This window comes from Streptomyces sp. WAC07094, from assembly GCF_036320405.1.
Classification (GTDB): Bacteria; Actinomycetota; Actinomycetes; order Streptomycetales; family Streptomycetaceae; genus Streptomyces; species Streptomyces lannensis.
This window is the reverse complement of record NZ_JAVMJZ010000001.1, coordinates 4753256-4866544: the sequence shown is the minus strand read 5'-3', so window position 1 is coordinate 4866544 and position 113289 is coordinate 4753256. Positions and strand designations below refer to the sequence as shown.

At 70.5% G+C, this 113289-nt stretch carries 109 protein-coding genes, 2 tRNA genes and 5 pseudogenes (2 of these 116 only partly in view); 46 read left to right on the top strand and 70 right to left on the bottom strand.

What is annotated here, in order from left to right; translation table 11 throughout:
* From RCR19_RS21595 to rsmI, 7 genes and pseudogenes are all read right to left on the bottom strand, one after another.
* Positions 1-75 (bottom strand): annotated as a pseudogene (locus RCR19_RS21595) (acyltransferase) (it extends 1388 nt beyond the left edge of the window).
* A gap of 317 nt (positions 76-392) precedes the next feature.
* Entirely contained in the window at positions 393-1322 is a 930-nt protein-coding gene (locus tag RCR19_RS21590) for a 4-(cytidine 5'-diphospho)-2-C-methyl-D-erythritol kinase (RefSeq protein WP_331266619.1), read from the bottom strand.
* Complete coding sequence (gene rsmA / locus RCR19_RS21585) at positions 1319-2296, bottom strand: 16S rRNA (adenine(1518)-N(6)/adenine(1519)-N(6))-dimethyltransferase RsmA (protein WP_331266618.1); 978 nt, start codon at positions 2294-2296, stop codon at positions 1319-1321. Before rsmA ends, RCR19_RS21590 begins: the two co-directional genes overlap by 4 nt.
* A gap of 138 nt (positions 2297-2434) precedes the next feature.
* Positions 2435-3769, bottom strand: coding sequence for a ubiquitin-like domain-containing protein (locus RCR19_RS21580; protein WP_331266617.1), 1335 nt, complete (start codon positions 3767-3769; stop codon positions 2435-2437).
* A gap of 172 nt (positions 3770-3941) precedes the next feature.
* The gene (locus RCR19_RS21575; protein ID WP_331266616.1) at positions 3942-4823 is read right to left on the bottom strand and encodes a TatD family hydrolase; all 882 of its coding nucleotides are present in this window, start codon (positions 4821-4823) and stop codon (positions 3942-3944) included.
* A 50-nt stretch (positions 4824-4873) separates the two neighbouring features.
* Positions 4874-5323: a hypothetical protein gene (locus RCR19_RS21570; RefSeq protein WP_331266615.1), complete on the bottom strand. Its 450-nt coding sequence runs from the start codon at positions 5321-5323 to the stop codon at positions 4874-4876.
* Between the two features lie 284 nt (positions 5324-5607).
* Entirely contained in the window at positions 5608-6471 is an 864-nt protein-coding gene (rsmI, locus tag RCR19_RS21565; RefSeq protein ID WP_331266614.1) for a 16S rRNA (cytidine(1402)-2'-O)-methyltransferase, read from the bottom strand.
* 85 nt (positions 6472-6556) lie between these two features.
* Here rsmI and RCR19_RS21560 point away from each other — a divergent pair, with 85 nt between their 5' ends.
* A complete protein-coding gene (locus tag RCR19_RS21560; RefSeq protein WP_331266613.1) occupies positions 6557-8296 on the top strand; it encodes a phospholipid carrier-dependent glycosyltransferase in 1740 nt (579 codons plus the stop codon).
* Between the two features lie 93 nt (positions 8297-8389).
* Here the strand turns inward: RCR19_RS21560 and RCR19_RS21555 are convergent, their stop codons facing one another.
* Positions 8390-9511: a zinc-binding dehydrogenase gene (locus tag RCR19_RS21555; RefSeq protein WP_331266612.1), complete on the bottom strand. Its 1122-nt coding sequence runs from the start codon at positions 9509-9511 to the stop codon at positions 8390-8392.
* Positions 9512-9960: 449 nt separating this feature from the next.
* Here RCR19_RS21555 and RCR19_RS21550 point away from each other — a divergent pair, with 449 nt between their 5' ends.
* The 3 genes from RCR19_RS21550 (at position 9961) to RCR19_RS21540 (ending at position 14120) form a co-directional block, all read left to right on the top strand.
* Positions 9961-10332 carry a hypothetical protein gene (locus RCR19_RS21550; RefSeq protein WP_331266611.1) on the top strand — a complete coding sequence of 124 codons (372 nt, stop codon included), beginning with the start codon at positions 9961-9963 and terminating at the stop codon, positions 10330-10332.
* Between the two features lie 388 nt (positions 10333-10720).
* Positions 10721-12355, top strand: a complete 1635-nt coding sequence (locus RCR19_RS21545; protein WP_331266610.1) for a penicillin-binding transpeptidase domain-containing protein — start codon at positions 10721-10723, stop codon at positions 12353-12355.
* Positions 12356-12449: 94 nt separating this feature from the next.
* Positions 12450-14120 carry a penicillin-binding transpeptidase domain-containing protein gene (locus RCR19_RS21540; RefSeq protein WP_331266609.1) on the top strand — a complete coding sequence of 557 codons (1671 nt, stop codon included), beginning with the start codon at positions 12450-12452 and terminating at the stop codon, positions 14118-14120.
* 90 nt (positions 14121-14210) lie between these two features.
* On the opposite strand, the gene RCR19_RS21535 is transcribed toward RCR19_RS21540, so the two are convergent.
* Positions 14211-14561: an SsgA family sporulation/cell division regulator gene (locus RCR19_RS21535; protein WP_331266608.1), complete on the bottom strand. Its 351-nt coding sequence runs from the start codon at positions 14559-14561 to the stop codon at positions 14211-14213.
* Between the two features lie 158 nt (positions 14562-14719).
* Here RCR19_RS21535 and RCR19_RS21530 point away from each other — a divergent pair, with 158 nt between their 5' ends.
* The 4 genes from RCR19_RS21530 (at position 14720) to RCR19_RS21515 (ending at position 18634) form a co-directional block, all read left to right on the top strand.
* Complete coding sequence (locus RCR19_RS21530) at positions 14720-15760, top strand: energy-coupling factor ABC transporter permease (protein ID WP_331266607.1); 1041 nt, start codon at positions 14720-14722, stop codon at positions 15758-15760.
* Between the two features lies 1 nt (position 15761).
* Positions 15762-16559: a cobalt ECF transporter T component CbiQ gene (cbiQ, locus tag RCR19_RS21525; RefSeq protein WP_331266606.1), complete on the top strand. Its 798-nt coding sequence runs from the start codon at positions 15762-15764 to the stop codon at positions 16557-16559.
* The gene (locus tag RCR19_RS21520; RefSeq protein ID WP_331266605.1) at positions 16547-17317 is read left to right on the top strand and encodes an ABC transporter ATP-binding protein; all 771 of its coding nucleotides are present in this window, start codon (positions 16547-16549) and stop codon (positions 17315-17317) included. Before cbiQ ends, RCR19_RS21520 begins: the two co-directional genes overlap by 13 nt.
* A gap of 159 nt (positions 17318-17476) precedes the next feature.
* Positions 17477-18634, top strand: a complete 1158-nt coding sequence (locus RCR19_RS21515; protein WP_331266604.1) for a serine hydrolase domain-containing protein — start codon at positions 17477-17479, stop codon at positions 18632-18634.
* An 80-nt stretch (positions 18635-18714) separates the two neighbouring features.
* Here the strand turns inward: RCR19_RS21515 and RCR19_RS21510 are convergent, their stop codons facing one another.
* From RCR19_RS21510 to RCR19_RS21475, 8 genes are all read right to left on the bottom strand, one after another.
* Positions 18715-18990 (bottom strand): DUF1876 domain-containing protein, encoded by a 276-nt coding sequence (locus RCR19_RS21510; protein ID WP_059130823.1) that lies wholly within the window; start codon positions 18988-18990, stop codon positions 18715-18717.
* A 66-nt stretch (positions 18991-19056) separates the two neighbouring features.
* Entirely contained in the window at positions 19057-19479 is a 423-nt protein-coding gene (locus tag RCR19_RS21505) for a PPOX class F420-dependent oxidoreductase (protein ID WP_331266603.1), read from the bottom strand.
* A 17-nt stretch (positions 19480-19496) separates the two neighbouring features.
* Complete coding sequence (locus RCR19_RS21500) at positions 19497-20441, bottom strand: NAD(P)-dependent oxidoreductase (protein ID WP_267889281.1); 945 nt, start codon at positions 20439-20441, stop codon at positions 19497-19499.
* A gap of 303 nt (positions 20442-20744) precedes the next feature.
* Positions 20745-21836 carry a CU044_5270 family protein gene (locus RCR19_RS21495; protein WP_331266602.1) on the bottom strand — a complete coding sequence of 364 codons (1092 nt, stop codon included), beginning with the start codon at positions 21834-21836 and terminating at the stop codon, positions 20745-20747.
* Positions 21833-22507, bottom strand: coding sequence for an RNA polymerase sigma factor (locus tag RCR19_RS21490; protein ID WP_331266601.1), 675 nt, complete (start codon positions 22505-22507; stop codon positions 21833-21835). Before RCR19_RS21490 ends, RCR19_RS21495 begins: the two co-directional genes overlap by 4 nt.
* A 138-nt stretch (positions 22508-22645) precedes the next feature.
* Positions 22646-23191, bottom strand: coding sequence for a YbaK/EbsC family protein (locus RCR19_RS21485; protein ID WP_331266600.1), 546 nt, complete (start codon positions 23189-23191; stop codon positions 22646-22648).
* 185 nt (positions 23192-23376) lie between these two features.
* Complete coding sequence (locus RCR19_RS21480; protein WP_331266599.1) at positions 23377-25602, bottom strand: MMPL family transporter; 2226 nt, start codon at positions 25600-25602, stop codon at positions 23377-23379.
* Positions 25603-25703: 101 nt separating this feature from the next.
* Positions 25704-26303, bottom strand: a complete 600-nt coding sequence (locus tag RCR19_RS21475; protein ID WP_331266598.1) for a TetR/AcrR family transcriptional regulator — start codon at positions 26301-26303, stop codon at positions 25704-25706.
* 206 nt (positions 26304-26509) lie between these two features.
* On the opposite strand from RCR19_RS21475, the gene RCR19_RS21470 reads away from it, so the two are divergent.
* Positions 26510-29809 carry a S41 family peptidase gene (locus tag RCR19_RS21470; protein ID WP_331266597.1) on the top strand — a complete coding sequence of 1100 codons (3300 nt, stop codon included), beginning with the start codon at positions 26510-26512 and terminating at the stop codon, positions 29807-29809.
* Between the two features lie 109 nt (positions 29810-29918).
* Here RCR19_RS21470 and RCR19_RS21465 read toward each other — a convergent pair whose 3' ends face one another.
* From RCR19_RS21465 to RCR19_RS21450, 4 genes are all read right to left on the bottom strand, one after another.
* Positions 29919-30134, bottom strand: coding sequence for a hypothetical protein (locus RCR19_RS21465; RefSeq protein WP_059130668.1), 216 nt, complete (start codon positions 30132-30134; stop codon positions 29919-29921).
* A gap of 77 nt (positions 30135-30211) precedes the next feature.
* Positions 30212-31096: an SDR family oxidoreductase gene (locus RCR19_RS21460; protein WP_331266596.1), complete on the bottom strand. Its 885-nt coding sequence runs from the start codon at positions 31094-31096 to the stop codon at positions 30212-30214.
* A complete protein-coding gene (locus tag RCR19_RS21455; protein ID WP_331266595.1) occupies positions 31093-32019 on the bottom strand; it encodes an alpha/beta hydrolase in 927 nt (308 codons plus the stop codon). The genes RCR19_RS21460 and RCR19_RS21455 overlap by 4 nt, the downstream gene beginning before the upstream one ends.
* On the bottom strand, positions 32016-33551 hold the full coding sequence (locus RCR19_RS21450; RefSeq protein ID WP_331266594.1) for an NAD(P)/FAD-dependent oxidoreductase: 1536 nt from the start codon (positions 33549-33551) through the stop codon (positions 32016-32018). The genes RCR19_RS21455 and RCR19_RS21450 overlap by 4 nt, the downstream gene beginning before the upstream one ends.
* A gap of 164 nt (positions 33552-33715) precedes the next feature.
* Between RCR19_RS21450 and RCR19_RS21445 the strand changes: the two genes are divergently transcribed.
* The gene (locus tag RCR19_RS21445; RefSeq protein WP_331269512.1) at positions 33716-34336 is read left to right on the top strand and encodes a MerR family transcriptional regulator; all 621 of its coding nucleotides are present in this window, start codon (positions 33716-33718) and stop codon (positions 34334-34336) included.
* 33 nt (positions 34337-34369) lie between these two features.
* Here RCR19_RS21445 and RCR19_RS21440 read toward each other — a convergent pair whose 3' ends face one another.
* Entirely contained in the window at positions 34370-35173 is an 804-nt protein-coding gene (locus RCR19_RS21440; protein WP_331266593.1) for an exodeoxyribonuclease III, read from the bottom strand.
* A gap of 68 nt (positions 35174-35241) precedes the next feature.
* Between RCR19_RS21440 and RCR19_RS21435 the strand changes: the two genes are divergently transcribed.
* Complete coding sequence (locus RCR19_RS21435; RefSeq protein WP_331266592.1) at positions 35242-35718, top strand: GNAT family N-acetyltransferase; 477 nt, start codon at positions 35242-35244, stop codon at positions 35716-35718.
* Positions 35719-35883: 165 nt separating this feature from the next.
* Here RCR19_RS21435 and RCR19_RS21430 read toward each other — a convergent pair.
* From RCR19_RS21430 to galU, 7 genes are all read right to left on the bottom strand, one after another.
* Positions 35884-35957, bottom strand: a tRNA-Ala gene (locus tag RCR19_RS21430).
* A 101-nt stretch (positions 35958-36058) separates the two neighbouring features.
* Entirely contained in the window at positions 36059-37309 is a 1251-nt protein-coding gene (glpR, locus tag RCR19_RS21425) for a gephyrin-like molybdotransferase receptor GlpR (protein WP_331266591.1), read from the bottom strand.
* A gap of 173 nt (positions 37310-37482) precedes the next feature.
* A complete protein-coding gene (locus tag RCR19_RS21420) occupies positions 37483-38154 on the bottom strand; it encodes a GNAT family protein (RefSeq protein ID WP_331269511.1) in 672 nt (223 codons plus the stop codon).
* Positions 38151-38732, bottom strand: a complete 582-nt coding sequence (locus RCR19_RS21415; RefSeq protein ID WP_331266590.1) for a MogA/MoaB family molybdenum cofactor biosynthesis protein — start codon at positions 38730-38732, stop codon at positions 38151-38153. Before RCR19_RS21415 ends, RCR19_RS21420 begins: the two co-directional genes overlap by 4 nt.
* Entirely contained in the window at positions 38729-39208 is a 480-nt protein-coding gene (moaC, locus tag RCR19_RS21410) for a cyclic pyranopterin monophosphate synthase MoaC (RefSeq protein ID WP_059130659.1), read from the bottom strand. The genes RCR19_RS21415 and moaC overlap by 4 nt, the downstream gene beginning before the upstream one ends.
* Before the next feature lie 196 nt (positions 39209-39404).
* A complete protein-coding gene (gene glp, locus RCR19_RS21405) occupies positions 39405-40727 on the bottom strand; it encodes a gephyrin-like molybdotransferase Glp (RefSeq protein WP_331266589.1) in 1323 nt (440 codons plus the stop codon).
* Positions 40728-40732: 5 nt separating this feature from the next.
* Entirely contained in the window at positions 40733-41635 is a 903-nt protein-coding gene (gene galU, locus RCR19_RS21400) for a UTP--glucose-1-phosphate uridylyltransferase GalU (RefSeq protein WP_331266588.1), read from the bottom strand.
* 103 nt (positions 41636-41738) lie between these two features.
* Between galU and RCR19_RS21395 the strand changes: the two genes are divergently transcribed.
* On the top strand, positions 41739-42374 hold the full coding sequence (locus RCR19_RS21395; RefSeq protein WP_331266587.1) for a 5-formyltetrahydrofolate cyclo-ligase: 636 nt from the start codon (positions 41739-41741) through the stop codon (positions 42372-42374).
* Between the two features lie 56 nt (positions 42375-42430).
* On the opposite strand, the gene RCR19_RS21390 is transcribed toward RCR19_RS21395, so the two are convergent.
* A complete protein-coding gene (locus tag RCR19_RS21390; protein ID WP_331266586.1) occupies positions 42431-45175 on the bottom strand; it encodes a penicillin acylase family protein in 2745 nt (914 codons plus the stop codon).
* A gap of 212 nt (positions 45176-45387) precedes the next feature.
* Here RCR19_RS21390 and RCR19_RS21385 point away from each other — a divergent pair, with 212 nt between their 5' ends.
* From RCR19_RS21385 to mscL, 6 genes are all read left to right on the top strand, one after another.
* Positions 45388-46959: a potassium/proton antiporter gene (locus tag RCR19_RS21385; RefSeq protein ID WP_331269510.1), complete on the top strand. Its 1572-nt coding sequence runs from the start codon at positions 45388-45390 to the stop codon at positions 46957-46959.
* A 257-nt stretch (positions 46960-47216) separates the two neighbouring features.
* Positions 47217-48488 (top strand): MFS transporter, encoded by a 1272-nt coding sequence (locus RCR19_RS21380; protein WP_331266585.1) that lies wholly within the window; start codon positions 47217-47219, stop codon positions 48486-48488.
* A 68-nt stretch (positions 48489-48556) separates the two neighbouring features.
* Complete coding sequence (locus RCR19_RS21375; protein ID WP_059130654.1) at positions 48557-48868, top strand: FmdB family zinc ribbon protein; 312 nt, start codon at positions 48557-48559, stop codon at positions 48866-48868.
* Between the two features lie 76 nt (positions 48869-48944).
* Positions 48945-49778, top strand: coding sequence for an S-methyl-5'-thioadenosine phosphorylase (locus tag RCR19_RS21370; RefSeq protein ID WP_331266584.1), 834 nt, complete (start codon positions 48945-48947; stop codon positions 49776-49778).
* A 631-nt stretch (positions 49779-50409) separates the two neighbouring features.
* Positions 50410-50799 carry a hypothetical protein gene (locus RCR19_RS21365; RefSeq protein ID WP_331269509.1) on the top strand — a complete coding sequence of 130 codons (390 nt, stop codon included), beginning with the start codon at positions 50410-50412 and terminating at the stop codon, positions 50797-50799.
* Between the two features lie 134 nt (positions 50800-50933).
* Entirely contained in the window at positions 50934-51398 is a 465-nt protein-coding gene (gene mscL, locus RCR19_RS21360) for a large conductance mechanosensitive channel protein MscL (RefSeq protein ID WP_059130651.1), read from the top strand.
* 144 nt (positions 51399-51542) lie between these two features.
* On the opposite strand, the gene RCR19_RS21355 is transcribed toward mscL, so the two are convergent.
* Positions 51543-51737: a hypothetical protein gene (locus tag RCR19_RS21355; protein WP_331266583.1), complete on the bottom strand. Its 195-nt coding sequence runs from the start codon at positions 51735-51737 to the stop codon at positions 51543-51545.
* A 146-nt stretch (positions 51738-51883) separates the two neighbouring features.
* On the opposite strand from RCR19_RS21355, the gene RCR19_RS21350 reads away from it, so the two are divergent.
* The 3 genes from RCR19_RS21350 (at position 51884) to RCR19_RS21340 (ending at position 55182) form a co-directional block, all read left to right on the top strand.
* Positions 51884-52912, top strand: coding sequence for a P1 family peptidase (locus tag RCR19_RS21350; protein ID WP_331266582.1), 1029 nt, complete (start codon positions 51884-51886; stop codon positions 52910-52912).
* Between the two features lie 139 nt (positions 52913-53051).
* The gene (locus RCR19_RS21345) at positions 53052-54275 is read left to right on the top strand and encodes an Ig-like domain-containing protein (protein WP_331269508.1); all 1224 of its coding nucleotides are present in this window, start codon (positions 53052-53054) and stop codon (positions 54273-54275) included.
* Between the two features lie 157 nt (positions 54276-54432).
* Positions 54433-55182 (top strand): DUF6227 family protein, encoded by a 750-nt coding sequence (locus RCR19_RS21340; protein WP_059130648.1) that lies wholly within the window; start codon positions 54433-54435, stop codon positions 55180-55182.
* 50 nt (positions 55183-55232) lie between these two features.
* Here the strand turns inward: RCR19_RS21340 and RCR19_RS21335 are convergent, their stop codons facing one another.
* The 5 genes from RCR19_RS21335 to RCR19_RS21315 form a co-directional block, all read right to left on the bottom strand.
* Positions 55233-55490: a hypothetical protein gene (locus tag RCR19_RS21335; RefSeq protein WP_059130647.1), complete on the bottom strand. Its 258-nt coding sequence runs from the start codon at positions 55488-55490 to the stop codon at positions 55233-55235.
* Between the two features lie 219 nt (positions 55491-55709).
* Complete coding sequence (locus RCR19_RS21330) at positions 55710-57794, bottom strand: fructose-specific PTS transporter subunit EIIC (protein WP_331266581.1); 2085 nt, start codon at positions 57792-57794, stop codon at positions 55710-55712.
* Between the two features lie 178 nt (positions 57795-57972).
* Complete coding sequence (pfkB, locus tag RCR19_RS21325) at positions 57973-58926, bottom strand: 1-phosphofructokinase (RefSeq protein WP_331266580.1); 954 nt, start codon at positions 58924-58926, stop codon at positions 57973-57975.
* On the bottom strand, positions 58923-59684 hold the full coding sequence (locus tag RCR19_RS21320) for a DeoR/GlpR family DNA-binding transcription regulator (protein ID WP_331266579.1): 762 nt from the start codon (positions 59682-59684) through the stop codon (positions 58923-58925). The genes pfkB and RCR19_RS21320 overlap by 4 nt, the downstream gene beginning before the upstream one ends.
* A 214-nt stretch (positions 59685-59898) precedes the next feature.
* Positions 59899-61425, bottom strand: coding sequence for an MFS transporter (locus tag RCR19_RS21315; protein ID WP_331266578.1), 1527 nt, complete (start codon positions 61423-61425; stop codon positions 59899-59901).
* A gap of 62 nt (positions 61426-61487) precedes the next feature.
* On the opposite strand from RCR19_RS21315, the gene RCR19_RS21310 reads away from it, so the two are divergent.
* A complete protein-coding gene (locus RCR19_RS21310) occupies positions 61488-62462 on the top strand; it encodes a YafY family protein (RefSeq protein ID WP_331266577.1) in 975 nt (324 codons plus the stop codon).
* Between the two features lie 10 nt (positions 62463-62472).
* Here the strand turns inward: RCR19_RS21310 and RCR19_RS21305 are convergent, their stop codons facing one another.
* The gene (locus RCR19_RS21305) at positions 62473-63144 is read right to left on the bottom strand and encodes a TetR family transcriptional regulator (protein ID WP_331269507.1); all 672 of its coding nucleotides are present in this window, start codon (positions 63142-63144) and stop codon (positions 62473-62475) included.
* Between the two features lie 367 nt (positions 63145-63511).
* Positions 63512-64510: a sigma-70 family RNA polymerase sigma factor gene (locus RCR19_RS21300; RefSeq protein WP_331266576.1), complete on the bottom strand. Its 999-nt coding sequence runs from the start codon at positions 64508-64510 to the stop codon at positions 63512-63514.
* Between the two features lie 169 nt (positions 64511-64679).
* Here RCR19_RS21300 and RCR19_RS21295 point away from each other — a divergent pair, with 169 nt between their 5' ends.
* A complete protein-coding gene (locus RCR19_RS21295) occupies positions 64680-65198 on the top strand; it encodes a GNAT family N-acetyltransferase (protein WP_331266575.1) in 519 nt (172 codons plus the stop codon).
* 111 nt (positions 65199-65309) lie between these two features.
* On the opposite strand, the gene RCR19_RS21290 is transcribed toward RCR19_RS21295, so the two are convergent.
* Entirely contained in the window at positions 65310-66116 is an 807-nt protein-coding gene (locus RCR19_RS21290) for a class III extradiol ring-cleavage dioxygenase (protein ID WP_331266574.1), read from the bottom strand.
* Between the two features lie 102 nt (positions 66117-66218).
* On the opposite strand from RCR19_RS21290, the gene RCR19_RS21285 reads away from it, so the two are divergent.
* Positions 66219-66722 (top strand): MarR family transcriptional regulator, encoded by a 504-nt coding sequence (locus tag RCR19_RS21285; protein ID WP_331266573.1) that lies wholly within the window; start codon positions 66219-66221, stop codon positions 66720-66722.
* Positions 66723-66903: 181 nt separating this feature from the next.
* On the opposite strand, the gene RCR19_RS21280 is transcribed toward RCR19_RS21285, so the two are convergent.
* Both RCR19_RS21280 and RCR19_RS21275 read right to left on the bottom strand, forming a co-directional pair.
* Positions 66904-68445 carry an MFS transporter gene (locus tag RCR19_RS21280; RefSeq protein ID WP_059130637.1) on the bottom strand — a complete coding sequence of 514 codons (1542 nt, stop codon included), beginning with the start codon at positions 68443-68445 and terminating at the stop codon, positions 66904-66906.
* A gap of 209 nt (positions 68446-68654) precedes the next feature.
* Positions 68655-69299 carry a TetR/AcrR family transcriptional regulator gene (locus RCR19_RS21275; protein ID WP_059130636.1) on the bottom strand — a complete coding sequence of 215 codons (645 nt, stop codon included), beginning with the start codon at positions 69297-69299 and terminating at the stop codon, positions 68655-68657.
* A 362-nt stretch (positions 69300-69661) separates the two neighbouring features.
* On the opposite strand from RCR19_RS21275, the gene RCR19_RS21270 reads away from it, so the two are divergent.
* The 6 genes and pseudogenes from RCR19_RS21270 to RCR19_RS21245 all read left to right on the top strand — a co-directional run bounded on the left by RCR19_RS21270 (position 69662) and on the right by RCR19_RS21245 (position 75174).
* A complete protein-coding gene (locus RCR19_RS21270) occupies positions 69662-70933 on the top strand; it encodes a M6 family metalloprotease domain-containing protein (RefSeq protein ID WP_331266572.1) in 1272 nt (423 codons plus the stop codon).
* Between the two features lie 87 nt (positions 70934-71020).
* Entirely contained in the window at positions 71021-72688 is a 1668-nt protein-coding gene (locus RCR19_RS21265; RefSeq protein WP_331266571.1) for an IclR family transcriptional regulator C-terminal domain-containing protein, read from the top strand.
* Between the two features lie 605 nt (positions 72689-73293).
* Positions 73294-73460: pseudogene (locus RCR19_RS21260) on the top strand (NADP-dependent oxidoreductase); the annotation flags it as partial.
* A 68-nt stretch (positions 73461-73528) separates the two neighbouring features.
* Positions 73529-74023 (top strand): cupin domain-containing protein, encoded by a 495-nt coding sequence (locus RCR19_RS21255; RefSeq protein ID WP_331266570.1) that lies wholly within the window; start codon positions 73529-73531, stop codon positions 74021-74023.
* A gap of 483 nt (positions 74024-74506) precedes the next feature.
* A tRNA-Arg gene (locus RCR19_RS21250) sits at positions 74507-74582 on the top strand.
* Positions 74583-74667: 85 nt separating this feature from the next.
* Positions 74668-75174: a hypothetical protein gene (locus RCR19_RS21245; protein ID WP_331266569.1), complete on the top strand. Its 507-nt coding sequence runs from the start codon at positions 74668-74670 to the stop codon at positions 75172-75174.
* Between the two features lie 68 nt (positions 75175-75242).
* Here RCR19_RS21245 and RCR19_RS21240 read toward each other — a convergent pair whose 3' ends face one another.
* From RCR19_RS21240 to RCR19_RS21190, 11 genes are all read right to left on the bottom strand, one after another.
* Positions 75243-76391, bottom strand: coding sequence for a site-specific integrase (locus RCR19_RS21240; protein WP_331266568.1), 1149 nt, complete (start codon positions 76389-76391; stop codon positions 75243-75245).
* Entirely contained in the window at positions 76391-76579 is a 189-nt protein-coding gene (locus RCR19_RS21235) for a helix-turn-helix domain-containing protein (protein WP_331266567.1), read from the bottom strand. Before RCR19_RS21235 ends, RCR19_RS21240 begins: the two co-directional genes overlap by 1 nt.
* Positions 76576-77955: a replication initiator protein RepSA gene (gene repSA / locus RCR19_RS21230; RefSeq protein WP_331266566.1), complete on the bottom strand. Its 1380-nt coding sequence runs from the start codon at positions 77953-77955 to the stop codon at positions 76576-76578. Before repSA ends, RCR19_RS21235 begins: the two co-directional genes overlap by 4 nt.
* Positions 77948-78133 (bottom strand): hypothetical protein, encoded by a 186-nt coding sequence (locus RCR19_RS21225; protein WP_331266565.1) that lies wholly within the window; start codon positions 78131-78133, stop codon positions 77948-77950. The genes repSA and RCR19_RS21225 overlap by 8 nt, the downstream gene beginning before the upstream one ends.
* A gap of 92 nt (positions 78134-78225) precedes the next feature.
* Positions 78226-78543: a SpdD-like protein gene (locus tag RCR19_RS21220; protein WP_331266564.1), complete on the bottom strand. Its 318-nt coding sequence runs from the start codon at positions 78541-78543 to the stop codon at positions 78226-78228.
* A gap of 23 nt (positions 78544-78566) precedes the next feature.
* Entirely contained in the window at positions 78567-78722 is a 156-nt protein-coding gene (locus tag RCR19_RS21215) for a hypothetical protein (protein ID WP_331266563.1), read from the bottom strand.
* Positions 78723-78736: 14 nt separating this feature from the next.
* Positions 78737-78928: a mobile element transfer protein gene (locus RCR19_RS21210; RefSeq protein WP_331266562.1), complete on the bottom strand. Its 192-nt coding sequence runs from the start codon at positions 78926-78928 to the stop codon at positions 78737-78739.
* A gap of 23 nt (positions 78929-78951) precedes the next feature.
* On the bottom strand, positions 78952-79614 hold the full coding sequence (locus tag RCR19_RS21205; protein ID WP_331266561.1) for a DUF2637 domain-containing protein: 663 nt from the start codon (positions 79612-79614) through the stop codon (positions 78952-78954).
* Between the two features lie 81 nt (positions 79615-79695).
* Positions 79696-81051 (bottom strand): FtsK/SpoIIIE domain-containing protein, encoded by a 1356-nt coding sequence (locus RCR19_RS21200; protein ID WP_331266560.1) that lies wholly within the window; start codon positions 81049-81051, stop codon positions 79696-79698.
* Between the two features lie 2 nt (positions 81052-81053).
* Positions 81054-81407 (bottom strand): hypothetical protein, encoded by a 354-nt coding sequence (locus tag RCR19_RS21195; RefSeq protein WP_331266559.1) that lies wholly within the window; start codon positions 81405-81407, stop codon positions 81054-81056.
* Between the two features lie 139 nt (positions 81408-81546).
* On the bottom strand, positions 81547-82326 hold the full coding sequence (locus RCR19_RS21190) for a GntR family transcriptional regulator (protein WP_329512330.1): 780 nt from the start codon (positions 82324-82326) through the stop codon (positions 81547-81549).
* Positions 82327-82344: 18 nt separating this feature from the next.
* On the opposite strand from RCR19_RS21190, the gene RCR19_RS21185 reads away from it, so the two are divergent.
* Positions 82345-82812, top strand: coding sequence for an NUDIX domain-containing protein (locus RCR19_RS21185; RefSeq protein ID WP_331266558.1), 468 nt, complete (start codon positions 82345-82347; stop codon positions 82810-82812).
* Positions 82809-83042: an e9imm peptide gene (locus tag RCR19_RS21180; protein WP_331266557.1), complete on the top strand. Its 234-nt coding sequence runs from the start codon at positions 82809-82811 to the stop codon at positions 83040-83042. The genes RCR19_RS21185 and RCR19_RS21180 overlap by 4 nt, the downstream gene beginning before the upstream one ends.
* A 570-nt stretch (positions 83043-83612) precedes the next feature.
* Here RCR19_RS21180 and RCR19_RS21175 read toward each other — a convergent pair.
* Positions 83613-84050, bottom strand: a complete 438-nt coding sequence (locus tag RCR19_RS21175) for a hypothetical protein (RefSeq protein ID WP_331266556.1) — start codon at positions 84048-84050, stop codon at positions 83613-83615.
* 288 nt (positions 84051-84338) lie between these two features.
* Here RCR19_RS21175 and RCR19_RS21170 point away from each other — a divergent pair, with 288 nt between their 5' ends.
* Entirely contained in the window at positions 84339-84767 is a 429-nt protein-coding gene (locus RCR19_RS21170; protein ID WP_331266555.1) for a hypothetical protein, read from the top strand.
* Positions 84764-84952, top strand: a complete 189-nt coding sequence (locus tag RCR19_RS21165; RefSeq protein ID WP_266670116.1) for a hypothetical protein — start codon at positions 84764-84766, stop codon at positions 84950-84952. The genes RCR19_RS21170 and RCR19_RS21165 overlap by 4 nt, the downstream gene beginning before the upstream one ends.
* 646 nt (positions 84953-85598) lie before the next feature.
* On the opposite strand, the gene RCR19_RS21160 is transcribed toward RCR19_RS21165, so the two are convergent.
* Positions 85599-85865 (bottom strand): hypothetical protein, encoded by a 267-nt coding sequence (locus RCR19_RS21160; RefSeq protein ID WP_331266554.1) that lies wholly within the window; start codon positions 85863-85865, stop codon positions 85599-85601.
* A gap of 270 nt (positions 85866-86135) precedes the next feature.
* On the opposite strand from RCR19_RS21160, the gene RCR19_RS21155 reads away from it, so the two are divergent.
* Positions 86136-86459 carry a CPCC family cysteine-rich protein gene (locus RCR19_RS21155; protein WP_331266553.1) on the top strand — a complete coding sequence of 108 codons (324 nt, stop codon included), beginning with the start codon at positions 86136-86138 and terminating at the stop codon, positions 86457-86459.
* Positions 86460-86704: 245 nt separating this feature from the next.
* Here the strand turns inward: RCR19_RS21155 and RCR19_RS21150 are convergent, their stop codons facing one another.
* Both RCR19_RS21150 and RCR19_RS21145 read right to left on the bottom strand, forming a co-directional pair.
* Entirely contained in the window at positions 86705-87283 is a 579-nt protein-coding gene (locus RCR19_RS21150) for a hypothetical protein (RefSeq protein WP_331266552.1), read from the bottom strand.
* A gap of 115 nt (positions 87284-87398) precedes the next feature.
* Positions 87399-88667: a TerD family protein gene (locus RCR19_RS21145; protein ID WP_331266551.1), complete on the bottom strand. Its 1269-nt coding sequence runs from the start codon at positions 88665-88667 to the stop codon at positions 87399-87401.
* A gap of 412 nt (positions 88668-89079) precedes the next feature.
* Between RCR19_RS21145 and RCR19_RS21140 the strand changes: the two genes are divergently transcribed.
* The 3 genes from RCR19_RS21140 (at position 89080) to RCR19_RS21130 (ending at position 90628) form a co-directional block, all read left to right on the top strand.
* The gene (locus RCR19_RS21140; protein WP_331266550.1) at positions 89080-89271 is read left to right on the top strand and encodes an HGGxSTG domain-containing protein; all 192 of its coding nucleotides are present in this window, start codon (positions 89080-89082) and stop codon (positions 89269-89271) included.
* Positions 89272-89544: 273 nt separating this feature from the next.
* Entirely contained in the window at positions 89545-89856 is a 312-nt protein-coding gene (locus RCR19_RS21135) for a hypothetical protein (RefSeq protein ID WP_331266549.1), read from the top strand.
* Positions 89857-89992: 136 nt separating this feature from the next.
* Positions 89993-90628, top strand: coding sequence for a DUF4360 domain-containing protein (locus tag RCR19_RS21130; RefSeq protein WP_331266548.1), 636 nt, complete (start codon positions 89993-89995; stop codon positions 90626-90628).
* 828 nt (positions 90629-91456) lie between these two features.
* Here the strand turns inward: RCR19_RS21130 and RCR19_RS21125 are convergent.
* Positions 91457-91753: a hypothetical protein gene (locus RCR19_RS21125; protein ID WP_331266547.1), complete on the bottom strand. Its 297-nt coding sequence runs from the start codon at positions 91751-91753 to the stop codon at positions 91457-91459.
* Positions 91754-91984: 231 nt separating this feature from the next.
* Here RCR19_RS21125 and RCR19_RS21120 point away from each other — a divergent pair, with 231 nt between their 5' ends.
* From RCR19_RS21120 to RCR19_RS21110, 3 genes and pseudogenes are all read left to right on the top strand, one after another.
* Positions 91985-92335: a DUF2750 domain-containing protein gene (locus RCR19_RS21120; RefSeq protein WP_331266546.1), complete on the top strand. Its 351-nt coding sequence runs from the start codon at positions 91985-91987 to the stop codon at positions 92333-92335.
* A gap of 162 nt (positions 92336-92497) precedes the next feature.
* A pseudogene (locus RCR19_RS21115) lies at positions 92498-92590 on the top strand (IS5/IS1182 family transposase); the annotation flags it as partial.
* 269 nt (positions 92591-92859) lie between these two features.
* Positions 92860-93510, top strand: a complete 651-nt coding sequence (locus RCR19_RS21110) for a tetratricopeptide repeat protein (RefSeq protein ID WP_331266545.1) — start codon at positions 92860-92862, stop codon at positions 93508-93510.
* Positions 93511-93779: 269 nt separating this feature from the next.
* On the opposite strand, the pseudogene RCR19_RS21105 reads toward RCR19_RS21110, so the two are convergent.
* The 8 genes and pseudogenes from RCR19_RS21105 to RCR19_RS21070 all read right to left on the bottom strand — a co-directional run.
* Positions 93780-93937: pseudogene (locus tag RCR19_RS21105) on the bottom strand (site-specific integrase); the annotation flags it as partial.
* Positions 93938-94070: 133 nt separating this feature from the next.
* Positions 94071-94379 (bottom strand): hypothetical protein, encoded by a 309-nt coding sequence (locus tag RCR19_RS21100; RefSeq protein ID WP_331266544.1) that lies wholly within the window; start codon positions 94377-94379, stop codon positions 94071-94073.
* A gap of 1256 nt (positions 94380-95635) precedes the next feature.
* Positions 95636-95815, bottom strand: a pseudogene (locus RCR19_RS21095) (hypothetical protein); the annotation flags it as partial.
* A 3-nt stretch (positions 95816-95818) separates the two neighbouring features.
* Complete coding sequence (locus RCR19_RS21090; protein WP_331266543.1) at positions 95819-96148, bottom strand: deoxyxylulose-5-phosphate synthase; 330 nt, start codon at positions 96146-96148, stop codon at positions 95819-95821.
* A gap of 272 nt (positions 96149-96420) precedes the next feature.
* A complete protein-coding gene (locus RCR19_RS21085) occupies positions 96421-96822 on the bottom strand; it encodes a hypothetical protein (protein ID WP_331266542.1) in 402 nt (133 codons plus the stop codon).
* Positions 96823-97116: 294 nt separating this feature from the next.
* Entirely contained in the window at positions 97117-97722 is a 606-nt protein-coding gene (locus tag RCR19_RS21080; protein WP_331266541.1) for a hypothetical protein, read from the bottom strand.
* A 345-nt stretch (positions 97723-98067) separates the two neighbouring features.
* The gene (locus tag RCR19_RS21075) at positions 98068-98835 is read right to left on the bottom strand and encodes a class I SAM-dependent methyltransferase (RefSeq protein WP_331266540.1); all 768 of its coding nucleotides are present in this window, start codon (positions 98833-98835) and stop codon (positions 98068-98070) included.
* Between the two features lie 92 nt (positions 98836-98927).
* Complete coding sequence (locus tag RCR19_RS21070) at positions 98928-100979, bottom strand: PA14 domain-containing protein (RefSeq protein WP_331269506.1); 2052 nt, start codon at positions 100977-100979, stop codon at positions 98928-98930.
* A gap of 329 nt (positions 100980-101308) precedes the next feature.
* Here RCR19_RS21070 and RCR19_RS21065 point away from each other — a divergent pair, with 329 nt between their 5' ends.
* Entirely contained in the window at positions 101309-101686 is a 378-nt protein-coding gene (locus RCR19_RS21065; protein WP_331266539.1) for a VOC family protein, read from the top strand.
* Between the two features lie 65 nt (positions 101687-101751).
* Here RCR19_RS21065 and RCR19_RS21060 read toward each other — a convergent pair whose 3' ends face one another.
* From RCR19_RS21060 to RCR19_RS21045, 4 genes are all read right to left on the bottom strand, one after another.
* Positions 101752-102450, bottom strand: a complete 699-nt coding sequence (locus RCR19_RS21060) for a GNAT family protein (protein ID WP_331266538.1) — start codon at positions 102448-102450, stop codon at positions 101752-101754.
* 425 nt (positions 102451-102875) lie between these two features.
* Positions 102876-103844 (bottom strand): ATP-binding cassette domain-containing protein, encoded by a 969-nt coding sequence (locus RCR19_RS21055; protein WP_331266537.1) that lies wholly within the window; start codon positions 103842-103844, stop codon positions 102876-102878.
* Positions 103841-106645: an ABC transporter permease gene (locus tag RCR19_RS21050; RefSeq protein ID WP_331266536.1), complete on the bottom strand. Its 2805-nt coding sequence runs from the start codon at positions 106643-106645 to the stop codon at positions 103841-103843. The genes RCR19_RS21055 and RCR19_RS21050 overlap by 4 nt, the downstream gene beginning before the upstream one ends.
* A gap of 1 nt (position 106646) precedes the next feature.
* Positions 106647-109958: an ABC transporter permease gene (locus tag RCR19_RS21045; protein WP_331266535.1), complete on the bottom strand. Its 3312-nt coding sequence runs from the start codon at positions 109956-109958 to the stop codon at positions 106647-106649.
* Positions 109959-110202: 244 nt separating this feature from the next.
* Here RCR19_RS21045 and RCR19_RS21040 point away from each other — a divergent pair, with 244 nt between their 5' ends.
* Positions 110203-110874, top strand: a complete 672-nt coding sequence (locus RCR19_RS21040) for an ABC transporter ATP-binding protein (protein ID WP_331269505.1) — start codon at positions 110203-110205, stop codon at positions 110872-110874.
* 230 nt (positions 110875-111104) lie between these two features.
* Here RCR19_RS21040 and RCR19_RS21035 read toward each other — a convergent pair whose 3' ends face one another.
* Positions 111105-111542 carry a TIGR03618 family F420-dependent PPOX class oxidoreductase gene (locus RCR19_RS21035; RefSeq protein WP_331266534.1) on the bottom strand — a complete coding sequence of 146 codons (438 nt, stop codon included), beginning with the start codon at positions 111540-111542 and terminating at the stop codon, positions 111105-111107.
* An 82-nt stretch (positions 111543-111624) separates the two neighbouring features.
* Between RCR19_RS21035 and RCR19_RS21030 the strand changes: the two genes are divergently transcribed.
* The 3 genes from RCR19_RS21030 to RCR19_RS21020 form a co-directional block, all read left to right on the top strand.
* On the top strand, positions 111625-111975 hold the full coding sequence (locus RCR19_RS21030; RefSeq protein ID WP_331266533.1) for a helix-turn-helix domain-containing protein: 351 nt from the start codon (positions 111625-111627) through the stop codon (positions 111973-111975).
* A 169-nt stretch (positions 111976-112144) separates the two neighbouring features.
* Positions 112145-112960, top strand: a complete 816-nt coding sequence (locus RCR19_RS21025; protein WP_331266532.1) for a DUF1028 domain-containing protein — start codon at positions 112145-112147, stop codon at positions 112958-112960.
* A gap of 113 nt (positions 112961-113073) precedes the next feature.
* Positions 113074-113289, top strand: partial view of a hypothetical protein gene (locus tag RCR19_RS21020; protein WP_331266531.1) — the beginning only. Its footprint extends 309 nt past the window's final position; only the first 216 of its 525 coding nucleotides appear in the window; it begins with the start codon at positions 113074-113076; its stop codon lies off the right edge, out of view.

Genomic DNA, 113289 nt, shown 5'->3' with positions numbered 1-113289 from the left:
CGAGGCGACCCGCAACATATCGATGAAGCGGTCGCGGGAGGCCGGTGTGGCGGCGACGAGATCGCTGGGTCTCATGGCGCCACGATCGCGCGGCGACGAGGGAGCATGTCAGCGCACTTGTACTCAAGTGCCCTCTGAGTACGGCGACTTGACCGAGCACACCCCGACGGGACCTGCTCGAACGCGCCCTCGCAGGCGGTGCCTCGCCTAAGGGCGGCCTGGGTGCTGCAACTTGCTCAAGCGCCGTATCACGCGCGGACTTGCCCAAGCGCCTCTCGCCAAGGGGCCTTTGCCCAAGTGCACCTGGCGAACAAGCCCTTGGCCAAATGAGGCCCAGGCACCCGGACTTGCTCAAGTACGTCTTGAGCACGCGGCCTTGGGTATGCGCCTTCTCAGTCCCGAGCCCCGGTCGCGTCCCGGTGGCCGGGGTGCACCACGGTCGCTCCCGGAGCCGGCGACGGAGCAACCCGTGCCGACTTGCACGTACCGGACGCCCGCAGAGCCTCAGCGATCCTCTCCGCCCCGGACGCGTCCCGGGCGAGGAACGCCGTCGTGGGTCCCGATCCCGACACCAGCGCCGTGAGCGCCCCCGCCGCACGCCCGGCGGCCAGGGTCTGCGCCAGCTCGGGGAACAGGGACAGCGCGGCCGGCTCGAGGTCGTTGGACACCGCCGCCGCGAGCGCCCCGGTGTCCCCCTTGGCCAGCGCCTCCAGCAGATCCCGTGAGGCGACGGGTTCGGGGATCCGTGCTCCTTCGCCGAGCCGGTCGAACTCGCGGAACACCGCGGGCGTCGACAGCCCCCCATCGGCCATGGCGAACACCCAGTGGAAGGTCCCGCCGACCTCGAGCACCGTGAGCTTCTCGCCCCGCCCGGTGCCCAGCGCCGCCCCGCCCACCAGGCTGAACGGCACATCGCTGCCCAACTCGGCGCAGATCTCGAGCAGTTCCTCGCGTGACGTCCGCGTGCCCCACAGCGCGTCGCAGGCCACGAGCGCGCCGGCCCCGTCCGCGCTGCCGCCTGCCATGCCGCCGGCGATGGGGATGTCCTTGGCGATGTGGATGTGCACGGCCGGTTCGAGCCCGTGTCGGCCGGCGAGTGCCAGCGCCGCCCGGGCCGCCAGGTTGGTGACGTCGAGCGGCACCTGAGCGGCGTCGGGGCCCGAGCAGGTGACGCGCAGGGCGTCGGCCGGGGTCACCGTGATCTCGTCGTACAGGCCGACGGCCAGGAAGACGTTCGCCAGGTCGTGGAAGCCGTCGGGACGGGCGCCGCCCACCGCGAGCTGCACATTGACCTTGGCGGGGACACGTACGGTCACGCTCACTGCTGGGCCTGCTCCTCGTTCTCGGTGCTGTCGTTCTCGGTGCTGTCGTTCCCGGTGCTGTCGTTCCCGGTGCTGTCGTTCCCGGTGCTGTCGTTCCCGGTGCTGTCGTTCCCGGTGTTGCGGTTCTCGGCGATGCGGGCGAACTCCTCCACCGTCAGCGACTCCCCGCGGGCCTGCGGCGAGACCCCGGCGGCGACGAGCGCGGCCTCGGCCTTGACGGCCGACCCCGCCCAGCCGGCGAGCGCGGCCCGCAGCGTCTTGCGCCGCTGGGCGAAGGCGGCGTCCACGACGGCGAACACCGCCGCCTTCGACGCCGTGGTCTTGACCGGCTCGGTCCGCCGGACCAGCGAGACGAGCCCGCTGTCGACGTTGGGCGCCGGCCAGAAGACATTGCGTCCGATGGCCCCGGCGCGCTTGACGTCGGCGTACCAGTTGGCCTTCACGGACGGCACCCCGTACACCTTCGAACCGGGTGGGGCGGCCAGTCGGTCGGCGACCTCGGACTGCACCATCACCAGCGTCCGCTCGATGCTCGGGAAGGTGTCGAGCATGTGCAGCAGGACGGGCACCGCGACGTTGTAGGGCAGGTTCGCGACGAGGGCCGTGGGCGCGGGGCCCGGCAGCCCGGTGACGTGCAGGGCGTCGGAGTGCACCAGTGCGAACCGCTCCGCGCGCTCGGGCATCCGCGCGCCGATGGTCGCGGGCAGCGCCCCCGCAAGGACGTCGTCGATCTCGACGGCCGTGACGCGCTCGGCCACCTCCAGCAGCGCCAGTGTCAGGGAGCCGAGTCCCGGCCCCACCTCCACGACGACGTCCTCGGGACGGACGTCGGCGGTGCGCACGATGCGCCGCACCGTGTTGGCGTCGATGACGAAGTTCTGGCCGCGCTGTTTGGTGGGGCGCACACCGAGGGCGGCCGCGAGTTCGCGGACGTCGGCGGGGCCCAGGAGGGCGTCGGGGGTGGAGCTGCTCACGGAGCAAGGGTACGGGGCGGTGCGACGGCGCCGCGCACGCACGGCGGCGGGCGGCCCCGGGCCTCCCCCGGTGCCTTGTGAGCCAGGGGGAGGCCCGTGGACGGTGCCGTCCCCGGAGGAACGGCGGCGGTCGCGACTTCAGCGGTAGAGGTGCGGCCCGCAGTGCGGCCAGGGGCTGGAGCCCTGGCGCACGTACAACTTCTTGGCCCGGTACGTCTGCTCCGAGGACGGAGCGTCCTGCGGCCGGCCCGAGCCGCCCAGGCTGCGCCAGGTGCGCCGGTCGAACTGGTAGAGGCCTCCATAGGTGCCCGACGGGTCCACCGCACGCGCCTTGCCGCCGGACTCGCAGGTGGCGAGCCCGTGCCAGTTCAGGCCCTCGGCACCCCTCACCGAGTCCGGGTGACGCCTGGTGCCCACCCGGATCACCTGGGTCCTGGGCTCCTGCACCACCTCGGACTCGATCCGCCTCGGCTTCTGCCGGACGCCGTTGACGGTGCGCAGGACGTACGTCACCCGGCGCGTGCCCGGCCGCCCGGCGCGGACCACGACCTCGGTGCCCCTCAACAGACGCGGGTCCCGGGTGCGCCGCACGGCGAACGGGATCTGCTCCTCGCGGATCTCCTTCGAGCCCTTCACCCTCAGCACGGTCACCGTCTGGCCGTCGCGCGGAAAGCTGTCCGGCCGTACCGAGGTCGTGTCCTGTCCGCGCAGGACGACCCCGGCCTGCTCGACCGCCTCGCGGACGGTCGCCACGTTGGTCCGGATCGTGCGCGGCCGGCCGTCCGCCATCACCGTGACCGAACGCTCGGTGCGGACGTTCAGCGCGAGTCCCTCACGGCCGATCTTCCGGGAGCGCACGGTGGACAGAAAGGCGCCCTCCGCGCGCACTCCGAACTGCTGGAGCGCGCCGTCGACGGTGCGCGCCGTGGTCCACACCTGGCGCCGGTGGCCGTCGACGGTGAGGAACAGAGGGCGCCCGTAGCGCACCACGACATCGTCCCCGCTGGCCAGCGGGGTCCCGGGCCCGGGCGATACGACGTCGTGCGCTCCCACGGAGACCCCCTCCTCGGTGAGCAGTTCACCCACGTCGGCGGCGAAGGTGTGCAACGCGCGCGGCCGGCCGTCCACGGTGAGTTCGATCGCCTTGTCGTTGGCGACGAACGCGGTGGTGCCGCCGGCGAGGAAGGCGACGACCAGTGCCTGGGGGATGAGACGGCGGACGGAATCGGGGCGGGAGCGGCCCTTTCCGCGACGCGCGGCGTGCCGGGCCTGGGCACGGCCCGGCGGACGGGCCGTCGTCTCCGGCTGCTGGCGCGGCCACGGTCCCGCTATGTCCCCGGCGTGCACGGTGCGGGCCCGCGCCTCGTAGGCAGGCCGGTAGGTGTCCGGGTACGCCGGGCCGTAGGGCTCGTGATCCTCGTACGCCGGGGCCGGGTCGTACGTCCCGCATGGCGAGTACTGCCGATTGCTCACGACGACACGCTCCAGAGAGGTCCGAAACGGGAGACCAGAACCTAGCGCCTGGCCGTCACTCTCCAAAGCAACGCCGTTACTCGGTGTGGCGACACGCTTTCACTCCGAAACACCCGGAAATCCGGACGTTCCGGCGCCCCGGCCACACGCCTGCAACCGGGTGAAATCACGTTCAGTAATCGAAGGCGCGCGCCGTGTTCCTTGCGATCGCCTCCGCCAGCACGTCCTCCTCGAGCCCCTTCACGGCGGCCATCGCACGGACCGTGATCGGAACGAGATAGGGGGCGTTGGGCCTGCCCCGATAGGGCGCGGGAGTGAGGAACGGGGCGTCGGTCTCCACCAGGACGAGGCCGAGCGGGGCCACGGCGAGAGCCTCCCGCAGCGGTTGCGCGTTCTTGAAAGTCATGTTTCCCGCGAACGACATGAAGTACCCGGCGCGGGCGCAGGTCTCGGCCATCGTGGCGTCACCCGAGTAGCAGTGGAAAACCGTCCGCTCGGGCGCACCCTCCTCCTGCAAAATGCGCAGCACGTCGGCGTGGGCGTCACGGTCGTGGATGACCAGCGCCTTGCCGTGCCGTTTGGCGATCTCGATGTGCGCGCGGAAGGAGCGTTCCTGGGCGATCCTGCCCTCGGGCCCGGTGCGGAAGTAGTCGAGCCCGGTCTCACCGACGCCCTTGACGTGTGCAAGGGCCGCGAGAGCGTCGATCTCGGCGAGCGCCTCGTCCAGAGCGGCGTCACCGCCCGGTTCGCGGGCCCCCTGCCGGGACCAGCCGTCGGGGTCGCCGCCGACGATGCGGGGCGCCTCGTTGGGGTGCAGCGCCACGGCCGCGTGCACGGACGCGTGCGCGGCGGCCGTCTCCGCGGCCCAGCGCGAGCCCTTCACATCGCAGCCGACCTGCACGACCGTGGTCACACCCACCGCCGCCGCCCTGGCGAGCCCCTCCTCCACCGTCCCGGACTGCATGTCGAGGTGGGTGTGCGAGTCGGCGACGGGCACGCGCAGGGGTTCCGGAAGCGGGGGCGGCCCGTTCTTGTCGGACGCTTGGGAAGGCATGCTCCGATCCTACGAAAGGGCCGCGCCGCCTCTCGCCCGGGAGGAACCGTTCACCCCGCCTTGCGATGGTGAAACATGTGGAGCAGGTCCGAGAGGTGCCAGTGGTGGTGCTGCCCTGTCTCCTGCGCCCGCGCCGCCGGCTCGTCCAGGGTCTCCTCCCCGGCGGACCGCCCTGCCGGGTGGTGGTGCCGGTGCATGGAGTTCTGGACGGAGGACACCTGGCCGGGGCGCATGATGCGCACCACGTGGCTGTCGCAGTTCAGGCAGCTGGGACGGCTCAGCGGCGACGGGACGACGCGGCCGCCCGCCACATACATCACGAACTCGTTGCCGTCTCCGTCGAGGTGGTGCTCGATGTCGTACGACTGCTCCCAGCCGTGCCCGCACCGCATGCAGGCAAAGGAGTAGGACTCCTGTACGACGGCGGTGGCCATGCCTCGGTCGGCCTGCCCGATGCCGGCCGCGTCTATCCGGCCGGTGCGTCCTGCGATCTCACTCATGCCAGCTCCTCTTGTCCGCTGGACAAGCGCCCCGGTGAGGCGGGGTTCCCCCGGAATCCCGCGAGGTCCCACTGTGGGCGAGGGACGGGGACGTCCCTTCACCCAGTGGACGACTTCACCAGCGCGAACGCATCAAGGCCTGCCGAGTGTTGGAGGCGATTTGGAGTCCGCTTGCCAAATCGACCCGAACGCACCGTTATGGCTTTGCCTTCGGCGACAGCTCTTTGCCCGTCCATGGGGCGTCCGCTCATGGGAGAGGATCCCTGCTCGGAGGGGGTGTGGCCTCACGCGGACCGGTCGGCGTTCTTGGCCGCCACCACCGCGTCGAAGACCTCCCGCTTCGGCACGCCCGCCTCGGCGGCGACCGCCGCGATGGCCTCTTTGCGCCGTTCGCCCGCCTCTTCGCGCACCCGCACCCGGCGCACCAGCTCGGTCGCGTCGAGCTCCTCGGCTGCCCTCTCGCCCGCGCCCTCCACAACGACGGTGATCTCGCCCCGCACGCCCTCGGCGGCCCACTCCGCCAGTTCGCCGAGCGGGCCCCTTCGGACCTCCTCGTACGTCTTGGTCAGCTCGCGGCAGACGGCGGCCCGGCGCCCGGCTCCGAAGGCCTCGGCCATGGCGTCGAGGGTGGCCTGGAGCCGGTGCGGGGCCTCGAAGTAGACGAGGGTGCGCCGCTCCTCGGCGACCTCACGCAGCCGTGACAGCCGCTCGCCCGCCTTGCGCGGCAGGAACCCCTCGAAGCAGAAGCGGTCCACGGGCAGCCCGGACAGCGCGAGCGCGGTGAGCACGGCGGACGGACCGGGCACGGCCGTGACGCGAACGTCCTTCTCGACGGCGGCGGCGACCAGCCGGTACCCGGGGTCGGACACGGACGGCATCCCCGCGTCGGTCACCAGCAGCACCCGCGCCCCGCCCTCCAGCGCGTCGACCAGCTCGGGCGTCCGGGCGGACTCGTTGCCCTCGAAGTACGACACGACACGCCCGGCCGGCTGCACGCCCAGCGCCTGCGTGAGCCGGCGCAGCCGGCGGGTGTCCTCGGCGGCGATCACGTCGGCGGTGGCAAGCTCCTTCGCGAGCCGCGGCGGAGCGTCCTCGATGTCCCCGATGGGGGTGCCGGCGAGGACCAGGGTTCCGGGCGTAGCTGTCACGTTTCCATCCTCCCAGGCGCGGGCCGTACCCGATCGGAGGGGCCAAGCGCGGGACTCACACAGACGCGTTCCCTACGATGGCGCGGTGACCAGTACCGCGTCCTCCACGGACACCCGGCAGGGCCAGGCCACCGAAGAGCACCGGCCGGCATGGCAGCAGCGGCTGCGCCGTTTCGGATACACGGCGCGCCCCACAGGCGAGGTCCGTGACCGGCTGGTGCCGCCCTACAGCGAGCCCAGCCCCCGCGTCTGGGGGGCGCTCGGCCTGCACAAGGAGCTCGCGGACCGTCTCACCCGCTGGTCGGGCTGGGGCGGCCCGCTGCTCGTGACGCTCGTGGCGGGGCTCATGCGGTTCTGGAACCTGGGCAGCCCCAGGGCGGTGATATTCGACGAGACCTACTACGCCAAGGACGCCTGGGCGCTCATCCACAACGGATACGAGGCGAACTGGGCCAAGGACGCCAACGACCTGATCCTCAAGAACCACGGGCATGTGGGGATCCCGACGGACGCCGCCTACGTGGTGCATCCGCCGGTCGGCAAGTACGTGATCGGTCTCGGCGAGCTGATCTTCGGGTTCAACCCGTTCGGCTGGCGGTTCATGACGGCGCTGCTCGGCACGCTGGCCGTGCTGCTGCTGTGCCGCATCGGCCGCCGGCTGTTCCGCTCGACCTTCCTGGGCTGTCTGGCCGGTGCGCTGATGGCCGTCGACGGTCTGCAGTTCGTGATGAGCCGCACCTCGCTGCTGGACGGCGTCCTGGAGTTCTTCGTGCTCGCGGCCTTCGGCTGCCTCCTCATCGACCGGGACAGGGTGCGCGAGAAACTGGCGGCGGCGCTTCCGGCGGACGCCGACGGCCGGGTGCGCCCGGACCCCCACACGGCGGAGACGGTCCGCTTCGGTCTGCGCCCGTGGCGCTGGGCGGCGGGAGTGATGCTCGGTCTCGCCATCGGCACCAAGTGGAACGGCCTGTACTTCCTGGCGGCGTTCTGTGTGATGGCGGTCCTGTGGGACTACTCCGCCCGCAAGGTCGCCGGGGCCCGGCAGAGCGCCACGGCGGTCCTGACGCGCGACCTGGGTCTGACCTTCCTCGCCACGGTCCCCGTCGCGATCTGCGTCTACCTCGTCTCCTGGATCGGCTGGATCCTCTCCCCCGCCGACGGCTCCGGAGGCTACTTCCGCAACTGGGCGGCCACCGACGGCAAGGGCGGCACCTGGGCCTTCCTGCCCGACTGGCTGCGCAGCCTGTGGCACTACGAGCACGAGGTCTACCTGTTCCACGTGGGCCTGTCGTCCCCGCACACGTACCAGTCGAACCCGTGGAGCTGGCTCGTGGTGGGCCGGCCGGTCTCCTACTTCTACGAGTCCCCCTCCCCCGGCGAGGCGGGCTGCCCCGCGGACGCCGGCGACAAGTGCGCCCGGGAGGTCCTGGCGATCGGCACCCCGCTGCTGTGGTGGGCGGCCTGCTTCGCGATCCTGTACATCCTGTGGCGGTGGGCGTTCCGCCGTGACTGGCGGGCCGGCGCGATCGCCTGCGGGATCGCCGCGGGCTACCTGCCCTGGTTCATGTACCAGGAGCGCACGATCTTCTACTTCTACGCGGTCGTCTTCGTCCCGTTCCTGTGCCTGGCGGTGGCGATGATGATCGGCGCCATCATCGGACCACCCGGCTCGGACGAACGCCGCCGACTGGTGGGAGCGGCGGGCGCGGGCATCCTGGTCCTGCTGATCGCCTGGAACTTCATCTACTTCTGGCCCCTGTACACGGGCACCGCCATCCCGATCGACCAGTGGCGGTCGCGGATGTGGCTGGACACCTGGGTCTAGCCGACCGACAACGACGAAGGGGGCGCGGCAGGTTGCCGCGCCCCCTTCGTCGTTGTCGGTCGGCGATTGCCACCCGCCCCCCGGACGGCTCGGTCAGGGTGCCCCGGGAGAAGTGCCGAGGGCCAGGTCGCGGTCGACGATCACCGCTACCTTGCCCACCACCCCGTGGCCCGACTTCAGCGACTGGAGGCCTGCGTTGATGGCGTCCACGGCACTGTCGATGGTCCGGCCGATGTGCGGGACCACAAGCCCCTGTTCCGCCCACTCCATCGCCAGGTCCATCCCCTGCCGGAGAAGGGCGCGCGCCTCGCCGTCGAGCGTGCCGGGCTCGGAGAAGTAGCGCAGCAGATTGACGTCGACACGCTCGGCACCGCGCTCGGCCAGGATCGCGTCCACAGGGCTGTGGGTTTCGGCCAGGCGCGTCGTCCTGCCGGGGCCGACGCCGAGCACGATCCAGCTGCCGCCCCGCCGGACGGTCTTCGCGCTCTCGACGAAGCCCTGCTCGCTGTAGGTGGCGTCGAAGACGAGGTCGACGCCCCGGCCGTCGGTCAGCCGGGCGATGTCGGCCGCGATGTCGTCGTGCTTGTAGTCGAAGACGTGCTGGGCGCCGGACTGCCGTGCCAGTGCGATGGATTGCGGCGTACTGCCGCTGCTGACGACCATTCGGGCGCCCAGCGCACGCGCTGCCATCTGCACGGCCAGATGCCCGACGCCGCCCCCGCCGCCCGGGACATAGACCGTGTCGCCGGTCTGCACCGCTTTGTGAAGACCCGCGAACGCGGACAGGAAGCACATCGGAAGCGCCGCCGCGTCGAGGAAGCTCAGGGACGGTGGTTTGCGGGCGGTGAGGAATCGGTGGGCGAGGGCATAGCCGCCCTCGCCCCCGCCGGATGCGACCCAGCCGCCGTCACCGTCCAGATCGGCCAGGGCGGCCACCGCGTCGCCGACGGTCACATCACCGACACCGTGACCCACGGCGACCACCACACCGGCCAGGTCGAGCCCGAGGCCGACAGGGGGCGTCCGTCCCATGAAGTTGAGCTCGGCCAGCTTGTACTCCAGCGGGTTGAGCGACGAGGCAGCGACGCGGATCAGCACCTGGCCCGCCGCCGGCTGGGCGACGGGAATCCGCACCGCCTCGAGCGGCAGCCCGGCCCGGTCATGTGTGTAACCGACGCCGAGGAACGCCTCGGGAGTCTTCACGGTCTGCTTCATGACGCTTCCACCTCCGCAGCCACTCGTGGCGGGACGGACCCGCCACCGGAAGCCGGCCCCGCTGTCCCCCACCACCATGTCCGATTGTCGTGGACCTGCGCGATGCCGCCAGCGGTGACGGCGGCGCAAGCATGACGAAGGGTCCGTGGCCTGCGGTCATCGCAGGCCACGGACCCTGTGCCAGTGATCGCCGCTGTCAGCGGCTCATGCTCTGCCTTACGCCCCGGGCTGGATGGTCAGGAGACGATCCGGTCCGTTCATGCTCTGCAGATCGCGAAAACCACAGTGTTGTCATTGCTACCGGTGTTGCTGGACAGCTGTGACTGGTAACCGCGGGGAGGAGATCCGATCGGGCGGACACCTCCGGGGAAACTCGAGATGCTTCCGCTGACTGCGCCGATGGTGTAGGCGCCTCCGCCGGTGGCGAACGTTCCCGCCGGGCAAAGGACTTGGTTGAAGGTTCCGCTGCCCGCGCCGCCCGCCAGGGTGCTGGTCACCACAACGCTCTGGGACCCGTTCGCACCGGACGTGCCCTGGGTGCCCTGTGGCCCCTGCGCACCCGTCGTGCCCTGTGTTCCCGCGACGCCCTGCGCACCCGTCGTGCCCTGTGTTCCCGCGACGCCCTGCGCACCCGTCGTGCCCTGTGTTCCGGTGCTGCCCTGCGTCCCGCCGGAGCCCTGGAAACCCTGGGTTCCCTGGGGCCCCGTCTGGCCCTGCGCGCCGGCGGTGCCCTGGACGCCCGTCGGGCCCTGCGCCCCGGTGGAACCCTGGACACCCTGCGTCCCGGTGCCGCCCTGGAAGCAGGACCGAGGCCTCCCTGAGCGCCTGTGGTGCCCTGAGTCCCCTGCGGTCCGGCGATGCCTTGAGCGCCTGTGGTGCCCTGTGCGCCCGTCGAGCCCTGCGTGCCGTCGGAGCCCTGGAAGCCCTGCTCAGGGCTCCCTGGGCGCGACGGGCGCCCGAGGAGCCACGGGTTCGCAGGGCTTCCAGGGCGTGGCGGAACGCAGGGCTCGGAGGCCCCGCGGCATCCGCTCGCCGGCCGGTGAGGCCGCGCTCATCCCGGGCGCAGCCGTCGCCGTTCAGGTATGTGGTTCGATGTGGGGGTTTGGGTCATATATCTGATCACTCTTCGGCCAATAATCAAACACGCCCGTCACAACCTCCCCAAGGGCCGCCTACAGTGCGAGATCTACGGGGAGGGGATGACGCGCCATGCGCAAGGGGGTCAAGGCCGCCATAGTCGGCGGGGTGTTCGTGGTCATGGTGGGGGGTGCCGGATACGGGGCGTACAACTTCCTGACGGCACTGAACGAGGGCACCTCCTCCAGCAGCAGTGTCGGCGGACCGGCGCCCGTGAAGACCGGACCGCCGTCCACGAGCGAGGTCAAGGAGGCGAGTGCCAAGTTCCTCGCCGCCTGGCAGAAGGGCGACGCGGCCGCCGCCGCCTCGTACACGAACAACGCCGGGGACGCCGAGCAGTTGCTGACCGCGTACGGCACCAGCGCGCACATCACCAAGGTGCACATCACGCCGACCGCACCGAGCGGTGACTCGGTGCGGTACTCGGTGAAGGCGACGGTGTCGTACGGCGGGAAGTCCGAGCCGCTCGCCTACGACAGCGAGCTGACGGTCGTGCGCGGTGTGACCACCGGGCGCGCACTGGTCGACTGGCAGCCGTCCGTGGTCCATCCCGCCCTGGAGAAGGGCGACACACTCGTCACCGGTGAGGCCAAGGTCCCGCCCATCGAGGCGGTCGACCGGAACAACACGGTCCTGACCGCGGCCGAGTACCCCTCGCTCGGACCGATCCTGGACGCGCTGCGCGAGAAGTACGGCGACAAGGCGGGCGGCAGGCCCGGCGTGGAACTGACCGTCGAGCGCGCCGATGCGAGCGCGCCGAGCAAGACCCTGCTCACGCTCGCCAAGGGCACCCCGGGCAAGCTCCGCACCACGATCAGCGCCCCCGCGCAGGCGGCGGCCGAACGGGCCGTGCGGCAGTACGCGGAGTCGTCGGTGGTGGCGGTCAAGCCGAGCACGGGTGAGGTGCTCGCGGTCGCCAACCACCGGCAGGACGGGTTCAACGCTGCCTTCGAGGGACGGCTCGCGCCGGGTTCCACGATGAAGGTCATCAGCGCGGCGACGCTCATCGACAACGGCATCACCAGCATGAACGGCCCGGCGCCCTGCCCCGAATCGGCCGTCTGGCAGAGCCAGACCTTCCACAACCTCCAGGGTCTGGTCCCCAACGAGCAGGCCACGCTGGCCAACAGCTTCATGCGGTCGTGCAACACGGCGTTCGTGAAGTACGCGGACGCGGTGAAGGTCGACTCGCTCACCCGGGAGGCCGAGGACCGTTTCGGGCTCGGCCAGGACAACTGGAAGACCGGCATCGTCTCCTTCGACGGCTCGGTGCCCGCCTCCGGCGGCCCGGACACCGCGGCCAACCTGATCGGCCAGGGCCAGGTCCAGATGAGCCCGCTGAACATGGCGTCGGTCACGGCGACCGCCACCACCGGTGCCTTCCGGCAGCCGTACCTGATCTCGCCGAAGCTCGACGGCCGCCAACTGGCCCGGGCCAGGGGCCTGTCCGCCAGTACCGTCGCCCAGCTGAGGGCGATGATGCGGCTGACGGCGACCCAGGGCACGGCCGCGCACGTCATGGCGGGGCTCAGCGGTGACATCGGGGCGAAGACCGGCTCCGCCGAGGTCGACGGACAGACCAAGTCCAACAGCTGGTTCACCGGCTACCGGGGCGATGTCGCCGCGGCGGCCATGACCCAGGAGGGCGGGCACGGCGGCGACGCGGCCGGTCCTATCGTCGCAGCTGTGCTACGAACCGGCGGCTGAGGTCACCCGCGCCGGCCCGGGACTCTAGTGTGGTGTTCTCGTTGAGGAACATGGGGGCACCGGGGGACCTGGGGACTGCGGAGGATCGGGAGCTGTGGGCAAGAGAAGGCGCGCCGCCGAGCGCAGGAAGAGCCGCCCGCTGGTGGTCGGAGGACTGATCGCCGTCGTCGGTGTGGCCGGAGCGTTCGGCGTCTACAGCCTGCTCGGCGGCGGCGCGGCGGCCGACGACGGCAAGGCGTTCCGGGGCGTGCTCAAGCCCGCGAAGACCGGGCCGCCGTCCGCCTCCGAGGTCCGCACGACGGCGGCGGCGTTCCTCACGGCCTGGCAGCAGGGCCAGGTGGCGAAGGCCTCGGCCGTAACGGACGACTCGGCGGCCGCGACGCAGGCCCTGACGGGTTACGGCAAGGACGCGCACATCACCGGGGTGACACTGACCCGCGGTACGCCGTCCGGTGCCTCGGTGCCGTTCTCCGTCAAGGCGACGGTGTCGTACCAGGGCAGGAGCAAGCCGCTGGCGTACGACTCGAAGCTGACGGTCGTGCGCCGGGCCAAGGACGGTCTGCCGCTGGTCCGTTGGCAGCCTTCGGTGATGCACCCTGACATGGCCGAGGGCGACCGCCTGGTGACGGGGGAGGCGGGCACGCCCCCGATCAAGGCCCTCGACCGGGACGGCGGCGAGCTGACGACGGCCAAGTACCCCTCGCTCGGAACCGTGCTGGACGGTCTGCGGGAGAAGTACGGCAAGAAGGCCGGCGGCAAGGCGGGCATCGAGCTGCGCATCGTGCGCAAGGCGGCGGCCAAGGGCAGCCAGAAGGTGCCCGACAAGACGCTGGTGACGCTGAGCGAGGGCACACCGGGCACGGTGAAGACGACGCTGAGCCCGACGCTCCAGGCGAAGGCCGAGCAGCAGGTGTCGCAGAAGGACAAGGCCTCCGCGGTCGTCATGCGCCCGTCGACGGGGGAGATCCTGGCCGTGGCGAACTCGAGCCACGGCTTCAACGCGGCCTTCCAGGGCTCCCTGGCCCCTGGCTCGACGATGAAGATCGTGACGTCGACGCTGCTGTTCGAGAAGGGGCTCGCGCACGCGGACAAGCCGCACCCGTGCCCCAAGTACGTGACGTACGGCGGCTGGAAGTTCCAGAACGACGACAAGTTCGAGATCAAGAACGGCACGTTCAAGGCGAGCTTCGCGGCCTCCTGCAACACGGCCTTCATCAGCCAGGCGGAGAAGCTGAAGAACGACGACCTCACGAAGATCGCACAGCAGATCTACGGTCTGAGCATGAACAACTGGGCGATCGGCGTCCCGTCCTTCGACGGCGCGGTCCCGGTACAGAACGCGGCCCAGATGGCGGCCTCCCTGATCGGCCAGGGCAGCGTCCGCATGAATCCGCTGAACATGGCCTCGGTGGTCGCGACGGCCAAGACGGGCGTCTTCCACCAGCCGTACCTGGTCTCACCGTCGTTGGACGACCGCTCGCTGGCCAAGGCGACCCGCACCATGTCGGCGTCGACGCAGGCCCAGCTGAAGGAGGTCCTCCAGTACACGGCCGCGGCCGGCACCGCCGCCAAGGCGATGGCGGGCCTGGGTCCCGACTACGGCGCGAAGACCGGCTCGGCCGAGGTGGACGGCCAGGAGCAGCCGAACGGCTGGTTCACGGCGTGGAAGGGCGACCTGGCCGCCGCGGGTGTGGTCCAGCAGGGCGGCCACGGCGGTGACTCGGCGGGACCGATCGTGGCGTCCCTGCTGCGCGCGGGGAGCTGACCCGCGACCGGTGGTGTCCCCTCGCCGCGGGCCCGCGGCGAGGTGGCCCCCGGCCGCATCCGCGGCACGGGCCTGGCGGATGCGGGGCGGCTAGGAGAAGCGCTGCCCGGCGGCCCCCGCCGTGTACGTACGGCGCAGGAAGCGCAGCAGCGCCTTCGACTCCAGTTGCACCACCTCGACCCCCCGCTGCGAGTGGAACTCCATGACCGCCTGGACCCGGCCGCAGGGCCAGATACGGACATCGCCCTTCTCGGCCGGGGCGCGCAGCCCCTTCTCCAGGAGATCCCGCGAGAAGGCCCACTCGTGCGGTCCGGGCAGACCGATGCGGACGGATCGTGGATCGGTGTCGGGGTCGTAGCGAAGAACGATGGGAACGGCGTCCGGGGCTTCGGGGGAATCCGTGACGACATGGGCTCGTGCGTACTGTTCCACAACTGTCATGGGACCGCTCCTCACGCTGCGTCACCCACACAGAAGGTGAATCCACTACTTCTCTAATGTCTCATATCAGGACAAAGGCGGCTTCCGGTGCTCGCGAGAGGTAGTCACGGATACCAAGCTCTTGCAATAGCTTCGCAATAAGCCGCTATCCTCCAACGGTGCATGTACCCGACGGATTCATCAACGCCCCCACCTCCGCCGCAACCGGTGTCCTCGCCGCGGGTGCCCTGGCCGTCAGCCTCAAGGGTGCCCGGCGCGAGCTCGACGAACGCACCGCGCCGCTCGCCGGCCTGGTGGCCGCGTTCATCTTCGCCGTACAGATGCTGAACTTCCCGGTCGCCGCCGGTACCAGCGGGCATCTGCTCGGCGGGGCGCTGGCCGCCATCCTGGTCGGGCCATTCACCGGGGTCCTGTGTGTGTCGGTCGTCCTCCTCATGCAGGGGATCCTCTTCGCCGACGGCGGACTGACGGCCCTGGGCGTCAACATCACCGACATGGCGATCGTGACCACCGTCGTCGCCTACGCCGTCTTCCGCGGACTGGTCAAGGTCCTCCCGAGGACGCGCCGCTCCGTCACCGTCGCCTCCTTCCTCGCCGCACTGCTCTCCGTCCCGGCGGCGGCCGTCGCCTTCACCCTGATCTACGCCGTCGGCGGCACCACCGATGTCTCCATCGGCAAGGTCGCCACCGCGATGATCGGCGTCCATGTGCTCATCGGCCTCGGCGAGGCCGTCATCACCGCCCTCACCGTCGGCGCCGTCATCGCCGTACGCCCGGATCTCGTGTACGGCGCCCGGGGTCTTCAGCAGCGCCTCAAACTGCGCGTCGGCGGCGAACTGGTCGACGCACCGGCCACCGGGCCCGCACCCGTGCCGGCCGCCGCCCGGTCCCACCGCAGGCTGTGGATCACCGGTCTCGTCACCTCCCTCGTCCTCGCGGGCTTCGTCAGCTTCTACGCCTCCGCCAGCCCCGACGGCCTGGAGAAGGTCGCCGCGGACCACGGCATCGACGGCAAGGCCCGGCAGCACGCCTCCGCCGACTCCCCGCTCGCCGACTACGGCGTCAAGGACGTGGACGACACCCGCCTGTCCGGCGGTCTCGCCGGTGTGATCGGCGTCGGAGTCACCGTCGCGGCTGGCAGCGCTGTCTTCTGGGCCGTCCGCAGGCGGCGCGCCGAGAGCACCTCCCCGGCCGCCTGAGATGAGTACGCCAACCGGACCCTCCCGAGCGAGGGGAGGCGAGCGCGGTGCCGCGCACCGGCTCTACCGGCACGGGCACTCTCCCGTGCACGCTCTGCCGCCGCACACCAAACTCGCCGCCACCTTCGCCTTCGTGGTCGTCGTGGTGTCGACACCGCGCGAGGCGATGTGGGCGTTCGCGCTGTACGCCGCTCTGCTCGGTGCGGTGGCGCACCGGGCCCGTGTACCGGCCGGGTTCCTCCTCAAGCGCCTGCTGATCGAGGTCCCGTTCGTCGCCTTCGCGGTGCTGATGCCGTTCGTCGCGGAGGGCGAGCGTGTCGACGTCGCCGGGCTCTCGCTCAGCGTCGGCGGGCTGTGGGGCGCCTGGAACGTGCTTGCCAAGGGCACCCTCGGCGTCGCCGCGTCCGTCCTGCTCGCGGCCACCACCGAACTGCGCCAGTTGCTGCTCGGACTGCAGCGCCTCAAACTCCCGCCGCTCCTCGTGCAGATCGCCTCCTTCATGATCCGCTACGGCGACGTCATCACCGACGAGATGCGGCGGATGCGCATCGCACGGGAGTCGCGCGGCTTCGAAGCGCGAGGCATCCGGCACTGGGGAGTCCTCGCCAAGTCCGCGGGCGCGCTCTTCATCCGCTCCTACGAGCGGGGCGAGCGCGTCCACCTGGCCATGGTGAGCCGCGGATACGCCGGCTCCATGCCGGTCATCGACGAGGTGTCCGCGACCCGTGCGCAGTGGTCGTACGCCCTCGCGCTGCCCCTCGCCGCCCTCGCCGTCTGCCTGTTGGGATGGACCCTGTGACACCTTCGCTGGAAGTGGCCCGACTGGCCTTCGCGTATCCGGACGGGCACCAGGCCCTGTTCGGCGTCGACTTCACCGTCGCACGCGGCGAGCGGGTGGCACTGCTCGGGCCGAACGGCGCCGGGAAGACCACTCTCGTGCTGCACCTCAACGGCATCCTGACCGGCGGCACGGGCACGGTGAAGGTCGCCGGGCTGCCCGTCGGAAAGAAGCACATGGCCGAGATCCGGCGCCGGGTCGGCATCGTCTTCCAGGACCCGGACGACCAGCTCTTCATGCCGACGGTCCGCGAGGACGTTGCCTTCGGGCCCGCGACGGCCGGGCTCAAGGGCGCCGAGCTGGAGGCCCGCGTCGACCGCGCCCTGGAACAGGTCGGCATGGCGGACTTCAAGGACCGGCCGCCGCACCACCTCTCCTTCGGCCAGCGCCGCCGGGTCGCGGTGGCGACCGTGCTGGCCATGGAACCGGAGATCCTGGTCCTGGACGAGCCGTCGTCGAACCTCGATCCCGCCTCGCGGCGCGAACTCGCCGACATCCTGCGGTCCCTGGACGTCACGGTCCTCATGGTCACCCACGACCTGCCCTACGCGCTGGAGCTGTGCCCGCGCTCGCTGATCCTCAGCGAGGGCGTCATCACCGCGGACGGGAAGACCGGCGAGCTGCTCGCCGACGACACGCTCATGCGCGCGCACCGGCTGGAACTGCCCTACGGCTTCGATCCCCGATCCGTGCCGTCGGCGGTGGACCGCCCCCGGTGACCCCCGTCACGCCCGGCTTGTGGACGGGTCCCGAGCGGCCCGCCGCCCTGCGGCGCCGGCACGGGAACATCGACGTCGTGCCCGTGCCGGGCTGAGGAATCGAAGGCGCAGCGACGGTGTTGGAGTCACTGTCGCAGGCGGATGAAAGGGAACACGGGCGTGGACGTGAACGGCGCTGTGGCCGAGGGCTTCGAGCCGGTCAGGGAAGCGTTCCTCGGGAACTTCGAGACGATGGGGGAACGCGGGGCGGCGGTCGCCGTGTACCGCAACGGCCGCAAGGTCGTGGACCTGTGGGCCGGGACGCGGGACATCGACGGCACACACCCCTGGGAGCGGGACACGGCCCAGATCGTCCGCTCGGCCACCAAGGGCGTGGCCGCGGCCGTGCTGCTGATGCTGGCCGAACGCGGAGAGCTGGACCTGGACGCCCCGGTCGGCCGGTACTGGCCCGAGTTCAAGGCGCAGGGCAAGGAGCACACCCTGGTGCGGCACGTGCCGGCGCACCGGGCCGGGGTGCCGGCACTGGACCTTCCGCTGACCCCCGCCGAGGCCGCCGATCCCGATCTCGCCGCCGCGGCGCTGGCCGCCCAGCCGCCCCTCTGGGAGCCCGGCACGGACCACGGCTACCACGCCCAGACGTACAGCTGGCTGACCGGCGAGCTGGTCCGCCGGGTGACGGGCCGGGACATCGGTGCATGGATCGCGGCCGAGATCGCCCGGCCGCTCGGCCTGGACCTGTGGGTCGGACTGCCCGGGGCCGAGGCGCACCGCGTGGGCCGGGTCGGCCCCCTGGAGGTGCCGGCCCAGGCCGGGGCGCTGCGCACCCGCCCCAAGCGCGCGGTCGCGGACGCCTACGCCGACCCCGACAGCCTCACCCGCCGTGCCTTCGCGGCGATCACCCCACTGCCCGACGAGAACGATCCCGCCTACCGCGCGGCCGTCCTGCCCGCGTCCAACGGCATCGCGACGGCCGACAGTCTCGCCCGCTTCTACGCCGCGCTGGCGGGCGAGGTGGACGGTGTCCGTCTGTTCGCGCCGCGGACGCTGGAGCACGCCCGCGCGGAGGCCTCGGCGGGCCCCGACCGCGTTCTGGTGGTCGGCACCCGGTTCGGCCTCGGCTACATGCTCCACGGCGGTGCCTCGCCGCTCCTCGCCCCCGGTTCCTTCGGTCACCCGGGCCGCGGTGGCGCTCTCGGCTTCGCCGACCCCGAGTCCGGTATCGCCTTCGGTTATGTCACCAACGGCTTCCGTCAGAGCGTGACGGCGGACCCCCGGGCGCAGGCCCTGGTACGGGCGGTGCGCGTGTCCCTCGGGTGACCGCGCGGCCCGGACGGCCGTGAGGCCCGTACACGGTGTCGTGCACGGGCCCCACCGGTACCGGCGTCCCCGGGACCTGTTCAGTGCGTCAGCGGATGCGACGTCCTCCCCGACGCGTCGTCGATCTCCCCGTGCGCCTTCGTGAGCAGCTGCATCGCGAGATCGTTGAGCGCACGCGCCCCCGCGATCTCCTCCCCCACACGTGGCTGATTAGCGTCGGTGTGGTGGCGGCTCGCGTACCCGTGGGACCGGACCTCGTTCCCGTCGGGAAGCCGTACGAGCGCCGCCGCCCGCGTACGCTCCTGGTCCTCCTCGAATTCGAGTTCCACATGCCATCCGACTGCGGTGTGCATCATGTCGATCACCTCCGGAACCGCTGATTCCAGGGTGCCCCTCCTTGTACGGCTGCGCACGGCCGTACCTCAGCCCGGCTGATCGCTGTCCTTCATGTCCCCCCAGCCGTGCCACCGGTCGATGGTGATCCACGCGCTGACCCGACCGCGCTCCCGGTCCGGGTAGGACCTGCCGATGTAGTGCTCGGCGACGCGGTCGATGTCTCCCAGGTCCTTGTCGGCCTCCATCTCCGTGACCCGGCCGACGAGGGTGACATGCGTGTACCAGTCTTCCTTGTCCAGGACGGTGAGGCTCACACGCGGGTCACGGCGCAGATGCGTGAGGCGTACGCGTCCCTCGTCCATGTTGACGAGCACACGGCCGTCCTCCTCCCACAGGTACCAGGTGGGGGTGGAGACGGGCTGACCGTCGGCGCGCAGGGTGGCGATGACGGCCGGGTTGGTGCGGCGCAGCATCTCGACGGCCGCGGCGGGCAGCGGGGGCTTGGACATATGGACTCCTCAGGTCGTCAGGAACGGGGCTCGTCCTCGAAGCTGGCGAAGTACGCGGCGGCCATGTCCTCGTCCCCATGGCCCTGGGCCGCGGCCCGGCGGAACCGTTCGGCTGCCGCGGCGGCGACGTCGAGACGGACTCCGTTGTGCTCACCGGCCCCCACGATCAGGCGGGCGTCCTTCTCCGCGGTCGCCACCGCGAAACTGGCCGGGGTCAGTCCGCCGTCGCGAATGAGATCGATCTTGGCACGCAGATATCCCATGTCGAGGGGACCTCCGCCGATGAGGCCGAAGAAGTCCTGCGGGTCCACGCCCAGCGCCTCGGCGAGGGCCAGTACCTCGCCGGCCGCGGCGGTCGCCGCGAGTACCCAGCTGTTGGCCACCAGCTTCAGCCGGGTGGCGCTGCCCGCCGCACCGTCCTCGCCGGTCCACAGCGTGCGGGCGCCGACCGCGTCGAAGACCGGCGCCACCGCGTCCCGGCCCTCGACGGGACCCGCGGCGAGGACGGTCAGCTGCCCCGCCTCGGCCGGCTGGCGTGTGCCGAGCACCGGGGCCTCGTAGAAGACCAGTCCGTGTTCATCGGCGAAGGCGGCCATTTCGGCGGCGTCCTCGATCCCCGCGGTGGTCGACTGCACCCAGAGGATGCCCGGGCGCAGCCCGCGCATGGCCTCGTCCATGACCTCCACGACGGTTCCGCCGTCGTACAGCATGGTCAGGACGACATCCGCGCCCTGTACCGCCTCGGCAGGGGTGTCGGCGATGTGCGCGCCGTCGGCGGCCAGCGGTTCGGCCTTGGCGCGGGTGCGGTTCCAGGCGCGGACGGCGTGCCCCGCCCGGGCGATGTTGCGGGCCATCGCCGCGCCCATGATCCCGGTGCCCAGGACGCTCACGGTGAGCTTGTCTGTCATGACGCCAACTTCCTGATCCGTACGATGAGTCGTGCGCTTCCCATGCTCGCTCAGGCGCGCGTCTTCCCCGACGCGGGGCGGACCAACCGAAGCCGGCTGCCCGGACACGGACGCCGTCCTCCGGCCCGGGCCGGTCCTTCACGGGGCTGTTCTTCCCTCTGGGCATCGTCGGCCGCCCTGCCCTCGGCCGCCACTCGGCGGTGTGCCGGTGCGGGGTCCATCACCGGCAGGAGCCTCCCGACCCGCCGTCGCCGCCCGGCACTCCCGTCACACCGCGGCGGCCGGGCCCGGAAGGTCGGGTCCGGCCGTCGTGGGGTTGTGCGGGACGGTCCTGCGCGGGCTCGTCCGGTGGGCCCGTCAGCCCGCCTGCGACGGGGTCTGCTTGATGCCGTCGACGATCGCCCGGTTCATGATGGCGCTGGTGTAGGTGACCGTTCCGGGCTTGATCAGGGCGCCCTCGCCGCTGTTCTCCTTCACCTGGACACTGCGCTCGCCCAGGAAGACATGGGTCTTCCTGTCGAAGATCCACTCCTCCCGCTCACCGCTGGTCTCGTCCAGCCGGGCCACGGCCACCCCGTGCCGTCCCACCGCGTCCACCGCGTCCTGCACGACGACGACACCGGGGATCTTCGCGGCGGCCTTGAACAGCGCCGAGTACAGCTCGGCGGGCGGGTAGCTCTCCCCGAGCAGATCACCGATGGTGGTGAACGCCTGCTGGTCGGGGGAGTTGCCGTGGCCCTTCTCCTCCTTGTAGATCTTGGCGAGGAGTGCGTCGGGGTCCGTGGTCAGCTTGGCCAGGTAGTCGTACGAAGGCCCGTTCAGACCGGCCTCCCGAGGGTTTCCCTGCTCGTCGGGGAGGCTCAGGGTCTCCCCCTCGGGGCTGTCGTTTACGGCGGGGTCGATCAGCCAGCCCTTGGTGCCGTCGGGAGAGTTCCAGATCTGACGGCGGTGCAGCTCGTGGCTGGCCAGGGTGGTCTTGTCGCCGACCGACCTGGTGAAGGTGTCGGCCGCCCTGGACTCGATGTAGATGTACTGGCCGGGCTTGACCGCCGGGTGGGAGGTCTCGGCCGCCGCCAGCGAGATCCGGTCGAGCAGCTGCGGTACGCCCTTGGTGGTCGCGGCACCGACCGTCGTGGTCAGGGCGGGTCCGGTGGCGACTCCGCCGCTGCCCGCCCCATTGCCTGCGGGACTCGCCACCACGGCGATGACCGCCCCGGTCAGGGCCGCGGCCACGGCCGGCAGCACGATCGCCGGGCGCGACAGCCGAAAGCGCCCTGCCTTCTCCGGGGCCGCTGCCGTCCGTGTGCGCTGTTCCTGCTGAATTCGAGCCATCAGACGCTCCTTGTGGAACTGGTGACGGCCCATCGGCAGGTCGCGCGCCGTGTGGGAGAGCAACTGCGCGTCCTCGTCCCACTCGGCCGGGTTCTGCCGGGAAGTGTTCGTGTTCATCGGTTTCCTCCCTGCACGGGCCGGACCACGTGTGCGCGATCGCCTCTTGTCTGTCGGCCCGGGCGGCCGGCTTCCCGATTTCCGCGCACATTTTTCGGCGTCGTCCTGACGGCCGGGACGGCCGCCTCGTCCTCGGTGAGCGCACGCAGCTTCTTGCGCGCCCGGGACAGCCGGGAGGCGACCGTGCCCACCGGGATCCCGAGCGCCACGGCCGCGGCCTCGTAGTCCAGGCCCTCCCCGAGGCAGAGCGCCACCACCTCACGCTCCGTCCGGCGCAGTGAGGCAAGGGCGCTCAGGGCCTGGGCGAGGCGACGCCGGTCGTCGACGCGTTCGGCCACCTCTTCGGCGTGGTCGGGAACCGACAGGTCAGCCGCGGCGGCGGCGCTCGCGGCCGCCCGGTACCGCCGGTTGCTCCGGTACTGATTGCGCGCGGTGTTGGTGGCGATACCCAGCAACCAGGGCCGCAGGGAGCCGCCCTCGGGATCGACCCTGTCGCGCAGCCGCCACGCCTCCATGAACGTCGCGGCCATCACGTCCTCGGCCGTCGACCAGTCGGCGGTCAGCCGAAAGGCGTGGTTGTAGACCGCGCGCGCACAGCCGTCGAAAAGCTCCGCGAACGCGCTCGAATCCCCGGCCCGTATCCGGGTTCGCAGTTGAGTGCTCACATCCATGAGCTGTCCGGCCCCGTGCACCGGCTTCCCGTGATCTGCGCCACACCTCGCCGACCGGCCCGGCCCGAGTTGCCGGGGAACGCCTCCTGGATACTCACCGGCCACAGGGCCGAGGAGCGTCCCGGGGCCCGCGATCCGTCACGCCGGCCGCTCGCGCACGTCGACCAGCGTGCCGCCCGCGTGCGTGATCAGCGTCCTGGGATCCATCGGGAACACGGTGTGCGGGGTGCCGGCGGCGGCCCACACCGTGTCGTGGTCCAGCAGGGAGCGATCGGCGAGCACACGTGTCGCCGTGCGGTGCCCGAAGGGGGGTACGCCGCCGATCGCGTACCCGGTGCTCTCCCGCACGACGTCGGCCTTGGCCCGGGTCACCTCGGCGACCCCCAGCTCCCGCCGGACCCGCTCCACGTCCACCCGGGACGCCCCGTCCATGAGGACGAGGACCGGCGTCCCTCCCGCGGCCTCCCCGCTCCCGTCGGACCGTGGGGACTCCCATGCCACGAAGATCAGCGACTTGCAGATCTGGCTGAGTTCGCATCCGATGGCGGCGGCTGCCTCGGCGGCGGTGCGGGTCGCGTCGGGGAACCGCCGGATCCGCGCCCGGAGCTCGCCCAGTCCCAGCTCTTCGAGGGCCTCGGCGAAACGGGGATGGGCTCCGGAGTTCGCTGCGTCGGTGGTGGTCATGCAGGGCAGGCTAGTCGCCGCTCACCGGGGTCACGAACGGATTCCCGCCGCTCATCGCGCGCAGGGGCCAGGACGCCCGGCGGTCCGGGTCCCGCCGGGAGCGGCCATGTCCACCCCTTCGGAGCAGCGGACCGCCGCGCCACCCTTGTGCGGTGGCGCGGCGGTCCGCGTCCGTGAGGCGGGGCTCAGACCCCCACCAGCTCCCGGTCCTGGTCCTGGTCCGGGTCCCTGCGGCCCTCGTCCCGCCGCGTGCGCAGTCCCTCGCCCTCGACGTCCACGTTCGGCAGAACGCGGTCCAGCCACTTCGGAAGCCACCAGGCCTTCCCGCCGAGCAGGGCCAGCACCGCCGGGACGAGCGCCATCCGCACCACGAAGGCGTCGAAGAAGACAGCGATCGCGAGGCCGAAGCCGATCATCTTGATCATCGACTCGCTGGAGCCGATGAAGCCGGAGAAGACGGCGATCATGATGACCGCGGCGGCGGTGACGACCCGCGCACCGTGCCGGAAGCCGGTCACGATGGCCTGACCGGGGTTCTCCCCGTGGACATGGGCCTCGCGCATGCGGGTCACCAGGAAGACCTCGTAGTCCATGGCCAGGCCGAAGACCACGCCCACCATGAAGATCGGCATCATCGACATGACGGGGCCGGTCTCCTCGACGCCCAACAGCCCGGACAGCCAGCCCCACTGGAACACCGCGACCACCGCACCGAGCGCCGCCGTCACCGAGAGCAGGAAGCCGAGCGCCGCCTTCAGCGGGACCAGGATCGAGCGGAAGACCACGATCAGCAGGAGGAAGGCGAGACCCACCACCAGCGCCAGATACGGGATCAGCGCGTCGTTCAGCTTCTGCGAGACGTCGATGTTCATCGCCGTCGAGCCCGTGACCAGCAGCTTCGCGCCCGTGTCCGCGGTGATGCCGGCGCCCGCACCGCGAATGCCGTGCACCAGGTCCTCGGTGGTCGCCGAGGACGGCTTGGAGCCGGGGACGACCGTGATCATCGCCGTGTCGCCGGAGGCGTTGTAGGTCGGGGGCGTCACCGTCACGACGTCCCGCATGCCCTTGATGTCGTCGGTCACGGTCGCGACCGCCGCCTTCGGATGCTCGCTCGACTTCGCGTCGACCACGACCATCAGCGGACCGTTGAACCCGGGGCCGAAGCCCTCCGAGAGGAGGTCGTAGGCCCGGCGCTGTGTCGTGGCCGTCGGCTGCGAACCGTCGTCCGGCAGGCCCAGCTCCAGCTGGGACGCCGGGAGGGCCGCGGCACCGAGTCCGATCACGCCCAGCAGCAGGACGGCGACCGGACGGCGCACGACGAAGCTCGCCCAGCGCGTTCCCATGTTCGGCCTGGCCTTGGCGGGGGCGGCCCGGCCGCCGCCCAGCATCCGGCTCTTCTCGCCCGCCGGCTTGACCTTGCGGCCCGCGTAACCCAGCAGCGCGGGGATCAGCGTCAATGCGATCAGGACCGCGATGGCGACGGTGCCCGCCGCGGCGACGCCCATCTTCGTCAGCATCGGGATGTTCACGACCGCGAGACCCACGAGGGCGATCACGACCGTCAGACCCGCGAAGACCACCGCCGAACCGGCCGTACCGACCGCCCGGCCCGCCGCCTCCTCGCGCTCGCGGCCCTCGGCCAGTTCGGCGCGGTAGCGCGAGACGATGAACAGCGCGTAGTCGATGCCGACCGCGAGGCCGATCATCATCGCCAGTGTGGAGGTGGTCGAGCCGAGGTCCAGCGCGTTCGCCAGAGCCGTGATCGTACTGACGCCGATGCCCACACCGATCAGAGCGGTGAGCAGGGGCAGGCCGGCCGCGACCAGCGAGCCGAAGGTGATGACGAGGACGACCGCGGCGATCGCGATGCCGATGACCTCCGTGGCTCCCGTCTCCGGTACCGCGGACAGGGCGTCACCGCCGATCTCGACGGTCAGCCCGTCGTCCCGCGCGCTCTGCGCGGCCTGCTTGAGGGCGTCCTTCGAGGCGTCCTCGAGCTCCATGCCGGAGACCTTGTACTTCACCTGTGCGTAGGCGATCGTGCCGTCCTTGCTGACGGCGTGCCCGGTGAACGGGTCGGCGACGGAGGTGACCTCGGAGCCGTCGCGCAGCTCCCTGACGGTCCTCTCGACGACCGCCTTGTTGTGCTTGGCGGTCACCTTCTCCCCGCCCGGCGCCTCGAAGACCACCCGGGCGGTCGCGCCGTCGGCGCTCATACCGGGAAATCGCTGTTCCAGCAGGTCGAAGGCCTTCTGAGCCTCCGTCCCCGGGATCGAGAAGGAGGACGAGCCCGCTGCGGGGGCGCTGGTGGCGCCGACACCCGCGAGGGTCAGCAGCGCCACCCAGATCAGGGCGACGAAGTGCCGGCGCCGGAAGGCGAGCCGGCCGATTTTGTAGAGGAATGTGGCCACGAGGGCGTACTCCCGGTCAGGTCGTGGGGTGTTCAGGGCAGGAGGGATCAGCCCGACGACGTGAGCGGTGACGTCAGGTAGGGGTCAGGTGATGGGGCTGGTCAGGGCGTGGGCACGCCGAGTGCGGGGAGCACCACGGCGTCGATGTACGACGTGAGGAAGGCCTGGGTCGGCGGCTGGTCGTCGATCAGGGCCCGGGTGGCGAAGCCGCCGATCAGCATGTGCACCAGGAATTCCAGTGCCGGGCAGTCCGGACGGATCTCGCCCCGCTCGATGGCGCGCTGCAGCACACGCTGGAACTCCGCCATCTCCGGCTCGATCAGCTGCTCCCGGAACGCCTGGCGCAGGTCCGCGTTGTGGTGCATCGCCATGGCGACACCCCTCATCAGCGCGGAGTTCTGCTCCATGACACAGTCGTCCTCGCGCGTCACCAGGGTGTGCAGGTCACCCCGGAGCGAGCCGGTGTCGATCGCGTCGATGGAGCCGGGCTTCCCGTGCCGGATGGCCTTCACGACCAGGTCGGCCTTGCCGCCCCACTGTCGGTAGAGCGTCGCCTTGCTGGAGCGCGTACGGGCGGCCACGGCGTCCATCGTCAGGGTGTCGTAGCCGACCTCCCGGAGCAGGTCGAGCACGGCCTCGTACAGTTCGGCCTCGCGCTCGGGGGTGATCCGCGTGCGACGTGCCGCTGCGACCTCAGCCACCCGACTCACCTTCCTGCTCCGCGCCGGAGCTGCAGACTTCGAACGACACCGTTTCGTACGTTCATGACGATACCCCCGCTGTCAACGAAACGAAACCGTTTCGTACGTGTCTTGAATCACGGCTCCCGCACTCAACCCCCGGCCCGGTCCGGCGACGGCCCGGCGCACGAGTTGCCGCGGCCGGTCCGCGGGAAAAGCATGGGTAGGTGAGCGACGCGAGCGACGTGTTCGAGAACGCACCCGGCTACCTCCGCTTCCCGCACCTGCACGGCGACCGCCTGTGCTTCGCCGCCGAGGACGATCTGTGGGTGGCTCGGGTGGACGGCTCGGGCCGCGCCTGGCGGCTCACCGTCGACCGTACGAAGGTCGGCCATCCCCGCTTCTCGCCCGACGGCCGCCTGATCGCCTACACGAGCTGGCGCAGTCTCGTCCCGGAGATCCATCTGACCCCCGTGGACGGCGGGCCCGCGCGAAGGCTCACCTACTGGGGCAGTTCCGACACACGCGTGTGCGGCTGGACCCCGGAGGGCGACATCCTCGCCGTCGCCTCGCACGGTGAGCCCTTCTCCTACTTCACCTGGGCCTACAAGGTCCCCACCGACGGCGACCCCGGCGGCAAGCTCCCCTGGGGTCCCGTCTCCGACATCGCCGTGGCCGACGTCGACGGCGAGCACAGGACCCTGCTGCTGACGGGCACGCCGCCGCACGAACCGGCTTCCTGGAAGCGCTACCGCGGCGGCGCCATGGGCCGGTTGTGGCTGCACGGTCAGCGGCTGCTCGCGGACCTCGAGGGCCATCTCGAGTCACCGATGTTCGTGGACGGGCGCATCGCGTTCCTCTCCGACCACGAGGGCATCGGGAACCTCTACTCGTGCGCGTACGACGGCGGCGACCTGCGACGGCACACCGACCACGACGCCTTCTACGCCCGCAGCGCCGCCAGCGACGGGCGGCGCGTGGTGTACCAGTGTGCGGGCGACATCTGGATCGTCGACGACCTCTCCCCCGACTCGATCCCGCGCCGCCTCGACATCCGCCTGGGCGGACCGCGTGCGGGGCGCCGCCCCTACCAGGTGCCGGCCGCGCAGCACATCGACGGGATCTCGGTGGACGAGACGGGCCGGGCCTCCGCCGTCGTCGTGCGCGGCAGCCTGTACTGGCTCACGCACCGGGACGGCCCCGCCCGGACCATCACCGACACTCCCGGTGTGCGGATCCGGCTGCCGGAGATGCTGGGCGTGGGCGGGCAGGTCGCCTACATCACGGACGCCGACGGCGAGGACGCCGTCGAGATCGCCTATCTGCCGCGCGCCTCGGGCGACCGTGCGCCGCGCCGCATGGCCTCCGGCGAACTGGGCTGCGTCCTGGAGATGGTGGCGGACCCGCAGGGGGAGCGGCTCGCGATCGCCTCCAACGACGGGCGGCTGCTGCTGCTCACCGTCGGGGACGAGACCGGGGAAGCCGCGGAGGCCACGGAGACCGACGAGCCGGCCGGCGCGGTCACCGAGCTGGTCCGCTCGGTCAACGGGCCCGTGCGGGACCTCGCGTTCTCACCGGACGGCCACTGGCTCACCTGGTCGCATCCGGGGATCGGCCGGTCGCTGCGCCAGATCAAGATGGCCCGGATCAAGGACCGGCTGATCGTCGACGTCACCAACGGCCGATTCGAGGACGAGAACCCGGTGTTCACCCGGGACGGGCGCTATCTGGCCTTCCTGTCCTGGCGCGGGTTCGACCCGGTGTACGACGTGCACACCGGGGACCTGTCCTTCCCGCTCGGCTGCCGCCCGTATCTTGTGCCCCTGTCGTCGGCGACCCCCTCCCCCTTCGCGGTGAACCCGGAGGGACGGCCCGCCGCCGGAGGCCTCGACCCGCTGGAGGAGGAAGAGGGCGACGGGGTGGTGACCGTCGAGACCGAAGGGCTCGAGAACCGGGTGACGCCGTTCCCGGTCACCGCCTCGAAGTACTCGGAGCTGCGCCCCGTCGCGGGCGGCGGCCTGGTGTGGATGCGGTGGCCGATCTCGGGCGCGCTCGGCGAGACGTTCGTGAACCCGGACGACACCTCCGGTCGCCCGACGCTTGAGCACTTCACCATCAGCAAGGCCAAGAAGTCCGAGCTGGTCGGCCATCTCGACTGGTTCTCCGTCAGCGGGGACGGCACACGGCTGGTGGTGCTGGACGAGGGCGACCTGCGGGCGGTCCCGTCCACCGAGTCCGGCGACGCCGACTCGACCGTGTGGATCGATGTGCGCCGGATCATGCACGAGGTGAACCCGGGGGCGGAGTGGCGGCAGGCGTACGCGGAGGCGGGACGGCTCATCCGGGCCTACTTCTGGGAGCCCGACATGTGCGGGATCGACTGGGACGCGATCCTGGAGCAGTACCGTCCGCTGGTCGAACGGGTCGCCTCACCGGACGAGTTCGCGGACCTGCTGCGTGAGGTGCTGGGCGAGCTCGGCACGTCGCACGCGTATGTGTCGCCGGCCCGGCGCAACGAGGGCCCTGCGCACTACCAGCGCTACCAGGGCCTGCTCGGAGCCAACTTCGCACGCCGCGAGGAGGGCTGGGTGGTCGGGCGGATCCTGCCGGGCGACTCCTCGGACTCCAAGGCGCGCTCACCGCTCGCGGGCACGGGGATCCGGGACGGCGCGGTCCTGACCCATGTGGACGGGCGGCCGGTCGACCCGTTGACGGGACCGGCTCCGCTGCTGGCGGCGGCGGGCGGCACAACGGTGGAGTTGACGTTCGTCCCCGAGGAGGCGGACGCCGGCCCCCGCCGTGTGGCCGTGGTCCCCCTCGTCGACGAACGGCCCCTGCGCTACCAGGACTGGGTGGCCAAGCGGCGCAAGGTCGTGCGGGAGTTGAGCGAAGGCCGCTGCGGGTATCTGCACATCCCGGACATGGGGGGCTCGGGCTGGGCGCAGTTCAACCGGGACCTGCGGATGGAGGTCTCCCGGCCCGCGCTCATCGTGGACGTACGGGGCAACGCCGGCGGTCACATCAGCGAGCTGGTCGTCGAGAAGCTGACACGCACGATCCTGGGCTGGGACCTGACGCGCAACGCCCAGCCGGTGTCGTACGCGTCCAACGCACCGCGGGGGCCGATCGTGGCGCTGACGGACGAGGCGACGTCCTCCGACGGCGACATGATCACCGCTGCGATCAAACTGCTGAAACTCGGGCCGGTGATCGGCTCGCGCACCTGGGGCGGGGTGGTCGGGATGACGGGCCGGCACCGGCTGGGCGACGGCACGGTGATCACGGTCCCGATGAACGCCGCCTGGTTCGAGGAGTACGGCTGGTCGATCGAGAACCGCGGCGTGGAGCCGGACCTGGAGATCCTGCGCACCCCGCTGGACTGGGCCGAGGGCCGCTACAAGCAGTTGGCCGACGCGGTACGGACGGCCCTGGACCTTCTGAGCGCCGAACCGCCCGCCGCACCGCCGGACTACACCGGCGTCCCCGACAGGACCCGTCCGAAACTGCCCCCGCGCAGGACCGGTTGAGGGGCAGCCGGCCCACGGCCCGCTGCCCCGGTGCGGCCGCGGGCGTCGAGAACGGGGTGCCCCGAAAAGACGGGGCACCCCGTTCGACGGCCGAAGCCGGGCACGACGCCTAGGCGTCGTAGTCCTGGTTGAAGCGGTCCTCCGCCTCGTCCTGCTGCCTCCGCGCATCGTGCTGACCCTGCTGGCCGCGCTGCTGCGCCTGCTGGCCGCGCTCCTGGGCCTGCTGCTTGCCCTGCTGGGCCTGCTGCTTGCCCTGCTCCATCTTGCGCTTGGCCTGCTGCTTCGCCTGCCCGGACTTCTCCTGGAACTGGTCCTTCATGCCCATGGGTGTTCACTCCCGTTGTGGGTGAGGGGATTGGGCCTCGACCAGAGTGACATGCCCGGACACTCTACGCATTTCGATCAGTTACGCAGCGTATTGCGCTGCTGCTCATCGGCCTCGCCACCGGCCCCCACCAGCCCCGTGCTCACGCTCTTGAGCCGTGGCTCGAACCGGCGTACGTCCCGCTGCCCCACCGTCGCGATGATCCCCGGCAGCCAGCCGCGCACGGCCTGCATCCCGCGCAGCCACCCCTGCCCGTACACATGGCTCGACCGCCGCTCGATCCCGGCCACGATCCGGTCCACCGCCGGCCCCAGCGGATAGGTCTTGTTGGAGGGCCACGGCAGCCGCTGCCGCAGCTCCCGCATCACCTCGTCCCGGTCCGCGCCCCGCACCATGTCCGTGTCGGTCCACGACAGATACCCGACCCCGACCCGCACGCCCTTGTGCGCGACCTCGGCGCGCAGACTGTGCGCAAACGCCTCCACACCCGACTTGGACGCGCAGTACGCGGTCATCATCGGCGCCGGCGTGATCGCCGCGAGCGAGGCGATCTGGAGCAGATAGCCGCGGCTCTCCAGCAGCACCGGCAGGAAGGCACGGGCGGTCACCGCGGAGCCGATCAGATTCACCTCGACGACCCGGCGCCACGACTGAGGGTCGGAGTCGGCGAACGGCCCGCCGTTGGCCACACCGGCGTTGGCGACGACGATGTCGACCTTCCCGAACCGCTCCTTCACCTCGCGCGCGACCCGGGTCATCGCCTGATGGTCGGTGACGTCCGCGTGCCAGTGGCCGTTCTCCCCGTACAACTGCTCCGAGACCTGCTTGAGCGCGTCCGGTTCCAGGCCGACGAGCGCCACCGTCGCGCCGCGCGCCGACAGCTTGCGGGCCAGCAGCTCGCCCACACCCCGCGCGGCACCGGTGACGACCGCGACCTGCCCCTCCAGACTCACCCTGGTCATGCGCCCTCCTCGATCGTCACGTCCGCCGCGTACGCCGCGGCCAGTTCCCGGATCCGGCCGGTCACCAGCTCCGGCGCCTCCACCGGTGTCATATGGCCCAGCCCGGGCAGTTCCGTACTGCCCACGCAGTTCGGCAGCGCGGCGACCAGCGCCCGGGTGTGCACCGGCGGTGTGAGCCGGTCGGCCGTGCCCACCACGACCTCCGTCGGCACCGCCAACTCCCGTATGCCGGCCTCCAGATCCAGTCCCGCGAGCACGCGCGACCAGTCGTGGCGGACCGCGCGGGGACAGGCGTGCACCACCCGGGCGCATGCCTCGACCATGTCCGGCGCCGAACCGGCGCCCATCGTGGCGTACTTGAGGATGCGCTTCGCCAACGGCGTGACCGGCCCGAGCGGCGCACGGGATCCGAGGACGCGGGTGGTGAGCCAGGTGCGGACGCGTCCGGCGGGCAGCGGCACCACCAGTGCCTCGGCGACCAGGCGCGAACTCCCCGTGCTGCACAGCAGGACGGCCGCCGCGTGCTCCCGGAACCGGGGGCGTGCGGCCGCCGCCAGCACGGTCATCCCGCCCATGGAGTGACCCACGATCACGGCCTTCTCCTGCGGCGCCAGCGTGGCGGCGAGCACCGCCTCCAGATCGTCCGCCAGCGCCTGTGTGCTGCACGCGGGGCTCGCGGGGCTGCGTCCGTGTCCGCGCTGGTCGTAGGCGATCACCCGGTGATCCGCGGCGAGATCCCGTATCTGCGCCGCCCAGAAGGCGGTCGAGCAGGTCCAGCCGTGGGAGAGGACGACCGGGGGCGCGGCCTCTGGTCCGTGCACCTCCACGTGCAGCCGGGCGCCGTCGGCGGAGCGGACGGTCAGCTCACGGGTGGCGGCGGGCGGCGCGTACGGCCCGCTCACCACGTGTGTCGGCCGGCTCATGCCCCCACCTCCAGTTTCGTGTCGTCCGAGCCCCGGCACGGCTCCGCCGCCCCGGTGGCGCGGATCACCTCGTACTCGGCGAGGTCCACCCGCCGCGTCGCGCCCCGGAACTCCGATGTCGTACCGGGCCAGATGGTGGTGTTGCGACCGCGGGCGTCGAGGTACCAGCTGGTGCAGCCGCCGGTGTTCCACACGGTGCGCTTCATGCGCTCCTGCACCCTGTGGTTCCAGTCGTCGACGGCTTGCGGGCGGGCGTCGAGCGCGACCCGGCCGCCGAGGACGTCCAACTGCCGTACATAGTCGGCCAGGTAGTTCAGCTGGGACTCGATCATCAGGATCATCGAGGAGTTCCCGAGGCCCGTGTTGGGCCCGATGATCGTCATCCAGTTGGGGAAGCCGGCCGCGGTGGCCCCCCGAAGGGCCGCCATCCCGTCCTTCCACGTCTCCGCCAGCGTCCGGCCGTCCGCCCCGACGACCCGCTCGGCGATCGGCATGTCGGTGACGTGGAAACCCGTTCCGAAGATGATCGCGTCGGCCTCGGTCTCGGTCCCGTCCACGGCGACGAGGGTCGATCCGCGGACCTCCGCAAGCCCGCTGGCGACGACGTCCACGTTGGGGCGTGTCAGGGCCGGGTAGTAGCTGCTGGACAGCAGGATCCGCTTGCAGCCGATGCGGTAGTCGGGGGTGAGCTTCGCCCGCAGTGCGGGGTCCTTGATCGCGCGGGCCATGTTGCGCTTGGCCAGCCGCTCGACGAAGCCGAGTTCGTCGGGGTGCTTGGTGAACGCCTGGACCTGCATCTCCCGGATTCCCCACAACAGACCGCGCCGCAACTGCGTGGTGAAGGGCAGCGCCCGGTGCAGCCCGCGCTCGAGGCCGCTGATGGCGCGGTCGACCCGGGGCATCACCCAGGGCGGGGTGCGCTGGAAGAGGGTGAGTTCGGCGACCTCGGGCTGGATGGAGGGCACGATCTGGATGGCGGACGCACCGGTGCCGATCATGGCGACGCGCTTGTCGCGCAGGTCGTACTCGTGGTCCCAGCGTGCGGAGTGGAACACCTTGCCGGGAAAGGAGTCGAGGCCGGGGATGTCCGGGATCCTGGGATCGGACAGCGGCCCGGTGGCGGAGACGACCACGTCGGCGGTCAGGTCGCCGCTGCTGGTCTCGATCGCCCAGCGCAGCCGCTCCGCGTCCCACGTCATCAGCTCGACCTCGGAGTCGAAGCGGATGTGAGGGCGCAGCCGGAAGACGTCCGTCACGTGCTCCAGATAGGCCCGGATGTGCTCCTGCCCGGAAAAGGTGCGCGGCCAGTCGGGGTTGGGCGCGAAGGAGAAGGAGTACAGATGGGAGGGCACATCGCAGGCGCACCCGGGGTAGCTGTTGTCGCGCCAGGTGCCGCCGACGCTGCCGGACCGCTCCAGGACGACGAAGTCGGTGATTCCCTCGCGGCGCAGCCGCACGGCGGCGCCGAGGCCGCCGAATCCGGACCCGATCACCGCTACTCGTACATGAGGCACATGCTCGTGCTCGGCCATCCCGACGCCCCTCCATGCCTACGCGACTCCGCCAGTGAACGCTGGCGCAATGGGAGGGTAGGCCAGCGACGTACCGATGGGTAGGGGGCGGGACAAGGAAAGTTACCCCGGGTACGACGTAGGGTTCGGGAGTGGCACACGACGGGGAGCGGCGCGAGTACCGCATGGAGGAGCTGGCCAAGGAGGCCGGCATCACGGTGCGTACGCTGCGCTTCTACCGCGAGCGCAAGCTGATCCAACCGCCGCGCCGCGAGGGCCGCATAGCCTGGTACGACGACACGCATCTGGCCAGACTGCGTACGATCTCCGCCCTCCTGGACCGCGGCCACACCCTGAACGGCATCGCGGAGCTGGCCGAGGCCTTCGACCACGGACGCGGCGTGGGCGATCTGCTCGGCCTCGGCGCACCCACCGAGGAGACCCCGGTCCGCCTCACCCCGGAGGCGCTGGCGGACGTCTTCGGCTCCGAGGCCACTCCGGAGAACCTCGCCGCGGCCCTCGAACTCGGCTACCTCGGCACGGACGGCGGCGAGATCGTGCACATCAGCCGCCGACTGCTGGAGGTCTCGGCGGCCCTGGTCCGCGAGGGCATCCCGCTCGCGGACGTCCTGGCCGCCGGCCGGCGCGTCCGGGAACACGCCGAGGCCCTGGCGGAGGTCTTCGCCGATCTGATGATCTCCCACAACCGATCCCCGCAGGACGCCAACCGGCTTCGCCCGCTGGCGAAGAGCGTCGCGGAGGCGGAACTCTCCCTCGCCCTGGACCGGCGGTTGCGCGAGCGGTAGCCCACCGCGGGAGCTCCCGCTCGGCCGGTGACGCTACCGCTCGAAGGTCACCGTCACGGGCGCGTGGTCGGACCATCGTTCGCCGTGGGTCGCCGCGCGCTCCACGACCGCCTTGACGGCCCTGCCCGCAAGCCCGGGGGTCGCCACGGCCAGGTCGATCCGCCACCCCGTGTCGTTGTCGAAGGCCCGCCCGCGGTAGGACCACCACGTGTACGGCCCCTCGACGTCCGGGTGCAGCGCCCGCACGACGTCGACATAACCGCCGTCCTCGGGATCGAGGACCCGGCCCAGCCACGCCCGCTCCTCGGGCAGGAAGCCGGAGTTCTTCTGGTTCCCGCGCCAGTTCCTCAGATCTGCCGGGCGGTGGGCGATGTTCCAGTCGCCGCAGACCAGGACCTCGCGGCCGTCGGCGGCGGCTCGCTGCCGGAGGTCCCTGAGATGACCGAGGAACTCGGCCATGAAACGGTCCTTCTCGTCCTGCCGCGCGGTTCCGACCTCACCGGAGGGCAGGTAGAGGGAGGCGACCGTGACACCCGGCAGATCGGCCTCGACGTACCGGCCGCTGCCGTCGAACTCGGCCGACCCGAACCCGACCCGCACCCGGTCCGGCTCGCGCCGGGTGTAGAGCGACACCCCCGCGCGCCCCTTGGCGGCGGCGGGCGCGTGGACGACATGCCACCCCTCGGGCTCCCGGACGCTTTCCGGCATCTGCCCGGGCTCGGCGCGCACCTCCTGCAGGCACAGCACGTCGGCCGAGGTCCCGGCCAGCCACTCCACGAAGCCCTTCTTCGCAGCGGCACGAATCCCGTTCACGTTCACGGAGGTCACAGTCAGCACCCGGGAACCCTACCGGCACACTGGTGGGGCCGGTATGTCCGCCTATGCATAGAAGTACGATGACCAGCATGAATATTCGCCGTGTTCCGTTCGACCACCCCGACGCCGTCAAGCTCAACGACCAGGTCCAGGCCGAGTACCACGTGCGCTACGGCGACGGGGGCGACGCCACGCACCTGGACCCGGCGATGTTCCTGCCCCCGTCCGGGCTCTATCTGATCGCGTACGACGAGCAGGACCGCCCCGTCGCCACCGGCGGCTGGCGCACACAGAACAAGAGCGACGAGGGCTACCTGGACGGGGACGCCGAACTCAAGCGCATGTACGTCATGGAGGAGCTGCGCGGCCGCGGGCTGGCCCGGCGCATCCTGGCCTCGCTGGAGGAGGACGCCCGCTCGGCCGGCCGCACCCGCATGGTCCTGGAGACGGGCAGCAAGCAGCCCGAGGCCGTGGCCCTGTATTCCTCCAGCGGTTACGAGCCGTGCGCCAAGTTCGGCTACTACCGCTTCCACGAGCTCAGCATGTGCTTCGCGAAGCCTCTGTAACGCGGCGCGGGGGCCGGGCCGCCCGGTCCCCGCACGCCACCACTGCCGTGAACTGCGCGCCCTGAGCGCCGCGTTCGCCGGTTTCGGGGCACAACAAAGATCCCGCCCGATCTTCCGATCGGACGGGATCTCTCAACTGCCCTGAGCCTCAGGGAGTTGTTGCGGTGGACCTGAGGGGATTTGAACCCCTGGCCCCCTCGATGCGAACGAGGTGCGCTACCGGACTGCGCCACAGGCCCTTGCAACGAGTGAAACTCTAGCATCCTCATCCGCCTGCCCGGAAATCCGTTCCGCCCCTGGTCAGCACCGGGGGCGTGGCAAGGCCGCCGTCGAACCGCCACTACTCGTTGGCGGCCCGGGGCCGTTCACCGTCCTCGTACTGGTCGAACAGCGGAGTGCGCCCCCGCTCCCGGGACCGCCTCGCGGAAGCCGCCCGGCGGGCGTCACTGCGGCCGCCCTCCGCCGAGTCGGCCCGGTCGTCCGCCGCGGCATCGTCCTCCGCGGAGTCCGCCTCGGCGGAGGCACCGGACGCCGCCGGCACGGGCGCCGCCTCCGCCGTACTCGACCGGGCGGAACTCCACGCGTCGGGCGCCCCGAGGTCCACGTCCGGTGTCGCACGCGGGGCCACCGGGGCGGTCACATACGTGGGCAGCGGCACCGGCACCGGCTCCCAGCTGTCGCCGTGGCCCGGTCGGCGCTGCCGCTCGCGCTGCTGGTCCACCCACTCCGCGTGATCGGTCTGCTCGACGAGCGCCCGGCGGTCGGCCGCGAGCGCGGACAGCCCCGCGTCGCTCTCCGGCTCGGACGCGTCCTCCGGCTCGCCCCCGCCCGAGTCCGCCGGCGGCCGCCGTCTGGGCTGCCGCTCCCGGAGCCGCTGCGCCGCCGCCTCGGCCCGGCGGCGGTCCATCGTGTAGGTGAACCGCTTGCGCTCCTGCGCCCGCAGATACGCGATGTACACGCTGAGCAGCACGGCGGGTGCACTCGGTGCCCACAGGAAGGCGAGGCCCCCGACCGCGGCGACGATCGCGCCGAACGTGAACGCAAGAAAGAGCAGGACGGTCGTACGCCGCCGGCGCGCGAGCGCCTTCATACGGCGGGCCCGTGCCATGGCCTCCGCCGAGGACGCCGTCGTCCGCGCACGCGGTACGGCCCTGCCCGTAGAAGGCCGGGCACCCTTCGGCTCGAGGGCGGAGGCGCCCTTGACGGCCCGCTCGGTGGCGCCGGCCTGGGACGGGGCGCCGGATGCGGAGGCACCCTGGGCTCCCGGCTCCCGCCGGACCGTCCCCTCCGGCTCCACCCGGGCCCGCGCCTGGGGCCCGGTGGGGGGCATGGCGAAGGCCCGGACGTCCACCGAATCGGTGACGCCGTCCGGGGCGGGGTTGTGCTCCCCCTCTTCGGTGGAGCGCGCCCGCAGGTCCTTGGCGTATCGGCGCTCCATTCCCGCCCGTCCGGACAGCAGCCGGATGGCGGTGCTGAAGCGTTCCGTCGGACGAGACTCGTTCAGCTCGTCCTGCCTACGGAGCCACATAGGCACCAAGTAGGCGGCCCAGGCCCCGACAATGACTGCGTAGATGAGGCCGCTGCTGCTCACGCCTCACACGGTAGAGGGGTTTGCGTGAGGCCATCTGCCAATTGCGCCGGTGTGTCGCACGATCTGGCTGATATTTCGAACTTTTTTTGGGACCGATGCGATCAACGGGCCGACGCGCCCGCTAATTCATTGCGCCGAGTCGATCGCAGCTCGATCAATTTCGAACATACTTTTTATTTGCCGGGGTGCGCCGGCTTGCCCGGATCGGCGCTCGGACTCTTCGCGTGTGCCTGCTGCGAGCGCGCCCGATGCCAGCGCGCCAGCAACCCCTCGGGCACCTCCTCCGCCGTGAGCGCGAAGACCAGATGGTCCCGCCAGGCCCCGTCGATGTGCAGATAACGCGGGCGGAGGCCCTCCGAGCGGAATCCGAGTTTCTCCACCACCCGGCGGCTCGGCCCGTTCTCGGGGCGAATGCAGACTTCGATGCGGTGCAGTCCGACGGTCCTGAAGCAGTGGTCGACGACGAGGGCCACGGCGGTCGGCATCACCCCGCGGCCCGCGACCGCCTGGTCCACCCAGTAGCCGACATGCCCCGAGCACATAGAGCCCCAGGTGATGCCGGCGACCGTCAACTGCCCGACGAGCCGGCCCTGGTACTCGATGACGAAGGGCAGCATCCGGCCGGCGTTGGCCTCACCGCGCAGATGCCGGACCATCTGGCGGTAGGTCGGCCGGTGGGTGATGGGACCGCTGGGCGTGGGCGGCGGAATGGTCGCCTCCCAGGGCCGCAGCCAGTCCCGGTTGCGGCGGTTGACCTCGCGCCAGGCTCGCTGGTCGCGCAGCTTTATCGGCCGGAGGACGACATCGCCGTCCGCCAGCTCGACTGGCCAGGATGGGCTGTTCAGCACGCACCCCCACTCGGTCCGGGCCCGTCCTCGCCGACCGGGGGACCGGCCGGCTCGGCCCTCGGGTGGTCGCCGCCACGGATCTGGTCGACGGCGTGTACCAACAGGGTCTCCAGAACAGCCAGTCCGTCCTTCACCCCGCCGGTGGAACCAGGCAGGTTGACGATCAGCGTCCTTCCGGCGACTCCCGCGAGTCCCCGGGAGAGGGCCGCCGTCGGCACCTTCTCTCTTCCGAACGCCCTGATGGCCTCGGGAATGCCCGGCACCTCGAAGTCGATCACGGCCCGGGTCGCCTCGGGTGTGCGGTCGGTGGGTGAGACGCCGGTGCCCCCGGTCGTCACGATCACGTCGTAGCCCGCGCGGGCACCGGTCCGCAGCGCGTTCTCCACCGGCTCCCCGTCCGGGACCACCAAGGGCCCGTCGACCGTGAAGCCGAACCGGAGGAGCCCCTGCACGACGAGGGGACCGCCCTTGTCCTCGTACACGCCCGCGGCCGCCCGGTTGGACGCGGTGACGACCAGGGCCGCGTACGCCGCCGACAGGGCGTCGCCGGCCGGCGGGCCTCCCGGTGCCGTCATGCCCGGCTCCAGTCGCCCGACGTGCCGCCCGTCTTCTCCTCCACCCGCACGTCCGTGATCACCGCCGCCTTATCGACCGCCTTGACCATGTCGATCACGGTCAGCGCCGCGACACCGACCGCGGTGAGCGCCTCCATCTCGACACCCGTGCGATCGGTGGTCTTCACGGTCGCCGTGATCTCGACGGCGTCGTCCGCGACGGACAGGTCCAGCTTCACACCCGAGATCGCCAATGGGTGGCACAGGGGAATGAGGTCGGGCGTGCGCTTCGCGCCCATGATCCCCGCGATCCGCGCGGTGGCGAGTGCGTCGCCCTTGGGGACTCCCTCGCCGCGCAGCAGTTCCACCACACGCGGCGAGACGAGCACGCGACCGCTGGCGCGCGCGGTGCGCTCGGTCACGTCCTTCCCGGAGACGTCGACCATGCGGGCCGCGCCCGCGTCGTCGATGTGGGTCAGTCGGTCGTGCGTACTCATCTGCTGCGGCGCTCCCGGTCCCTGCCCGGCGCGGTACGGCGCGCGGGGCTGCTGTGCGCGACACGGTACCGCCACGGGCGCGCGATCACCGGAGCAAGGTCCGGTGAACGGGCCCTCCGACCAGGAAGGGACCCCGGACAGGGCAACACGCCCGGCCCGGAGCGCCTCTGCGCCGCCCCGCGCGGGCGGGCGCGCGTCAGCCGAGGAGGACGACCTCGACCTCGGCACCCGGCTCGACGGACGTGTGGTCCTCGGGCACGACGATCAGGGCGTCGGCGTGCGCGAGGGCCGCGACCAGATGCGAGCCGGCGCCGCCGACCGGGGTCACCTGCCCGTCCGCGTACTTCCCGCGGAGGAACTGCCTGCGCCCCTCGGGCGAGGTCAGTGCCTTGTCCGCGGTGAGGACGGCCTTGACCCTGGGCCGGTGCACCTCCTGCAGCCCCATGAGGGTGCGGATCGCGGGACGCACGAACAGCTCGAAGGAGACGTACGACGACACCGGGTTGCCCGGCAGGGCGAGCAGTGGTGTGTGGTCGGGGCCGATCGAACCGAAGCCCTGTGGCTTGCCCGGCTGCATGGCGAGCTTGCGGAACTCGATGCCGCCGCCCGGCTCGTCCTCGTCGCCGACGGAGGAGAGCGCCTCCTTGACGACGTCGTACGCTCCGACGCTCACCCCGCCGGTGGTGACCACGAGGTCGGCGCGGACGAGCTGGTCCTCGACGGTGGACCGCAGGGTGTCGGCGTCGTCGGCGACGGCGCCGACCCGGTAGGCGATGGCCCCGGCGTCCCGCGCGGCGGCGGTGAGGGCGAAGCTGTTGGAGTCGTAGATCTGGCCGGCCGCCAACTCCTCGTCGGGCGGGATCAGTTCGCTTCCGGTGGACATGACGACCACGCGCGGGCGCGGGCGCACCCGCACCGTGCCCCGGCCGATGGCGGCGAGCAGCCCGATCTGCGGCGGACCGAGCACGGTGCCCGCCTCGAGGGCGAGGTCGCCGGCCTTCACATCGCTGCCCTTGTCCCGCACATGCGCACGCGCCTCGGCCGGACGGTGCACCCGCACCTGCCCCGAGGCGCCCTCGGGGGAAAGGCTGCGGGCCGGCATCCCGGAGACGGGACCCCCACCGAGACCCCCGTCGGTCCACTCGACGGGGACGACGGCCTCCGCACCGGGCGGCAGCGGAGCGCCGGTCATGATGCGCGCGGCCTCGCCCGGACCCACCCGCATCGCGCCGGCCGAGCCCGCCGCGACGTCCCCGACCACCGTGAGGACGGCCGGGAACTCCTCGCTCGCGCCCGCGACGTCCGCGACCCGTACCGCGTATCCGTCCATCGAGCTGTTGTCGAACGGCGGTAGCGAGACCGGGACCGTGACGTCGTCGACCAGCACGCACCCCTGGGCGTCGAGCAGTTGCAGCTCGATGGGCTCGAGAGGCCGGATGCCGGCGAGGATGTCCTCCAGATGGTCGTCCACCGACCAGAGGGGGTCCTGGCCGGTGGTGCGGGTCGCGGCGGCGCTCAAATTCCTTACATCTCCTCGTTCACGTAACTGCGAAGCCAGGTCCGGAAGTCCGGACCCAGATCTTCACGTTCGCACGCGAGTCTGACAATGGCACGCAGATAGTCGCCACGGTCTCCGGTGTCATAACGGCGGCCCTTGAAGACGACACCGTGCACGGGACCGCCGACCTTCTCGTCCTGCGCGAGCTGCTGGAGGGCGTCGGTGAGCTGGATCTCGCCGCCACGGCCCGGCTCGGTCTTGCGGAGTATCTCGAAGATCTGCGGGTCGAGGACGTAGCGGCCGATGACCGCGTAGTTCGACGGGGCGTCCTTCGGGTCCGGCTTCTCGACCAGGCCGGTCACCCTGACGACGTCGCCGTCCTCGGTGGGTTCGACGGCGGCGCTGCCGTAGAGGTGGATCTGCTCGGGCGCGACCTCCATCAGGGCGATGACGCTGCCGCCGTTGCGCTCCTGGACCTCGACCATGCGCGCGAGCAGGGGGTCGCGCGGGTCGATCAGGTCGTCACCGAGCAGGACGGCGAACGGCTCGTGGCCGACGTGCGGAGCGGCGCAGAGCACGGCGTGCCCGAGGCCCTTGGGGTCGCCCTGGCGCACGTAGTGCATCGTGGCGAGGTCGCTGGACTCCTGGACCTTCGCGAGCCGTGCGGCGTCGCCCTTCTTCTGCAGGGCGGACTCGAGCTCGTAGTTGCGGTCGAAGTGGTCCTCGAGGGGCCGCTTGTTGCGGCCGGTGATCATCAGAACGTCGTCGAGCCCCGCGGACACGGCCTCTTCGACCACGTACTGGATCGCGGGCTTGTCGACGACCGGCAGCATCTCTTTGGGGGTGGCTTTGGTGGCCGGCAGGAACCGCGTGCCAAGGCCTGCTGCGGGAATGACAGCCTTGGTGATCCTGGGGTGCGACTCAGTCATGCTCACAACCATATCCGGTGGCTATGTACTGAATCTGTGCCTCCGGTTAATTTGCTCTCATATGAGCGCATTGAGGAAGGCAAGGCACTGACCAGTGGTTCCCATGGGAGACCAGGCCGAGCCTGGCAAGCGAATGTTGCGGCGAAGGCTCCTCGAGATGAGAAACAGGTTGACGTCCGGTGACGTGCGTGAGGCGGCGGACGCACTGGCCGGGCGGGCGCTCGAGTTGCCCGAGCTCGCGCGCGCCCGCACGGTGGCCGCGTACGTCTCCGTGGGCGGCGAACCCGGGACCACACCCCTGCTGGACGCACTGCGCGCACGGAACGTGCGGGTGCTGCTGCCGGTCCTCCTGCCGGACAACGACCTCGACTGGGGCGTGTACGCCGGGCCCGGTTCCCTCGTACGCGTCCGGCACGGCGGACGGATGGCCCTCCTGGAGCCGGCCGGAGAGCGTCTGGGCCCGGAGGCCGTGGGGCGGGCGGACGCCGTGCTGCTGCCCGGTGTGGCGGTCGACGCGCGCGGTATGCGGCTCGGCCGCGGCGGGGGCTCGTACGACCGCGTACTGGCCCGTCTGGAGCGTGCGCGCGCCGACCCGGCCCTGGTGGTGCTCCTGTACGACACGGAGGTCGTGGAGCGCGTCCCCGAGGAGCCCCACGACCGGCCGGTGCACGCGGTGGTGACCCCCTCGGGCGTGCGGCGTTTCCGGGAGTCCCCGCCCGGCCGCCGGCAACCCGCTTGATGTGGAACCGGCCCTGCACGCACGCGTGCAGGGCCGGTTCCACATCGAGTCGTCCGTCAGGGCTCGAGCACGAGGGTGTCGGTCGTGCTCTTGTCGACCGCCGTCTTGGAGAAGCTCCACGACAGCAGCTCCCCCTGGGCCCATTTGTCCGTCTGATCGGTGTAGTGGGCGCTGTAGGCGTGCCCGGAGGCGCCGGTGAGGTTGATCCACTTGGACTTGTCGAGGTCGGCCAGGTTGACCACCATCCGCATCGACGGAACCCACACGACGCTGTAGCCGCCCGCCGCGTTCCAGCCGCTGGCGTTCACCGTCGCCTCGCCGCCGTCGAGCTTCCACGGGCCCCGGTTGAGCATGTACTGCAGCACGCCGGGGCCGCTGGTGCCGAGGGTCTGGTTCTTCAGGAACAGGCGGTGCAGCCGGCCCCAGCTCCAGGTGTCGATGTCCTTGCCGAGCTTGGCGGTCAGCTCCCAGCGCGCGTCCGTCAGTGCGCGCTTGAACAGGTCGTCGCGCGTCGTGGTGGCCTTCTGGGTGCGGGTCTTGGGCAGGTGCCACCAGTCGTTCGTCTGGTCGTTGATGATGTTGTTCACCACCTGGAACCACCGGTCGCCGCCGTCCGGCTGCGCCTGGTCCGCGGCCCGCTCACCGCACTCGCGCACCTTCTGGTCCTCGTCCGCGGGCCCGGTGCTGTCGGCCGGCTCGACCCACAGGCACTGGCCCTCGACGCGGAGCTCCTTGGGCAGCTTGTTGCCGAAGGCGAGCTTGAGGATGTTGCGCCAGACGGCGTTGAAGTACGCGGCCGCCGCCGAGTCGGCGTCCTGTGTGTAGTCCCAGCCCTCGAGCAGCTTCTGCGCCTCGCGGACGTTCTTGTCGGAGACGTCGATCTTGAGGAGCTTGGGCACCAGCAGCCTGGCGATGTCGCTGAAGTTGTCGAGCTGGATCTGGCGCATGTCGTCGGTCGACATCTTGCCGCCGCCCTTGATCTTCGACTCGATCAGGTCGGTGATCCGCTGACTGCGCGTGCCGTAGCCCCAGTCCTCGGTGAGCAGGTAGGGGTACCTGCTCTTGTCGATCACCGCCTGGTTCGCGGTGACGATGTAGCCCCGCTTCGGGTTGAACTCGTAGGGCAGCGCGTTCTGCGGGATGTACTTGCCGGTCCAGCTGTACGCGGGGTCCCAGCCCGGCGCGGGCAGCCGGCCTTCCCCCTTGCCGCGCACCGGGATCTTGCCCGGCAGCTGGTAGCCGATGTTGCCCTTGGTGTCCGCGTAGACCAGGTTCTGCGACGGCACGTCGAAGGAACGGGACGCCGACCGGAACTCGTCCCAGTTCGACGCCTTGTCGATCGCGAAGACGGCGTCCATGGAGGTGCCGGGGTCCAGGGCGGTCCAGCGCAGGGCGATGCCGTAGCCGTCGCCGCGGTCGGGTGCCGCGGTCTCGACCGTCGCCTTCTTGCCGACCTTGACCAGCTCGTCGTCACGGTCGGACAGCAGCGGCCCGTTGTTCGTCTCCCGTACGACGATCTTCTTGGAATCACCGCCGGCGACCTTGATCGTCTCGGTGCGGGTGGTGAACGGGCGCACCTTGTTGTCGTAGAGGTAGCCGCTGCCCGACAGCTTCTCCAGGTAGAGGTCGGTGACGTCCACCCCGGAGTTGGTCATGCCCCAGGCGATGTTCTTGTTGTGGCCGATTATCACGCCGGGCATGCCCGCGAAGGTGTAGCCGGTGACGTCGTACTGGCACTTGCTGGAGAGCGTGGTGCAGTGCAGGCCCATCTGGTACCAGACGGACGGCAGCGAGGCCGACAGGTGCGGGTCGTTGGCCAGCAGCGGCTTGCCGGTGATGGTGTGGTCGCCGTCCACGACCCAGGAGTTGGAGCCGATGCCGTTGCCGTTCACGCCGACGGCGGTCGGAACGTTGTCCAGGACGTTGTAGAGGCCCGCGAGCTGGCTCTGGAGGGCCGAGGACGGCGAGTTCGCCGTGGAGCTGCCGGTCGACGACTGCGTGCCCGTGGAGCCGCTCTGCTCGAACGCCTTGGTGATCTCGTTGTACTGGCCGGTCTGGACGATCGGCTTGTTCCGGCTGTACGGGTAGTCCGGGTAGAGGTCGTCGATCTGCTTCGGGCCGAGACGGCTGGTCATCAGGGAGCGGTCGATCTCGTCCTGCATGTTGCCGCGCAGGTCCCAGGCCATCGCCTTGAGCCAGGACACCGAGTCGACCGGGGTCCACTGCTGCGGCTTGTAGTCGTTGACGAGGCCCAGCGCGGCGTACTCCAAGGAGATGTCCTTGCCGCTCTTGCCATTCAGGTAGGCGTTGACACCCTTGGCGTAGGCATCGAGGTACTTCTTCGTCGAGGAGGACAGCTTGGTGTCGTACTCCTGCTTGGCGACCCGGTCCCAGCCGAGGGTCCGCAGGAACTCGTCGTTCTTGACCTGGCTCTTGCCGAACATCTCGGACAGGCGCCCGGAGGTCAGGTGCCGGCGCACGTCCATCTCGTAGAACCGGTCCTGCGCCTGGACATAACCCTGCGCCATGAAGAGGTCCTCGTCGGACGAGGCGTAGATCTGCGGGATCCCGTAACCGTCGCGCTTGACGTCGACGGGGCCCGACAGGCCTTCGAGCGTGATCGACCCACTGGTCTGCGGGAAGGAAGCTCGCACGGTACTGACGGACCAGTACCCTCCGTAACCGAACCCTCCCACAAGGGCCAGAACCAGGACGATCAGAAGCAGACGGGCTCTGCGCCCCTTCCTCCTGCCGGACTTGCCGGGCTTCTGGCCGGAAGAGGCGTTGGTGTTGGCGGGCATCGCTGTCCTTGCTGTCCTAACACGAGCGGCAGGGCGGGCTGTGCTTTCTACTGAGCGCTGGAGCAACCATAGGCGCAGGGCCCGGCATGCCTTGACGCGGAGTCCGGATCCGGCCCGGACTGAAGTTCGATCAGATCGCAGGAATGTCAAGAAAGCGTCAAGAGTTAGGTAAGGTAACGAAGTAGTTGTGCTGAAGCCCGCACCGGCTTCAGCTGCTCGGATCGGGGCGTTCGCATCGCGGCTCCCGCACTGCGAGAAGGGAACGGCCGCTGACTGTCCACCACCTCAACCAGCTCCTGCTCGTCTGCTCGCTCGTTCTGCTCATCGCGGTGGCAGCGGTTCGGATCTCGTCGCGCAGCGGGCTCCCCAGCCTGCTCATCTACCTGGGCATCGGCATCGCCATGGGCCAGGACGGCGTCGGCGACATCCACTTCGACAACGCCGAACTCACCCAGGTCATCGGCTACGCGGCGCTGGTCGTGATCCTGGCGGAGGGCGGTCTCGGTACGAAGTGGAAGGACATCAGGCCGGTACTGTCCGCGGCCACCTCCATGGCGCTGATCGGTGTCGCGGTGAGCGTCGGCGTCACGGCGGTCGGCGCGCACTTCCTGACCGGGCTCGAGTGGCGGCAGTCGCTCATCATCGGAGCGGTGGTCTCGTCGACCGATGCGGCGGCGGTCTTCTCGGTGCTGCGCAGGGTCCCGCTGCCCACGCGCGTGACCGGGGCCCTTGAAGCCGAATCCGGCTTCAACGACGCCCCGGTGGTGATCCTCGTCGTCGCCTTCTCCGCGGCCGGCCCGGTGGAGCACTGGTACACACTGCTGCTGACGATCGTCGCGGAGCTGGCCGTCGGAGCCGCGATCGGCCTCGCGGTCGGCTGGCTCGGCTCCTGGGGCCTGCGGCACGTGGCCCTGCCCGCCTCCGGCCTGTACCCGATCGCCGTCATGGCCATCGCGGTCGCGGCCTACGCGGCCGGTGCGCTGGCCCACGGCAGCGGCTTCCTCGCCGTGTACCTCGCGTCGATGATGCTCGGCAACGCGAAGCTGCCGCACTGGCCAGCGACGCGCGGCTTCGCCGAGGGGCTCGGCTGGATCGCGCAGATCGGCATGTTCGTCCTGCTCGGTCTGCTGGTGACCCCGCACGAACTTGGCGCCGACGTGCTGCCCGCCCTCGTCATCGGTCTGGTGCTGACCATGGTGGCGCGGCCGCTGAGCGTGGTGGTGAGCCTGCTGCCCTTCCGGCTGCCGTGGCAGGAACAGACGCTGATGTCATGGGCCGGCCTGCGCGGCGCGGTGCCCATCATCCTGGCCACGATCCCGATGGTGAACGGCGTCGCCGCCAGTCGCCACATCTTCAACATCGTCTTCGTCCTGGTGGTCGCGTACACCCTGGTCCAGGGCCCGACACTGCCCTGGCTGGCCCGCACGCTGCGCCTGGCCGGCGGCCCCGAGGCCTCCGACCTCGGCATCGAGTCGGCGCCCCTGGAGCGGCTGCGCGGGCATCTGCTGTCCGTCGCGATCCCCGGGGGCTCACGGATGCACGGCGTCGAGGTCAGCGAGCTGCGCCTGCCGGCCGGTGCCGCGGTCACGCTCGTGGTCCGGGAGGGAAAGTCGTTCGTGCCGCTGCCGACCACGGAACTGCGGCGCGGGGACGAACTCCTCGTGGTCACCACCGACCAGGTCCGCGACGCGGCGGAGAAGCGTCTGCGGGCGGTCGGCCAGGGCGGCAAGCTCGCCGGTTGGCTCGGCATGACCGGGAACGGAACGAGCGGGCGCAGGCGTTGAGACCCCGGCCCGGTCGCCGCACACGTCTGGCAATCCCAGGTCGAGCGCCGCATGGTGCCCTGTTTCACAGGGGTCCCGGCCGGGCGTCTCTGTACACTCGAGGCGCACCTGATCGAACCAACTCTGCCTGACGCAGAGCTGGCGCGACCGTATGGCGGCCGGGACGCCCCCGCAGCGGGCGCCGGTATCTACCGCAGTCCGCGCATGAGGACAGCTCTCGGCGCCCCGCGCTACCAGGCGGCAGAAAGGCACGGGCCGTGGCGTCCACGGTCACCTCGAAGTCGTCCCGTCCGGGCTACGGACAGCTGCTGCGCACCCGCGGCGCCTGGACCTTCCTGCTCCCCGGCTTCGCGGCGCGTCAGCCGTTCGCGATGCTCACCCTCTCCATCGTGCTGCTCGTCCAGCACACGACCGGCTCGTACGGCGCCGCGGGCGCCGTCGCGGCGGCCACCGGCGTCTCCATGGCCCTGTTCGCGCCCTACAGCGGCCGTCTCGCCGACCGCCACGGCCAGCGGGCGGTACTGCTTCCCGGCGTCCTGGTGCACGCTGTGGCGGGCGTGTCCCTCACGGCGCTGGCGCTGGCCCACGCGCCGTTGTGGGCCCTGTTCGCGGCCGCCGTCCCGACCGGCGCCTCGGTGCCGCAGATCGGCCCCATGGTGCGGGCCCGCTGGGGCGTGAAGCTCCAGGAATCACCCCTGATGACGACGGCAGCGGCCTTCGAGTCCGTCACCGACGAGCTGACCTTCGTGGTCGGCCCGCTGCTGGCGACCGCCCTGTGCACGGCGGTCGACCCGGCCGCCGGCCTGCTTGCGGAGGCGACCCTGACCCTGGTGGGCGGTGTGCTGTTCGCCGCGCAGAAGAGCACCCAGCCGTCCGTGGCCGCGCACAAGCACGCACACGTGGAGCACGTCTCCGCGCTGCGCGTCCCCGGTGTGCGGGTCCTGATCGCGACCTTCCTGGGTATCGGATCCGTCTTCGGCGGCATGCAGGTCTCGCTCGCCGCGTTCAGCCAGTCGATCGGCGAGCCCGGCCTGAACGGAGTCCTGTACGGGATCTTCGCGGCGGGCAACATGCTCTCCGGCGTCGTGTGCGGCGCCGTCGCCTGGAAGACCGCGCCGCAGCGCCGCCTGGTGATCGGCTACACGGCCCTCGCGGTCGCCGCCTCCGGCCTGTGGACCGCGCACTCGGTACTCGTCCTCGCCGGTCTCGGGCTCCTGGTGGGCATGTGCATCGCACCGTCCCTGATCACCGGCTACACACTGGTCGAGGGGCTGGTCCCGGCGGGCGCCCGCACCGAGGCGTTCACCTGGCTCACCGGCGCCGTCGCGCTCGGCCAGGCGGCGGCGGTCACCGTGGCCGGACAATTGGAGGACCGGCTGTGGGACGGTGCCGGTTTCCTGGTCCCGACGGCCGGAACGGTGCTGGCACTGGCGACCCTGGTGTCTCTGCGGTCCCGGCTGACGACACGCCCGGGCGGCCGCACGGTGGCACGTGGCGTCGGTCACCGCGTGCCGCTCTCGGTGGACTGAACCCGAGGAATGCGTCAGTATAGATCGTCGTTAGCACTCATTAAGTGAGAGTGCCAGGAGGAAGACAAGTGCCGACCTACCAGTACCAGTGCACCGAGTGCGGCGAGGGCCTCGAGGCGGTGCAGAAGTTCACCGACGACGCCCTGACCGAGTGCCCCAACTGCGGTGGCCGCCTGAAGAAGGTGTTCTCCGCGGTCGGCATCGTCTTCAAGGGCTCCGGCTTCTACCGCAACGACAGCCGCGGCTCCTCCTCGAGCAGCAGCCCGGCCTCGTCGAAGCCGTCGAGCTCCACCTCGTCGTCCGGCTCCACCTCGTCCGGCTCCACCTCGTCGGACTCCGGCTCGTCCTCGGGCAGCACCTCCTCGAGCTCCGCCGCATAAGGCCGGCCGACCGCTCCCCCGCCGTCACGGGACGGCGGGGTCCTTGGTGTCCTCCCGGCCAGCTACTGTGCTCGCCATGGAGAACGCAGAGATAGGCGTCATCGGCGGCTCGGGCTTCTACTCCTTCCTCGACGACGTGACCGAGATCCGCGTCGACACCCCTTACGGGGCGCCCAGCGACTCCCTCTTCCTCGGTGAGGTCGCCGGCCGGCGGGTCGCCTTCCTCCCCCGCCACGGCCGCGGCCACCATCTGCCGCCCCACCGCATCAACTACCGCGCCAACCTCTGGGCCCTGCGCTCCGTCGGTGTGCGGCAGGTCCTCGGCCCCTGCGCGGTGGGCGGACTGCGGCCCGAGCTCGGGCCCGGGACCCTGCTCGTGCCCGACCAGCTGGTGGACCGCACGAAGGCCCGGGCGCAGACGTACTTCGACGGGCTCCCCCTGCCCGACGGCACCGTGCCGAACGTGGTGCACGTGTCCCTCGCCGACCCGTACTGCCCCGTCGGCCGTGCCGCCGCGCTGCGTGCCGCGCGCGGGCGGGACTGGGAGCCGGTGGACGGCGGCACGCTGGTGGTGGTCGAGGGCCCGCGTTTCTCCACTCGCGCCGAGTCGCTGTGGCACCGGGCGCAGGGCTGGTCCGTGGTGGGCATGACCGGTCACCCCGAGGCGGCACTCGCCCGTGAACTGGAGCTCTGCTACACGTCGTTGACACTGGTCACGGATCTGGACGCGGGCGCGGAGACCGGCGAGGGCGTCTCGCACGACGAGGTGCTGAGGGTCTTCGCGGGAAATGTGGACCGGCTGCGGGGCGTGCTGTTCGACGCGGTGGCCGCGCTGCCGGCCGACGAGAAGCGGGACTGCCTGTGCAGGACGGCGCTGGGCGGGATGGATCCGGGGTTCGAGCTGCCGTGACCGTGACGGCGGCCGCGTCGGCCATGAGGGCGGCCGCGTCGACCGTGCCGGCGGCAGCGGACGAGGACTGAGGCGGGGCGGGCGCAGGGACAGGGGCAGAGGCACGGCAGGGGAGGGCGACGGCGTCCGGAACCTCACGTTCGGGTGAGCGAGTTGTCCACAACCGGCCGGTGGTCCACGGGCGTCGGCGGACTTCGCCGCGAGGCCTCATCGTTGGTCGCGTCCCGATCTCGCGACGCAGGTGGTGGTCAGCATGGCCCGGTTCTCCCCCTCCCCACAGCCCTCGTATCTCGCCCCTTCCGTGCCCCGCGTCGGCACGGACTCCTCCGTGACGCACATGCCACCGGAGGGATCCGCACCCGCACATCGCGGGGAAGCCCTCATGGCACCGCCCTATGGAGAAGGCCTCGTGCGGCGGGCCCGCGGACCCGCCTTCGGCCACCCGCCCCATGAGGACGTCCCCATGGTCCTGCCGTGCGCGGATGGCCCGGCGCCCCCACCCGAGGCGGATCTCGCGGGCCGTGCGGACACACCGCCCAGGTGCACGGTGCCGCACTTCGCCCCCGTGCGTGTGCGCGGCGGGTGCCACGGGCTGCGGCGCCTCGCTAGGCACCGCAGGAGGGCCGTGGCCATGGGCCTGGCGGTCACGGCGGCCTCCCTCGTGGCCGCAGGGCCGGGGGGCTCCGGGGACGCTCGGGCACACCCGGACGCCGTCGCGCATCCGCGGGCGGCACCCGGGCCCGCGCCGGAGCAGGGCGCGGTCGGGACGGTGACGGCGCCGGTGCGGATCGCTGACGGGGCCTCGGTGCGGTTGCTGCGGCCCGGCGCGAAGGTCGACGTGATCGCCGCCGACGGTGACGGCGGCGCGAAGGTCGTGGCGGCCGGGGCACTTGTCACGCGGGTGCCGGAGGTCGATCCCACCGAGAACGGCGCGCTGGTCGTGCTGTCCGTACCGCGCACCACGGCCGCCCGTCTGGCCGGTGCCGGCGCCGCCTCACGGCTGACGGTGACGCTGTGCTGATCCGCCCGCCGGACCCCGTTCCCCGATCACGGATTCCGGTTCACCCGGCATGGACTGGACAGGCACGGGACACCCTGCCGTAGGTTGCGGAGCTGTTCGTTCCGCTGTTTGTGCAGTCGAGGAGGGGCTCACTGGTGAGCGAGAAGAAGGAGCCGGGGCTCATGCAGGGCTTCAAGGCTTTCCTGATGCGGGGAAACGTCGTCGATCTGGCGGTTGCGGTCGTCATCGGCGCCGCTTTCACCAACATCGTCAACTCCGTGGTGAAGGGAGTGATCAACCCGGTCGTGGGTGCCCTCGGCACCAAGAGCCTGGACAGCTACAGCTCCTGCCTCCGGGAACCCTGCACGGGCACCGGTGACACCGCGACGGGCGTGCGCATCCTGTGGGGCTCGGTCCTCGGCGCCACGCTCAACTTCCTGATCACGGCCGCCGTCGTCTACTTCCTGATGGTCTTGCCCATGGCCAAGTTCCTGGCCCGCCAGGAGGCCCGCCGCAGGGCCAAGGAAGGCACGCAGGAGGTGGTCGGCGTGACGGAGCTGGAGGTGCTCAAGGAGATACGCGACACGCTGGTCGCGCAGCGGGGACCGGGCCGCGGCTGAGGTCGGTCGTTTGGATCGGGTCGGCCGGAAGATACCGCGCCACGCGACGCCGACGTGATCCAGATGACAGGCCGTAGGACCTGGTCCGCGGGCGGCGGGGCCGCATCGCTCAGCGATGGCGATGCGGCATCGCGCGCACGCCGCTCACAGGTGGTGGGGCGGCTTCTCGTCGAGGAAGCGCGCCAGATCGGCGGCGCTGTCCCCGCTCGGCCGGGGACGCTCGCCCCACCCCTGGTCCGTGTCGTCCGAGGACTGCCGGCTCAGCGGGTCGTCGAAGACCAGGGCGTCCTTGGGATCGGGCTTCGGGTCCTGTCGATCACGGGCGGGGGTGGTGCTCATGCCACCAGCGTACGTCCACGGTGTCCTGGGCGGACGCCCCGGGATCCCGGGCTCCTGACACATGTCGGTGGCCGATGGGCGACACAGGCCAGCTGGATTACGACCCGGGTGGTGGTGACCGGAAAATGCCGAAGGATCATGGGGCCATGACAGTTGACGGGCTGACGGATGTCATGGGCCTGCGTGTGGGTCACGCCACACGGATCGGCGACGGCTGGCTCACCGGCACCACGGTCGTCCTCGCCCCGGAGGGCGGGGCGGTCGCGGCGGTGGACGTGCGGGGCGGCGGGCCGGGCACGAAGGAGACCGACGCGCTCGATCCCCGCAACCTGGTGCAGAAGGTCGAAGCGGTCGTGCTGACCGGCGGCAGCGCCTACGGACTCGACTCGGCGTCGGGCGTGATGGCCTGGCTGGAGGAGCGCGGGCGTGGTGTGCGGGTCGGGCCCGGACCGACGCATGTGGTGCCGGTCGTGCCCGCCGCCTGCGTCTTCGACCTGGGACGCGGCGGCGACTTCGCAGCCCGGCCTGACGCGGCCGTCGGCCGGGCCGCCGTGGAGGCGGCCGCCTCGAGCGAGCCGGGCGCGCAGGTGCCGGAGGGCTGTGTGGGGGCGGGCACGGGAGCGACGATCGGACCCGTCAAGGGCGGCGTCGGCACCGCGAGCACGGTGCTGGACTCGGGTGTCACGGTGGGCGCCCTGGTCGTGTGCAACGCGGTGGGTTCGGCGTTCGACCCCGGAACAGGTGCCCTCTACGGGGAGTTGTTCCAGGGCGGGGCCGAGCGTCCCGCACCTGACGTGCACGACGCGGCGCGGCGGCGGCTGGCCGGGCTCGCCGCACACCGACCGCAGCCCCCGCTGAACACCACCGTCGCCGTCGTGGCGACCGACGCCGAACTCACCAAGGCCCAGGCGCAGAAGCTCGCGGGTGTGGCGCACGACGGCATCGCGCGCGCCGTGCGTCCGGCCCATCTGCTCACCGACGGGGACACGGTGTTCGGGTTGGCGACCGGGACGCGTCCCCTCGACTCCACGAGCCCTCTCGCACTGAACGAGGTGCTGGCGGCGGGCGCGGACCTCGTGACGCGCGCGATCGTACGGGCGGTGCGCGCCGCCGAGTCGGTGGACGCACCGGGCGGAACCTGGCCCTCGTACACGGAGTTGTACGGCGCCCGGTAGTCGCCGGGGCAGGCGATTGTCCCGGTTCTGTCACGCGATGGCGTAGACGGCGACGAGCGGGAACCCGTGGTCGTGGCATTCGCTCTTTCTCCACGTACTCGAGCGGAACCCCCACACCATGACGAATCTGGAGAAGCCCGTGACAACGCCGGACATGCGAGCGCGGCGCGTACTGGCGGCCTGCGCCGCCCTGATGGTCGGCGCCCTGACCCTCACCGCCTGCGGCGGCGACGCCAAGGCCGACAACAACAAGAACGGGGCCGGTGCGCAGGACTCACCCAAGACCTCGGCCGCCAGGATCGTCATCTCCGCGAAGGACGGTTCGACCGGCGCGTCGATCAATACGACCGGAGTGAAGGTCAGCGACGGAAAGCTGACGGAGGTGAAGATGACGGTGGCCGGGGCCGGCACGGCCGTGCCCGGCGAGGTGTCCGCGGACGGGACGTCCTGGAAGCCGGGGCAGCAGCTCGAGCGCGGGACGAAGTACGAGATCTCGGCCACGGCGAAGGACGCGGACAACCGTGTGGCGGCCGCCAACTCGATATTCACCACGGTCACATCTGCCGACAGCTTCATCGGGACGTACACGCCCGACAACGGGACGACGGTCGGCGTCGGGATGCCGGTGTCCTTCACCTTCGACAAGGCGATCAGCAACAAGAAGAGCGTGCAGTCCCACATCACGGTGACCTCCAGCAGCGGGCAGCAGGTCGTCGGGCACTGGTTCGGGGCGCAGCGGCTGGACTTCAGGCCCGAGGAGTACTGGAAGGCCGGCTCCAAGGTCACGATGAAGATCGACCTCGACGGGGTCGAGGGCGCGAACGGCGTCCACGGGGTGCAGAAGAAGACCGTGTCCTTCACCATCGGCCGCTCGCAGGTCTCCACGGTCGACGTCCGGACCCAGACCATGACGGTCGTACGGGACGGCGGGACGCTCAGGACGGTTCCGATCTCGTCGGGCAGCCCGCAGCACACCACGTACAACGGCCAGATGGTGATCTCCGAGAAGTTCGTGCAGACCCGTATGAACAGCAGGACGGTCGGTCTGGGCGGCGAGTACGACATACCGGACGTGCCGCACGCGATGCGGCTGACCGCCTCGGGCACCTTCATCCACGGCAACTACTGGTACAACAAGGGCAACCCGCCCTTCGGCCGCGAGGGCACGAGCCACGGCTGCGTCGGCATGCAGGACGTACGGGGCGCGCGGGCCGACTCGACCGCCAAGTGGTTCTACGACAACTCGCTCGTCGGGGACGTCGTGATCGTCAAGAACTCCCCCGACAAGACGGTCGCACCGGACAACGGACTCAACGGCTGGAACGTCCCATGGAGCACCTGGACCGCCGGAAGTGCCGCCTGACCAGCACGGCATGACGATCGATCGGGTCGCGCGGGAACACACCGCGCGGCCCGTCCGTTTTCCCACCGTACGTTTTCTCGGTTCCCGGACATGATGTCCGACCGAGGGGCTACGGTATGCACCCACAAGGTGACATGCAGCGACGCCGGGAGAAACCTTGAGCGTTCCGTACGAGACGGCGGCGTACGAGCCAGCCGAGTCGCCCGAGGCTCCGGAGGAGCACCTCGCGCGACTCCTCGGCCGCGCCCTGAACTCCTTCGAGCTGCCGGACGAGACGATGGTGCGGCTCGACTGCGCGCTGGCGTACGACAGTTCCCTGCACTCCGCGCACCACAGCGCGGGGCTGCACCGGGAAACCTACCGGCATACATGGCTGCTCGCGGACGGTTCGGCGGTCACGCTGTGGGAGCTCGTGCACAACACCGGGCCGGACGGTCACCTGGAGCACGAGGTGTACGTGGACGAAGAGGAGCTGCGCGCCGCCACGTCCCGGCTGCCGCTGCCGCCGGACACCCCCGACTTCGAACTGCCCGTGCTCGTACAGCCCTCGCCCGTTCCCGAGCCCCGCCATGCGTACGCTCCGGACGACTCGGCCGACCACGTGCGCCGGCTGCTGCGCCGGGCGGAGAACCCGGACCCCCCGGACGGTGATCTCGCGAGGTTACTGCTGGGCTCCGCCCTCGCCCACGAGATCACACAGGCCTTCGGCCGTCCGTCCCGGGCCGCCCAGGCAGGTCTGTCCTACGCGCTCTACGAGCATGCGTTCCTGCTGCGGGACGGCCGCGAGGTGTCCCTGTGGGAGGTCGAGCACACGGCGACGCCCGACGGCCGGCACATGTGCGAGGTGTATCCGTCCGAGGAGGCGGCGCGGGAGGCGATGGAGCGGCGCGCGGCGACGCTCGGCTGACCCGGGGCGACACCCGTCCGACCCGGCGCGCACCCTCCGGGGCACACGGTCTAGGAGCGGCCCTCGTCGAACTGCCGCATGAGGCCCGCGAAGGCGTCGCGTTCGGCCGGGGTGAGTTCGACGGACTCCACGGCCGGCCCCTGCTTCGGCTGACGGGGAAGAGCACCGAGCCTGTTGCGGTAACGCCGGGCAGCCTCCTCGTAGCGGCGGCGGCGCAGAATGCGGCCCGCACAGACGATCCAGACTGCGCTCGCCAGGGCGAGCAAGGGCACACCCAGCAGTTGGAAGATCGACGTGTCGGCAGGCATGCCCCAAGTAGACACCACGATCCGGGCTTTTGGCCCCGGACCGTGACGCATATCGCAGATACGACGAGTGCCCCGAAGTACCCAGAGCGGTCGCAATGGACACCTCGAAACGGGTCCCTCGCCACGCGGGCCACGCAGTGTCCACAGCCCGCCCGACGCGGCTCGGCCGCAACCCCCTCGGAGGGGTTGCGGCCGAGCGGCGTGACGATGTCCGGGCGGTCAGGCGGCGACCGGCTGCTGGGACTCTTCGAGCGCCACTGTCGCCGCTCCCGGCGCCTGCTTACCGCCGGCCTCGTGGCTCTGCCTGCGCATTCCCTTCAGAACGACCACCAGGGCCGTGGTCACGCACACGCCGGCGGCGATCGCGACCAGGTAGAGGAACGGGTTGCCGATCAGCGGGACCACGAAGATGCCGCCGTGCGGGGCGCGCAGGGTGGCTCCGAAGGACATCGACAGGGCGCCGGTGACCGCACCGCCGACCATCGACGAGGGGATCACGCGCAGCGGATCCGCCGCGGCGAACGGGATGGCGCCCTCGGAGATGAAGGAGGCGCCGAGCACCCAGGCGGCCTTGCCGTTCTCCCGCTCGGTCTGGGTGAAGAGCCTGCCGCGCACGGTCGTCGCCAGTGCCATCGCCAGCGGCGGGACCATACCGGCGGCCATCACCGCGGCCATGATCCTCATCGCCGAGTCGCTCGGGTCGGAGACCGCGATCCCGGCCGTCGCGAAGGTGTAGGCGACCTTGTTGACCGGGCCGCCCAGGTCGAAGCACATCATCAGGCCCAGCAGCGTGCCGAGCAGGATCGCGTTGGCGCCGGAGAGGCCGTTCAGCCAGTCGGTCATGCCCTTCTGCGCGGATGCGATGGGTTTGCCGACGACCACGAACATCAGGAACCCGACGACCGCCGAGGAGATCAGCGGGATCACCACCACCGGCATGATGCCGCGCAGCGCAGGGGCGATCCTGACCCGCTGGATCGCCATCACCACACCGCCCGCGAGCAGACCGGCCACCAGACCGCCGAGGAAGCCCGCGTTGATGGTGAGCGCGATCGAGCCGCCCACGAAGCCGGGCACAAGGCCCGGCCGGTCCGCCATGCCGTAGGCGATGTAGCCGGCCAGGACCGGGATGAGGAAGTTGAAGGCCACGCCGCCGATCTGGAACAGCAGCGCACCCCAACTGTCCGCCTGCGTCCACACGAAGTGGTCCATGACCGACGGGGCCTTGTTGATCCTGTAGCCGCCGATCGCGAAGCCGACGGCGATGAGCAGTCCGCCCGCCGCGACGAACGGGACCATGTAACTGACACCGGACATCAACCACTTGCGCAGCCTGGTGCCGTAGCCCTCGCCGGCGTCACCGGAACGCTCGACCGGCGTCCCCGCGGCGGCGTCAGCGGTCACCTCGCCGCGGGCGGCCCTGCCGCGCACCTCGGCGATGAGCTCGGCGGGGCGGTTGATCCCCGCCTTCACCCCGACGTCCACGGTCGGCTTCCCGGCGAAGCGCTCCTTGTCCCGCACGGGGACGTCATGGGCGAAGATCACACCGTCCGCCGCCGCGATCACGGCCGGGTCGAGCCGGGTGAACCCGGCCGAACCCTGAGTCTCGACGACGACTTCGACGCCCGCTCCACGGCCCGCGTTCTCGAGCGACTCGGCGGCCATGTACGTGTGCGCGATTCCGGTGGGGCAGGAGGTGACGGCGACGATCCTGAACGGACCTTCGGCGGCATCCGGCCGCGGGGCGGTCCCGTCCTCGGCGCGCGCATCCGTCATGGGGGGCGCGCCGTCCGCAGCTGCGCCGGAGGGGGCCGTTCCCGTCGGCACCGTCTCCCCGGACGACGCGGCCCCGGCCGCGGGCGCCTCGTCCCCGCGGATGAGTGCCGCCGCGGCCGCCGCGTCGTCCACGGCCCGCAGCGCGGACGTGAACTCGGCGTTCATGAGCTGGCGGGCGAGGGAGGACAGGATCGTCAGATGGGCGTCGTCCGCACCCGCCGGGGCGGCGATCAGGAAGATCAGGTCGGCGGGACCGTCCGGGGCGCCGAAGTCGATGCCCCGCGCGCTGCGCCCGAAGGCGAGGGTCGGCTCGGTGACGTGCTCGCTGCGGCAGTGCGGGATGCCGATGCCGCCGTCGAGCCCGGTCGGCATCTGCGCCTCGCGCGCCGCGACGTCGGCGAGGAAGCCGTCCAGGTCGGTCACCCGGCCCTCGGTCACCATCCGCTCGGCGAGGGCGCGAGCCGCCGCCTCCTTGGTTTCGGCGGACAGGTCGAGATCGACCAGGTCCGCGGTGATCATCTCGCTCATCGCGGGCTCCTTCGCACGCGTATCGCCCGGGGGGTCTCATGGGCGTCGGTGGGGACGGGTATGCGGTGGGGTGGTACGGCGGAGGGCGGGACGGCCGGGTGGCCGGGGGAGACCCGCCTCCGGGTGGCGGTGGGAGTGGTCGGCTCCCGCCGCGGTTCGAGGGATGTGGGACTTCCGGTCATGACGCGGGCTCCGTGAGAACGCGGTCCACGGGCACCTCCGACGTGACCGTCACGGCGGACGGATCCAGATCGGCCGGGGTCGGCATCACGCTGCCGGGCAGCTGGACCGCGGCGGCACCGTGGGCGACGGCGGAGGCCAGTGCCTTCGGGCCGCTGCCGCCGGCGATCAGGAAACCTGCGAGGGAGGCGTCACCTGCGCCGACGTTGCTGCGTACGACGTCGACGCGCGCGCTGCCGAACCAGACACCGTCGGCCGACACGAGCAGCTGGCCGTCCGCACCGAGGCTTGCCAGCACGGCGCCCGCGCCCAGCTCGCGCAGTTCCTCCGCGGCCTTCACCGCGTCGCCCACCGTGGCGAGGGGACGTCCTACGGTCTCGGCGAGTTCCTCGGCGTTCGGCTTCACCACGTCGGGGCGTTCCCGCAACGCCTCCCGCAGGGCGGGCCCCGAGGTGTCCAGTGCGATCCGGGCCCCGGCCGCATGGGCGCGGGCCACCAGGTCCGTGTACCAGGAGGGGGCCAGGCCGCGCGGGAGGCTGCCGCAGCAGGTGACCCAGCCGGTCTCGGCCGCGCGGTACTGCTCGCGGACCGTCTCCAGCAGGAGTTCGGCCTCGGCGGCGGAGAGCTCGGGACCGGGTGCGTTGATCTTGGTGAGGGCGCCGTCGGGCTCGGCGACCGAGATGTTGGAGCGGGTGGCACCGGCGATCGGGACGGGCGCGACCTCGATGCCCTGTGCGTGCAGCAGATCGGCGACGAGCGCACCCGGCGCGCCGCCCAGGGGCAGGACGGCGACCGTGCGCCGCCCCGCGGCCGCGACCGCCCGCGAGACGTTCACGCCCTTGCCGCCCGGGTCCATCCGTTCGCCGGTGGCGCGGATGACCTCACCGCGGCCGAGGGAGGGGACCTCGTAGGTGCGGTCGAGGGAAGGGTTCGGGGTGACGGTGAGGATCATGCGCGCACTACTTCCGTGCCGCCGCTCTCGATCGCGGCGGCGTCCTCGGGGCTCAGCCCGCTGTCGGTGATGAGCAGGTCCACGTCGCCGAGCTCGCCGAACCGGGCGAAGTGCTCCTGACCGTGCTTGGAGGAGTCGGCCAGCAGCACCACGCGGCGTGCGGCGCGGATCGCGGCGCGCTTGACGGCGGCCTCGGCGAGATCGGGCGTGGTCAGTCCGTGATCGGCGGAGAAGCCGTTGGCCGCGATGAACGCCACGTCGGCGCGGATCTCGCCGTACGCGCGCAGCGCCCAGGCGTCCACGGCGGCGCGCGTGCGGTGCCGTACGCGCCCGCCCACCAGATGGAGCTGGATACCGGGGTGGTCCGCGAGGCGGGCCGCTGTGGGCAGGCTGTGCGTGACCACCGTGAGCGTCGCGTCCAGGGGGACGGCGCCGGCCAGCCGGGCGACGCTCGAGCCGGCGTCGAGGATCATCGTGCCCTCGCCCGGCAGCTCCGCGAGGGCCGCCTTCGCGATCCGGTCCTTCTCGTCGGCCGCGGTGGACTCCCGTTCCGCGAGGTCGGGCTCGAAGTCCAGGCGTCCGACGGGTATGGCACCGCCGTGCACCCGGCGCACCAGTCCGGCCCGGTCCAGGGCCTTCAGATCGCGCCGGATCGTTTCCGCCGTGACCTGGAACTCCTCGGCCAGGGACACCACGTCCACCCGCCCGCCGTCACGGGCGAGCCGGAGGATCTCCTGCTGCCGCTCCGGTGCGTACATGTCCGTTCGCCTCCGCCTCGTGCCCGAACGTGTGGTTTCCCTGGGAGGCTACGTCTGGATTGCTGAAAAGTAAACGGGTTCGGGCATGGATCCGGACATAAACGGGCCCGGGGCCTTGTGCGGGCTGTGCCGCCACACGCGGCTGCGCCCGGCGGTCTCGCGCAGAACGCGACCGCCGGGCGCCGTCGACCACCGCTCGGGAGACGACCACCGCTCAGCTGACGAGCACCGGCTCCGGCTCCCCGGCCTGCTCCTCCTCCGTGTCCGGCGCCCCCTCCATGTGCTGCGCCGGCCGCTTCGGCAGGGCGAACATCAGCAGGAAGATCACCCCCAGTACGGCCGCCACCCAGCCCAGCGCGTACTGGAAGGCGTGCACGAAGGCCGGTCCCATCTGCGCCGGGGCCAAGCGGTCGGCGATCCGCCCGAAGAAGACCACCGACACCAGGCCGAGACCCAGCGCGTTGCCCATCTGCTGCACCGTGTTGATCAGGCCGGAGGCCGAACCGGAGTGCTCCTGCGGCACATCGGACAGGACCGCGTCCGTCAGCGGCGCGACGATGAGCCCCATTCCGGCCCCCATCACCACGAGGGGCAGGGCCATCTGCCAGGACGCTATGGCGAGGCCGTACCGATCGGACTCCCAGATGTAGAGGAGCACACCCACCGCCATCACCAGCGCGCCGGCCTGAAGCACCTTGCGGCCGAAGCGCGGGACCAGCTTCTGCACGGACATCCCGGCCGCGGTGGAGACCGCGAGCGAGAACGGCACACCCGTCAGGCCCGCCCGCAGCGCGCTCCAGCCCAGGCCGACCTGCATGTACAGCGTCCACACCAGGAAGAAGATCCCGAGGCTGACGCCGAAGACTGTCTGCACCGCGATGCCCGCCGCGAAGCTCTTCACGCGGAAGAGGGAGAGTTCGACCAGCGGGGAGCCGTCCCGCCGGCTCTTGTGCCTCTCGTAGGCCACGAGCACCGCGAAGACGACGAGCGCTCCCGCCATCGACGCGTACCCCCACAGCGGCCAGCCCAGCTCACGACCGCGCGTGAGCGGGTAGAGCAGCATCAGCAGACCCAGCGTGACCAGGGCGACGCCGACGAGGTCGAGGCGCAGGGCCCGCGGCGCCCGGGACTCCGCGATGAAACGCCGGCCCAGAAGCAAGGCACCGACACCGACCGGCAGGTTGATCAGGAAGATGGGCCGCCACTCGAGGCCGAAGAGGTTCCACTCGGTCAGCAGTGCGCCGAGGAGCGGTCCGGAGACGGCTCCGAGGCCGACGATCGCGCCGAAGAGGCCGAAGACCTTGCCCCGCTCGTGTGCCGGGAAGGTGGCGTGCACGATCGACAGCACCTGCGGCACCATCAGCGCGGCCATCGCGCCCTGCAGGATCCGCGAGGCGACGAGCATCTCCGGGTTCGCCGCGAAGCCGCACAGCGCCGAGGCGAGCGTGAAGCCGCCTATGCCGATCAGGAAGAGGCGCTTGCGCCCGTGGATGTCGCCGAGCCGGCCGCCGGTGATGAGCCCGGCGGCGAAGGCGAGCGCGTACCCCGCGGTGATCCACTGGATCTGGCCGAAGGACGCGCCCGCGTCCCGCTGGATCGACGGGATCGCGATGTTGACGATCGTGACGTCGACCAGATCCATGAAGGCCGCGGTCATCACGATGGCGAGCGCGAACCAACGCCTTCGGTCGCCCGCGCCGCCGGCCGCGGTGCTGCTGAGTGTGCTCTCGGTGGAGGTCATGGCCCGACGTTAGGACGCCATTAGGTCGAATCGTGTCCTAGTTCTGCGGCATCCTCGGATTCATGACGACGGACACTCCCGCCCGGCTCCTGCAGTTGCTCTCCCTGCTCCAGACCCCGCGCGAATGGCCGGGCGGCGAGCTCGCCGAGCGGCTCGGAGTCTCCCGGCGCACGGTCCGCCGGGACATCGACCGGCTGCGCGAGCTGGGCTACCCGGTCCAGGCCACCAAGGGCGCCGACGGCGGATACCGGCTGGTCGCGGGGAAGGCCATGCCGCCGCTCGTGCTCGACGACGAGGAGGCCGTGGCGATCGCGGTCGGGCTGCGGGCCGGCGCCGGACATGCGGTCGAGGGCGTCGACGAGGCGTCCGTGCGGGCCCTGGCCAAGCTGGAGCAGGTGCTGCCGGCCCGGCTGCGCCATCGCGTCGCCACGCTCCAGGCCGCCACCACTCATCTGACCAGTGGTGACGGGGCGAGCATCGCGCCCGAGACACTGACCGTGATGGCCTCGACGATCGCGGGCCACGAGCGGCTGCGGTTCGGCTACCGCTCCGGGGACGGAACCCGGTCACGGCGTCTGACCGAGCCGTACCGGCTGGTCTCGACGGGACGCCGCTGGTACCTCGTCGCCTACGACCTCGAGCGGGACGACTGGCGGACGTTCCGGGTCGACCGGGTCGCCGAGCCGTCGGCGACGGGCGCCCGGTTCGCGCCGCGCGAACTGCCGACGGGGAGCGCGGCGGAGTATCTGCGCCGGTCGGTGTACCGGCGGCAGGAGACATACGAGTTCGAGGCGACCTTCGCCGCACCGGCGGAGCTGGTCGCCGCCCGCCTGCCCCACTGGTTCGAGCCGCCGGAGCCGCTCGGCGAGGGTGAGTGCCGGCTGCGCGGCGCGGCGAGCGACTCCGTGGAGTGGCTCGCGGTGCGGCTCGCCATGGTCGGCTGCGAGTTCACGGTGCATCGCCCGGAGCAACTCATCACGCGGACAAGGGAACTGGGTGAGCTACTCGGCCGGGCGGCGCAGGCGCCGCAGCCCTGAGAGACGGGGCTCAGCCGATCTCCCACACGAAGTCCCGCAGGGCCTCCAGGTTACGGACGGCGAGGCAGGCCGGACCGTTCGGGCCGGCGGCCGATTCGTTGCCCGCGGCCCAACTCTCCACCGCCACGCGCACGGAGGCACTGGCGAGGGCGGCGGCGAAGCGGAGAGCGGGGGTGATGTCCACCGACGCCTCGTCACCTCCCTGGGTACGCGCCGCCAGCACCTCGGCGAGTTCCTGCTCCCCCGCCTGGCAGATCTCGGCCCACACCTTGGTGAGCGCGGGGTTGGGGCCGGTGAGGCGCAGCAGGGCGCGCACCCACTGGAGGGACCTCGCGGAGACTCCGACCCCGGGGGTCAGGGTGTGGACCACCGCGTGATGCAGGGCCTCGGCGACGGAGAGGTCCGCGGGGGCGTCGCGGACGGCCTGCGCCCACTGGTGCGCACCCGCCGAGAACAGCGGGGCGAGCGCCTCCTCCTTGGTCGCGAAGTACCGGTAGAAGGTGCGCGGTGCGACCCCGGCGGCACGGGCGATGTCCTCCGCGCGGGTGGCGCGCAGGCCGTCGGCCATGAAGAGCCCTGCCGCGGCCCGGGCGATCTCCATCCGGGTCGCCGCCTTGCGTCGTTCGGTGAGCGACAGGGCCTCGGGGTCTTGCGCCGTACGGCCGGAGGACGCCCCGGTCATACGCTTGGTACCGGTCACGACGGCAGGTTATGCCGCTGTGGCACAATCTGCCATTCGTGGCCGCCCCGGGGTTCAGGTCCGGGGCGGCCCGTCGATTTCTGCCGCCCGCGGCGGGGCAGTAAAGGAGCCGGGCCCCGGCGCCAGGGGGGAGTGGCGCCGAAGCCCGGCTCGGGAGAGCCCCGGCACCGGGGGGAGGTGCGTCGGGACTCGGCTCGTGGGGGCCGCACGATGCGGCCCGTGCCCTGCGGGACCTGGAGGTCTTGTGCCCCGGACCCGGCGGGTTGAAGCGACGGAACGCGCCAAGTCCGTGCGGCGCGGCGGGCCGCCCGGGGGGTGGCGTCGCCGTCGGCCGCCCGGGCGGAAGCCGTCAGGCCGCCGCGTCGAAGCCCGTCTGCCGCGCGAGCTTCTTCAGCTCCAGCAGCGCGTGCTTCTCGATCTGCCGGATGCGCTCACGCGTCAGTCCGTGCTCCTTGCCCACCTCCGTGAGCGTGCGCTCCCGGCCGTCCTCGATGCCGTACCGCATCTTGATGATCGAGGCCGTCCGCTCGTCGAGCCGTCCGATCAGGTCGTCCAGTTCCTCGCTGCGCAGCAGCGTGAGCACCGACTGCTCCGGGGACACCGCGGAGGTGTCCTCCAGCAGGTCGCCGAACTGGGTCTCGCCCTCGTCGTCCACCGACATGTTCAGGGAGACCGGGTCACGGGCCCAGTCGAGGACGTCGCTGACGCGGTCCGCCGAGGAGTCCAACTCGGCCGCGATCTCGGCCGGCTCGGGGTCGCGCCCGTGCTCACGGTTGAACTCCCGCTGGACACGGCGGATCCGGCCCAGCTCCTCGACCAGGTGCACGGGCAGCCGGATGGTCCGGGACTGGTCCGCGATGGACCGCGTGATCGCCTGACGGATCCACCAGGTCGCGTAGGTCGAGAACTTGAAGCCCTTGCGGTAGTCGAACTTCTCGACCGCGCGCACCAGCCCCGCGTTGCCTTCCTGGATCAGGTCGAGCAGCGGGAGACCGCTGCGCGGGTAGCGCCGCGCCACGGCGACGACGAGCCGGAGGTTCGAGCGGATGAAGATGTCCTTGGCCCGCTCGCCGGCGGCGACCAGGGCCTCGAGCTCCTCAGGGGTGGCCTCGGCCTTGGCCTTCTCCTCCCCGTCGAGGATCTGGCGTGCGAACACACCCGCCTCGATGACCTGGGACAGCTCGACCTCCCTCGCGGCGTCGAGCAGCGGCGTGCGAGCGATCTCGTCGAGGTACATGCCGACCAGGTCGCGATCGGCGATCTCGCCGCCATGGGCGCGAACACTGTTAGCCGCGTCGACGGTCTCGCTCTCGGCGGACTTGCGACGGGCGACGGCACGGGTTGCCATGCGTGCTCCCTTGCGATGGTGGGCTGGCGGTGGTCCTGTGACGCTTCGGTCACCCTCCCGGGTGCCCTGCATCCGATGGAAACAACGACTGGAATCAGGACAGAATTCCCAACGGGCCCCTCAATTTTTCTGATCATGCAGTACCCTGTGCCGCCACCAGGGAGGCCGGATGCTGTCCGAATTCAGAGAGGTGCAGGTCAGGCCGGGAGTCGAGAGCGACCTCGGGGCCCTCACCGACCTCTACAACCACTATGTGCGCGAGACGCCCATCACCTTCGACACCGCGGTCTTCACCCCGCAGGAGCGACGTCCCTGGCTGCTCTCCCATCCTGAAGACGGGCCGCACCGCCTGATGGTTGCCACGGAGCCCGAATCGGGGACGATTCTCGGGTACGCCACATCCAGCGCCTTCCGGCCGAAGCCGGCGTACGCGACCTCGGTGGAGGTCACGGTCTACCTCGCCCCGCAGGCCACGGGACGCGGCGTCGGCACACGTCTCTACAGTGCCCTCTTCGAGTCCCTCGCCGGGCAGGACCTGCACCGGGCGTACGCGGGCATCGCCCAGCCCAACGAGGCGTCCGTGCGACTGCACGAGCGCCTGGGCTTCCGGCACATCGGCACATACCGCGAGGTGGGGTACAAGTTCGGCCGCTACTGGGACGTGGCCTGGTACGAGAAGGAGCTCTGACGGCGGAGCCCTGCGCGCGCCGCGCTCGTGCGGAAGGCGGGCGGCCATGCATGCCGCCGCCCGCCGTCGCGTCCGCGAAGTTCCGGTGGCCGCCCGGACCCCCGCCGACGGTCAGCCGAACTGCACCGACCGCTTCGCCAGACCCATCCAGAACCCGTCGATCACCGACTTCTGCGCGTCGAGCTCACCGGTCGCGTCCGCCGCGCCCAGGGTCACGAACAGCGGGGCGAAGTGCTCCGTGCGGGGGTGGGCCAGGCGGCCCGCCGGGGACTTGCGGACGAAGTCGACGAGCGAGTCGACGTCGCCGGCCTCCAGCGCGCGGTGCCCCCAGTCGTCGAACTCCGCCGACCAGCCCGGCACTCCCCCGCCCGGCTGCCGCAGGGCCGCCAGGTTGTGGGTGAAGAATCCCGAACCGAGGATCAGGACGCCCTCGTCGCGCAACGGCGCCAGCTTCCGGCCGATCTCCATGAGCCTCAGCGGATCGAGGGTCGGCATGGAGACCTGAAGGACCGGGATGTCGGCCCCCGGATACATCTCGACCAGCGGAACGTACGCGCCGTGGTCGAGACCGCGTTCCGGCACGTCCTGTACGGGGATGCCGGGGGCGCGCAGCAGCTTGCGCACCACTTCGGCGAGTTCGGGGGCGCCCGGGGCCCCGTACCGCACCCGGTAGTAGTGCTCGGGGAAGCCCCAGAAGTCGTAGACCAGCGGGACCGTCTCCACGGCGCCGAGCGCCAGCGGCGCCTCCTCCCAGTGGGCGGACACCACCAGGATCGCCTTGGGGCGGGGCAGGTCCGCGGACCAGGCGGCGAGCTGGCCGGGCCAGACCGGGTCGTCGGCGAGCGGGGGTGCGCCATGGCTCAGATAGAGGGCGGGCATGCGCTCGGGCACGGTGCGCTCCTCGGTGACGGCGGGCATGGCGGCCACTCCCTTCGCGACTTGCTTGAAGTCTCAAGTTATATCCGTCAGCCTACTCCGCACTTGTTTAACCTTCAAGAAGGAGCCTCGTAGAGTGGTCCCATGACGACGGCACCCGCTGATGACACACGCTGGCTCACCGACGAGGAGCAGCGCATCTGGCGTGCGTACATGCACGCCGTCACTCTTCTCGAGGACCACCTCGACCGCCAGCTCCAGCGCGACGCGGGCATGCCGCACGTGTACTACGGACTGCTCGTCCAGCTCGCCGAGGCGCCGCAGCGGCGGCTGCGGATGACGGAGCTGGCCATGCGGGCGAAGATCACGCGCTCCCGGCTCTCGCATGCCGTCGCCCGCCTCGAGAAGAACGGCTGGGTGCGGCGCGAGGACTGCCCTTCGGACAAGCGCGGGCAGCTCGCGGTCCTCACCGACCAGGGATACGCGGTGCTGTCGGACACCGCGCCGGGGCATGTGGCCGCCGTGCGCCAGGCCCTCTTCGACCGGCTCACCCCCGAACAGCAGAAGTCCCTCGGCGAGATCATGTCGATCATCGCCGAGGGTCTGCAGCCCTCGGAGGCGGGCGCCGACCTGCCCTGGCTGCGCTGAGCCACCGGGCGGATCGGCGCCGACACGGGTGTGCCCCGGCCCCCGCGGGGGCCGGGGCACACCCGGAGTGCTCGGACGAGGCGTCCCGGCCCTCGTCCGTGGTGTCCGGCTCGCCTTCGGGGCCAAGCCCCTCGGGCTCACTCCCGTGACCTGCCGGTGGACGGACGACCACCGGCCACGGTCAGTGGGCGACCACCGGAACGTGCAGCTCGTCCTCGGCGCCCGTGCCCGTGTCCTGGCCGGAGACCGACGCCGCGCCGGGGCGGCCGGCGTTGACGAGGGTCAGGGCGATGGCCGCGGCCACCACGAGGATGCCGACGGCGAACCAGATCGCGCTCGCGTAGCCGTGCACCTGTCCCTGCAGCTGGACCAGCTGCGACTGCGACTTCGAGGTGGCGGTCGCGATGTGGTCCTTGATGTAGGACGTGGTCGCCGAGGCCGCGATCGTGTTCAGCAGGGCCGTGCCGATCGCGCCGCCCACCTGCTGCGAGGTGTTGACCATCGCGGAGGCGACACCTGCGTCCCGCGGCTGCACGCCGTGCGTGGCCAGGGCCATGGCCGGCATGAACGCCGTACCCATGCCGAGGCCGAGCAGCAGCATGGCCGGCAGGATCAGGGCCGCGTAGGCCGAATCGAGCTCGATCTGGGCCAGCAGGAACATACCGGCGGCCGCGACCAGGAATCCGGGGCCCATCAGCAGCCGCGCCGGCACACGGGTCATCAGCCGGGCGCCGATCTGGGTCGAGCCCGTGATCATGCCCGCGATCATGGGCAGGAAGGCGAAGCCGGTCTTGACCGGCGAGAAGCCCTTCACGACCTGCAGGTAGTAGGTCAGGAAGAGGAACGTGCCGAACATCGCGATGATCGCGAGACCGAGGGAGAGGTAGACACCGCCGCGGTTGCGGTCGGTGATGACACGCAGCGGCAGCAGCGGAGCCTTGACCTTGGCCTCGGTGATCACGAAGGCCACGAGCAGCACCGCGGACGCGACGAACAGGCCGACCGTCATGGAGTCGCCCCAGCCGTCCGACTCGGCACGCGTGAAGCCGTAGACGAGCGAGACCAGACCGAGGGTGGAGAGGATGACACCCGGGATGTCGAGCGGCGAGCGGTTGCGGCCGCCCTCCGGCTCCCGGATGACCAAGTAGGCGCCCGCCGCCGCGACAACGGCGAAGGGGATGTTGACGAAGAACGTCCAGCGCCAGTCCAGGTACTCGGTGAGGAAGCCACCGAGGATCAGGCCGACGGCGCCACCGCCACCGGCGATCGCACCGTAGATGCCGAACGCCTTGGCGCGCTCCTTGGCGTCCGTGAACATGACCGCGAGCAGGGAGAGCGCGGCAGGGGCGAGGAGTGCGCCGAAGATGCCCTGGAGGGCACGGGAGCCGAACATCATCGCGCCGCTCTGCGCGGCACCGCCGAGCGCGGAGGCGAGGGCGAAGCCGCCGAGGCCGATGACGAAGGCGCGCTTACGGCCCCACAGGTCCGCGACACGGCCGCCGAAGAGCAGCAGACCACCGAAGGCCAGGGCGTAGGCGGTCACCACCCACTGGCGGTTGCCGTCGGATATCCCCAGGTCCTGCTGGGCGGACGGAAGCGCGATGTTCACGATGGTGGCGTCGAGGACGACCATCAGCTGGGCGAGTGCGATGAAGACGAGGGCCCGCCAGCGACTCGGGTCGGGGGCGGAGGCGCCCGGGATGTTTCGGGCTGTTTCAGACATGGAGGTATCCACTTCGGGACTTCGTGACGGAAAAGTCAGGACTCGGGAGCGAAAAGGGATCGTGCGGAAAGAGGGCAGGCGGAAGGGAGGGCGGGAAGGCGTGGCCCGTCGACGGTGACGGCTGGGACGCCTGTCATGTCACAGCTGTCCGGCGTCTGTCACAGCTGTCTGGTGTCGTGCGGACGGGCGGCGCCCGTTGAACTCGTCGCTCAGGACTGGCGCAGATCCTCCATGGTCGCGGCCGTACCCGGCAGTTCGGAGCGGGCCGGAGCCCGCAGACCGTCCAGGAACAGCTGCAGATGGCGGTGGACGAAGCGGTCGAGGCTCACACAGCCGGTGCCGGCCGGAGGCCTGCTCAGCTGTGCGACGGCGATCATCAGATCCCCGACGCCGATGTCGGGGCGGAGCTGCCCGGCCGCGCGGGCGCGGTCCATGAGCTCGACGATCAGTCGCTCGACCCGTTCACGTGCCGCTTCCAGATCGGGGTGGTGCTCGTCGAACGCGCTGGCCGCCATCGGACACAGCGCGCTGATCCGTTCGTCGGCGGCAGCGTGCACGAAGTGCGACAGCGCCTCGAAGGCATCGCCGCTCTCGGCGAGGGCCCGTTCGGCGTCCTCGGCCGTTCGATCCATGACCCAACAGACGACCTCGCGGGCGAGTGCGTCACGGTCGGGGAAGTTGCGGTACACCGTGGCATTGCCGACCCCGGCCCTGCGGGCGATCTCGTCGAACGGCACCTCGGGGCCGAACTCGACGAACATCTCCCGGGCCGCGGTGACGATCCGCTCCCGGTTGCGCAGAGCATCGGCACGCGGCCGGGTCACTCGGCGCGGCACTGGGGGCGCGGTCTGCACGGCGTACTCCTCGGGTGGAGTGGAAACGCGTTCCGGGGACTGGGTCCCCGTTTCGCTCGGACACAGGTCTAAACGGGGAATCGGTCCCCGGTTATTTCCCGCCCCGGCCCGGATTTTCTGTGACGTGGGACACACGCCTCACCCGGTCGGTGGAACGGCGGCCCGGGCGCCGCACCGGCCCGTCCGCGCCGGCCGCCGACGCCCTCGCACACCCCTCCCGCAGCCGTCGCACCGTCACCCCTCCCGCACCCCTGAACCCTCGTTCGGGCTGCCCCAGCGCGCGCCCGAACTCCCCTCGGCACAGGGTGAGCGCAAGGGTGCAGTCGGTGACGGGCGGCTGCCTTGCAGCGAGGGGTCACCGCATGCAGTTGTCCCGCCGCCGGATACGCTCCCGCCGCGTCGCCTCGCTGGCCTCGGTCGCCGTTCTGACACTCGCGGTCTCCACCTCCGCCGGCACCGGACACCTCATCACCGGCTCCACGACACCGGGACCCGTCGCACCGGCCCGCGAAGCACTGCGCGCCTGCATGATCCACGGCAGCAGCAGCGTCCAGATGCCGGAGGGCATCCCGACCCCCGCCGGGTACGTCCGCTCCACCGGCACCGTCCACGCCCTGAACCTGATGGTCGACTTCTCCGACGCTCCCGGGCAGGGCGGCGCGATGGACCGGTTCGGGGAGTTCTTCCCGCAGACCCGGAAGTGGTTCACGACCAGCTCCTACGGCCGGCTCGACTACCGCCCCGAGGCCCCGATACAGCACTGGCTGCGGATGCCCAAGCCCTTCTCGGCGTACGGTCTGGAGCGCGGAGCCCCCTTCGACCCCGGCTACCGCCGGCTGGTGCAGGACATCGTGGCCGCCGCCGACCCCGAGGTGGACTTCCGCCGCTACGACCTGCTGAACGTACTCGTGACGCCGAACGCGGGCCCCTCGGCCCTGGACACGGTCCTGTCGGTGACCTTCGCCGGCAACACCGACGCCCCCATAGCCGACGGCGTGCCGCTGTCCAACGCGTCCTTCATCTACAGCCGCCAGGACGACGGCTCGGGCTCCTACGCCCGGACCGGCTACCGGGTCCTGCCGCACGAGAACAGCCACACCTTCGGCCTGCCCGACCTCTACACCCAGGAGGGCGGGGCGGCCGTCGGCCACTGGGACATCATGAGCGAGGACTGGGGTGCCGACAACGACCTGCTGGCCTGGCACAAGTGGAAGCTGGGCTGGCTCGCGGACTCCCAGGTCAGCTGCGTCAGCACCCGCGGCACCAGCGAGTACACGCTGACCCCGCTGGGCCTCGCGGGCGGCCGCAAACTGGTCTTCGTACCGATCAGCTCCAGAGCCGGATTCGCCCTCGAACTGCGCACCCGCGCGGGCAACGACGCGACGATGTGCCGGCCCGGCATCCTCGTCTACCGCGTCGACGCCGACGTCGACACCGGCAACGGGCCCATCACCGTCCACGACGCCCAGCCCGACAGCGGCGGCTGCACCCACAGCCCCAACGTCCAGGCCGAAATGTCCGACGCCACCTTCCTCCCCGGTCAGAGCTTCACGGACCCGAAGACGGGGATCGTGGTCACCGTCCTTGACCGTGACGATTCCGGGAACTTCCGCGTCCGCGTGACACGCCGGTGAGCGATCCCCGGACATCCCGGGGCGCGGTGCGGCGCACGGCGCGGGCATACCCGGCGCAGGCGGCCTGACCGGCATTACCGTGACCTCATGCGCCCGAACGCCATGCCCGCCCAGGACTCGGCCGCCCCCGCCGAAGCCGTCACGCCCCTGATGCGAGGGCTCACCGTGCTGCGGCGGCTCACCGACACGGACGGCAGCTGCAGCCTCAGCGCTCTGGAGCGGGCCAGTGGGCTCGCCCGGTCCACGGTCGACCGGATCACGGCGACGCTGGCCCGCATGGGCTATGTACGACTCGACGGCCGGGACGCCGTCGTCGCGCCACGGCTGATGGAACTGGGCAATGCCTACCTGGCTGCGCTGCGGCTGCCGAAACTGCTGGATCCGCACGCGGACGCGCTCGCCGACGATCTCGACGAATCGGTGTCGCTCGCCGTCGCCGACCGGGACGGCATCCGCTTCATCCACCAGGCGACCCGCCGCCGCGCGATGTCCCTGAGCTTCCGCATCGGAGATCTGCTGCCCGCGGAGCGGACCGCCCCCGGACCGCTGTTCGCCACGGAGTGGGACGAGGCGGACTGGAAGCGCTGGCACGAGCGGCGGGCCGCGGACCCCGAGGACCGCGGCTTCCCCGCCGTGCCGCTGCGCAGCCGCCCACTGCCCGGGTCCGGCGGCAGCGCCCTCGGCGACGATTTCGAGGAGCGCACCCGGCAGGCCCGCGACCAGGGCTGGGCGCTGGACGACCAGCTGATCGAGCCGGGTCTGGTGGCGCTCGCCATGCCCGTCAGGAAGGCGGACGGCCGGATCGCATGTGTGGTCAGCGTGGTCAGTCATACGAGCCGCCACTCCGCGGACGATCTGCACGGGACTCTGCTGCCCCGGCTGAGCTCGGCGGTGGCGGCGATGGAACGGGAGCTGCACGAGGCGCCGCCCGCCGCCCCCGACGCGCCGTCCGGACTCGCGACCTGGACCGGGGCGTCCAAGCAGGAGCTCGGACGGGAGTTCGTGGAGTCGCTGGCCCGCGGACTGACGGTGATCACGTCCTTCGGCGAAGGGCGCGCCGAACTGACGCTCACCGAGGTGGCCGAGGCGACGGGGCTGGCGCGGGCGACGGCACGGCGGGCGCTGATCACACTGGAGCACCTCGGATACGTCACCGCGCACGACCGCGTCTTCCGGCTCACCCCGCACGTCCTGGGCCTCGGCTACCCCTCCCTTTCCCGGGTCACGCTGCCGGACATCGCGGCCCCCCATCTGGCGGCCCTGTCCGAGCAGGTGCTCGAGTCGACCTCGCTGGCGGTACTGGCGGGCGACGAGATCCAGTACACGGCCCGGGTCGCGCCCAGTCGCATCATGAGTGTCAACTTCACGGTCGGCACCCGGCTGCCGGCGTATCCGACGTCACTGGGCCGGGTGATGCTGGCGGACCAGACGGAACCGAAGCTGCCCGAGGTGACCTCCCTGACGTCGCGCACGGTCACGGACCCGGACGAACTGAGGGCGGCGCTCGACCGCGTCCGGCGCGAGGGATACGCCCTGGTCGACGAGGAGTTGGAGGAAGGCCTGCGGTCGATCGCGGTGCCGTTGCGGGACCGCGGGGGCAAAGTGGTCGCCGCGGTGAACATCGCCATGCACAGCAGCCGCCGCACGATCGAGGAGTGCGTGGCCGAGCTGCTGCCGGAACTGCGCGCGACGGCGGCACGGATCGAGGCGGACCTGCATGTGGCGGGGCGATTCAGGAAGGTGCCGAGCATCTGACGACGCTCCTGCCGGCGATCCGTACGGCCGCACCGGTGATCACCGTACCTCGCACACCTGTCTCCGCCTGGGGTCGAGCCCCGGGCCCGCCGTCAGTTGCTGCTCGACCGGGACGAGTTGCCGTCCGGCACACGACGCACGCGTGCGTATGACGCCCGGTCCGGCGACAGTGCCGAGCGGCACCGACGTGCGCTCGGCGGGCGACGAGCACCGGGCATCACCCGTTCGCGTTCTCCCGGACGACGAGCCGAGACGGCCGGTGGGGCGGGTTGCATCACCGGGGTGACGACGGCTCCTGAGCCCTGCCGGACCTTCCGCGGAGCGGTCACGCGTTCCGCAGATGCCGGACGTGTGCGCGCCGCTGAAGCTGCGGGCTCGCCGGTGTCGTGATCCCATGAACGCCGGGAGCGCACGGCACATACGCCGCGGTCGATGCCGTGCTCACGGATGCCGAAGTCACCTGTACCGGTTTCTTGCCGACCACGCTCCACCACACGGCCGTTCGCGGGAGCGAGTCCGCCCGTGCGAGGCGCCCGTGCGAGGCGCCCGCGCGGGACCGCACGCGTCCACCCGCTTCCGATCCCGCGACGACGGGAGAACCTGTCATGCAAGCCGTCACCGTTCGAGACCGTGAGGCCGGTGCCGCCGGACAGTCCTCGACGGAGCTGCCCCACCCCCCACTGGCCGAGAACGATGTCGCCGTACGGGTACACGCCACGGGGTTCACCCGAGGAGAGCTGGAGTGGACCGGCCGGGGGCCCGGACCGATCGGACCGCGCGGCCAGGGACTGAAGAAGAGGGCGGACGAGGTCGGACGAGAACAGAAGAAGGAGAGCAATCATGATCGGAATGCGGATCACAGGAGGCGTTCTGGCTGCCGGGATAGCGGCCACGGCCATCGTGTGCTCCACCGCGGCAGACCGTGCCCCGGCACCTCAGGCGGCGCCGGCCGCCGCCGTGGCCTCTCCGCGCCCGACCGAGACGCTGACGCCCGTACTCGAACTACCGCTGACGAACGTGGCGGGCAAGACGTTCACCTCGGCGATCGTGGACTTCCCGCCCGGTTCACACGCCCTGCCGCATCGGCACGGCGCGGCCTTCGTCTACGCGTATGTGCTCCAGGGCACGGTACGCAGCCGGCTTGCCGGGGAGCAGGCGCACGAGTACCACCAGGGCCAGTACTGGGTCGAACCGCCGGGCGCCCACCATGTACTCACGGAGAACACAAGCTCGACCAAGCCGGCGAAACTGCTGGTCATCTTCATCTCCAACACGGGAGACAAACTCAAGACCGAGGACGCCCCGACCCAGGGCACGAGCTCCACGCGGGGCTGACCGCGGGTCGTCCTGTTGCGTGCGGCTCGGGGCCGGTGCGGTTGTGGATGCGGATGCACCTGGCCGAGCAGGCCCTGTACTGAGACGGTGCCGCAGGCCACCTGCCCGTGCCGGATCGGCCGGCTGACTGGCATCACCGGAGTCCGAACACTCCCTGCGCCGTCGAAACCCGGCACCTCCCCGCCCTCGACTTCGTCCCCGCACACCACGCGAGAGGCCACCCGAAGGCAGCGCGGAGCAGCCGGTCCGCCGGCCGGCACGGCCCGACCGCCGCGACTCGGCTCCCCGACACCAGCGCCCGCCAGAGCCCTGATCCGGTACGCTGTGGATCGAGCGCCCCGGCAGGGCGCTGCGGCGTGTCACGCGGCTCCCCGCGCTCCCCACCGCAGCAGCCTTCCCCAGGTCGTTCAGGGCTTGACCGGAAAACCTGACCGCGACCCGTACACCGAGCGGCGGGCAGGATTCCACCCAGGCCGCGCTTTGGCCTTCGTAGCTCAGGGGATAGAGCACCGCTCTCCTAAAGCGGGTGTCGCAGGTTCGAATCCTGCCGGGGGCACCAGCCGAAAGGCCCCGGACCGATCATGGTCCGGGGCCTTTGACATCCACTTTTGACATCAACGGGGACGGGACGGAGCGCATCCGGCGTGACAAGAGATGAGGCTCTCGACCGGTTGAGGCAACTCGCACGAGCTCAGGCATTCGGACATCACGTCGGCTCGGACCGCCTCATCCAGGCCGGCCTCGACGCTCTTCTGGCCGACGTCGATGCCCCGTCGCTTGCCCTCCTCGCCGGCCTGGGCCGCCGTGAGGAGCATGAGGCACGGGAGTTGTTCGATCACGTCAAGGACGAGCTGGGACTGGGATTCGAGGTGCCGGCGGACCCGATCGCTGCCAGGTGGGCCTTGGCCTACTGGCTGGCCGCTCAGATCGTCGACGGCTCCTTGGACCCGGCGATCGGTGCCGGCCTCATATGGGTCGAAGCAGCGATGGAACTCGGCTATCCGGATGGCTTGCACCCGATCGTTCACTGTGCCATTGAGCTGGACGACTGGGACGCCAATTGGAGCACTCCGCTAGAGCAGCTCAAGGAAGAAGTCCTTGTCGCCGCCCGCGCGCTCATCGAAAGCGGCGGACCCGAGTCCGCTCTCTGAAGACCAGGAAGCCCCAAGACTGTGACGTCCTGGGGCTCCGCGTCTCGGATAGAGGGGGACGGCTGTGGTCAGCCTGGGCCGGGACGCCTCTTCAACAGCTTGTCCATGTGACTCATGGCCTCGCGCTGGGTGTCCTGCACGACGTGCGTGTATACGTCCATGGTGATGCTGATCTGCGAGTGCCCGAGGATCTCCATCACGACGCGGGGCGCGACTCCGGCCGCCGTGAGCAGGGTGGCGGTGCCGTGCCGAGCGTCATGCAGCCGGATCACGCGAAGGCCGGCGGACTTGGCGACTCGGGTGAAGGAGCGATAGACGTTCCGCGGCTCGACCTGGCGCCCGGTGCGGGTCGTGAAGACGTAGCCCGACTCGTGCCACTGCTCCCCCGCCTTGACCCGCGCGGCCGACTGACGCATCCGGTGCCAGCGCAGCGGGGCGATGCAGAGCGCGGGCAACGGGACGACGCGGCGACGACGGCTCTTGGGATCGTCGTCATAGAGGACGCCGCGACGGCGTTGAGTCTGCTGTCGGACGTAGAGGACGCGGTTGTCCAGGTCGAGGTCCGACCAGCGGAGACCGATGATCTCGCCCCGTCGCAGCCCCATGCCGATGGCGAGCACGAAGGCCGCATAGAGCGGATCGCGGCGAGAGGCCGCGAGGAAGTCCAGCGTCTCGTCCAACGTCCAGGGGCCCAGCTCCTTGTTGGCCGTCCGGGGCGGCTCGACGAGCTTGGCGACGTTGCGCACGATCAGCTCTTCACGGCAGGCCGAGGACAGAGCGGAACGCAGCACGCGGTGAGACTCCTTGGCCGTCGCCGCCGTGGTGTCCTTCTCCATCCGAATGAGGAAGCGACGGACGTCCGCGACGCCGAAGGATTCGAGCCGCTTCGAGCCGAGCAGCGGCAGGAGGTAGAGCCGGACGTGTGCCTCGTACTTGTCGTACGTGCTGAGTTTCCGCCGAGGCTTGATCAGGTTGTCCAGCCAGTACGGCAGCACGGCAGCCACTCGGAGAGCTTGGCGCACGGGCACGCTCTGGTCGACCTTGGCAAGGAGCTCCCGTCGCTTGGTGTCGCACTCGGCCCACGTCTTGCCGTAGGCGAACTTGCGGGCGCGGGTGCCGTCCGGCTGGAGGACGTAGACCGCGCATTGATAGCGGCCGTCCTTGCGCTTGGTGATCGTGCCCGCCCCGTTGGGGTTGCGCTTGCGCTGACCAGCCATCAGGCGGCCTCCTCGATCTGGCCGAGGATGAAGTCTCGTACAGCGTCGGCCGGGATACGGCGGGCGCCGTCAATCTTGATCGATATCAGACGGTGCGAGCGGATCAGGTCGTAGACCTTCGAGCGTCCGAGCTTGAGCCGTGCCATGACGTCCGGCACAGTCAGCAGCTCAGCGGTGGCAGTGGTCATGCTGCGGCTCCTTCCTGGGCGAGTTGGTCGCGTAGGGCTTCGCGTGCGGTGTCGCGATTGAGCTGAAGGTCGCGGGCAATCGATGCCGCGAGGGCGGATTCGCCGGGTGTGTGGCCATGGCCGGCGTACTGCCAGTCGGCAAGGACGAGGACGGTGTCGGGCTCGCGGTCCTCGAGGCCGAGGGCTTCGCGTTCCTGTGCGGCGCGGAAGTCGGCGCGGGCCTGGCGGAGCTCCCCGAGGGTGGTGGAGTAGCGGCGGGACTTCGAGGAGAAGTGGCCGCGGAAGCCGAGCATGTGAGCCCAGGCCCACAGCCGCCGTTCCGGGTAGAGCGGGTCGAGGTGCTTGCAGGCTTCGATGAGGCGGCGGGTGTGGTCGGGGACCTGGTGGCGGTCGAGTTCGGCGAGTTCGCCGATGCGACGGTCGAGGCTTCCGGTGTTCTCGGCCGCCTTGGTGGCGTACTTGGCGACGTAGGAGGCGACGGCCTGTTCGGTGATGTCGGAGCCGTTCCCGAACGCCTTCACCGGGCGGACGTCGAGCTGGCTGCCCCACCGGAAGGTACGGGCGGGCTCGTCCTCGGCGGCCGGGACGGTGACCGAGGTGTAGGAGTGCGCCGCGGCGGCGCGGATCGCGTCGGTGAGGAGTTCGACCGTTGCCCAAGCCGGGGACGGAGTGTCCGGTCCGTCGGGGCCATCAATGCGGATGACAGCGTGGAAGTGCACAGCGCCGCGTTTCTGGAACTCGGCGACCTTGCCGTACGACAGGCGGGCGTGGTCGGGGAGTTCGCTGCGGGTGAGTCCGGCGCGGGCAGCGATCTCGCGGCGCAGGCGGGTAGTGAACCTCATCCACAGCTGCCCGGCGTGGTTGTTGAAGAGGACGGCGCCCGTGTAGTCGTACGTGGCCGGGTCCAGGGCCGTGCCGAGTGCGGAGTCGTCGGGGATATGGCGAGTACCGCAGCGGCAGACGCCACGATCGGTCCGGTTGTGGACGGGGCCGAAGGACGGAGCCGTGAGGGTGGCGAAGACGCGGGGGTGGTCGCGGACCGTGGCGGGGATGTTGCGGCGGTCGTCTCCAGCCAGGCCCGCGCGGATGAGGTGATAGGTGTCCCCCGAGTACGTCCAGGCGCAAGCCGGGCAGCGGGAGGCGCGGCGGTTGCCGCAGGCGATCCGGAGGCGTCCGCCGGGCTCGTTCTCGGTGCTGTAGTGGTGCAGGGTCTCGCCGGTGGCCTTGTCCTTGTGGAGGGTCCAGCCGGTCAGGTGGATGGGGTCGGCGCAGCCGCCGGTGCGGCGGATCTGCTCTTCCCAGCGGTGGTAGTCGTCGGCCGAGGCCACCCTCAGCAGGTCGCCGAGGGTGGTCGGGTCGAGCAGCTGCTCAGGCACGGGCACCCTCCCGGTTGCGGCGGGTGGGGGCAATACCGGTGCCGTGGCAGGCCGGGCAGTGGGCGGTGATGATGCGCAGCTGCCCGCGGGCGTTGCGGCCGCCGAGGGTGATGGCAGCGGAGGCGAAGCCGTCGCAGTTGGGGCAGACGCGGGGCGGGGGCGTAGTGCAGTCGGTCATGCTGAGGGGTCCTTCCGGTTCTGCGGGATCGGATGGGGGCGTGGCTCCCGGGCGGTGGATGCTTGGCGGTATCGAGGCCGCCCGGGGGCCGGTCAGTGCCGTTTGACGTCGGCGGTGATCAGGGAGCGGATGACCAGGGCGCAGATGGCGAGCGAGGCGCCGGTGATGGCTACCGCGAGGAGCATGGAGACGAGGACGGCGCCGACGACCAGGACCACGGCCGTGCCACCGCCCACAAGCGCGAGCACAGCGCCCGGGGTGAGCTGGACGGTCGGCCGGGCAGAGGCCGGGGCGACCGGTGTGGGAGCGGGCGCCGCCGGGTGTTGCACGACGGTGGTGGGCTCGATGACGGTGCGCGGGGTGACGATGCTGGTGGGCATGGGGTTGGTCGGGACTTTGGGTCGGAGCATGGTCGATCTCCTTTCGGTGGGTGTTACTTGAGGAAGGTGTCGATGGCGGGGGCGAGGACGCTGTCGGCGAGGAGGAAGCCGCCGAGGAGGAGTACGGCGACGAGCCAGGCGGGTGGGCGGGTGAGCTTGACGCCGAGGTAGCCGACGACGATCAGGGCGAGCCAGAGCGGAACCTGCACGGCGGTGGTCTCCTTCAGCGGGCGTGGCAGCGGTGGGTGCGGGCGGCGAGCTGGGCTGCGGAGGAGCTGGCGTAGTCGGCGGACCAGCCGCACCGGTCGTTGGTGCACACGGCGGCGTGTTTGGTCTGGCCGTTGCGGTCGCGGTGAGTGCCGATCTGCACCGGCCCGATCCGCATCACGGAATGGAAGTGGTCGCGAGCAGGCATGACGAGGGGTTCTCCTCTCGGAGTTAGGTGAGTTGGGCGGCGATGGCGTCGGCCAGCTGGGGTGGGACGCCGAGGCGGGCGCGTAGGGTGTCGGTGTCGATCGGGGTGCCGGTGCGGGCCTGGTGGTCGTCGGCGACCTTGCGCGCGTGCTCGATGAGCACGGCCGGAACCCCGGGCGCCGGGTCGGCGGCCGGAAGGGCCGGGGCCTGCTCGACCGATACGGGCTCGGGCTCTGGAGCGCTGATGGGCTCGGGCTCCGGGTCGGGCTCGATATGGGGTACGGGGTCCGGGGCTGTGGGTGCCGGCGGATGCGGCTCCTGGTGTCCACCGGAGTGGGCGAGGAGGGTGCCGCCGAGGAAGGCGAGGGCGGGCCATCCGGCGATGCCGAGGCGGAGCAGGGCGGGCGGGTTGGCCAGGTCGAGGAATCCGGCGGTGGCGATGTTGGCGCCGAGCGAGGCGAACAGGGCGATCACGAACCAGCACCAGGCCAACCGGGACGGCCCATCGCTGCGGAGGCGTCGCCAGGCGGCGACCAGGAGCAGGTCGACGCTGACCGGGTAGGCCCAGGCCTTCCATCCGTCCTGTCCGGCAGCGGCGGCCAGGTCGTGCAGGTGGGCGAAGGACAGCGCCCCGGCGATGACGGCCTGGATCAGCACGGCGTCGATGCGGAGAGCGGGGCGGCTCATCGTTGGCTCCTTCCTGTTCAGGCATGGAGGGGGTAGGGACCTGGCGCGAAGACGGTCACGCCGACCGGAGGGCGGGGAGGGTCAGGCCGTTGCTGGGGCGGCCTTGGTCAGCGGCACGGGGGCCGCGGGGGTGCCGGGCAGGGTGGGCCGGAAGGGGGCCAGTTCGGGCAGGTCCGGGGTCCGGTCGGCGTGCCGGTTGCAGACGTTGACGGCCTGACGCAGCGTTGTGTGGGGGGCGCGGATGCGGTGCCAGCCTCCGGTGGAGTCGCCCGCGACGGCGACGCCGCGCATCTCGGCAGGGATCTGGATGGCGGCCAGGACGGCGTCCGGGTTGATGTCGCCGAAGGCCATGTTGGCGCTGGTTTCGTCGTTGACGCGGTGTGCGGTGCGGCCGGTGAGCTGGGCGCGGAGCATGGTGATGCCCTTGCCGAGTTCGGAGCCGAAGCGCTGCCCGCAGATCTCCAGGTAGATGCCGGCCGCACGGCCGAGCTGGGCGAGGCGGACCAGGGCGGTGACGATACGGTCCCGGCGCTTCTCCTCCTCCTTGCTGGCGAACAGGGCGAGTTCGGCGACCTCATCCACCAGCACCACGATCGGGGTCGGGCGTAGGTGGTCGGGCAGGTCCCAGATGTCGGCGGCGATCTCCGCGTCCGGAACGTCGGCGGTGATCCGCTGTTCGGCGCGGATGAGCTGGTACACCTCCCCCATGCGGGCCACGAGGGCGTCCAGCAGTTCGGCGGCGGTGTCGGGGTTGTCGGCCAGGGCGGAGAACCGGCGGGCCAGCGGGAACAGTTCCACACCCTGCTTGCAGTCGATCCCCACCAGGGCGACGTCCATGGGGGCGAGTCCGGCGACGAGGTTGCGTTGGTAGACGGACTTGCCGGACTCGGTGGCGCCCAGGGTGAGGGCGTGGGGTATCGCCCGGTAGTCGCGGTAGTGGACCGAGCCGTCCTCCCGCAAAGCGACCGCCACCCGCATCGGACGGGTATCAGTCTGGGCGGGCATCTGGACTCGCTTGAGGACGTCGTAGCCGGTCATCCGCACCTCCACCACACCCGAGCGCAGCTCCCGCGAGGTGACGCCGTACATGGAGAAGGAGTGCCGCAGCCGGTCGGATGCGGCAGCGACATCAAAGGCGTCCTGCCCGGGCCGCAGCTTCAACCTGAGAACCAGGCCGGTGCGGGTCGGGCGCAGCAGCAGGATGCGCGGCGGGCGGGACTCAGGGGCGGGCCGGTTGGTGGCCCGGGCTAACGCCAGCCGCCACCGCGACGGAGGAACGGTCAGCCCGCAAGCGTCCATGACCGTGGCGTAGCGGACCAGGACCCGCAGGCTCGCGAGGGTGACGCCGAAGGTCAGCCAGTACCAGGCGGGGCGCCGCCACCGCAGGAGACCCGCAGCGGCGACGACCAGCACCAGCGTGACCGTGAACCCGGTCATGATCAGGCCGCCTTCGCCGTACCGGTGGCGGCGAGGGAGGTGACGGCGACCGCTCGGAACGCGATGCCGTGCCGCTTCTGGCCGTTGAAGTCGTTCTCCCACGGCCGGGCAATCAGGCCCGTGAGTGCGACCGGGGTGCCCATGGCCAGCTCACCGGAGATACCGGGCTCGGGGACGGTGACGGACAGGATCTCGACCTCGTCGTTCGCCGCGAACATCACGTCCACGGTCATCAGCTTCGCCCCGGTTTCGGCATCGGTGGCGATCTCACCGGTCCGGCGGTCCTTGACCTTCGGCTGCGGAGTCTTCGCGACCATCACGGTTGCGGCGGAGGTGTCGACAGGAATCTGACGCACAGCAGGTCACTCCTCTATAGATGCTGAACTCCGTCACTCATGTACATGAGTGACATGGAGAAGAGTGCCTGACTCCTATACATGAGTCAACCCGCCGCGAAGAAGAACTCGCGACGGGCTGCAGAGAGTTGAGGCTGCGTCAGTCGGCGGCAGGGATCCGGTACTCGAAGATGAACTGGTCAGCGGCCATGAGCGTGTCACAGACCTCCACCACTCGACCCTCGGTCGTACGCGCTTCGCGGATCAGGTGGACCACCGGCGCACCGGGGCTCAGCGCCAGCTCCGAGGCCTCCGCCTTGGAAGCCGTCCGCGCCTGCAGTGTCTCGACGAACTCGGCGAACTCGTGCCCATGGTCTTCGAGTCGGGCGTAAATGCCACCGCCGCCGGGGTTCTCGGCGAACAGCTCGGGGATGTCCTTGACGACATCCCACGGGAGATAGGACGTCGCGGTCTCGACGGGGGTGCCGTTCCGGAAGTAGAGGCGGCGTCGGGCGAGCACCTGAGTGCCGGCGGAGACGCCCAGTCGCTCGGCGGCATCCTCGGGGGCCTCCATGGGGCCGATGTAGAGGACGCTCACCTTGGCCGTGGCGCCGGACTGCGCGGACTCCGCGAGGTAGGCGGCCTTGCCGCCCTGGCGGTGCGAGCGCCGGAAGCGGTCGGAGGAGCGGTGCCGTACCGGCGGGCGATCCTTCACGATCGAGCCCTTGCCGTGCCGCGTCTCGACCAGCCCGCTCGCGCGCACCTCCACCATGGCCTTGCGAATGGTGCCGCCCGAGACGCCGTAGCGGTCCACCAGCTCCGACTCACTCGGCACCATCTCACCGGGCTTGAGGACACCGGCCCGGATCTGCTGCACGATCTCCTCGGCGATCTGCACGTACCGAGGTACGGCCCTCTCACCTCCTACCGCTGTTCCCATAGTCCTTCTCTTCCTCCTATGCTCCTGTACATGAGTAACAGTGCCCGGGAAGGCCAGTCAACGCCGCTGCACTCCGTGTCCGTGGCCGGAGTAGTGGTGCGCGAGGACGGACGCCTCCTGGCGATCCGCCGAGCCGACAACGGCACTTGGGAGCTCCCCGGCGGCGTACTCGAATTGAACGAGACCCCAGAGGCCGGCGTCGCCCGCGAGGTCCTGGAAGAGACCGGCATCCACGTCGAGGTCGACGAACTCACCGGGGTCTACAAGAACACGACCCGCGGCATCGTCGCCCTGGTCTTCCGCTGCAAGCCCTCAGGCGGCACCGAGCGCACCTCCACCGAGTCCACCGCCGTCGAATGGCTCACGCCCGACGAGGTCAGCGAACGCATGGCCGAAGTCTTCGCAGTCCGCCTTCTGGACGCCTTGGACGGCCACGGCCCGCACGTGCGAAGCCATGATGGCAAGCACCTGGCACCGACCCAATGACCATCGAACGCGCCCAGAAAATGAGCCGCGACCAGGCGATAGCCCTCGTGCAGCGCCTCCTGAACGGAGACACAGCCAACGAGGCAGAGGACTTCGACATCCTCGAAGCCCTAGAGCGCGGACTGGGCTGTCCGCACATCTCGGACTACATCTTCTGGGACTACGACCCCGCGTTCACCGCCGAGAAAGTCGTCGACCGCGCCATGGCATACAAGCCCATCGCGCTTTAACCGATCTCTGCCACTCCAGGCCTATCGGTACCTACCCTGCCGCCAACGCAGCGGTCGAGACAGCTCGCGGCACCACGGTCCGCGCCGTCCTGATGGCCCCTCCAGCGGGCAACGAGCAACGCTCACAAGGCAGCGAGTGGATCCGCAACGTCAGGCATCAACCGAGACAAGACAAGCGGCATACCATCCCAGCGGGATAGAACTTTCCCTACTCCATCAAGTGCCCGCGCGAGCGCGGGCTGGCCCTTGGGCTTTGGCCCCTCTGCGCCTTCGGCGCCGGGGCCAAGCCCTGGGCCGCAGCGAGTGCGGGCCCGAGTCGAGAACGGTAAACACGCTGATGGGCCGGTCGGCTCCGAGACTTTAGGCAGCCACCATGGGGCGAGCCTCGAAGATCATGGCCCCAACGTCGTGCTTTACGGGCAGGTCCACAGACTGCCCGACTCGCCGGAAGCTTAAGGGGCCATGATCACTCGCCCCATGGCAGCTCCAGCCCAAAGTCTCGGAGCCAACCTCTCAGCGTCGTCGACCGCGGACCGTCGTGCCGACCATGGGCCCGCTGGCCTTCGTGAATCAGTGCCCGTAGATGTGGCCGCGTACTAGCGGGTCGTGTTCCAAGATGAAGTCGGACACCTTCCAGAACTCTGACAACCTCGGGTGCTGGAGAGCAGCCTCACGATCGAGCTTGGTGCCGAACAGGGGACCGTCGGGGTGCGCGAGACCGGCAGTCACCAGGGTCGAAGCTGGCGTGTTCTGCCCAGCCACGGGACCGACGCGGCAGGCGAACGAAACGTGATCGCCCCACTGTTCAGCTCCAGCGCCCCAGGTCCCGAAGATCACGTCTATCCACGCATCGTGATCCTTGTCCTTGTGGTGGTAGCAGTTCGCGAAGTACACGGCGTACGCGGCACCGTCAGCGTGGATGAAGTTCCACGCCCGTTCGATCGGAGCTTGGCAGCAGTCACACTGGAACTCGCGGGTCTGCCGGTCCGGGCCAAAGGTCAGTGACATGCCAGCCATCATGCGGCACGATCGATCGCCCCCGAGCAGGAGCCCCGACGCCGTGCCCCTCTCGTGCCCGTTCGGTCGGGAACCAGCGGGGAGTCACGGTTACCAGCGGACAATGCCCACGAGAACGGCTCCTGACCGTTTTACCTGGTCAGGAGCCATTCACCTGCGGTGGGTGTGGGATTTGAACCCACGGTGACTCGCGCCACGACGGTTTTCAAGCCTTCTCCCGGCGCTTGAGCTGTGCTTTGGTCTCTTCCTGCACGATCTCGCTACAGGCAGTATGGCTATGTGAGCCAGGACCAGGGGACGGACCAATTGACGGCAGCGCTTCGTGACTCGGATTCGGAATCGTGGTCTCGAAGAGCCGCGGCCGGCCGACAGCTTGCGGCGTGGGCCGAGCGGGAAGAGTTCGGCCCAATCCTTGAGCGGCTCCTATTGGACGCCCACGACACCGCAGTTACGCAGGAGACGGCGCAGGCCTTGCTCGAACGGAGGGACCTGGTCGGTCTGCGCGCGGTGCTGGCGGCGCTGTCGCGGGCCGAGGAGTGGTCGACCGCCGACCAGCTCGACGGCGAGGTGTTCGGCTACCAGAGTTGGATGATCGCCGACGACCGGACGGGCGAGTTCGTGGACCAGCTTGTGAGACTCGCCGCCGACCAGGACAAGGGAGTCCGTGACGAAGCCCTGCGGCTGTCACGGCCTGGGGAGCAGTCATGAGTAAGCGTCGGTACGTAGCCAGAGGCGTACCGGGCGGCTACCGGATCTGGGACAACCGAGGGCGCCGATGGTGGGGCGATCTCTACGAGCTGTGTCCCGATCTTCTACTGGTCGAACTAAACGGCGCGGCCGACAGCGAAAAGATCACGGCTCTGCTCAAGCAGTACCGAGCCCAGAAGCGGTAGCGGCAGCGCCGGGGCCGTCTCCGAGAAAAGCCGCTTTTCAAGACTGCGTACGGCGGCTGACACCAACAGGCACGAACAGCAGCGGTCGGCGCCGGACCTCAGTGGACGATCGACTGTGGCCCAGGCCCGGTTGACCGACATCGACGGCCCCCTGTGATCGACCTGATAAGGATGAGGCCCGAACGTAAACGGTTCTTGGTTGGGCCTCATCCCCGTTCCCCGGCACGGCGGAAGTCAGATCTGGGCACCGAACGCTGCACCAAGCCGTAAGATCACGTCGGAGCTGTGCTCAGCTCGGCGCTGCCGAGTCTCGCACTGTCCCTCTCCGCAGCCGTCATCTGCAAGGTTCTGGCATCGAAGTTGAACAACAACGACCAGACCGTGGAGACGAACGACAAGGAGAACCGTATGGCTGATGAACCTAAGTCGAGCAGGATGAAGCAGTGGGCGAGCGCCCTTTGTGACGTACTGGGAGACCTTGCAGTCGGCTTCGCGGGCGGGGCAGTGTCGAGCTGAGCACAGCTCCTCTTGCTGTACAGCAGCGAAGTACAGCAACCTCAGCAACCAGCCGTGATCGGCAGCCTCTTTCCAGGACCGCACGGCAGCTTCTATGACCCTCGTTGACCTATCTCTCTAGAGCTACGGATCAGAAGGGCCGGGAGATCCCGTGGGCTTCGAGTGCTTCGCTGTAGCGCATGAGCTTAGCGCCCAGATCGGCGTGGAGGAGGTTCGCCACGCGTTGGGCCTCCCCCACGTCGCCGGCGGCGCATAGCTCGACGAGTTCGGCCACGTCCGCCTGGAGGGTGCTGAGGGTGTCTCCCTGGATCAGGACTCCGGGGAAGTTGCGTCCCGGAAGGCGCACCACAGCGTCGTTGCCGCCATCGGTGAACAGCTCAGCCTCTACTCGTTCCATCGGAGCCCCCGTCTCAGTTTCCGTCTCTTTCAGCGCCGTTCACGAGGGTTCAGGGCGGAACCGTAGCCAGTACCGGCTGTGTCGCTGACCCGGCGCGAACGCAGGTGAACAGCGTCGTACACAGCCCTCTGCGGCATCAACAGACTTGGAAAGCGTGCACCCCATCCACCATTGGCTTGGCCGACAACCGGTGTGCCGCAGGCTCTGTCGATCGGGCCACCGCTGAAACGACGTGGTCCCGTGCGATAGCGGTAGTCAAGGATTGCAGCCATGACCTTGATCAATGTTCAGGGAGCAGCCGCGGCCGGACCCTATCGCTGTCCTTGCTGCGGCTTCATCACCTTGGCCGCGCGTGGAGCGTACGAGATCTGCCATGTCTGCTTCTGGGAGGACGACGGCCAGGACGAGCACGACGCGGACGAGATCCGGGGTGGTGCGAACGGCGGGCTCAGCCTCCGAGAGGCCCGCCGGAACTTCCAGGAGGTCGGTGCTTGCGACATGCGCTTCACACGGTCCGTGCGTGCCCCGCTGCCCCACGAGCATCCCGAGAGCGGCGCACCCTACGGGACAGGGATCATCCGCGCCCGACCCTGAGCCCCGACCACTCGCCAGTCGCCGCCGCTCCACAAGCGCACCAGATCAGGCGGGGAACAGCGGGGAATCACGGTGAAAGCGACCCGGCCCGAGAGGCCGTGATCTGAACTTTCGCCCAGGTCAGTGGCCGAACCAACCGCAAGTGCTCTCAGCTTCCCAAGCTGAGGGCTCGGGAATCGTCACACCGGTCCAGACGTTGCGGCTTGCTCTGATCGACGGTGTTTGGCGTTCCATTTCACACGCGTTCACGTTGCTGGCGTTTGCTCCCAAGGGGGCGTCCAACCTACCTCCCGACAAAGGTCAGCTAGCGGCATATCTACTTTGGCGAGTTGGTCGTGACTATACAGATCACTGATACGCATACCCAGGAAATGCTTGGCGTCGATCATAGTATCCGGATACCCCATATCGCGGCGCGCAGCAAGAACGAACTCGGCATAGAACTTCATCAAGATAACAGGAGGTGTTCCAGTCACATACGTCGCTTGCATGAAATTATGGAAAGCTCTGACCGCTTGATCCGAGCCGAAAATTGTGACCCAGGCCGAGAATTCAGAAATTAGACTCTTAAACTCATCCTCCGACATCACGCGCTGGTTGAGGATGTCTTTGAGGAGGTTGATCATGGGCTTGTATACGTCATACTTCTTCTCCGATATTCTCGCTTCTAGATCCCTAAGGTGCTGTGCGTCAATTTCAGACTTTTTCGCCCTCCTTGCCGAACGGGCAGAAATAACGGCGGCCACGACGGACGCTATAGCCGGAATGGCCGCAACTATAAGTGAAATTCGCCAATCCAAGCTTTTTCCTTGCGCTATGACCATCAGCCTACTGTGACTCAATTTCACCCTCTCGTTCCGCTTTATACTATGGAGAGTCTCGTATGTCGCTCCTCGAATAAGCCAGAAACCAGAAGGGTGCTCCCGGCGTTGTCGCCAACTATCGTGTTTTGAACTCAACCTTTCCGGTGCTCATCCGGAAGTTCCCGTTCGAGTACAGCATGGGGCGGGCCTCAACGTGATTGCCGCTGTACTTCTCCACATGTCGGATCTGGGCGCCACCGGGGACGGTGAAGTCGATCAATGCAATCGCGACCCAGTACGACAAGTTGCGGTTGTTGAACAGTGGCACCGTCACGGTCGAGCCCCGTCCGTCGGTGATGACTGCCCGGGCGCCGTAGGACTTGAACGAACCGGTCCCGTTCTCCACCGCGCTGTAGGCACACAGAAGCACGTAACCCTGGAGGTCGGGGCGATGGATGGTGATGGTCTCGCGGCCCGGCACCCGGGAGTCGCCATCCAGGGCGATGTAGGGCGGCGCGAAAGGCGTTCCGAGCTGTCGGTAGTAGACGACCTGATCTGACTTGTTCGGGCGCTTGCCAGGTGGGGTGACAAGGCTTCCAGGGACATAGAGGGCGTACAGGTCGAGGTCAGCGCCAGCTTGTCTTCGGGCTGCGCTCCCGCCGTTCCATTCGAGTGTGGCCGTCACGACGAGGCTTGGATCGTCCTTACGCATATTAATGGTCGCCTGGCCAGCCTTGGTGAGGGCGACTTTGCCCAACGGGACGAGAGGGCGCGTCGGTGGCGTCAGCGGCACTGGTGCACCCCCCGGTGAGACGTTCGGTGCATAGGTGGGGCGTGGCGGCACAGTAGGCGTGTGCCGGGTTCGTGCGCCCGTCGCCGCCGCAGATGGAGATTGCGCCGGGAGCGGCCCGGGGTCATCTACAACGATGCCGAAGTCCGAGGCCAGGCCGGCCAGCCCTGTGTCCCACCCTTGGCCTACTGCCCTTGCCTTCCAAACGCCTGCGCGTCTGTAGAGTTCAACCAGGATGACCACTGTCTCTCGATGCATGAGCGGCGGCGGCGCAAACGTGATCCGGGCGCTCCCACACTCGATGACCGCGTGAGGAGTGTTGCTCTCGTCGAAGTGCGTAGCCCGCAGCTCTGGGTCAATGCTGGCGACGACCGCAACACGGTCGACTGTCGCAGGGACCGTGACCAGATCCGCAACGATCGTCTGCCCGTTCAGTACGACCCCGTCCTGAGACGAGTGGTTGTAGAAGACCAGATCCTCATCACTCCGCACCTTGCCGTCCTGCCCGAGCAGAACAGCAGAAACGTCGATGCCTGTACTGAGCGAGGTGAGGGTGACGCGGCAGACCGCTGCGGGCAAAACAGCGTTGCCGCCTTTGGCAAGGGTAGTAGTCATGGGCGCCCTCTCACGGTAGTGCCTACATCGTGGTACCCCCAGCCCGTACGTGTAGGAAAAACAGTGATTTCCTGCGGTGAGGCACCCCCAAAGGTGATCATCCTCCTGCTGTGGCAAGGTGCGCCGTTAGTCCTGCCGCCCGTCTCAGTTTCCGTCTCATTCAGCCCCGTTCACGGCCGTTCAGACGAGACCGGAGCCGGGTGCGCCCCACCGGGGGTCCGCCCATGAACGCAAGTGAACGCCCCTGCACGCGGCCCAGCGAGGCACCAACAGACTTGGAAAGCGTGCGCCCCCGAGCAACCTCCTTGGGACGCCGTGCACCGCTGCGCGGAGCAGTGCGCCTTCCACAGAGGACATGTGCCCGGCAATCCTGCACGAGTCCGCACGACGGTCGAGACCGGGGGTGGGAGACGTGGCTCGTACGCAGTCCAGGTGTGGAGCGCTCACGGAGAAGGGCACTCGGTGCCGGCGGCTGGCGATGGTCGGTGCGTCGCGATGCAACCTGCACCGTGGCGAGTGGTCGTCGTACACCATCGAGAAGCGCAAGGAAGCCGAACGCAAGGCGAAGACACGCAAGCGTCGCAAGTGGCCCCAGCCGGTGTGAGGTGACATCCATGGCTGACATCAACGACAGCGGACAGCGGCGGCACGGTGCGGTCTGACATGGCCACGGTCGCCCCGCGCAGCGCGGGTGGACAGGCAGTCAGATCGAACTCCTAAAGCGGGTGTCGCAGGTTCGAATCCTGCCGGGGGCACACGATGAAGGGCCAGTTCAGAGGCTTGATTCCCTCGAACTGGCCCTTTCGCATGATCGCGGGCGTGCCGCTCAGGTGCCACAAGGTCCGCTGTTGGAGGAGCTACCGACGGTGATCGCACTGTGAACAACCTGATCATCCGCATCCCCGCGGCAGTGCAGCCGGCCGATCTGGTGGAGCCACTGTCTGCGATCGGAGAGGTCGGCCTTCATCCGGGCGCGGTGACCGTCGCCAGAGGTGTGGGCGGTGTCTCGCTGTGGCTGGACGAGGACCGCGAGCTGGACCGCGAGTTCACGGCCCGCCAGGCCCTGGGCGTCCTCAAGGACAAAGGCGTCGCCGAAGTAGGCCATGAGTCGATCAGCGCCGTCGAACTGTTTACTGACCGACCATCACGACTCACAACTATCCCGTGGGTGAACGAGGTCTCCCCCTGAAGGCTGTTTGAGTGACTGGAGCGTCACCTTCCGTACGCGCACACGCAACATGTGGTGCGATGCCCACGTGAAATCCGGGGGCGGGGCTCGGAAAGCGACCCCCGCCCTGGATCCGTGGACGACTGAAGGGAAGCCCATGGTGCTCCGCGCGCTGGCCGCGACTGGTGTAGCCACATCATTGTTCGGCCCGGCGGCCTTCGGCGGCCACCCGCCCCAGCCCCCCGCCCCGATCACCATCGACAGCGTGACAGCCAACGGTACCGGCTGCCCGCCGGGGACGGCCGCCGTGGCCATCAGCCCTGACCAAACCACCTTCACCGTCACCTACAGCAACTACCAGGCCCAAGTGGGAGGCGGCTCGGCGCCGAGCGCCCGCCAGAAGAATTGCCGGCTCAACCTGCTCCTGCATGTCCCCGGTCGCCGCTCCACCTACGCAATCGTGACCGCCACCTACAGGGGCTTCGCGTCACTGGCGCCGGGCGCCTCAGGGACCGAGCGCGCCGGCTACCACTTCCAGGGAGATGCCCACACCACCACCTTCACTCATCACTTCCCAGGCGGCTTCAACAACAACTGGCAGACGACCGACACCGTGCACATCGGCGCCCGGAACCGCGGCCGTTGCGGAGAGGACCGCACCCTCACCATCAACACTGAACTGCAGGTCGATCCCGGCACCTCCAGCCCGAGCGCCACCAGCTTCATGGCCATGGACTCGACGGACGGCAGCATCCAAACCGTGTACCACCTGGCCTGGAAGAAGTGCCAGTGATCTCCTGGCGCTGCGATCTGCGGGTGCGTCCAGGCCAACGGCTCCCGTAATCGGTGGTAGTGCTCATCAGCATGCGGACAAACCCGCCGCGCACGCGGCACCCCGCTCGGGCCGTCTCTGGGCCGTCCGAGGGTGGCCGACGACGACAGATGACGACAGTCGACAACAGCACCGCCCCTGCTCAGAGGCGACGCACAGCGCACTTGCGCAGGTACCCATCAGCGAAGGATGAGTTGAGGAACGTCAAAAGCTCCCCGCGCCATATCCGTGCCAGATCCAGCGGGGAGCCACGGGGAACGGCGGGGCCAGCAGGTGTTTGATACCCCTCTCCGCCCACGTGGCTGTTTTGCAGGTCAGAGCCGCAGTCGCCTCACCTCGCTCCTGAAGCGGGGTGTCGCAGGTTCGAATCCTGCCGGAGCACAGCCGAAAGGCCCCGGACCGATCACGGTCCGGGGCCTTTGACATCCAGTTTTGGCATCAACGAGGTCGGCCACGGGCGACCGGGACGCCTCTGCAGCAGCCGGTCCATGTGGCTCATGGCCTTGCGCCGGGTGTCCTGAACGACGTGGGTGTACACGTCCATGGTGATGCTGATCTGAGAGCGTGCTCGCTCACTGTCGTCGCGCCGAGCCCCAGCACATGTGCCACCCCTTGCGACTCCGACCAGAGACGCCGGGTCGCCGGGCGGAATCGAACAGGCGCTTGCTGACGACCGCGATGCACCACGACGAGCGGCCGTAGCCGCTCCACCATGTCTACCTGGGATGCCGCGAGGACAGCGTGCCACCTGTGGCCACCTGCACCGAGCGGTTGGAGCCTGCGTTTGGATCAGGCCGTGGGAGATCGGCGAGCGCGGAGCCAGTGGACACCCTTCACGGAGTAGACGACCGCCATGAGCGCGAAGCCGGCGACGGTGAGCCAGAACCAGGATTCCGCCACTGCAAGACTCAGCACCGGGCCGCCGAAGAGCAGCAGGGAGCCGACGGCGTCCACCAGGTCGAGGCGCGCCTTGAAACGCACCGACGAGTCGGATCCGCGCAGTCGGCGGACGACGGGAACGAGGCCGAGAGCCTGCATGACCGCCAGACCAAGAGCGATCCAGACGAACCAGCCAGGTATGTCCACGGCGCGCACAGTATCGCGGCCCCAGGACTCGCTGATGGAGACAGCACGAACCGTGCCCGAACAGGGGGACCATGAGCAGGAGGCTCTACGAGTTGTGTCCTGACGATCTCGTGGCCGAGCTCAACGGCCAGGCGGGCAGCGCACGGATGGTGATCGCGGCCGTGGCTTTCCCGTGCCACAAAGTCCACTAAGAACTCCTGCCGAAATGAGTGTTGGGGAACGGTAGGCTCGGTGGCCGTGAGTCAGAGCGGTTCGCAAGCGGGGGCATTCCTCCGAGACGTCCGCCTGAGCAAGGTGGTCTGGCTTGTCCGGGATGACGACGGAAGCCCGACTCACCTCTCCGCGGATGGCACGCGAAGTCTCCCCTTCTGGTCGACCTCGCCCCGCGCCCAGAGGGCAGCGAAGATCTGGGGGCATGGACTTCGTGTTGAGGCCATGCCATTGAACACCTGGTGCGATCGCGTACTGCTCGATGCCGCCCGGGATGGACTCGTGATCGGCATCAATTGGACCGGGCCGCGCCTGGTCGGTTGGAGTCTCACCCCCAAGGAAGTTCTCAACCGGCTAGCGGCGGCCGACTAACCCACTGCATCGCTCACCGGCGCGCGCAGTCCCCGCCAGCAGATGCGTGCGCATCCGAGGGTGAGGAAGGCTTCGTGGATGTCGTCGCGGATCTCCCAGCGGATCCGCAGTCGGCGGAACCAGTGCAGGTGGGCGAACGCGCGCTCAAAAAACCATTGTTGCTTGAAGCCGTGGGAGGTCTGCGACGAGCTGTCGGCGGTGGCCGAGCCTCTGCTGCCGAACATCGAGCGCCGGACGCGCTGTCCCGGCCGCCGGCTCCCCTGAGTCTGCCCATTCCCAGCGCCCGTCCACCGGCTGGTACTGCGGCCGCGAGACCTCGTCCGAGCCGTAACCCAGTTCCGTCCTTGCGTAACACCAGCTACAGAGCCACCGCTCCTTCACTGACAAGTCCCATGCCATCCGTGGTTCCGCTACCGGCACTGCGTGGTGAGAGCTGGGGCGCGTGGTGGGCTGAGGAAGGTGGCGCTGCGCGCACGGTCGTGATTCCTCCCCATGCCGGTGAGCAGCGACCGTACGATCACCACATGACCGGGGATACGCGAATTGAGCAGGCACATCTCCTTTACGAGCGCGCCGTGTTCGGTGGCGACAGCGATGTACTCGCCACTGCTGATCTGGGACTCGATGCGGTCGAGGCAGACGTCGCCCTGGCCCGTGGCCGCCTGGAACATGCCCGTTTCCTGGACAATCAGGTCGAGAATGCGCTCGAACTCGAACTCTTCAAGCGGGCCGCAGAACTGTATGAGCGGCTCGGCGACGTACGGGGCGAAGGCGAGGCACTCTTCTGGGTCGGCACCTTCCACCAGGTGGTCCGCGACGACACCGAGACGGCCTTGCCCGCCTACATACGGGCTCGCGAACTCGCCACCCGAGCCGATGACCGGCTGACCCTGTCCTACGTCCTTCGACACCTCGGCTTCGCCGAGCACATGGCCGGACGCCTGGACGCGGCGAGAGAACACCTCGAGGAGTCCACCCGTCTGCGCCGGGAGCTGGGATTCCTGCCGGGAGTTGCGGCAAATGCGATCACACTCGCCCAGTTTGCCGCTGAGCAGCATCAGCGGGACGAAGCGACGGCACTTCTCGAGGAGGCTGCCGAGATGGCTGAAGCCACGGAATCGCACGGTGTCCTGCGCTGGGTGGCGGCGGCCCGCGAGAGGCTCGAACTTCCGTAACAGCGACGTTCGGCAACGTGCTTGTCGGACTGGGTCCGACGGCTTTCACCGGCGGTTGACACCGGCAAGCGCGAACGGCAGCGATCGGTGCCTGATCCCAGTGGCTGACCGGCCGAGGCGCAGGCCCGGTCGGCCGTCGCCGACGGTCCTCCGTGATCGACCTGGTAAGTTCCTGAAGCGGGTGTCGCAGGCTCGAACCCTGCCGGGGCACCAGCCAAAAGACCCCGGGCCGATCGTGGTCCGGGGCCTTTGGCGGCAGTCACCACTCGGGCGGTGGGCGGACCTCGCCTGAGCAGCCGGTCCATGCGGCTGATCGCTTCGCGCCGGGTGTCGTGCACGACGTGCGTGTACACAGCCATCGTGACGCTGATCTGACTGTGCCCAGGATTTCCATCATGACCCGCGGCACGGCACCGACAGCCGTCAGGCGTGGTCCCGATAGGCAAGCGGGGCCGAAGACCGCGAGAAACGGTCTTCGGCCCCGAAAGACGGGGCAATGGCCCTTGTTCCGGCGGGCGGCATGGCGCGCCGCCCGCCCCTCGCGTCACCGGCCGGGCGGCTCAGCGGTGGTGGTGGGACCGGTCCCAGACGTGGCGCGGGGCCAGGAACCACAGCCAGTGCCCAAAGCGGTCGCGGTTGTGGCTGCGGTAGTAGTACCTGCCGTGGTCCCAGCGGCCGTAGCGGCGCAGGTCACGGTCGTGGCCGTATCCGTCGGCGCCATGCGAAGCGGCGCTGTGCGAGAAACGGCCGCGGTTGTCAAAGCCCTGGCCGTGTCCGTCGGCGAGGGCCGGCATGGCAGCCGCCCCGATGAGGGCCGCCGACGCCACACAGGTGGCCATCAGACGGACCGTGGTACGAGCAACAGACATGAAGCTTCCCCTTCACATGAGTGCACACCCACCTTGGTGGGAGTCAGCGTGCTATCCGGGTCTCGGCGCAGTGCCGAGGACCGCAACTGTGACGCGCTCTCGCCGCTGGACCTCAACGAACCAAGCTGTGTTACAGAACAGTGACATTTCCACAACTATCCGCCGTGATGCCTACCAATGATGACGAAATACCAGATGCCGATCGGCATCTGGCCCCGAACAGGCCTCTGAGCAGCACACTTTCCATCAGCGGTTTGTCATGCCTCCGTGCCGCACCTGCACTTCGGGTCACTCGAACGGCGCAATAGCTTCTGCAACAAACCGGGTGCCGCCATTCGGGGGATCGAGCACGCCCCGACGACCCCCGCAGAAGCGCGATCACGAGCAGGTGACGGTGGGTCAAGCCGAGTGCGGTCCGGGAGAGATGCACAGCAACCGCGCCGACTTCAGGGGACCCGGGCCGAACCCGTAACGCCGCTATGAGCAGCGCACATGACAGACCTCACCAACGGTCGTCGCTCCGCTCCTCCGGGCGGGCACACGGGGCATGAGGTCAGAACACGCCGTGGCTGCGGCGGCCGGGTCCACCACTCCAGCCGGCCGCTTTGGCGCGAGTCCCGAAGATCGTGACTCCACATCGGGCACTCACGAGCGGATGTTCCGGTTCTGAGCGATTCGCAACACATGGTCTTCTCGGGCATGACCGCGACTCAGGCCTCAACTACACGGGTTCTTCACCGGGGGCACCGCCGCCATGCAATGATCACGCCTGGCGGCCATCGAGTCGCACAGTTGTCGCAATGGGGGGACTTGCTGTGGGGGTCATCGGCTGGGCTCTGTTGGTGCTCTTTTGGCTCGTGACCTTGGCTCCCGGCACTGCCGCAATCTGCGCCGGATGGGTGCCCCCATGGTTCAGGAAGACGGTTTCATCGCCGCGTCTCGGGGGCTGGGCGGACGTTTGCATGGGCATCGGGGGCACACTCACGGTGGGTCCCGTGCATCACCACCTGGGATCGAAGCCAATGACGGCATTCGCCACGATCGTGGGATTCTGCTTCGTCTTCGGTGCCCTCGGCCTCTACCGACGGTCCTATCGACCCGAGCCGTCGAAATCAGCGGAACGTCAACACACATCGGCCTCAGCCGCTGTCGTACTGCAGCGCGATACAGCAACCGTCGCGCCCACAACCGACCCCGAACGGCCGCAGATATCCAACTGACGTGCTTGGCGGGCCAGGGCGGCCGTCGCCCCCCCATGGTTCGCGACCGGTCCGGGTGGTGAAGACGTACTCCGACTCCCGCCGGATCCCCCCTCCTTGGCACCAGCAGTTGCCTGCCGTATCCGGTGCCGGCGCGATGCAGACACCCGGAAGCGGAACGGCCCGAGGGCGGCGGCTCCTGGGGGCATCGTTGAGGACGCCACGGCGGCGTTGGGTCGGCTAGGGCAACTCGCGGTACACCAATGCCTTGGCGAACGGCTCCCCGCTGGAGCGGGCGTGCGCCATGCGTTCACGGACCTCCCTCAGGGTGCGAGGTCGGTATCCGGGGCCACCGCAACAGCTCTTGTGGAAACGGACACCCGCGTTCAACAGCACGGCGAGCACCCGCCAGCCGGCGGTGTCCCGACGACGCGGCACGGCGAAGGCGGAGCCGACATGGATAAGCGGTTCGGCACAACGCGGGCACAGCCGTTCGTGATCACCGACGTACGGTTGCTTGTAGGAGGCTCGGCACGGCAGGCAGACGTACGAGGTCTTCGCATGCGCCATGCGTTCAGACTACGGACGGGGCCGGCCAGGCTCCACAGGATTCCGTGCAGGGACAGGCGTGCCACATCAGTACCGGGCACAAGCGTGCTGAGCGGGGAAGTCCGGGGAACGACGCCGTGCCCTTAAGCGCCACGGAAGTTGATACTCCACCGGCCGTGCGGCCCTGTCCGGGTCCCGTTTCGGGGCCGCGGACCGGGCAGAAGTGGACGGCCAAGGTCAGCGGTCAGCGGTCAGCGGTCAGCGGTCAGCGGTCAGCGGTCAGCGGTCAGCGGTCAGCGGTCAGCGCAGTCATAGGAGCCGTCCGGCTCCCGCGCGATGGAGTTGTGACTCCAGCACTTCAGCATCGGTGCAAGCGTGTACGCCCTCCAGCAGGCCGCGACGAGCAGTAGACCGCACACCACGCCGACGAACAGCCGCACGCGCCGAGACGCCCGCAAGGTGACCGCCAGCGCTCCGAGGAGCGAGGCAATGCTGAGAACCAGCGGAAACAGCGCAAAGCTGCTGAGGTTGTCCCGCCATCCCCCGAATGCATCCGGAGAGTCGATCTCCACCGTGGCCGCGAAACTGAACAGGAGCAGCATCCCGCCGAGCGGCACCAGCCCCACGATCAGGCCCACGGCCAGACAGCCGCTCGCGGCGTCGTCCCGCTCTGAGGGTGGCGTGGTGCCGGCCATCTTCCTGCCTCCCTCTCAAGGCTCGCAGCAGTGACCCTTCCCGGTCGGACAAGTGAGGTCAACACGTTCCACGAGGGTCGTGCCACTTCTGTTCCAGAACAGGTGGGGACCTACGGGTAATCGAGGTATGGGGGGTGCGGGTCATCGGACTCCGCCCGGGGGCAGGGAATCCGCAGGTGTCACCCGAAACGGCCCAGCCTCTGCCCAGAGGCTGTGGTTTCCCACCGTTTTGACGCCCGGAGAAGCCATGGACGTCTCGTCGTCTCCAGCGAGCAGTTGCACCAACGGATGCCGTTATACGCCGGCGTCGACGGAGGACAGGGGGATGCGCAGGACGCGGTGGAGCCGGGTGGAGGTCTCGATGTCGAGGCCCTGGCCGGCGTGGCGCAAGGACCCGCTGTGCCGACCGATGAGGTCCAGGTCCTGGAGCTGGCGGTGCAACTCGGCGGCGAGAACCCCATCCGGGTCGTCGGCGTAGTTGTCACCCGTGTTCAAGCGCTCGTCCACAGCCTCGACGGCGCGGCTGCTCGCCACCGAGGCCGGATCACCTGTCCCGAACAGATAGGCGGCAGCGGCGTAGAGCACCGCGGCCGCAGCCGGCTCGTCAGCGTCTCCGGGACCGTCCTGCCCGTCGTTGTGGCAGTACTCGCTCAGGATGTGCTCGCCCAGACCGTGCTTGATCTCTCCGAACGCCGTTGTGTTGCCCAACGCGGCTTCCCACAGCGCATTGAGCATCGGCCGAAGGCTGAGGGCGTACTCCGCCTGCTCATCGGCCGGCAGAGCCTCCTGGGCCCGCATCAGTCGCTCCGCCACGCCCACGGCGAACAGCTGGCGCTCATCCGCGGACGCGTTGGCCAACCGGCTTACGACCTCGGCTTCCAACTCCTGCCAGGTTGCCATACGTGCCCACCTCAGCCATGACTCCGATCACCTGGCCATGACCCTAGCCGCGTGCCGGATCCTGTGGGTGACCACGGGGAGCTCGCGCGCCAGATCTCCGCTGCAGCGACCGGGCCCTGGAGGGCAGCGGGTTGAGTACCTGACCGGGTCACCGCACCGACGTACACCTGCGCGCAAGTGCGGACTCCTATGGGCCCGACAGGGCAGGTGGAGACCACGCCAGTTCAACGCAGAGCCCTCCTGAGTCGCCCTGGGACGAAGAGCGGTCGGGCCATGTCCTTGGCAGATCGGGCGAAGATTCACCCCTGAGCATCCGGCAAACGCCCCGCGCGGCGGTGGTGTCGCCTACTCGCCCGCGCGTGCCACCAGCAGCGGCTGGAAGAAGCCCGTCTCCTGCGGCATCCGCCATTCGGGCTCCGCGAACCCCGCGTCGGTGACGAAGGCCGCCAGTCGCTCGTGGCCCAGCGCCCAGTAGACGGTCCGGCGGACCTTGACGCGCCATTCCCCGCCGGCCGACAGCAGTTGGAAGTGCTCCAGGTCGTAGTGCTCGCCGTCCTCGTGCCAGTGCCAGAGCTGGAAGGTGACGGCCCGTTCTCCTCCGTCCGCCGCCCTGTGGACCTGCGGGGGCGTTGAAGTGGGGCGGTCGCGCAGCAGGTCGTCGTAGGGGCGCGTGCTGAGCAGCAGCAGGCCCGCGGGGCGCAGCACGCGGCGCATCTCCGCCAGGGCGGCGTGCACGTCCTGTTCCGTCAGCAGATGGGGCAGCGAGTTGTCGGCACAGACGACGGTGTCGAACCGGGAGTCGGGAAACGGCAGGCGTCGCATGTCGGCGGCGGCCGTGCGCAATGACACCTTCCGCCGCGCGGCTTCACGGGCAGCGCGGGCGGCGGCGCGGGGGCTGAGGTCCGTCCCGGTGACACGGTGCCCGCGCAGCGCCAGGCCGATGGCCTGCGTGCCGATGCCACACGAGCAGTCGAGCACCGCTGCGTGGTCCTGGCCCATCAGGCCGTCCAGCACGTCTCCTTGACGACGCACGCTCGCGTCCCAGTTCGCGTAGATCAGGTGGTAGTCATCGGCCAGCTCGTCGTAGAAATGTGCCGCCGAGGTCTCGGGCATGGCCCGAGGCTACTGCGCCCGGCACCCGAGGCGGAGCCCCGGACCGATCACGGTCCGGGGCCCATGACGCAGTCCCGCCGGCTTCGCGCCGGCTAGACGCGGTCCTGGAAGACGCAGTTCCACACGTACGTGGCCGCGACGCTGCCGTCGGCGCGCACCGCCTCCAGCGTGTAGAAGTGCGTGGCACCCGGCGCGGCCGTGGTGTCCGTGTAGGCACGGGTGTCCGCGGGCAGCAGTCCGGCGTGCAGCGGCTCGTACGCCTTCGTGGCCGCGTTCCACCGTTCGACCCGGTAGCCCGCGACGGTGTCGCACACGGCCGTCTTGTCGCACCGCCAGTCGATGGACGGCCCGTCCTGGTCAGGTCCGATCAAAGTGCCGTGGCCCAGGCTGCCGAGGTCCCAGTCCCGGACGACCGTCACGGACGGCCGGACGTCGAGCTCGGTGGCCTCGACGACCGTGACCTTCGGGTCGCTCGAGGGCAGCGCATTGCCCCAGCGGTCCCTGGCGACGACCGCGTACACGTACGTCTCGCCGTCCGGCAGGTCGCCGCAGAGGACAGCAAGCGGGTCGCTCGTACCCTCCCGGCAGGAGGTGGAGCTGAGCCACTCGACCGTGCCGTCCGCCTGCCGGGCGCCGCTCCGGACCACATAGCGCTCGACGTCGTCCTCGGTCGAGGCCGCCCAGCTCACCAGCACGCCGTCGGCACGGGGGGTGGCCTTCACGCCCCCCACCGGACCGGGCGCGATTCGGTCGCCGGTGCGGACGACGAGCGGCGCGGACAGCGCCGACTCGTTGCCGGCCGGGTCCACCGCCGCGACCGCGTACGTCACGTATGTGCCGGCGGGCATGTCCAGGTCGTGGCATTTGCCGCCGGTGCTGGTCTCGTCGCTCTCCTCGGCGCAGGTCACGCGGGTGAGTGCGGCCGGGTCGAGGGTCTTGCCGGGCGAACGGTAGACACGGTAGGTCCCGCCGTTGTCGAAGTCCTCGTAGAAGCCGTCGGGCTGCTCCCAGAACACCTCGGTGCGCCCGACGCCGACGACGGAGCCGAGAGAGGTCGGGGACTTCGTCGGCGGTGTCCGGTCGACTCCGTCGCCGGTGACGGCGGCGTACCCCGATGGGTTGCCGGACCCGTCGAGGGCGCGGATCCGGTAGTACCGGAGGGTGTTCACGGGCGCTTCGGTGCGGTACGACGTCGTGGTCGTCGTACCCAGCAGTGTGAACGGGCCGGTGGCCGCGGAGGCGGCGTACACCTCGTACTTCGCGGCGTCGGAGGGCCCCTGCCAGGCCAGGGTGGCCCACCAGTTGTCGCCGGCGACCGTGAGACCGGTGGGCGTCGCCGGCCCCGTGCGGTCCACGCTCACGGCGGTGGCGTCGAGACTGCCGGCGGACTCGCGGCCCGCCTTGTCGACGGCGCGGACCTCGTAAAGGAAGGTCTGACCCGTGGCGGGCGTCGCGTCCACGAAGGAGGGCGAGGTGAGCGGCGACGAACCGCTGACCTTCGCCCACTGGGTGGCGCTCAGCCGGCGGTACACGCGGTAACCGGCGAGGTCCATCTCCTTGTTCGCGGCCCAGCGCAGGGTGGTCTTCCTGGTGTCCCGGTTGTACGCGGCGGTGATGCCGGTCGGGGCAAGCGGTTTGACCCTGTCGACGGCGGCATCGGTGCGCGGGGCGTACGTGAACCCGGCGTTGGCGGTGCCGGTCCAGGCGACGTAGTCGACGCGCAGCGTGTGCTTGCCGGACGGGACGGTCAGGTCGACGGTCTTGCGGGCGGTGGTGGAGACGTTCTTCCACAGGTCGATCTTCCGCACGCCGTCGACGTAGACGCGCATGCCGTCCTGCGTGGCGGCGGAGAGCCGGAAGGGCCCGCCGGAGCCGAAGTCCCGGGTGAGGGACCAGCGGACGGAGAAGTTGTCCTTGGGGAGCGTGACGCCGGGCGGGTCGCCGTAGCCGTAGTTCTCGGCGATGGCGGAGTCGCAGGTGGTCAGCTTCGGCGTGCCGCTGAAGGTGGAGTTGGCGAAGTACTGCGCCTTCCAGACGGGAGAGGTGCAGCTGACGGCCGCCGAGGCGGGGGCGGCGGTGATCAGGCCGCCGACAGCGGCGACGGTGGCCGTCGCGGCCAGCGCGGTCAGCCGGGTACGAGTCATCACAGAGGGTGGGGCCCCTTTCGGACCTTTGAAAAACCTGTGAACAGGTGGCTCCTGTGTGACCCATGAGACGGGGACAGGGTTGTGCCGTCCTTTACGGATGTTCGGCACTCGTCGGCCGTACCGGTGAACAGCGCGTGTCCTTCGAGGGATCGGCCGACGCCGGCACAGCCCCCCATGGCCGTACAGCAGCGAAGCCGATCAACTCCGCGATGAGCGTGACGATCACTTCTTCCGGCACCTCGTTCCCGGCACCCGGGCCGGAAGACGCTCGCCGTCGAGGACGCGGGCTCTGGACCGCATGAGGCATTCGTGATCGGGTTGCGCGCATGACTTCCTTGATCCGCCACATCACCGTCGACTGCACCGACCCCTATGCCCTTGCGGGCTTTTGGGCCCAGGCCCTGAACGGCTCGCTCGCCGATGACGACTTTCCGGGAGATCCGGAAGCCTCGGTCACATCTGCTGCAGCCGCCCTGCTGTTCGTGCGGGTCGACGACCGAAAGGCCGTGAAGAACCGCGTCCATCTGGATCTCCAGCCTCAGGACCGCAGCCGGGACGAGGAGGTCGAGCGACTGCTCTCGCTCGGCGCCACGCTTCAGGGGGACCACCGTCGGCCCGACGGAACCGGGTGGGTGACTCTCTACGACCCGGAGGGCAACGAGTTCTGCGTGGAACGCAGCGCGGCGGAGCGGCTGAAGGGGTGATGCCCATCGGGGCCCGCACGCTTTCGCGGTGTTCCCCGACTTCCTGTTGCCCACGGCCGAACGGCTCAGGGGTTCCTTCGGTCCTGCCGACCGGCGGCACGGCAGCGGGAGATCGTCCCCGGTGCCGTGTGCCGGAGCCAGCAGGCGTCGACCTCACGGCCGTTCCGCAGGGTGTGGCGCGGCGGCCCGTCGTCCGCGACGAAGCCCGCACCCGCCAGCGCACGCGCGCTCGCGGTGTTGGCCGGCTCGTGGCCCGCCCGGACCGTCCGAAGCCCCAGATGGGTGTGGCCGAGGGATGCGGCGGCCCCGAACAGCTCCACACCGAGCCCCAGGCCACGCGCGTGCGGTGCCAGCCATCCGCCGATCAGCCCGGTGTCGGGTTCCAGCTCCGCGAACCCGGCGTATCTGCCGTCGTCCACGCGCACGCCGATCAGCGCCACCGCCTCGCCGGACAGGGGTTCGACGGGATGGCGCAACAGGCGCTGGACGGCCGGGTACCTACGAAGGGAGTCGGTGTCGCCGGGGCGCAGTTGCACATAGACCTCGCGGACCTTCGGGTCGGTCATGATGTGCTTGTCCCATCCGAGCCACCACTGGGCCTCCGGGTCCGAGCCGGCCGCCAGGGCGGCTGCGAGGTCCAGCCGCGTCTCCAGGCTGTAGAGCAGGAGGCGCCCCGTGCGCAGGGTGTGCCGCCGATGCCCGCAGACGCCGGGGAGCGGAAGTCCGGGCGCGTCCCGTCCGCGACGAAGCCGTGACCAGACCATGTGTGCCCCCTGGAGAACCCCGTGGCCGCTCAAGCCGAGCCGATGCCGGCCGGAGTCTAGCCGCGCCGGCGCTCGGCCCGTGGAAGAGGTGACGGCCGGCCGGGGCCGGCGAGGCGTCCCACTGACCTCGGGGGTGCGCTGGGGACGCGACGGCGGTCTTCCGAGGGTCAGCGGTACGACCGGCAATCCGGTCCTCGACGGAGGATCGGCCGGCATCGACTGCGGCTGGTGACATCGCGACGCCTGTACGAACGGCTCGGATGCGAGGTCGCCCACCGAGGTGCGCGCCGGCCATCCGGCGTCTGCGCGTGGTGCACCGGCCGTCCGGTACGGGAGGCCCGGCGGGCGACCGTGTGCGACGGCTCTCCGGCCGCCCCTTGCGGTTGATCCGCCGAGCGGCGACTCCGGGACGCCCGCCGGGCCCTCTACGGCGCCTGGTCGGGCCGTACCGTGATGTGATCGGGCTCCAGCTCCAGCAGGACGCGGTCGCGGATCTCCAGGGCCTGGGTGAAGTCGCCCGGGAGCTGAAGGCGTCCCGCACGGTCCACGGTGGCGTACTCGCGGGCCGTGGTCATGGTGCGCCCCTGGTCGTCGGTGGTGGTGCGGCGCAGTACCTCCGAGGCGGTGCGTCCGTCGCGGATGGCGACGGTGCGGTGCACCGCGGAGGCGACGGCGGTGTCATGGGTGACCAGGACGACCGTGGTGCCGAGTTCCTCGTTGACGGTGTGGAAGGTGGCGAAGACCTGCTCGGCGGTGGCGGAGTCGAGCTGGCCCGTGGGCTCGTCGGCCAGGACCAGGGCCGGGTGGTTGGCCAGTGCGACGGCGATGGCGGTGCGCTGCTGCTCGCCGCCCGACATCTGGTGCGGACGCCGGTCGCGGCAGTGGGCCACACCGGTCATCTCCAGGAGCTCGGCCGTGCGGGCGGCGCGCTGCCGCCTGCCCTTGACGATGCCGCTGAGGCGCATGGGCAGGGCCACGTTCTGCGCGGCCGTGAGGTAGGGCAGCAGGTTGCGCGCCGTCTGCTGCCAGACGAAGCCCACCACTTCGCGCCGGTAGCGCAGCCGGGACCGGCTGTCCATGGCGAGCAGATCGAAGCCCGCGACCGAGGCGCCGCCCGCGGTGGGGACGTCCAGGCCCGCCAGGATGTTCAGGAGCGTGGACTTGCCGCTGCCCGAAGCGCCCACCAGGGCCATGAGTTCGCCCTTCGCGACCAGCAGGTCCAGTCCCTGCAGGGCCTGCACCTCCCCGCCCTGGCCGGCGAAGATGCGCACGAGGCGGTCGCACGCGATCAGCGCGTCGTGGCCGTGGGCGGGTCGCTGTCGCTGCTGCTCGACGCGCCGCTCCAGATCGGCGAGCGTGAGCGCGTCCGGCGTCGCGGAGGTCTGTTCCGTCATGCCTGGTCACCCATCCTCAGGTTCGTGCCTTCGCCGCGTCGTCCGGTCAGCCATGCCTGGGCCACCAGTACGGCGCACGCCACGGCCAGCAGCCCCGCCGAGGGCAGGACGAGCGCGAGCGGGTCGGTGTCCAGCACCACCGTCGGTACGTCGGCCGTCTGCGGCCTGCTGGTGAAGGCCAGAGCGGTCAGGTCCACCCCGGGCCGGAGCAGCGGGACCACGGCGAGCCCGGTGAGCATGCCACCGAGCGCGCCCAGCAGGATCTGCGGCAGCATGTCGAGCACGGCGAGCCACTGGCGCTGGCGGCCCTGCATGCCCATGGTGCGCAGCCGGGCGAGCGTGGTGCTGCGCTGTGGTGAGCTCTGCAGCAGGGAGAGCAGCAGAGCCAGGGCGCAGTAGCCGCCGCCTGCCGCGACCACCGCCAAGTAGACGTGCTGGGTACCGGACTGCAGAGCGGTGCTCTTCAGCGCCGCCCGCTCCTCCGACCGCACCAGGACGGTCAGCCGGGCCGACGCCTGGTGAGCGGTGGCGCGCAGGGAGTGTCCGTCGATGTGGTCACCGGTCATGTAGAGCGCCGTGGGGTTCAGGGAGCCCGCGTCCAGCCAGTCGGGATGGGCCCTCGCCAGGGCCTTCGACGACACGATGACGAAGTTCCGGCCGGCGGTCGCCGCCGCGGCCGAATTCCTCGTCGCCACGGTCCGCACCTCGAAGGAGCCGGCGGCCGCCCGCACGATGTTCGGGCCGCTCCCGAACTCCAGCGCCAGCCGCGGGGACACGACGGCGGCGAACGCGCCCGCACCGCCGTTGTCGAGCGCGCGCGCGGGGAAGCCGTCGTCCACGCCCGTCGCCGCGGCGAGCCGCGCATAGGTTCTGGGGTCGACCATGAACAGGTCGTAAACGGTCCTGCGGGAGTCCGTGCGAAGGCCGGCTTCGATGCGGACGGACGCCACGTCGCGCACGCCGCCGAGGCGGCGGACGCGTTCCGCAAGACCGGCCGGCAGGGCGGCTGGCGCCTCGATGGCGGCGTCCGCGCCGACGGCCGCGAGGGCCGCCCGGTCCCGGCCGGCGGACACGCCGGAAAGGACCGCGCCGCCGAACGAGGTGACGGTGAGCGCGACCAGGACGGCGAGCAGCGGCAGGGTGGCCGTGGCGGGAGCGCGGCCGGCGCGCGCCACACCCAGGGGGAGGACCGCACCCCGCAGGCGGGCCGCGGGCCGGGCGAGCAGCCGGAGCGGCAGCGGATACAGCCGGAGCAGCACCACGGCCGCGACCACCGCCACGAGGACGGGGGCGGCCGCGGTGAGCAGGTCGAGGCCGCCGTCCGCCGTACCGCGGCGGCGCAGCGCCAGCACGGCGCCGGTCACGACGAGGACGACGGTCAGCTCGGCCACGGTGCGGCGCCGCGAGGGACGGACGCGTACCAGGTCCTCCGGCTCGCCCGGCCGCACCGTGCGGACGGCGAGCAGGGCGCGTACGGGCAGCGCCAGTGACGCGACGGCCGCGACCGCACCCGCGCCGGCCACGGCGGCGGCGGAGCGCTGCGTGGGAATCAGCAGCAGGGCGAGCACCAGTCCGACGGCCGCGGCCGGTACCGCCGTCAGGACGCTCTCACCGAGCAGACGAACCGCGAGGCCGCGCAGACCCGCTCCCCGGGCGCGCAGCAGCACCAGCTCCGTTCGCCGCCGGGCGGCGGCCAGTTCACCGGCCATCAGCAGCACGATGACGGCGACCGTGCCGACGCCGACCGCCGCGACCATGACCAGCGGCGCGGTGGCGGCCCGTTCTTGTCCGAACGGCTCGACGAGGGTGGCCAGCCCCTCCTCCTCCACGGTGATCCCGCGCAGCCCGGTCCGCTGCTGGAGCTGTGCGGCCTGCGGGCCGCTGGTGAGCGCGGCGATACGGTCCACCAGGTCCGAGGCGGAGCGCGCGGTCAGGGCGCCGGTGTCGGCGGGGTGGCGCCAGTAGGCGGTGGCGCCTTCCCGCAGGCCGAGCAGGGTGCCCGCCGCTCTGTCGTCGATCAGGGCGGTGAAGTGCCAGTAGTACTTGGGGTCCGAGGGGTCCTGTCCGGGGACCGTGGACAGCGTCGGCGCCTTCAGGTCCGGCTCTTCGTTCCAGTAGGCGGCCTCGCTGTGGAGCGGCCGGACGACACCGGTGATCCGCATCGCGAGCCCCGCTTCGCCGCCCCCGGCCAGATGGACCACGGAACCCGTGCGCAGATGCATGATGTGCGCCGTGCGCTCGGTGACGGCCGCCTCGACGGTGCCGGTGCCCGAGCCGGGCCGGGGCAGTCGTCCGTCCACGACGTGGGTGAAGCGGTCGAGGTCCGGCTGGGCGACGACCGTGGCCTCCGGGTCGGTGTGCGCGGTCGGCCGGGGCAGGTACCCGTCCGTGGCGGGCGCGGCCTGAGCCGTCCGTACGCCGTAGACGGTCTGCCGCCGGTCCAGAGCGAGGGGCGGGTGGACGAAGCTCTGGAACACCGCTTCGGTCGAGGCCAGGGAGCGGGGGGTGACGAGGGCCTGGGCGTTGTAGGGGAAGGACAGCCACGACACGTCCAGCGTCGCCGTGACGCTGCGATCGACGACACGCGCCCTCGCCACCGTGTCGCGCAGGGCCGTGTCCTCTTGAACGTCGATCGCGCGGGGCAGCGCCGCCGCGAGGAACGCGGTGACCAGAACCAGCAGCGACAGGGCCAGCGCGGCGCCGGGCGCCGCGCGCAGACGGGTGCGTATCCAGGGCGTGTCGGCCGAGGGGGCGGTGCCGTCCTCGGCGGACGTGCGCCGGGGACCCGGAAGAGCGGTCATGTCATTCACCTCCCTGGCGGCGCAGGGCCTGAGCCGGTTCGCCGGATCGCAGCGCCGTCAGTGCGACCACGAGCAGCGGTACCGCCGTCACCGCGATCAGCATCCGCACCACGGGGCCCGCGGGCAGTTCGACACGGAGGGCCGGGAGCGGACGCTCCGCCTGCGCCGTGAGGACGATCAGCGGCACCACGAGGCGCGTGAGCAGTACGCCGAGGCCCGCACCGACGGCGACCGCGACGGCCAGGAGGAGCCCCTGCTCGGCGGCAGCCCCGCGCGCCAGCGAGCGATGGGAGGCGCCCAGAGCCCTCAGCACCGCGTGTTCGTCCGCGCGTTCCCGGTACGCGCCGACCGCCGCGACCGCGCAGCCCACGGCGGCGAGCACCGCCGCGGCGACCACCGCCGCCGGGAGTCCGGCCTGCGGGCCCGCACCGAGCGGGTCGGCCTTGAGCCGTTCCCGCTCCTCGTCCCGGACCAGCACCGAGGCCGCATCGGCACGGCCCCGCAGCGCCGTCGCGACACGGGAAGCGGCGCCGTGGTCCGCGGCCAGCCACCACTCGCCGGGCTGCACCGCCACCCCGCCGTGGTCCGCCAGGGCCCGGTTCACGGCGCGCAGGTCGAGCAGCAGTGCACCGCCGTTGTCGGTGGCGGGCGGCACGACGGTGGGCAGGGCACCAACGACCGCGGTGACACGGACCCTCAACGTCGTGTTGCCCAGGCTGATGTCGGCCGTCTGACCCACATGTGTTCCCGTGGCGCGCAGGAAGGCATCCGTGGCGAGCGCGGCCGGCAAGGGGACGGCGGCCGTGTCGGCCCGCAGGTCCAGCTCCCCGCTCGCGAGTTCGACGGGGTCATCCGGCGACGCCTGCCCGGTGCCGTATCTGATGGACAACGGGGCCGCGGCGGTGGAGGGCGCCGCCGTGGCCCTGGGCCGCTGGGGGGCGCCGTCGGAGTCGCCCGTGGCGGCGGTCAGCACCCGGGCACCCCAGGTCGCGCCGGCGGGCACCGGGACGGCGTGGGTGCGTCCGTCGGCCAGGACCGCGCTGAGCCCGGTGACCGTCAGCCGGTGCTCCTCGCCGCGTTCCGGCAGGCGGTAGGCGGCTTTGATGCCGGTCAGCCGGACCGGCCCGGCGGGTGCCGCGCCCTCGGCCCGGTCCGAATCGGCGGCGAAGTCCGCCGTCAGCACGTGCGGACGGCCGTCGGGGGGCAGTGTGCCCAAGGGGAAGGAGTACGGGACGCCGTACCGGTCCGTGACGGTGGCGACGAGGTCGGGTGCGACGGTACTCCGGGAGGACGCGCCCGCCGGGCCGAGCACCTCCAGGCGCGCGGTGATCCTCAGCCGGCCGGTGTTCCCCGGCAGCTCGAAGCCCGCGGTGCCGCCCTGCGCCTGCGCACCGGAGTGGAGGGGCCCGAGCAGTCGGCTCGGTGAGCGGTCCGTCAGATCGTCGCGCCAGTCGACCACCCCGGCCGCGGCCGCGGTGTCCATGGCCAGCACGGTGGCGTTGCGGTCGCGGGGCAGCGAGACCTCGGTGCGGACGGCGGGGGTGGCGGCCGCGATGCCGGGAATGGCGTCGTAGACCCCGCCCTGGGCGAAGGGCGGGGTGGACGAACCGACCACCCGGAGGTCCGCGCCGACCGCGAAGTCGGCCTGGTCGCGCTGGGATCGCGCCCAGCTGGAGTACTCGCCCGTCGCGAACACCCCCATCGCCACGGAGAGCACCACCAGCAGCACGGGGCCCGCTCCCCGTCCGGGCCGGCGGGACAGCTGCCAGCCGGTGAGCGCCGCCGTCAGTCCGCGGGTGCCTGCGGCCCGCCGCTCGCCGAGCCGGGCCGCGAACGGCAGCAGGCGCAGGGCCAGTACCGCGCCCGCGCACAGGCAGAGCGCCGGGGCGGCCACCAGCACCGGATCGACACCGAGGGCGCCACCGGTGTCGACGGTCAGGACTCCCGAGCCCGAAGCACGGCGGGACAGCTGCCAGTAGGCCAGTACCGCGACGACGACGAGCGCCACATCGGCCCCGGCCTTCACGATCCCGGGCAGCGCGTCCAGGCGCCTGCCGGTGTTCCGCTCGTCGACGTACGTGCCGGATCGGCGAAGCGCCGGGCCCGCGACGGCGAGCGCACAGACCAGCGCGGTGATCGCGGCCACGGACCACGTCCCGGCCGGTGAGGCGTCGAGCCGCACCTGCGCACGGGCCAGCGGGCCATGGCCGGCCAGCAACCGCAGCAGTGGGCCCGCGAGCAGAGGGGCCACCACGACCGCGGGCAGCGCGAGCAGCAGTGCCTCGACCGCCGCGAGCCCCGCCACCCGGGAGCGGGCGGCGCCACGGGCCCGCAGCTGCGCGATCTCACCCGACCGTTCCCCGGCGAGCAGGCCGGCCACCAGGAGCAGCGCGAAGGCCGCCAGGAGCACCACCTGCAGCGTGCTGATCAGCACCGTGGAGCGGCTCACCAGGAGCGTGCGGCGCAGATCCGTCAGCAGATCCGGCAACTCGCTGCGGGCTCTCACGGATCCGCCCGTCGCCCGGTCCAGGTCGTGCAGCGTCTGCTGCACGCTGTGCGCCAGACGGTCCATGCGCGCCGTGCTCATGGCGGAGAAGTCGGCGCGGGCCTGCCAGTACATGCGGTCCGGCGGAACGCTCCCGGAGGTGAAGGCGCCGGGGTCCGCGAGCATCGGGCCGTAGGTGGTGAACGACAGCGTCCGCACCCCCCGGCCGCCCAGCGGGTCGAGCCGCCAGTACAGCGCGGTGCGGTCGACCGGCCGGTACAGGCCCGTCACCAGCACGTGCAGGGGCCGGCCGCCGCGACGGTCGCTGAGCGTGACGCGGTCACCGGCGTGCAGACCCAGCGCACGGGCGGCCTGTTCGGGCAGGGCGACGGGCACCGGGCCCCCGGCCCGGGGCGGGCCGGGACGGGCCCCGCCGGTCATCGTCACCTGCGCGGGGTCGAGGGTGGCCAGCAGCGTCAGATCGGGGTCGGCGTCATGGGAGGCGCCGGCCGCGCGCGGCAGACCGTAGGAAGCGGACTGGACGCTGGCGGCCACCCGTACCGGCATGCCGTCGAAGGCGGCAGGAACGGTCCTGCGCACGGCCGCGTCCAGCTTGGCGCGGTCGGCGAGGGTGACATCCGCGTCGGCCTCGACCAGGGTGCGCGCCGCTCCCTGGTCCTGAAGGGCACGCCGCAGTCCGACATCCCCGACCGCTCCGCTGAACGCCGCGAGCGAGGCGATCACACACGTGGTGAGCACCACGCAGAGCAGCGCAGCGCCCAGCAGCAGCCAGTGCGCGCGTGCGCGCAGCAACACGAACCCCGTCAAGACTCACCCCGCCACCGTCCCGCGCACCCGCCCAGAGCTACGCGGCCGGCTCCGCCCCCGGCGAAGCCTGTTCCGTTCTCCCCTTGTCCCTGTGGTCATGAGAACACGGGCCACAAACGTACCTGGACACCAGGGGTCTGTCAGGTGATCCACAGGCGAGATTATGCTGACCGGCATGAGCGAACGGGTGCTGGACAAGGCGGACGACCCGGCGGGGGGCGACCCGGCATCGGCGGCCGGCGACATGGTGACGGTTCACCAGGTCACGCGGACCTACGGCCGTGGGGAGACCGCGGTGCACGCCCTGCGCGAGGTGTCGTTCGGTGTGCCGCGCGGAGAGCTCGTCGCACTCAAGGGCCGCTCCGGTTCCGGCAAGACCACCCTGCTCAACGTGGTCGGCGGGCTCGACCGCCCGGACTCCGGCAGTGTCCGCGTCGCCGGGACCGAACTGGTGGGCCTCGGCGAGAAGGAACTGCTCGACCTGCGCCGCGACCACATCGGCTTCGTCTTCCAGTCCTTCGGCCTGCTGCCCGTCCTCACCGCGGCCGAGAACGTCGGCGTCCCGCTGCGCCTGCGCAGGACCGAGCGCGGGGAACGCGAGGACCGCGTAGCCCTGCTCCTCAGCCTGGTCGGCCTCGAGGACCACGCCGCCCAGCGTCCCGGCGAGTTGTCCGGCGGCCAGCAGCAGCGCGTCGCCATCGCCCGCGCCCTCGCCAATCGCCCCTCACTCCTCCTCGCCGACGAACCGACCGGACAGCTGGACGCGGAGACCGGCCGCTCCGTCATGGAACTGCTGCGCGCGGTCGTCCACAGCCAGTCCGTCACCGCCCTCGTGGCCACCCACGACCCCCAGCTCCTGGCCATCGCCGACCGTGTCCTGGAGCTGCGGGACGGCCGCATCGTCCCGACGGAGTGAACTCGGCGGCGGCGCACGCCGGTCGATCCCGGAGGCGTTCCGCGCCGCGGCGCAACCGGTCGCTGCTGAAACCCGTCCCCGGGGCGCCGCTCAACCGCTCGAGCCTTTCGGCGAGCCGTAGGTGGTGTCGGTGCGCGTGCGAGACGTTCTGCCCCGGCGAGGCGTGTCGCGGCCCCATGTGTGCAGTTCGGCGAGGACCGGGAGCCGGGCGCGGACGCGGACGCGGTTGGTCAGCGGCCGTAGATCCGGGTCGGGGTGGCCAGGACGACCGTGCGCCGCTGCTCCGCCATGACCCGGTCGTACTCGTCCCAGTCCTCGTGGCTGCCGCCGGCCGCCGTGAACACCTCGCGCAGCAGCAGCCGCAGCCGCTCGCCGTCGACGCCGGCGACCCGATCGTCCGGCCCCACAAGAGCGACCGAGCCCTCGACGGTGACCCAGTCCCAGCCGGAGCGGACCGAGACGGTCACCTGGGGGCGTGCCCGCAGATTGGTCAGTTTGACCTTGCCGTAGGTGACGAACCCGAGCGCCTGCTCGCCGGTGAGCGGGTGCGGCAGCAGCCCCGCGTTCACCACCGACGCATGGATCGTGCCGTCCGCCCGAAGCGTCGAGACGACGACCAGACCGCTCTCCTTCGCGGCCAGCGCGGCAAACCTGTCCAGCGTTGCCATACGCACCCCGTCCCTCGTCCGCGCCCGGCACGGACCTCTGTGGATTCGGTTTTCGGACTCACCGCCGCGCTACCGTAGCAGGGTGAGTCGGGACAGCGAACCAACGAATCCGGGCGCGCCCCGGGCCTGCTCCATCGCCGACGCGCTCGACGTCGTGGGCGAGCGCTGGACGCTGCTCGTGCTCCGCGAACTGGGTCTCGGCGTGCACCGGTTCAAGGACATCCGGACCAACACCGGCGCACCCCGCGAGACCCTCACCCTGCGTCTGCGCAAGCTCGAGGAGTCCGGACTCATAGAGCGCCGTCGGTACTCGGAGCGCCCGCCTCGCGACGAGTACCTGCTCACCGCCGCGGGCAAGGACGTCGAGCCCGTCCTCCGCGGCCTTCGGCAATGGGGCGAGCGCCACGCCACCCCGCCGCGCCGCACCTCCTGAACGAGCCCGGCCCGCACCCCGCTTCGTCCACCGGCCGCTCCGGCGCGCCCGGCTCGGGCCGCTCGACCGCCCCGGGCGACAGCGGCCACACCCCTCGGGCACATCACCGGCGTGAGTGTCCGTCCCCGCTTCTGGTGCCGGTGTCCGGGCCCCTCTAGGGTCCTCTTCCATGACGTTCTCGATCGTGGCCCGGTCCGGCCAGGCCCTCGGCATCGCAGTGGCGAGCAAGTTCCTGGCGGTGGGTGCCGTGGTTCCGGCCGCGGAGGCCGGGGCCGGGGCGGTGGCCACCCAGGCGGCGGCCAACCTCCGTTATCTCCCCCAGGGACTGGCCCTGCTGCGTACGGGCGTGCCGCCCGCGGACGTGGTGGCGGGTCTCGTCGCCGCCGACCGGGAACGCGCGCACCGTCAGGTGGGGATCGTCGGACCCGAGGGTCCCGGAGCGACGTACACCGGCGAGGAGTGCCTGGACTGGGCCGGCGGCAGAGCGGGGGACGGCTACGCGATCCAAGGCAACATCCTCACCGGCCCCGAGGTGGTCGAGGCCATGGAGTCGGCCTGGCTGTCCTCGCCCCAGGAGGCGCTCGACCGTCGGCTGCTCGCGGTGCTGGCGGCGGGCGACGCGGCGGGCGGTGACCGCCGGGGCCGCCAGAGCGCGGCCCTGTACGTGGTGTCACCGGGCGCCGGGTACGGGGGTGGCAGCGATGTCGCCTGCGACCTCCGGGTGGACGACCACCCCGACCCGGTCGGGGAGCTGCGGCGCCTGCGGGACGTCCATGAGCTGCTGTTCGGCACGCCCGACCCGGGCACCCTGCTCGACCTGTCGGGTGAGCTGAAGGAGGAGGTCCAGAGCCTGGTCACCGAGCGCGGCTACGCCTCGCTGGACATGTGGGCCGGGGTGGAGAACCTCGAGAACCGCCTGGTCTCCGGCAAGATCGATCCGGTGGTGCTGGCCCGGCTGCGGGACGCCGCCCCGGACGGGAAGTAACGGGCTCGTACAGCGGTCCGCGGCCGAAAGGTCCGGCGCCGGGCGGATCGGAGCGTTGTGTGTCCGGCGCCGGGCGGCGCAACCGGCGAGCCCTCCGAAGAGTCCTAAGCGGCATGATCGACACACGCGCACGCCACGCTCTCGGCGCCTCCACGCTCGTCGTGGCCCTGGCGTCCCTGTTGCTCGCCTGCTCCGGCAGTCCGGACACCACGTCCGGCGGCGGGACGTCACCCTCCCACGACGTCCGCACGACGGCGTCGGCACCCGCCGCCGAGGAGCCGGCCGCGGGCGAGCCGGCCGCCGCCGACGCGACGGAGCCGGCACCGGGG

Bases quoted from the DNA above. Each gene is read 5' to 3' on its own strand.
- RCR19_RS21575 (WP_331266616.1), bottom strand. From the start codon at position 4,823: ATGCCTTCCCAAGCGTCCGACAAGAACGGGCCGCCCCCGCTTCCGGAA.
- RCR19_RS21570 (WP_331266615.1), bottom strand. From the start codon at position 5,323: ATGAGTGAGATCGCAGGACGCACCGGCCGGATAGACGCGGCCGGCATC.
- RCR19_RS21555 (WP_331266612.1), bottom strand. From the start codon at position 9,511: ATGAAGCAGACCGTGAAGACTCCCGAGGCGTTCCTCGGCGTCGGTTAC.
- RCR19_RS21545 (WP_331266610.1), top strand. From the start codon at position 10,721: ATGCGCAAGGGGGTCAAGGCCGCCATAGTCGGCGGGGTGTTCGTGGTC.
- RCR19_RS21535 (WP_331266608.1), bottom strand. From the start codon at position 14,561: ATGACAGTTGTGGAACAGTACGCACGAGCCCATGTCGTCACGGATTCC.
- cbiQ (WP_331266606.1), top strand. From the start codon at position 15,762: ATGAGTACGCCAACCGGACCCTCCCGAGCGAGGGGAGGCGAGCGCGGT.
- RCR19_RS21520 (WP_331266605.1), top strand. From the start codon at position 16,547: ATGGACCCTGTGACACCTTCGCTGGAAGTGGCCCGACTGGCCTTCGCG.
- RCR19_RS21510 (WP_059130823.1), bottom strand. From the start codon at position 18,990: ATGATGCACACCGCAGTCGGATGGCATGTGGAACTCGAATTCGAGGAG.
- RCR19_RS21505 (WP_331266603.1), bottom strand. From the start codon at position 19,479: ATGTCCAAGCCCCCGCTGCCCGCCGCGGCCGTCGAGATGCTGCGCCGC.
- RCR19_RS21495 (WP_331266602.1), bottom strand. From the start codon at position 21,836: ATGAACACGAACACTTCCCGGCAGAACCCGGCCGAGTGGGACGAGGAC.
- RCR19_RS21490 (WP_331266601.1), bottom strand. From the start codon at position 22,507: ATGGATGTGAGCACTCAACTGCGAACCCGGATACGGGCCGGGGATTCG.
- RCR19_RS21485 (WP_331266600.1), bottom strand. From the start codon at position 23,191: ATGACCACCACCGACGCAGCGAACTCCGGAGCCCATCCCCGTTTCGCC.
- RCR19_RS21465 (WP_059130668.1), bottom strand. From the start codon at position 30,134: ATGGGCATGAAGGACCAGTTCCAGGAGAAGTCCGGGCAGGCGAAGCAG.
- RCR19_RS21460 (WP_331266596.1), bottom strand. From the start codon at position 31,096: ATGACCAGGGTGAGTCTGGAGGGGCAGGTCGCGGTCGTCACCGGTGCC.
- RCR19_RS21455 (WP_331266595.1), bottom strand. From the start codon at position 32,019: ATGAGCCGGCCGACACACGTGGTGAGCGGGCCGTACGCGCCGCCCGCC.
- RCR19_RS21450 (WP_331266594.1), bottom strand. From the start codon at position 33,551: ATGGCCGAGCACGAGCATGTGCCTCATGTACGAGTAGCGGTGATCGGG.
- RCR19_RS21445 (WP_331269512.1), top strand. From the start codon at position 33,716: ATGGAGGAGCTGGCCAAGGAGGCCGGCATCACGGTGCGTACGCTGCGC.
- RCR19_RS21435 (WP_331266592.1), top strand. From the start codon at position 35,242: ATGAATATTCGCCGTGTTCCGTTCGACCACCCCGACGCCGTCAAGCTC.
- RCR19_RS21415 (WP_331266590.1), bottom strand. From the start codon at position 38,732: ATGACGGCACCGGGAGGCCCGCCGGCCGGCGACGCCCTGTCGGCGGCG.
- moaC (WP_059130659.1), bottom strand. From the start codon at position 39,208: ATGAGTACGCACGACCGACTGACCCACATCGACGACGCGGGCGCGGCC.
- galU (WP_331266588.1), bottom strand. From the start codon at position 41,635: ATGACTGAGTCGCACCCCAGGATCACCAAGGCTGTCATTCCCGCAGCA.
- RCR19_RS21395 (WP_331266587.1), top strand. From the start codon at position 41,739: ATGGGAGACCAGGCCGAGCCTGGCAAGCGAATGTTGCGGCGAAGGCTC.
- RCR19_RS21390 (WP_331266586.1), bottom strand. From the start codon at position 45,175: ATGCCCGCCAACACCAACGCCTCTTCCGGCCAGAAGCCCGGCAAGTCC.
- RCR19_RS21370 (WP_331266584.1), top strand. From the start codon at position 48,945: ATGGAGAACGCAGAGATAGGCGTCATCGGCGGCTCGGGCTTCTACTCC.
- RCR19_RS21365 (WP_331269509.1), top strand. From the start codon at position 50,410: ATGGGCCTGGCGGTCACGGCGGCCTCCCTCGTGGCCGCAGGGCCGGGG.
- RCR19_RS21355 (WP_331266583.1), bottom strand. From the start codon at position 51,737: ATGAGCACCACCCCCGCCCGTGATCGACAGGACCCGAAGCCCGATCCC.
- RCR19_RS21350 (WP_331266582.1), top strand. From the start codon at position 51,884: ATGACAGTTGACGGGCTGACGGATGTCATGGGCCTGCGTGTGGGTCAC.
- RCR19_RS21335 (WP_059130647.1), bottom strand. From the start codon at position 55,490: ATGCCTGCCGACACGTCGATCTTCCAACTGCTGGGTGTGCCCTTGCTC.
- RCR19_RS21330 (WP_331266581.1), bottom strand. From the start codon at position 57,794: ATGAGCGAGATGATCACCGCGGACCTGGTCGATCTCGACCTGTCCGCC.
- pfkB (WP_331266580.1), bottom strand. From the start codon at position 58,926: ATGATCCTCACCGTCACCCCGAACCCTTCCCTCGACCGCACCTACGAG.
- RCR19_RS21320 (WP_331266579.1), bottom strand. From the start codon at position 59,684: ATGTACGCACCGGAGCGGCAGCAGGAGATCCTCCGGCTCGCCCGTGAC.
- RCR19_RS21315 (WP_331266578.1), bottom strand. From the start codon at position 61,425: ATGACCTCCACCGAGAGCACACTCAGCAGCACCGCGGCCGGCGGCGCG.
- RCR19_RS21310 (WP_331266577.1), top strand. From the start codon at position 61,488: ATGACGACGGACACTCCCGCCCGGCTCCTGCAGTTGCTCTCCCTGCTC.
- RCR19_RS21305 (WP_331269507.1), bottom strand. From the start codon at position 63,144: ATGACCGGGGCGTCCTCCGGCCGTACGGCGCAAGACCCCGAGGCCCTG.
- RCR19_RS21300 (WP_331266576.1), bottom strand. From the start codon at position 64,510: ATGGCAACCCGTGCCGTCGCCCGTCGCAAGTCCGCCGAGAGCGAGACC.
- RCR19_RS21295 (WP_331266575.1), top strand. From the start codon at position 64,680: ATGCTGTCCGAATTCAGAGAGGTGCAGGTCAGGCCGGGAGTCGAGAGC.
- RCR19_RS21290 (WP_331266574.1), bottom strand. From the start codon at position 66,116: ATGCCCGCCGTCACCGAGGAGCGCACCGTGCCCGAGCGCATGCCCGCC.
- RCR19_RS21285 (WP_331266573.1), top strand. From the start codon at position 66,219: ATGACGACGGCACCCGCTGATGACACACGCTGGCTCACCGACGAGGAG.
- RCR19_RS21280 (WP_059130637.1), bottom strand. From the start codon at position 68,445: ATGTCTGAAACAGCCCGAAACATCCCGGGCGCCTCCGCCCCCGACCCG.
- RCR19_RS21270 (WP_331266572.1), top strand. From the start codon at position 69,662: ATGCAGTTGTCCCGCCGCCGGATACGCTCCCGCCGCGTCGCCTCGCTG.
- RCR19_RS21265 (WP_331266571.1), top strand. From the start codon at position 71,021: ATGCGCCCGAACGCCATGCCCGCCCAGGACTCGGCCGCCCCCGCCGAA.
- RCR19_RS21255 (WP_331266570.1), top strand. From the start codon at position 73,529: ATGATCGGAATGCGGATCACAGGAGGCGTTCTGGCTGCCGGGATAGCG.
- RCR19_RS21240 (WP_331266568.1), bottom strand. From the start codon at position 76,391: ATGGCTGGTCAGCGCAAGCGCAACCCCAACGGGGCGGGCACGATCACC.
- RCR19_RS21235 (WP_331266567.1), bottom strand. From the start codon at position 76,579: ATGACCACTGCCACCGCTGAGCTGCTGACTGTGCCGGACGTCATGGCA.
- RCR19_RS21225 (WP_331266565.1), bottom strand. From the start codon at position 78,133: ATGACCGACTGCACTACGCCCCCGCCCCGCGTCTGCCCCAACTGCGAC.
- RCR19_RS21220 (WP_331266564.1), bottom strand. From the start codon at position 78,543: ATGCTCCGACCCAAAGTCCCGACCAACCCCATGCCCACCAGCATCGTC.
- RCR19_RS21210 (WP_331266562.1), bottom strand. From the start codon at position 78,928: ATGCCTGCTCGCGACCACTTCCATTCCGTGATGCGGATCGGGCCGGTG.
- RCR19_RS21205 (WP_331266561.1), bottom strand. From the start codon at position 79,614: ATGAGCCGCCCCGCTCTCCGCATCGACGCCGTGCTGATCCAGGCCGTC.
- RCR19_RS21200 (WP_331266560.1), bottom strand. From the start codon at position 81,051: ATGACCGGGTTCACGGTCACGCTGGTGCTGGTCGTCGCCGCTGCGGGT.
- RCR19_RS21190 (WP_329512330.1), bottom strand. From the start codon at position 82,326: ATGGGAACAGCGGTAGGAGGTGAGAGGGCCGTACCTCGGTACGTGCAG.
- RCR19_RS21185 (WP_331266558.1), top strand. From the start codon at position 82,345: ATGCTCCTGTACATGAGTAACAGTGCCCGGGAAGGCCAGTCAACGCCG.
- RCR19_RS21180 (WP_331266557.1), top strand. From the start codon at position 82,809: ATGACCATCGAACGCGCCCAGAAAATGAGCCGCGACCAGGCGATAGCC.
- RCR19_RS21175 (WP_331266556.1), bottom strand. From the start codon at position 84,050: ATGTCACTGACCTTTGGCCCGGACCGGCAGACCCGCGAGTTCCAGTGT.
- RCR19_RS21165 (WP_266670116.1), top strand. From the start codon at position 84,764: ATGAGTAAGCGTCGGTACGTAGCCAGAGGCGTACCGGGCGGCTACCGG.
- RCR19_RS21160 (WP_331266554.1), bottom strand. From the start codon at position 85,865: ATGGAACGAGTAGAGGCTGAGCTGTTCACCGATGGCGGCAACGACGCT.
- RCR19_RS21155 (WP_331266553.1), top strand. From the start codon at position 86,136: ATGACCTTGATCAATGTTCAGGGAGCAGCCGCGGCCGGACCCTATCGC.
- RCR19_RS21150 (WP_331266552.1), bottom strand. From the start codon at position 87,283: ATGGTCATAGCGCAAGGAAAAAGCTTGGATTGGCGAATTTCACTTATA.
- RCR19_RS21145 (WP_331266551.1), bottom strand. From the start codon at position 88,667: ATGACTACTACCCTTGCCAAAGGCGGCAACGCTGTTTTGCCCGCAGCG.
- RCR19_RS21130 (WP_331266548.1), top strand. From the start codon at position 89,993: ATGGTGCTCCGCGCGCTGGCCGCGACTGGTGTAGCCACATCATTGTTC.
- RCR19_RS21110 (WP_331266545.1), top strand. From the start codon at position 92,860: ATGACCGGGGATACGCGAATTGAGCAGGCACATCTCCTTTACGAGCGC.
- RCR19_RS21100 (WP_331266544.1), bottom strand. From the start codon at position 94,379: ATGTCTGTTGCTCGTACCACGGTCCGTCTGATGGCCACCTGTGTGGCG.
- RCR19_RS21090 (WP_331266543.1), bottom strand. From the start codon at position 96,148: ATGGCGCATGCGAAGACCTCGTACGTCTGCCTGCCGTGCCGAGCCTCC.
- RCR19_RS21085 (WP_331266542.1), bottom strand. From the start codon at position 96,822: ATGGCCGGCACCACGCCACCCTCAGAGCGGGACGACGCCGCGAGCGGC.
- RCR19_RS21080 (WP_331266541.1), bottom strand. From the start codon at position 97,722: ATGGCAACCTGGCAGGAGTTGGAAGCCGAGGTCGTAAGCCGGTTGGCC.
- RCR19_RS21075 (WP_331266540.1), bottom strand. From the start codon at position 98,835: ATGCCCGAGACCTCGGCGGCACATTTCTACGACGAGCTGGCCGATGAC.
- RCR19_RS21070 (WP_331269506.1), bottom strand. From the start codon at position 100,979: ATGACTCGTACCCGGCTGACCGCGCTGGCCGCGACGGCCACCGTCGCC.
- RCR19_RS21065 (WP_331266539.1), top strand. From the start codon at position 101,309: ATGACTTCCTTGATCCGCCACATCACCGTCGACTGCACCGACCCCTAT.
- RCR19_RS21060 (WP_331266538.1), bottom strand. From the start codon at position 102,450: ATGGTCTGGTCACGGCTTCGTCGCGGACGGGACGCGCCCGGACTTCCG.
- RCR19_RS21055 (WP_331266537.1), bottom strand. From the start codon at position 103,844: ATGACGGAACAGACCTCCGCGACGCCGGACGCGCTCACGCTCGCCGAT.
- RCR19_RS21050 (WP_331266536.1), bottom strand. From the start codon at position 106,645: ATGACCGCTCTTCCGGGTCCCCGGCGCACGTCCGCCGAGGACGGCACC.
- RCR19_RS21040 (WP_331269505.1), top strand. From the start codon at position 110,203: ATGGTGACGGTTCACCAGGTCACGCGGACCTACGGCCGTGGGGAGACC.
- RCR19_RS21035 (WP_331266534.1), bottom strand. From the start codon at position 111,542: ATGGCAACGCTGGACAGGTTTGCCGCGCTGGCCGCGAAGGAGAGCGGT.
- RCR19_RS21025 (WP_331266532.1), top strand. From the start codon at position 112,145: ATGACGTTCTCGATCGTGGCCCGGTCCGGCCAGGCCCTCGGCATCGCA.